The 112,395-nt window shown below is 72.9% G+C and carries 103 protein-coding genes (2 of these 103 only partly in view); 37 read left to right on the top strand and 66 right to left on the bottom strand.

Annotated features, from left to right (window positions below):
* Together PS271_RS19475 and PS271_RS19470 are read left to right on the top strand one after the other, a co-directional pair.
* A protein-coding gene (locus PS271_RS19475; protein WP_398383338.1) for a zinc-dependent metalloprotease crosses the window boundary here: on the top strand, positions 1 to 1,031 show its 3' portion. The gene continues 400 nt to the left of window position 1, outside the view; the window shows 1,031 of its 1,431 coding nt (coding positions 401-1,431); its start codon lies off the left edge, out of view; the stop codon is at positions 1,029 to 1,031.
* On the top strand, positions 1,028 to 1,549 hold the full coding sequence (locus PS271_RS19470; RefSeq protein WP_398383337.1) for an NUDIX hydrolase: 522 nt from the start codon (positions 1,028 to 1,030) through the stop codon (positions 1,547 to 1,549). Before PS271_RS19475 ends, PS271_RS19470 begins: the two co-directional genes overlap by 4 nt.
* Before the next feature lie 67 nt (positions 1,550 to 1,616).
* On the opposite strand, the gene PS271_RS19465 is transcribed toward PS271_RS19470, so the two are convergent.
* From PS271_RS19465 to PS271_RS19450, 4 genes are all read right to left on the bottom strand, one after another.
* A complete protein-coding gene (locus PS271_RS19465) occupies positions 1,617 to 2,375 on the bottom strand; it encodes an AIM24 family protein (RefSeq protein ID WP_398383336.1) in 759 nt (252 codons plus the stop codon).
* A gap of 17 nt (positions 2,376 to 2,392) precedes the next feature.
* Entirely contained in the window at positions 2,393 to 3,076 is a 684-nt protein-coding gene (locus PS271_RS19460; RefSeq protein ID WP_398383335.1) for an AIM24 family protein, read from the bottom strand.
* 17 nt (positions 3,077 to 3,093) lie between these two features.
* Positions 3,094 to 4,863 carry a TerD family protein gene (locus PS271_RS19455; protein WP_398383334.1) on the bottom strand — a complete coding sequence of 590 codons (1,770 nt, stop codon included), beginning with the start codon at positions 4,861 to 4,863 and terminating at the stop codon, positions 3,094 to 3,096.
* Between the two features lie 141 nt (positions 4,864 to 5,004).
* Complete coding sequence (locus tag PS271_RS19450; protein WP_398383333.1) at positions 5,005 to 5,601, bottom strand: M48 metallopeptidase family protein; 597 nt, start codon at positions 5,599 to 5,601, stop codon at positions 5,005 to 5,007.
* A 169-nt stretch (positions 5,602 to 5,770) separates the two neighbouring features.
* Here PS271_RS19450 and PS271_RS19445 point away from each other — a divergent pair, with 169 nt between their 5' ends.
* Complete coding sequence (locus PS271_RS19445; protein WP_398383331.1) at positions 5,771 to 6,952, top strand: ThiF family adenylyltransferase; 1,182 nt, start codon at positions 5,771 to 5,773, stop codon at positions 6,950 to 6,952.
* Between the two features lie 47 nt (positions 6,953 to 6,999).
* Positions 7,000 to 8,379: an ABC1 kinase family protein gene (locus tag PS271_RS19440; RefSeq protein WP_398383330.1), complete on the top strand. Its 1,380-nt coding sequence runs from the start codon at positions 7,000 to 7,002 to the stop codon at positions 8,377 to 8,379.
* Between the two features lie 18 nt (positions 8,380 to 8,397).
* On the opposite strand, the gene PS271_RS19435 is transcribed toward PS271_RS19440, so the two are convergent.
* From PS271_RS19435 to PS271_RS19415, 5 genes are all read right to left on the bottom strand, one after another.
* Positions 8,398 to 8,613 (bottom strand): hypothetical protein, encoded by a 216-nt coding sequence (locus PS271_RS19435; RefSeq protein WP_398383329.1) that lies wholly within the window; start codon positions 8,611 to 8,613, stop codon positions 8,398 to 8,400.
* Between the two features lie 132 nt (positions 8,614 to 8,745).
* Positions 8,746 to 9,072 carry a putative WhiB-interacting protein gene (locus PS271_RS19430; protein WP_398383327.1) on the bottom strand — a complete coding sequence of 109 codons (327 nt, stop codon included), beginning with the start codon at positions 9,070 to 9,072 and terminating at the stop codon, positions 8,746 to 8,748.
* The gene (locus PS271_RS19425) at positions 9,069 to 9,431 is read right to left on the bottom strand and encodes a WhiB family transcriptional regulator (protein WP_030366211.1); all 363 of its coding nucleotides are present in this window, start codon (positions 9,429 to 9,431) and stop codon (positions 9,069 to 9,071) included. The genes PS271_RS19430 and PS271_RS19425 overlap by 4 nt, the downstream gene beginning before the upstream one ends.
* Before the next feature lie 131 nt (positions 9,432 to 9,562).
* Positions 9,563 to 9,892, bottom strand: coding sequence for a hypothetical protein (locus PS271_RS19420; RefSeq protein WP_398383325.1), 330 nt, complete (start codon positions 9,890 to 9,892; stop codon positions 9,563 to 9,565).
* 159 nt (positions 9,893 to 10,051) lie between these two features.
* Entirely contained in the window at positions 10,052 to 12,256 is a 2,205-nt protein-coding gene (locus PS271_RS19415) for a UvrD-helicase domain-containing protein (RefSeq protein ID WP_398383323.1), read from the bottom strand.
* Between the two features lie 192 nt (positions 12,257 to 12,448).
* Between PS271_RS19415 and PS271_RS19410 the strand changes: the two genes are divergently transcribed.
* The gene (locus PS271_RS19410) at positions 12,449 to 12,706 is read left to right on the top strand and encodes a mycoredoxin (RefSeq protein WP_120753611.1); all 258 of its coding nucleotides are present in this window, start codon (positions 12,449 to 12,451) and stop codon (positions 12,704 to 12,706) included.
* A gap of 73 nt (positions 12,707 to 12,779) precedes the next feature.
* On the opposite strand, the gene nudC is transcribed toward PS271_RS19410, so the two are convergent.
* The 5 genes from nudC to PS271_RS19385 form a co-directional block, all read right to left on the bottom strand.
* Positions 12,780 to 13,721, bottom strand: coding sequence for an NAD(+) diphosphatase (nudC, locus tag PS271_RS19405; RefSeq protein WP_398383321.1), 942 nt, complete (start codon positions 13,719 to 13,721; stop codon positions 12,780 to 12,782).
* A 58-nt stretch (positions 13,722 to 13,779) separates the two neighbouring features.
* Complete coding sequence (locus PS271_RS19400) at positions 13,780 to 15,207, bottom strand: dipeptidase (RefSeq protein WP_398383319.1); 1,428 nt, start codon at positions 15,205 to 15,207, stop codon at positions 13,780 to 13,782.
* Positions 15,208 to 15,265: 58 nt separating this feature from the next.
* Positions 15,266 to 18,805: an ATP-dependent DNA helicase gene (locus tag PS271_RS19395; protein WP_398383317.1), complete on the bottom strand. Its 3,540-nt coding sequence runs from the start codon at positions 18,803 to 18,805 to the stop codon at positions 15,266 to 15,268.
* 81 nt (positions 18,806 to 18,886) lie between these two features.
* Positions 18,887 to 22,210: an ATP-dependent helicase gene (locus tag PS271_RS19390; RefSeq protein ID WP_398383316.1), complete on the bottom strand. Its 3,324-nt coding sequence runs from the start codon at positions 22,208 to 22,210 to the stop codon at positions 18,887 to 18,889.
* Between the two features lie 203 nt (positions 22,211 to 22,413).
* Entirely contained in the window at positions 22,414 to 22,773 is a 360-nt protein-coding gene (locus tag PS271_RS19385) for an MGMT family protein (protein WP_367137777.1), read from the bottom strand.
* A gap of 239 nt (positions 22,774 to 23,012) precedes the next feature.
* Here PS271_RS19385 and PS271_RS19380 point away from each other — a divergent pair, with 239 nt between their 5' ends.
* The 7 genes from PS271_RS19380 to PS271_RS19350 all read left to right on the top strand — a co-directional run bounded on the left by PS271_RS19380 (position 23,013) and on the right by PS271_RS19350 (position 33,377).
* Positions 23,013 to 25,610, top strand: a complete 2,598-nt coding sequence (locus PS271_RS19380; RefSeq protein WP_398386933.1) for a lysylphosphatidylglycerol synthase transmembrane domain-containing protein — start codon at positions 23,013 to 23,015, stop codon at positions 25,608 to 25,610.
* Between the two features lie 78 nt (positions 25,611 to 25,688).
* Positions 25,689 to 26,081, top strand: a complete 393-nt coding sequence (locus tag PS271_RS19375) for a TOBE domain-containing protein (RefSeq protein WP_398383314.1) — start codon at positions 25,689 to 25,691, stop codon at positions 26,079 to 26,081.
* 13 nt (positions 26,082 to 26,094) lie between these two features.
* Complete coding sequence (gene modA, locus PS271_RS19370) at positions 26,095 to 26,856, top strand: molybdate ABC transporter substrate-binding protein (RefSeq protein WP_398383312.1); 762 nt, start codon at positions 26,095 to 26,097, stop codon at positions 26,854 to 26,856.
* Complete coding sequence (locus tag PS271_RS19365) at positions 26,853 to 28,808, top strand: ABC transporter permease (protein WP_398383311.1); 1,956 nt, start codon at positions 26,853 to 26,855, stop codon at positions 28,806 to 28,808. The genes modA and PS271_RS19365 overlap by 4 nt, the downstream gene beginning before the upstream one ends.
* A gap of 109 nt (positions 28,809 to 28,917) precedes the next feature.
* On the top strand, positions 28,918 to 30,483 hold the full coding sequence (locus PS271_RS19360) for an alpha/beta hydrolase (protein WP_398383309.1): 1,566 nt from the start codon (positions 28,918 to 28,920) through the stop codon (positions 30,481 to 30,483).
* Positions 30,484 to 30,610: 127 nt separating this feature from the next.
* Positions 30,611 to 31,747: a hypothetical protein gene (locus PS271_RS19355; RefSeq protein ID WP_398383308.1), complete on the top strand. Its 1,137-nt coding sequence runs from the start codon at positions 30,611 to 30,613 to the stop codon at positions 31,745 to 31,747.
* Between the two features lie 52 nt (positions 31,748 to 31,799).
* Positions 31,800 to 33,377, top strand: coding sequence for an alpha/beta hydrolase (locus PS271_RS19350; protein ID WP_398383307.1), 1,578 nt, complete (start codon positions 31,800 to 31,802; stop codon positions 33,375 to 33,377).
* A gap of 71 nt (positions 33,378 to 33,448) precedes the next feature.
* Here PS271_RS19350 and moeZ read toward each other — a convergent pair whose 3' ends face one another.
* From moeZ to PS271_RS19290, 12 genes are all read right to left on the bottom strand, one after another.
* The gene (moeZ, locus tag PS271_RS19345; RefSeq protein ID WP_398383305.1) at positions 33,449 to 34,627 is read right to left on the bottom strand and encodes an adenylyltransferase/sulfurtransferase MoeZ; all 1,179 of its coding nucleotides are present in this window, start codon (positions 34,625 to 34,627) and stop codon (positions 33,449 to 33,451) included.
* Positions 34,628 to 34,716: 89 nt separating this feature from the next.
* Positions 34,717 to 35,496 carry a spherulation-specific family 4 protein gene (locus PS271_RS19340; protein WP_398383303.1) on the bottom strand — a complete coding sequence of 260 codons (780 nt, stop codon included), beginning with the start codon at positions 35,494 to 35,496 and terminating at the stop codon, positions 34,717 to 34,719.
* Positions 35,484 to 36,398 (bottom strand): NAD-dependent epimerase/dehydratase family protein, encoded by a 915-nt coding sequence (locus PS271_RS19335; RefSeq protein WP_356280419.1) that lies wholly within the window; start codon positions 36,396 to 36,398, stop codon positions 35,484 to 35,486. Before PS271_RS19335 ends, PS271_RS19340 begins: the two co-directional genes overlap by 13 nt.
* 93 nt (positions 36,399 to 36,491) lie before the next feature.
* Positions 36,492 to 37,538 carry a hypothetical protein gene (locus PS271_RS19330; protein ID WP_398383302.1) on the bottom strand — a complete coding sequence of 349 codons (1,047 nt, stop codon included), beginning with the start codon at positions 37,536 to 37,538 and terminating at the stop codon, positions 36,492 to 36,494.
* Positions 37,535 to 39,106 (bottom strand): DUF3492 domain-containing protein, encoded by a 1,572-nt coding sequence (locus PS271_RS19325; RefSeq protein WP_398383300.1) that lies wholly within the window; start codon positions 39,104 to 39,106, stop codon positions 37,535 to 37,537. Before PS271_RS19325 ends, PS271_RS19330 begins: the two co-directional genes overlap by 4 nt.
* Before the next feature lie 183 nt (positions 39,107 to 39,289).
* Positions 39,290 to 41,017 carry a dipeptide ABC transporter ATP-binding protein gene (locus PS271_RS19320; protein WP_398383299.1) on the bottom strand — a complete coding sequence of 576 codons (1,728 nt, stop codon included), beginning with the start codon at positions 41,015 to 41,017 and terminating at the stop codon, positions 39,290 to 39,292.
* A complete protein-coding gene (locus tag PS271_RS19315) occupies positions 41,014 to 42,003 on the bottom strand; it encodes an ABC transporter permease (RefSeq protein ID WP_398383297.1) in 990 nt (329 codons plus the stop codon). The genes PS271_RS19320 and PS271_RS19315 overlap by 4 nt, the downstream gene beginning before the upstream one ends.
* Positions 42,000 to 43,013, bottom strand: a complete 1,014-nt coding sequence (locus tag PS271_RS19310) for an ABC transporter permease subunit (protein WP_398383296.1) — start codon at positions 43,011 to 43,013, stop codon at positions 42,000 to 42,002. The genes PS271_RS19315 and PS271_RS19310 overlap by 4 nt, the downstream gene beginning before the upstream one ends.
* Positions 43,010 to 44,731 carry an ABC transporter substrate-binding protein gene (locus tag PS271_RS19305; protein ID WP_398383295.1) on the bottom strand — a complete coding sequence of 574 codons (1,722 nt, stop codon included), beginning with the start codon at positions 44,729 to 44,731 and terminating at the stop codon, positions 43,010 to 43,012. Before PS271_RS19305 ends, PS271_RS19310 begins: the two co-directional genes overlap by 4 nt.
* A 178-nt stretch (positions 44,732 to 44,909) precedes the next feature.
* Complete coding sequence (locus PS271_RS19300; RefSeq protein WP_324197103.1) at positions 44,910 to 45,002, bottom strand: Ms4533A family Cys-rich leader peptide; 93 nt, start codon at positions 45,000 to 45,002, stop codon at positions 44,910 to 44,912.
* Between the two features lie 148 nt (positions 45,003 to 45,150).
* Positions 45,151 to 46,677, bottom strand: coding sequence for a DUF3152 domain-containing protein (locus PS271_RS19295; protein WP_398383294.1), 1,527 nt, complete (start codon positions 46,675 to 46,677; stop codon positions 45,151 to 45,153).
* Positions 46,670 to 47,650, bottom strand: a complete 981-nt coding sequence (locus PS271_RS19290; protein ID WP_398383293.1) for an alpha/beta fold hydrolase — start codon at positions 47,648 to 47,650, stop codon at positions 46,670 to 46,672. The genes PS271_RS19295 and PS271_RS19290 overlap by 8 nt, the downstream gene beginning before the upstream one ends.
* 141 nt (positions 47,651 to 47,791) lie before the next feature.
* Here PS271_RS19290 and PS271_RS19285 point away from each other — a divergent pair, with 141 nt between their 5' ends.
* The 4 genes from PS271_RS19285 (at position 47,792) to PS271_RS19270 (ending at position 49,582) form a co-directional block, all read left to right on the top strand.
* A complete protein-coding gene (locus PS271_RS19285; RefSeq protein WP_398383292.1) occupies positions 47,792 to 48,031 on the top strand; it encodes an Rv3202a family protein in 240 nt (79 codons plus the stop codon).
* 184 nt (positions 48,032 to 48,215) lie between these two features.
* The gene (locus PS271_RS19280; RefSeq protein WP_356290359.1) at positions 48,216 to 48,854 is read left to right on the top strand and encodes a TetR/AcrR family transcriptional regulator; all 639 of its coding nucleotides are present in this window, start codon (positions 48,216 to 48,218) and stop codon (positions 48,852 to 48,854) included.
* A gap of 60 nt (positions 48,855 to 48,914) precedes the next feature.
* Complete coding sequence (locus tag PS271_RS19275; RefSeq protein WP_106682111.1) at positions 48,915 to 49,142, top strand: DUF3107 domain-containing protein; 228 nt, start codon at positions 48,915 to 48,917, stop codon at positions 49,140 to 49,142.
* 158 nt (positions 49,143 to 49,300) lie between these two features.
* Positions 49,301 to 49,582, top strand: coding sequence for a hypothetical protein (locus PS271_RS19270; protein ID WP_398383290.1), 282 nt, complete (start codon positions 49,301 to 49,303; stop codon positions 49,580 to 49,582).
* Between the two features lie 57 nt (positions 49,583 to 49,639).
* Here the strand turns inward: PS271_RS19270 and PS271_RS19265 are convergent, their stop codons facing one another.
* Complete coding sequence (locus PS271_RS19265) at positions 49,640 to 50,386, bottom strand: ferritin-like fold-containing protein (protein WP_398383289.1); 747 nt, start codon at positions 50,384 to 50,386, stop codon at positions 49,640 to 49,642.
* A gap of 547 nt (positions 50,387 to 50,933) precedes the next feature.
* Here PS271_RS19265 and PS271_RS19260 point away from each other — a divergent pair.
* Both PS271_RS19260 and PS271_RS19255 read left to right on the top strand, forming a co-directional pair.
* Positions 50,934 to 53,312 (top strand): DEAD/DEAH box helicase, encoded by a 2,379-nt coding sequence (locus PS271_RS19260; protein WP_398383287.1) that lies wholly within the window; start codon positions 50,934 to 50,936, stop codon positions 53,310 to 53,312.
* Positions 53,313 to 53,451: 139 nt separating this feature from the next.
* A complete protein-coding gene (locus PS271_RS19255; RefSeq protein WP_398383286.1) occupies positions 53,452 to 54,312 on the top strand; it encodes an alpha/beta fold hydrolase in 861 nt (286 codons plus the stop codon).
* A 30-nt stretch (positions 54,313 to 54,342) separates the two neighbouring features.
* Here the strand turns inward: PS271_RS19255 and PS271_RS19250 are convergent, their stop codons facing one another.
* Together PS271_RS19250 and PS271_RS19245 are read right to left on the bottom strand one after the other, a co-directional pair.
* Positions 54,343 to 55,134, bottom strand: a complete 792-nt coding sequence (locus PS271_RS19250; protein ID WP_398383285.1) for a VOC family protein — start codon at positions 55,132 to 55,134, stop codon at positions 54,343 to 54,345.
* Positions 55,135 to 55,312: 178 nt separating this feature from the next.
* A complete protein-coding gene (locus PS271_RS19245; protein ID WP_398383283.1) occupies positions 55,313 to 56,296 on the bottom strand; it encodes an NYN domain-containing protein in 984 nt (327 codons plus the stop codon).
* 214 nt (positions 56,297 to 56,510) lie between these two features.
* Between PS271_RS19245 and PS271_RS19240 the strand changes: the two genes are divergently transcribed.
* Complete coding sequence (locus PS271_RS19240; RefSeq protein ID WP_169748814.1) at positions 56,511 to 56,663, top strand: DUF8834 family protein; 153 nt, start codon at positions 56,511 to 56,513, stop codon at positions 56,661 to 56,663.
* Between the two features lie 96 nt (positions 56,664 to 56,759).
* Here the strand turns inward: PS271_RS19240 and PS271_RS19235 are convergent, their stop codons facing one another.
* The 4 genes from PS271_RS19235 to PS271_RS19220 all read right to left on the bottom strand — a co-directional run bounded on the left by PS271_RS19235 (position 56,760) and on the right by PS271_RS19220 (position 59,815).
* On the bottom strand, positions 56,760 to 57,365 hold the full coding sequence (locus PS271_RS19235; RefSeq protein ID WP_120753582.1) for a MarC family protein: 606 nt from the start codon (positions 57,363 to 57,365) through the stop codon (positions 56,760 to 56,762).
* 176 nt (positions 57,366 to 57,541) lie between these two features.
* On the bottom strand, positions 57,542 to 58,405 hold the full coding sequence (locus PS271_RS19230) for a PHP domain-containing protein (RefSeq protein ID WP_398383281.1): 864 nt from the start codon (positions 58,403 to 58,405) through the stop codon (positions 57,542 to 57,544).
* A 100-nt stretch (positions 58,406 to 58,505) separates the two neighbouring features.
* Positions 58,506 to 59,156, bottom strand: a complete 651-nt coding sequence (locus PS271_RS19225) for a DUF6758 family protein (protein ID WP_398383279.1) — start codon at positions 59,154 to 59,156, stop codon at positions 58,506 to 58,508.
* Positions 59,157 to 59,230: 74 nt separating this feature from the next.
* Entirely contained in the window at positions 59,231 to 59,815 is a 585-nt protein-coding gene (locus PS271_RS19220) for a suppressor of fused domain protein (protein ID WP_398383277.1), read from the bottom strand.
* A gap of 504 nt (positions 59,816 to 60,319) precedes the next feature.
* On the opposite strand from PS271_RS19220, the gene PS271_RS19215 reads away from it, so the two are divergent.
* A complete protein-coding gene (locus tag PS271_RS19215) occupies positions 60,320 to 61,426 on the top strand; it encodes a magnesium and cobalt transport protein CorA (protein WP_398383275.1) in 1,107 nt (368 codons plus the stop codon).
* On the opposite strand, the gene PS271_RS19210 is transcribed toward PS271_RS19215, so the two are convergent.
* Entirely contained in the window at positions 61,423 to 62,331 is a 909-nt protein-coding gene (locus PS271_RS19210; protein ID WP_398386931.1) for a DMT family transporter, read from the bottom strand. The two genes, PS271_RS19215 and PS271_RS19210, sit on opposite strands and share 4 nt — an antisense overlap.
* Before the next feature lie 122 nt (positions 62,332 to 62,453).
* On the opposite strand from PS271_RS19210, the gene PS271_RS19205 reads away from it, so the two are divergent.
* The gene (locus PS271_RS19205; RefSeq protein ID WP_398383273.1) at positions 62,454 to 62,978 is read left to right on the top strand and encodes a hypothetical protein; all 525 of its coding nucleotides are present in this window, start codon (positions 62,454 to 62,456) and stop codon (positions 62,976 to 62,978) included.
* 42 nt (positions 62,979 to 63,020) lie between these two features.
* On the opposite strand, the gene PS271_RS19200 is transcribed toward PS271_RS19205, so the two are convergent.
* Positions 63,021 to 63,776 (bottom strand): hypothetical protein, encoded by a 756-nt coding sequence (locus tag PS271_RS19200; RefSeq protein WP_398383271.1) that lies wholly within the window; start codon positions 63,774 to 63,776, stop codon positions 63,021 to 63,023.
* A gap of 160 nt (positions 63,777 to 63,936) precedes the next feature.
* On the opposite strand from PS271_RS19200, the gene PS271_RS19195 reads away from it, so the two are divergent.
* From PS271_RS19195 to PS271_RS19185, 3 genes are read left to right on the top strand one after another with little or no spacing between them, the layout of a single operon-like run.
* The gene (locus PS271_RS19195; protein ID WP_398383270.1) at positions 63,937 to 65,232 is read left to right on the top strand and encodes a magnesium transporter MgtE N-terminal domain-containing protein; all 1,296 of its coding nucleotides are present in this window, start codon (positions 63,937 to 63,939) and stop codon (positions 65,230 to 65,232) included.
* Positions 65,222 to 65,830: a DUF1003 domain-containing protein gene (locus PS271_RS19190; protein WP_398383269.1), complete on the top strand. Its 609-nt coding sequence runs from the start codon at positions 65,222 to 65,224 to the stop codon at positions 65,828 to 65,830. Before PS271_RS19195 ends, PS271_RS19190 begins: the two co-directional genes overlap by 11 nt.
* A gap of 43 nt (positions 65,831 to 65,873) precedes the next feature.
* Positions 65,874 to 67,031, top strand: a complete 1,158-nt coding sequence (locus PS271_RS19185; protein ID WP_398383268.1) for an Mrp/NBP35 family ATP-binding protein — start codon at positions 65,874 to 65,876, stop codon at positions 67,029 to 67,031.
* A gap of 51 nt (positions 67,032 to 67,082) precedes the next feature.
* Here the strand turns inward: PS271_RS19185 and PS271_RS19180 are convergent, their stop codons facing one another.
* The 6 genes from PS271_RS19180 to sigE form a co-directional block, all read right to left on the bottom strand.
* Positions 67,083 to 67,274, bottom strand: coding sequence for a YegP family protein (locus PS271_RS19180; RefSeq protein WP_398383267.1), 192 nt, complete (start codon positions 67,272 to 67,274; stop codon positions 67,083 to 67,085).
* A gap of 137 nt (positions 67,275 to 67,411) precedes the next feature.
* A complete protein-coding gene (locus PS271_RS19175; RefSeq protein ID WP_398383266.1) occupies positions 67,412 to 68,116 on the bottom strand; it encodes a hypothetical protein in 705 nt (234 codons plus the stop codon).
* Positions 68,117 to 68,234: 118 nt separating this feature from the next.
* Entirely contained in the window at positions 68,235 to 68,690 is a 456-nt protein-coding gene (locus PS271_RS19170; RefSeq protein ID WP_398383265.1) for a sec-independent translocase, read from the bottom strand.
* A 138-nt stretch (positions 68,691 to 68,828) separates the two neighbouring features.
* Positions 68,829 to 70,574, bottom strand: coding sequence for a S1C family serine protease (locus PS271_RS19165; protein ID WP_398383263.1), 1,746 nt, complete (start codon positions 70,572 to 70,574; stop codon positions 68,829 to 68,831).
* Between the two features lie 107 nt (positions 70,575 to 70,681).
* Complete coding sequence (locus tag PS271_RS19160) at positions 70,682 to 71,479, bottom strand: zf-HC2 domain-containing protein (RefSeq protein ID WP_398383261.1); 798 nt, start codon at positions 71,477 to 71,479, stop codon at positions 70,682 to 70,684.
* Positions 71,476 to 72,252 (bottom strand): RNA polymerase sigma factor SigE, encoded by a 777-nt coding sequence (gene sigE, locus PS271_RS19155; protein WP_398386929.1) that lies wholly within the window; start codon positions 72,250 to 72,252, stop codon positions 71,476 to 71,478. Before sigE ends, PS271_RS19160 begins: the two co-directional genes overlap by 4 nt.
* Before the next feature lie 153 nt (positions 72,253 to 72,405).
* Between sigE and PS271_RS19150 the strand changes: the two genes are divergently transcribed.
* Complete coding sequence (locus tag PS271_RS19150; RefSeq protein WP_398383259.1) at positions 72,406 to 73,071, top strand: O-methyltransferase; 666 nt, start codon at positions 72,406 to 72,408, stop codon at positions 73,069 to 73,071.
* A gap of 164 nt (positions 73,072 to 73,235) precedes the next feature.
* Here the strand turns inward: PS271_RS19150 and PS271_RS19145 are convergent, their stop codons facing one another.
* Positions 73,236 to 73,403, bottom strand: coding sequence for a DUF3117 domain-containing protein (locus tag PS271_RS19145; protein ID WP_009997451.1), 168 nt, complete (start codon positions 73,401 to 73,403; stop codon positions 73,236 to 73,238).
* A 320-nt stretch (positions 73,404 to 73,723) separates the two neighbouring features.
* Here PS271_RS19145 and chcB point away from each other — a divergent pair, with 320 nt between their 5' ends.
* Positions 73,724 to 74,524 carry a 2-cyclohexenylcarbonyl CoA isomerase gene (gene chcB / locus PS271_RS19140; RefSeq protein ID WP_398383257.1) on the top strand — a complete coding sequence of 267 codons (801 nt, stop codon included), beginning with the start codon at positions 73,724 to 73,726 and terminating at the stop codon, positions 74,522 to 74,524.
* A gap of 49 nt (positions 74,525 to 74,573) precedes the next feature.
* Here the strand turns inward: chcB and PS271_RS19135 are convergent, their stop codons facing one another.
* On the bottom strand, positions 74,574 to 75,155 hold the full coding sequence (locus tag PS271_RS19135) for a DNA-3-methyladenine glycosylase I (protein WP_398383255.1): 582 nt from the start codon (positions 75,153 to 75,155) through the stop codon (positions 74,574 to 74,576).
* On the bottom strand, positions 75,152 to 75,535 hold the full coding sequence (locus PS271_RS19130) for a hypothetical protein (protein ID WP_398386927.1): 384 nt from the start codon (positions 75,533 to 75,535) through the stop codon (positions 75,152 to 75,154). The genes PS271_RS19135 and PS271_RS19130 overlap by 4 nt, the downstream gene beginning before the upstream one ends.
* Positions 75,536 to 75,633: 98 nt before the next feature.
* Between PS271_RS19130 and folP the strand changes: the two genes are divergently transcribed.
* Positions 75,634 to 76,494 carry a dihydropteroate synthase gene (folP, locus tag PS271_RS19125; RefSeq protein WP_398383253.1) on the top strand — a complete coding sequence of 287 codons (861 nt, stop codon included), beginning with the start codon at positions 75,634 to 75,636 and terminating at the stop codon, positions 76,492 to 76,494.
* A gap of 163 nt (positions 76,495 to 76,657) precedes the next feature.
* Here folP and PS271_RS19120 read toward each other — a convergent pair whose 3' ends face one another.
* Both PS271_RS19120 and dapE read right to left on the bottom strand, forming a co-directional pair.
* A complete protein-coding gene (locus tag PS271_RS19120) occupies positions 76,658 to 77,407 on the bottom strand; it encodes an LOG family protein (protein WP_398383251.1) in 750 nt (249 codons plus the stop codon).
* An 89-nt stretch (positions 77,408 to 77,496) separates the two neighbouring features.
* Positions 77,497 to 78,576: a succinyl-diaminopimelate desuccinylase gene (gene dapE / locus PS271_RS19115; RefSeq protein WP_398383250.1), complete on the bottom strand. Its 1,080-nt coding sequence runs from the start codon at positions 78,574 to 78,576 to the stop codon at positions 77,497 to 77,499.
* 89 nt (positions 78,577 to 78,665) lie between these two features.
* On the opposite strand from dapE, the gene PS271_RS19110 reads away from it, so the two are divergent.
* Both PS271_RS19110 and PS271_RS19105 read left to right on the top strand, forming a co-directional pair.
* Entirely contained in the window at positions 78,666 to 79,661 is a 996-nt protein-coding gene (locus PS271_RS19110) for a VldE C-terminal domain-containing protein (protein WP_398383248.1), read from the top strand.
* Positions 79,662 to 79,960: 299 nt separating this feature from the next.
* On the top strand, positions 79,961 to 80,374 hold the full coding sequence (locus PS271_RS19105) for an ATP-binding protein (RefSeq protein ID WP_398383246.1): 414 nt from the start codon (positions 79,961 to 79,963) through the stop codon (positions 80,372 to 80,374).
* 107 nt (positions 80,375 to 80,481) lie between these two features.
* Here PS271_RS19105 and dapC read toward each other — a convergent pair whose 3' ends face one another.
* Positions 80,482 to 81,579, bottom strand: a complete 1,098-nt coding sequence (gene dapC, locus PS271_RS19100; protein ID WP_398383245.1) for a succinyldiaminopimelate transaminase — start codon at positions 81,577 to 81,579, stop codon at positions 80,482 to 80,484.
* A gap of 89 nt (positions 81,580 to 81,668) precedes the next feature.
* Positions 81,669 to 81,998, bottom strand: a complete 330-nt coding sequence (gene fdxA, locus PS271_RS19095) for a ferredoxin (protein ID WP_030366150.1) — start codon at positions 81,996 to 81,998, stop codon at positions 81,669 to 81,671.
* Between the two features lie 114 nt (positions 81,999 to 82,112).
* On the opposite strand from fdxA, the gene PS271_RS19090 reads away from it, so the two are divergent.
* Positions 82,113 to 83,141 carry a GNAT family N-acetyltransferase gene (locus PS271_RS19090; protein ID WP_398383243.1) on the top strand — a complete coding sequence of 343 codons (1,029 nt, stop codon included), beginning with the start codon at positions 82,113 to 82,115 and terminating at the stop codon, positions 83,139 to 83,141.
* A gap of 235 nt (positions 83,142 to 83,376) precedes the next feature.
* Positions 83,377 to 84,213 (top strand): transglutaminase family protein, encoded by an 837-nt coding sequence (locus tag PS271_RS19085; protein WP_398383242.1) that lies wholly within the window; start codon positions 83,377 to 83,379, stop codon positions 84,211 to 84,213.
* A gap of 39 nt (positions 84,214 to 84,252) precedes the next feature.
* Here PS271_RS19085 and PS271_RS19080 read toward each other — a convergent pair whose 3' ends face one another.
* The 8 genes from PS271_RS19080 to PS271_RS19045 all read right to left on the bottom strand — a co-directional run bounded on the left by PS271_RS19080 (position 84,253) and on the right by PS271_RS19045 (position 92,475).
* Positions 84,253 to 84,900: a response regulator gene (locus PS271_RS19080; protein ID WP_398383240.1), complete on the bottom strand. Its 648-nt coding sequence runs from the start codon at positions 84,898 to 84,900 to the stop codon at positions 84,253 to 84,255.
* Positions 84,897 to 86,081, bottom strand: coding sequence for a sensor histidine kinase (locus tag PS271_RS19075; RefSeq protein ID WP_398386926.1), 1,185 nt, complete (start codon positions 86,079 to 86,081; stop codon positions 84,897 to 84,899). The genes PS271_RS19080 and PS271_RS19075 overlap by 4 nt, the downstream gene beginning before the upstream one ends.
* Before the next feature lie 113 nt (positions 86,082 to 86,194).
* A complete protein-coding gene (locus PS271_RS19070) occupies positions 86,195 to 86,938 on the bottom strand; it encodes an ABC transporter permease (RefSeq protein ID WP_398383238.1) in 744 nt (247 codons plus the stop codon).
* Positions 86,935 to 87,885, bottom strand: a complete 951-nt coding sequence (locus tag PS271_RS19065; RefSeq protein ID WP_398383237.1) for an ABC transporter ATP-binding protein — start codon at positions 87,883 to 87,885, stop codon at positions 86,935 to 86,937. The genes PS271_RS19070 and PS271_RS19065 overlap by 4 nt, the downstream gene beginning before the upstream one ends.
* A 162-nt stretch (positions 87,886 to 88,047) precedes the next feature.
* Complete coding sequence (locus tag PS271_RS19060) at positions 88,048 to 90,705, bottom strand: hypothetical protein (RefSeq protein ID WP_398383236.1); 2,658 nt, start codon at positions 90,703 to 90,705, stop codon at positions 88,048 to 88,050.
* Between the two features lie 230 nt (positions 90,706 to 90,935).
* On the bottom strand, positions 90,936 to 91,316 hold the full coding sequence (locus PS271_RS19055; RefSeq protein WP_398383235.1) for a DUF6113 family protein: 381 nt from the start codon (positions 91,314 to 91,316) through the stop codon (positions 90,936 to 90,938).
* A 5-nt stretch (positions 91,317 to 91,321) separates the two neighbouring features.
* Entirely contained in the window at positions 91,322 to 92,215 is an 894-nt protein-coding gene (mshB, locus tag PS271_RS19050) for an N-acetyl-1-D-myo-inositol-2-amino-2-deoxy-alpha-D-glucopyranoside deacetylase (protein ID WP_398383233.1), read from the bottom strand.
* A gap of 65 nt (positions 92,216 to 92,280) precedes the next feature.
* Positions 92,281 to 92,475 carry a hypothetical protein gene (locus PS271_RS19045; RefSeq protein ID WP_030366139.1) on the bottom strand — a complete coding sequence of 65 codons (195 nt, stop codon included), beginning with the start codon at positions 92,473 to 92,475 and terminating at the stop codon, positions 92,281 to 92,283.
* Between the two features lie 197 nt (positions 92,476 to 92,672).
* Here PS271_RS19045 and PS271_RS19040 point away from each other — a divergent pair, with 197 nt between their 5' ends.
* The 6 genes from PS271_RS19040 (at position 92,673) to PS271_RS19015 (ending at position 100,979) form a co-directional block, all read left to right on the top strand.
* Positions 92,673 to 94,817 carry a S9 family peptidase gene (locus tag PS271_RS19040; protein ID WP_398383231.1) on the top strand — a complete coding sequence of 715 codons (2,145 nt, stop codon included), beginning with the start codon at positions 92,673 to 92,675 and terminating at the stop codon, positions 94,815 to 94,817.
* A 219-nt stretch (positions 94,818 to 95,036) separates the two neighbouring features.
* On the top strand, positions 95,037 to 96,014 hold the full coding sequence (locus PS271_RS19035) for an ABC transporter permease (protein ID WP_398383230.1): 978 nt from the start codon (positions 95,037 to 95,039) through the stop codon (positions 96,012 to 96,014).
* 51 nt (positions 96,015 to 96,065) lie between these two features.
* Complete coding sequence (locus PS271_RS19030) at positions 96,066 to 97,916, top strand: ABC transporter substrate-binding protein (protein ID WP_398383229.1); 1,851 nt, start codon at positions 96,066 to 96,068, stop codon at positions 97,914 to 97,916.
* A 6-nt stretch (positions 97,917 to 97,922) separates the two neighbouring features.
* Positions 97,923 to 98,900, top strand: coding sequence for an ABC transporter permease (locus PS271_RS19025; protein WP_398383227.1), 978 nt, complete (start codon positions 97,923 to 97,925; stop codon positions 98,898 to 98,900).
* A 10-nt stretch (positions 98,901 to 98,910) separates the two neighbouring features.
* Positions 98,911 to 99,927 (top strand): ABC transporter ATP-binding protein, encoded by a 1,017-nt coding sequence (locus PS271_RS19020; RefSeq protein WP_398383225.1) that lies wholly within the window; start codon positions 98,911 to 98,913, stop codon positions 99,925 to 99,927.
* Between the two features lie 11 nt (positions 99,928 to 99,938).
* Positions 99,939 to 100,979: an ABC transporter ATP-binding protein gene (locus tag PS271_RS19015; RefSeq protein ID WP_398383224.1), complete on the top strand. Its 1,041-nt coding sequence runs from the start codon at positions 99,939 to 99,941 to the stop codon at positions 100,977 to 100,979.
* Between the two features lie 403 nt (positions 100,980 to 101,382).
* On the opposite strand, the gene PS271_RS19010 is transcribed toward PS271_RS19015, so the two are convergent.
* The 10 genes from PS271_RS19010 to PS271_RS18965 all read right to left on the bottom strand — a co-directional run.
* Entirely contained in the window at positions 101,383 to 102,432 is a 1,050-nt protein-coding gene (locus tag PS271_RS19010; RefSeq protein ID WP_398383223.1) for an ABC transporter ATP-binding protein, read from the bottom strand.
* Positions 102,422 to 103,453, bottom strand: coding sequence for an ABC transporter ATP-binding protein (locus PS271_RS19005; RefSeq protein WP_398383222.1), 1,032 nt, complete (start codon positions 103,451 to 103,453; stop codon positions 102,422 to 102,424). Before PS271_RS19005 ends, PS271_RS19010 begins: the two co-directional genes overlap by 11 nt.
* An 11-nt stretch (positions 103,454 to 103,464) precedes the next feature.
* A complete protein-coding gene (locus tag PS271_RS19000) occupies positions 103,465 to 104,472 on the bottom strand; it encodes an ABC transporter permease (RefSeq protein ID WP_398383220.1) in 1,008 nt (335 codons plus the stop codon).
* Positions 104,465 to 105,388, bottom strand: coding sequence for an ABC transporter permease (locus tag PS271_RS18995; RefSeq protein ID WP_356280708.1), 924 nt, complete (start codon positions 105,386 to 105,388; stop codon positions 104,465 to 104,467). Before PS271_RS18995 ends, PS271_RS19000 begins: the two co-directional genes overlap by 8 nt.
* A gap of 6 nt (positions 105,389 to 105,394) precedes the next feature.
* Positions 105,395 to 107,017 (bottom strand): peptide ABC transporter substrate-binding protein, encoded by a 1,623-nt coding sequence (locus PS271_RS18990; protein ID WP_398383218.1) that lies wholly within the window; start codon positions 107,015 to 107,017, stop codon positions 105,395 to 105,397.
* 295 nt (positions 107,018 to 107,312) lie between these two features.
* Positions 107,313 to 108,389 carry an ABC transporter ATP-binding protein gene (locus tag PS271_RS18985; protein ID WP_398383217.1) on the bottom strand — a complete coding sequence of 359 codons (1,077 nt, stop codon included), beginning with the start codon at positions 108,387 to 108,389 and terminating at the stop codon, positions 107,313 to 107,315.
* On the bottom strand, positions 108,382 to 109,443 hold the full coding sequence (locus tag PS271_RS18980) for an ABC transporter ATP-binding protein (protein ID WP_398383216.1): 1,062 nt from the start codon (positions 109,441 to 109,443) through the stop codon (positions 108,382 to 108,384). The genes PS271_RS18985 and PS271_RS18980 overlap by 8 nt, the downstream gene beginning before the upstream one ends.
* Before the next feature lie 13 nt (positions 109,444 to 109,456).
* Complete coding sequence (locus PS271_RS18975; protein ID WP_398383215.1) at positions 109,457 to 110,386, bottom strand: ABC transporter permease; 930 nt, start codon at positions 110,384 to 110,386, stop codon at positions 109,457 to 109,459.
* Positions 110,387 to 110,418: 32 nt separating this feature from the next.
* The gene (locus tag PS271_RS18970) at positions 110,419 to 111,342 is read right to left on the bottom strand and encodes an ABC transporter permease (protein ID WP_398383213.1); all 924 of its coding nucleotides are present in this window, start codon (positions 111,340 to 111,342) and stop codon (positions 110,419 to 110,421) included.
* A 187-nt stretch (positions 111,343 to 111,529) separates the two neighbouring features.
* Positions 111,530 to 112,395, bottom strand: the 3' portion of a protein-coding gene (locus tag PS271_RS18965) for a peptide ABC transporter substrate-binding protein (RefSeq protein ID WP_398383211.1). Its footprint extends 772 nt past the window's final position; 866 of the gene's 1,638 nt are visible here — the last part of the coding sequence; its start codon lies beyond the right edge, outside the window; the stop codon is at positions 111,530 to 111,532.

Below are 112,395 nucleotides of genomic sequence, written 5' to 3'. Positions count from 1 at the left end.
GCACGGCGGTGGCCTGGAGCCGCGCCGAGTGGGTCGAGGCGACCCTCCCGGTGTGGAAGGAGCTCGTGGACCCGGTCGCCGAGCGCGTGGGCGCCGCGATGGGCGGCGTGCTGCCCGAGGAGATGCAGGCCATGGCGGGCCCGCTGCTCGGCATGATGCGCTCCATGGGCGGCGCCATGTTCGGCACGCAGATCGGCCAGGCCGTGGGCGTGCTGGCGGGCGAGGTCGTCGGTTCCACCGACATCGGCCTGCCGCTCGGCCCCGCGGGCAAGGCCGCGCTGCTCCCGGTGAACATCGCGGCGCTGGGCGAGGGCCTGGGCGTCCCGCTGGACGAGGTGCGGCTCTACCTGGCCCTGCGCGAGGCGGCCCACCAGCGGCTCTTCGCGCACGTGCCGTGGCTGCGCTCGCACCTCTTCGGTGCCGTCGAGGGCTACGCCCGTGGCATCAAGGTCGACACCTCCAAGCTGGAGGACGTGGTCGGCCAGCTCGACCCCACCCACCCCGAGCAGTTGCAGGAAGCCCTCCAGCAGGGCATGTTCCAGCCGGAGGACTCGCCGGAGCAGAAGGCGGCCCTGGCCCGGCTGGAGACCGCCCTGGCGCTCGTCGAGGGCTGGGTGGACGCCGTCGTGCACGCGGCCGCCGCACCGCACCTGCCGTCGGCCGGCGCCCTGCGGGAGACGCTGCGCAGGCGGCGCGCCTCCGGCGGCCCGGCCGAGCAGACCTTCGCGACGCTGATCGGCCTGGAGCTGCGGCCGCGCCGGCTGCGGGACGCCTCCCGGCTGTGGGCCTCGCTGGCGGACGCGCGCGGCCCGGAGGGCCGTGACGGCCTCTGGGAGCACCCGGACATGCTGCCGACCGCGGCCGACCTGGACGACCCGGACGGCTTCGTCCACCGCGAGCACCTGGACTTCTCCGAGATCGACAAGATGCTCGGCGAGGCCGCTCGCGGCAAGAGCGCCAAGGACGAGAAGGGCGAGGGCGAGAAGGGCGAGCGGCCCGGCGCCGACGGCGAGGGTGACGACAAGAAGTGAGCCTGCACGAGGACGCGGTCCGCGTGCTGAAGGAGTACGCGGACCAGGATGAGCTGCGCGGGCTCTATCTGGACCACCTGGCGGCCCACCCGGACGGCATGTGGAAGCCCTGCGAGGCCGGGCACGTCACGGCGAGCGCCCTGGTGATCGACCCCTCGCGCGGTCAGGTGTTGCTCACGCTCCACCGCAAGCTGCGGATGTGGCTGCAGATGGGCGGCCACTGCGAGCCCGGTGACGCGACGGTCGAGGCCGCGGCGCTGCGGGAGGCCACGGAGGAGTCCGGGATCTCCGGCCTGACGCTGCTGCCGGGCGGCCCCGTGCGGCTGGACCGGCACCCGATCCCGTCGCCCTGCAACTGGCACCTGGACGTGCAGTACGCGGCGCTGGTGCCGGCGGGCGCGACGGCGGCCATCAGCGACGAGTCGCTGGACCTGCGCTGGTTCCCGTACGCCGAGGTGGGCGATGTCGCCGACGCCTCGGTGGTGGAGCTGGTGCGGCGCACGCTGGAGCGCCTGTAGCAGCCTGATGCTGGATCTAGTAAGGGGCGGTCACCTATGGTGACCGCCCCTTACGTATGCGGCCGGCTCAGTTGGACCAGATGTTGCCCTGGTTGCGGCCGTGCGCGCCCTGCTGGCCGAGGCCGTACTGGGCCATGAGCCCCTGGCCGATCTCGGCGCCCTGGGGCGGCAGCAGCTCGCTGGGCTGGACGAGGGCGTAGCCCTGGCCGGCGAAGTTCAGCTCCCAGCCCTCCCCCGTGCTGCCGCGGCGCCGCCACACGCCGGAGGACGACGTCTGGGCCTGCATCTGCACGCGCAGGGACGTCGACCAGGCGATCACGGCGTCCGCGTCGGCGCTGACGAACCGGTCGGGGGTGACCTGGAGCATCAGGGGCTGCCCGGAGGTCATGAGGGCGACCTTGCCCTGGCCGCTGATGTTGAGCTGGTACGCGCCGGTGCCGGAGATCCCGTACTGGCTGTCGACGGCGATGGTCTCCCAGTGCAGCGTGGAGTCCAGGGCGAGGACGTAGGCGCCGTCCACGGTCAGGCCGTCGCGGTCGACGTCGACGACGTGGACGTGCTGGGCCAGGTTGGCGAAGTAGACGGTGCCCTGGCCCGAGCAGCGCATCAGGTCCAGGCCCTCGCCCGTGCGGGCGCGGGAGTTCTGCTGGCCGCGGGTCTGGTACTCGCCGTCGAACTCGATCAGGCCCTGGTAGGCGACCATCGAGCCCTTGCGGGCGAGGACGTCGTCGTGGCCGGTGAGGGAGACGCGCAGCATCTGCGGGTTCTGCAGGGCGTAGCGGTCCTGCGTCTGGGCCTCGGTGAAGCCGAAAAGCGGGCTCTGCATGGTGTCCTCGTTCCCCCTCAGCCCCGGGCCCGGAGCCGGTCGGTGCTGTCCTCGCTGGGCTGTACGACCACGAAGCCCTCGCCGGAGAAGCCCAGTTGGTAGGCCTCGCCGCTGCCCCGGCCGATCAGGGAGGAAGCCTTGAAGCTGCGCTTGCCCTTCATCCTGAGGTTGCTGGACCAGGCGACGAGCGCGTCGGGGTCGACGTAGGTCTCGTCGTCGCCGCGCCCGCAGTCCACGACGACGGGGGTACCGCGGGAGGTGAGGGCGACCCAGCCGGTGCCGCTGATGCCGACGTTGAACAGGCCCTGCCCGGCGAACTTGGCCATGCCCTTGACGCGCTCGACGCCCCACTGGAGCTGGGCGTCGAAGGCGAGGACGTTGGTGCCGTTGACGGAGAGGGAGTCGCCGTTGAGCTGGAGGCAGACGACGTCGGCGCCGTAGTCGGCGAGGTAGAGCAGGCCGTCGCCGTGGCAGCGCATGAGGGGCACGCCCTCGCCGGTGAGCCACTGGGAGGCCATCTGGCGGACCGCGGGCGGGTTCGGGTCGTACTGGACGTAGCCGTCGTAGGCGACCATCGAGCCGGTGCGGGCGAAGAGGTCCTGCCCGGTCTGCATGGCGACCTTCAGCATGCTGCTGCCGTGGTTCTCCATGCGGGCGGTGACGGGGGTGGGGGCGTAGCCCTGGATCGGTGTCTGGTTCATGGTCTTCGCGGGCTCCCTCAGACCTCGTAGGGCTGGACGACGACGAAATTGCCGGGAGCGCCCCGGAATTGGAGGTTCACTGCTTCTCCGCTGTGGCCCGGGAAGGAGCTGCGGCGCAGCCGCACCTGGCTGGAGATGATCACCTGGGCGCCTGCGGACCAGGCGACGATCGCGTTGCTGTCCACGTAGGTCGAGGGGGTGACCGGCAGGACGACGGGGGTGCCGTGGGTCTTGACGACGACGGTGCCGTGGCCCTGGAACTGCATGGTGAACAGGGCGCCGCCGGGGATGCCGTGGCCCTCGATCCGGCGGACCTCGTGCTGGAGGGACTCGTCGAAGGCGAGCACCGACTCCGCGGAGACGCAGAGGGCGTCGCCCTGGAGCTCGATGGGGTGCACGTGGGCGGCGGTCTCCGCGAGGAAGACCTGGCCGCGGCCGGTGCAGCGCATCAGCTGCAGCTCCTGGCCGGTGGCGTTGCCCACGATGCGGCCGGCGAAGCCGGCGCCCTTGTAGCCGAACTCGACCTTGCCCTGGTAGAGCACCATGCTGCCCTGGCGGGCGAGCACGGGCTGCTGGTCGACGCCGAGGTCGACGCGGATGAGCTTGGGGTTCTGCAGGGTCCAGCGCTGTCCGGTGGGCACTTCCCGGTACTTCTGGAGGGCCGCCTGGACGCCTGCCGCGCCCGGGGCGCCGGCCGGCTGGCCGTATGGGGCGGGCTGGCCGGGGTAGGGCTGACCGTGCTGCGGGGCCGCGGGGTAGGGCTGGCCCGGGTAGGGCGCGTGCTGCTGGGGCGCCTGGTGCGGCGCCTGGGGCTGCTGGCCGTAGGGCTGCTGCCGGCCGGGCTGACCGTAGGGGGCGGGCTGCTGGCCGTACGGGGCCGGCTGGCCGGGGACACCGGGCGGGCCGGGCGGCGGCGGGACCTGGCCGCCGGACGAGGCGCCCGGGTCGTTGAAGAAGCCCGGAGGGGCGATCCCGGCGGCCAGGGTCGGCGCGGCGTGCATCTGCCCGGCGGGCGGGGCTGGGGGCGGGGTGCTGCCGGGCGGGGGCGGGAAGCCCTGGTGGGGCGGGGGCGTGTGGGCCTGGTGAGCGGGCGCGGGCGCCGGGGCCTGGGGCGGTACGGGCGCGGGGGCCGGTGCCGCGGGGGCGGCGAAGGCCGGGGGCGGGGTCGTCTGCTGCGGAGGGGCGAACGCGGGCGCAGCGACCGGTGCCTGGGCGGGGGCCGCCTGCGGTGCCTGGGGCGCCTGGGTCTCGGGCTCCTCCTCCAGCACCTCGCCGCCGAAGTTCCTGAGCAGTGCTTCCAGGCCGCCGTCGAAGCCCTGGCCGACGGCGGCGAACCGCCAGACGTCCTTGAGGTAGATGTCGCCGAGCATCACCGCGCGTTCGGTGCTGAATTCGCTTCCGGTGAAGGAGTAGCGCGCGACTTCCTGGCCGCCCGCGACGATCCGGAGGTGGCCGGGGCCGGTCTGCGACATCTGGCCGGCGCCGTCGAGGGTGGCCGTGAAGGTGAGGCGCTGGATCTGCGGGGGGATCTGGTCGAGGGTGACGCGGAAGGATTCCGTGTCCCCGGCCTGCGCGCCGAGCTGCTGGATGGCGCCTTCGGGCGACTTGGGCTGGTTGAAGAAGACGAAGTACCGGTCGTCCGAGAGCCGCTCCGCGGCGTCGAGGCCGAAACAGCTGATGTCGAAGGTCAGGCCGGGACCCGCGATCTGCACTCCCACGTACAGATCGGTCCCCGCCGTCAGGTCACTGATCTTGGCCTTGTGGCCGCGCTGGAATTCCCTGGCCATGCGTTACGACCGTCCCCCATCCGAACGTGCGATGAAAACGTGTGATGAATGCGTTGCGTCAGGCTAACGGCTGAGGGCTGGATCATCCGACTCAGGACCGGCCGCGTCCTCCATGGGGGACGCGGCGGGACCGGGCGCGGTTCATTCGCTGCGCGCTGCGGGGAGATGGGGCAGCCGGTCGGCGGCCACCACGCCTTCGAGGTAGCCGCGGGCGCGCTCGGTGCGCGGGTAGGCCTCCAGGAGCCGCCAGAAGCCGGGGCCGTGGCCGGGGACGAGCAGGTGCGCCAGCTCGTGCAGGAGCACGTAGTCGAGGACGTATTCGGGCATGCCCTGGAGCCGGTGCGAGAGGCGGATGCTGCCCTCGGCGGGGGTGCACGAGCCCCAGCGGGTGTTCTGGTTGGTGACCCAGCGGACGGTCGCGGGGCGGGCCCTGCCGCCGAGGTACTGCCCGGACAGGCGGGCGGCGCGCTCGGCGAGCTCGGCGTCGCCGAGCATGCGCTTGCTCTCCTGCGCCGCGAGCTTGTCGAGCATCGTGGTGACCCAGCGCTGCTCCTCGGCCTCCGACATGCGCGCGGGGATGAGGACCACGGTGCGGTCGCCCTCCCGGTACGCGGAGACCGTCCTGCGGCGGCGCGCGCTCCGCCGGACCTCGACCGCACCGGGCCCGGCGCCGCCGGTGAGCGGGCCGGGAGCGCTGCGCTGGGGTCGTGCGGCACTGTGCAGAGGGTCGACGGGCACGCCCCGACGTTACCGGCTGCCGGCGCGTGAAGTCCCGCCCATCGCTCCTTGTCGGGGGCAAAGACCCCCGCGGGAACAGCATTCGTACGACCATCACACCGTGCCTGTGGACAACTTCTCACGGCGGCGGCGCGGGCGGTCCATGCTGGAGGCCGACCGAGGGGGAACCATGCAGAAGACCGCAGAGCGCGTGAATCATGACCAATCCGCGTCATCCGCCCATCCGATGCTCAAGCCCGCACTGCGTCGCAGCTGGCGCAATCGGGACACCGTCCAGTTCGGGGTGGCCCCGGCGCATGCGGTGACGGTGGGGCCGGTGGACACGGCGACGGGCAGCTTCCTGGGCCTGCTCGACGGCACCCGGGGGATGCCGCTCCTGCGCGAGGAGGCGAGAGCCGTGGGCCTGCCGGAGGGGCGGGCGGACGCCCTGGTGGAGCGGCTGTCGGCGGCCGGGCTGGTCGACGACCCGTGCGGAGGCGGCGAGGGGGCGGCGGCCCTGCGGGGGACGGGGGCGGCGCTGGAGCGGCTGCGACCCGACCTGGCCTCGCTGTCCGTGCTGCACCCGGGGCCGGGCGAGGCGATGCGGCTGATGGGGGCGCGGCAGGCGATGCGGGTGCAGGTGCGGGGCGCCGGCCGGGTGGGCGCGGCCGTCGCGGCGCTGCTGTCGGCCTCGGGCATGGGGCAGGTCGATGTGATGGACGGCGGCTGCGTGGAGCCGTGGGACGCGGGGCCGGGCGGGGTGGGCGCCGCGCGGTGCGGGGAGCGGCGGGAGACCGCGGCGCGGCGCGCCGTGCGGGAGGCGGCGCCGGAGCCGCGGCGGCGCTCCCGGCGGGGCGGTGAGCCGGAGCCGCCTCTGGCGCTGGTGGTGTTCGCCCCGAGGGACGGGCTGGCCGCGTATGCGCCCGATCCCGGCGCCGCGCAGGAGCTCGTTCTGTCCGGCACCCCGCACATGTACGCGGGCGTCCTGGAAGCGACCGGTCTGGTGGGGCCGTTGGTGCTGCCCGGGGCGACGGCCTGTGCGGGCTGCGTCGAGCTGGGGCGGGCCGGCCGCGATCCGGCCTGGCCGCGGATGCTCGCCCAGTGGCGTTCGGGCCGCGGCTCGGGGGTACCGTCGTGCGACATGGCACTGGCCACGGTTGTGGCGGGGCTGACCGTGGCGAGGGCTCTGGCCTTTCTCGACGGTGGGTCCCCGGCGAGCGCGGGGGTGCGGCTGGAGCTGGCGCTGCCGGGTCCGGCCTGGTCCCCGCGGCCCGTCGAGCCGCATCCGCGGTGCCCCTGCGGCGCGGCGCGCTCCCCGGAACCCGGGTGTGCCGCGGGTACGGGGCCATCGCACGGGACAATGAGCAGGTAACCGCCGTCCGCGGCGTGGCTGTTCAGCTCAGCTAGTTGGAGGGGCGAATGTCTGATCTACCCCGCAAGGCGGTCACGCGTACCGCCAAGTTGGCCGCGTTGCCACTGGGGTTCGCGGGGCGCACGGCCCTGGGGCTCGGCAAGCGCATCGGGGGGCGGCCGGCGGAGCTGATCGCGACGGAGTTGCAGCAGCGCACTGCGGAGCAGCTCTTCGCGACGCTCGGGCAGCTCAAGGGGGGTGCGATGAAGCTGGGTCAGGCGCTGTCGGTGTTCGAGTCGGCCCTTCCCGAGCAGGTGGCCGGGCCGTACCGGGCCGCCTTGACCAAGCTTCAGGAAGCGGCCCCGCCCATGCCGGTGAAGACGGTGCACGCGGCGCTGGCGCAGCGGCTCGGCGAGGACTGGCGGGAGCTGTTCGAGGAGTTCGACGACCGGCCCGCGGCGGCCGCCTCGATCGGGCAGGTGCACCGGGCGGTCTGGCACGACGGCCGGCAGGTCGCGGTGAAGGTGCAGTATCCGGGCGCGGGCGAGGCCCTGCTCTCGGACCTGACCCAGCTGGGCCGGTTCGCGAGACTGCTGGGGCCGCTGGTGCCGGGCATGGACATCAAGCCGCTGATCTCGGAGTTGAAGGACCGGGTCTCCGAGGAGCTGGACTACGTCCTGGAGGCCCGGGCGCAGAGTGCGCACGCCGAGGAGTTCGCTGGCGATCCGGATGTGGTCGTCCCGGAGGTGGTGCACCAGAGCGATCAGGTGCTGGTCACCGAGTGGATGGAGGGGCTGCCGCTGTCGGAGGTGATAGCGGAGGGCACCCAGGAGCAGCGGGACCGGGCCGGGCAGTTGCTGGCGCGCTTCCTCTTCTCGGGCGCGGCGCGCACGGGCCTGCTGCACGCCGATCCGCATCCGGGCAATTTCCGGCTGCTGACCGGGGACGACCCCGACGGCCCGCCGGAGAAGTGGCGGCTGGGCGTGCTGGACTTCGGCACGGTCGACCGGCTGCCGCAGGGCCTCCCGCCGGAGATCGGCACCGCGCTGCGGCTGACGCTGGACGGCGAGGCCGAGGCGGTCCACGAGCTGCTGCGGGAGGAGGGGTTCGTCAAGCCGGAGATCGAGCTGGATCCGGGTGCCGTGCTCGACTATCTGCTGCCGATCATCGAGCCGGCGCAGGTGCCGGAGTTCACCTTCACCCGCGGCTGGATGCGCGCGCAGGCAACGCGGATCGCCGATCCGCGCTCCCCCGCGTATCAGCTGGCCCGGCAGCTCAATCTCCCGCCGGCGTATCTGCTGATACACCGCGTGACGACGAGCACGATCGGGGTGCTGTGCCAGCTGGGCGCGACCGTGCGGCTGCGGGATGAGATGGAGGCGTGGGTGCCCGGCTTCGCGGCGGCGGGCGGGGGCCCGGCCGGGGAGAGCCGGGAGACGCCGGCCTGACCGGCCGGGCGCCCGGCCTCACCACCAGGCCGAGTCGAGGCGGCCCTCGATCGATCTGATGTTGGCCCGGGCGCAGTCGTCGCAGAAGTAGCGGCGGCGGCCGTTCTCGAAGGAGCAGGTCCAGGTCGGCGGCGCACCGTCGGCGGGGGTGCCACAGCAAGCACAGGCGATGGTCTCGTCGGTCTCGGTGGCCTCAGGGTTCAACTGCACTGATTCATGCGTCTTCTGGTCCACTCCCAGACGATATCCCCGCAGAGGTGCCGCGAGGGCACAACGCACCCGAACGCCCCGCGGGGCCGGTCCGTGCGGACCGGCCCCGCGGGGGTGGGAGCACGTGGCGGGCGAGGCCCCCCGGGGCGGCCGGGGTCAGTTCATGACCGCCATGGCCAGGGCCCGGCGGGCGCGCATCGAGGCGCGCTCGGCGCGGCGCTGCATGCGCCGGGCGGCGGCCAGCCGGGTGGCCCTCCTTTCGGAATCGGCCTCCCTCAGTCGCTCGTGCATATGGGCACGGGCCAGGGCTTCTGGGATGAGTTGCATTTCGAGGTTCCTGTTCTGGCGCGAGGCGGTCGCGCGGGCAGTGTCACGGAGGGGGAATTCGGGGCCGAAGGGCTCGGCGGAGTGGCGGTGCATGGCCGGATCCTGCTTCTTGGGGTCGTGCGTGGTGGGGCGGTCGATGGTGCCGAAGACGCTCATGCGGCGACCGGGTTCTTGCGCGGACGGCCACGGGGGCGCTTGCGGGCCACCACGACGCCCTGGACGAAGAGCTCGCCTCCCCAGACGCCCCACGGCTCGCGGCGGTCCATGGCGCCGGCGAGGCAGGCCTCACGCAGCGGGCAGGTCCGGCACAGCGACTTGGCGTACTCCACGTCCGCGGGGGACTCGGCGAAGAAGACCTCCGGGTCGTAGCTGCGGCAGGGGACGGGGGTGCCCAGGTTCTCGATCGCGTCGTCGAGGTCGGTCAGGGCGGTGAGGGGGGTCAAGGTGTCCTCCGTGGGGACGGGCGGGGGGATCAGGTCGGTCGCTACTGACGGGGTGTGCGCCTTGAGTTGCACGGTGTCTTTTTCCTCGTCTGTCTTCCGGCTTGTGGCCGGGCTGGTTCCCCTCGGCGAGGGGGCAAACAAAAGGGCCGCGGATCCCGGTGTGGGTTCCGCGGCCCTGGAAGGTGCCGACCTGATCATGCCGATCAGGCTGGATCTCTCCAGGGTTCGAGCCCACGGAAGGCCCACATCGTGTGGTGCTGGTGCTGCTGCGTGCTGACGGATCCGGCGCCGTTGGTCGTCGCCGCAAGGGCATAGGCCTGGGCCTGTGCCGTTGCTGCTGCCCTTACCGCGGACGCCTCGGTCGGTCGCTCATTGATCAGGGAGGTTTCGCCGATCAGGGCGGAGCCGTTGATCGGAGCGAAGCCGGCGCCGGACAGACCGGTGCCCCGGAGCGAGTCGAAGGAGAAGCCGAGCGGACGGATGGCAAAGACCGGGCGATCGGTCATTTTGTTGCGGGTCTTGAAGCTGATCATTGGTCTCGCCTCCTCTCGGCGTCGTCGGGGACCTGTCGGGACAGGTCCGGGCTTTTGAGTCAGTGCAGCTGGTTCAGTACAGCACGGATCCGACGGCTCCCGGAAGAGCCGTTGTCTCCGTGCTCGGAAGGCTATGGGTATGCCGTCCGCGTGCGCAAACTATTTTTCCGGAGTTTCTTCGGATGCGTCGTGGGACGCATCGTCCGACGTCAGGTCGTGTCCTGCGCACAGCGCGAGGACGTCGGCACCGAAAGAGTCGAGCTTGCGTCCTCCCACCCCTGAGATGCGCGCCAGCTCCGCTTCGGTTCCCGGAACGGCCTCCGCAATCGCGAGGAGCGTCTTGTCCGTGAAGACGCAGAAGGCGGGCTGGCCCAGCCGGGCCGACTGCTCCGCGCGCCAGTCGCGCAGCCGTTCGTAGAGCGCCTCGTCGAGCTCGGAGGGGCAGTCCTCGCAGCGCATGAGCTTGATCTCGCCCGCGTCGGTCAGGGTGCGGCCGCAGACGCGGCAGCGGGCGGAGCCCCGCTTCCGGCGGCGGTCGGGGCCGCGCTCGACGCCCCCGGGGCCGCCGCGGGAGACCGTGCCGGGACGGACCGCGGCGGAGCCCGGGCGCAGGCCGTTCAGGAAGCGGGTGGGGCGCCGGGAGGGCCGGCCGCCCGGTGTCCGGGAGAGCGCCCAGGAGAGGGAGAGGTGGCGGCGGGCCCGCGTGACCCCCACATAGAGGAGCCGGCGCTCCTCCTCGATCTGCTCGTCCGTCTTGGCGTATGTGATCGGCATCATGCCGTCGGCGAGCCCGACGAGGAAGACGGCGTCCCACTCCAGGCCCTTGGCGGCGTGAAGTGAGGCGAGAGTCACACCTTCGACCGTGGGGGCGTGCTGGGCGCTCGCCCGCTCGTCGAGCTCGGCCACGAGATCGGCGAGGGTCGCGGCGGGCCTGGCCCGGACGAAGTCCTCCGCGAGGCGCACGAGGGCCGCCAGGGACTCCCAGCGGTCCCGGACCGCGCCCGAGCCGGCGGGCGGCTCCGGCGTCCAGCCACGGGTGCCCAGGACGGCCCGCACCTGGGACGGCACGTCATCGGCGCCCGAGAGCTGGGAGTCGGCGCCGCCGGCGCGGGCGGCGCCGCGCAGCAGCAGCCCGGCCTCGCGCACCTCGGGCCGCTCGAAGAACCGCTCGGCGCCGCGCAGCTGGTAGGGCACCCCGGCGTCGGCGAGGGCCTGTTCGTAGACCTCGGACTGGGCGTTGATGCGGAAGAGGACCGCGATCTCGCTCGCGGGCACCCCGGAGTCGATGAGGTCCCGGACGCGGCGGGCGGTGCCCTCGGCCTCGGCGGGCTCGTCCGCGTACTCGCCGTAGACGGGCTCGGGGCCGGCGTCGCGCTGGGAGACCAGCGCCAGGCGGTGCTCCGCGGCCCGGCCGCCGGCCTGGGAGAGCAGGCCGTTGGCGAGGTGGACGACCTGGGGGGTCGAGCGGTAGTCCCGGACGAGCTTGACGACCGTGGCGTGGGGGTAACGGATGCGGAAGTTCAGCAGGTGGTCGGGGGTGGCGCCGGTGAAGGAGTAGATCGTCTGGCTGGCGTCGCCGACGACGCAGAGGCTGTCGCGGTCGCCGAGCCACAGCTCCAGGAGGCGCTGCTGGAGGGGGCTGACGTCCTGGTACTCGTCGACGACGAAGTGCTGGTACTGGCGGCGGACGGTCTCGGCGATGTCGTGCCGGTCCTGGAGGACGCCGACGGTCAGCAGCAGGACGTCCTCGAAGTCGATCACGCCGCGGTCGCGCTTGAGCTGCTCGTAGCCGGCGTAGATCCGGGCGGTCTCGGCCGGGTCGCGGGGGGCGTCGCGGCCCGCCTTGGCCCTGGCCGCCGGATAGTCCTCGGGGACGGTCTGGGTGACCTTCGCCCACTCGATCTCGCCGGTGACGTCGCGCAGCTCGGTGCGGTCGAGGCGGAGCTTGCAGCGGGCCGCGGCCTCCGCGACGATCTGGACCTTCCGCTCGGCCAGCCGCGGCAGCTCCCCGCCGACGGCCTTGGGCCAGAAGTACTGGAGCTGGCGCAGGGCGGCGGAGTGGAACGTGCGGGCCTGGACGCCGCCGGCGCCGAGCTGGCGGAGCCGGCCGCGCATCTCCCCCGCGGCGCGGTTGGTGAACGTGACGGCGAGCACACTGGAGGGCTGGAGCACGCCGGAGCGGACGCCGTAGGCGATGCGGTGGGTGATCGCGCGGGTCTTGCCCGTGCCGGCGCCGGCCAGCACGCACACCGGGCCGCCGAGGGCCGTCGCCACCTCGCGCTGCTCGGGGTCGAGCCCGTCGAGCACCGCGTCCGGGGAGTCCGGGACCGGCGGGAAGAGGGTGGAGTGCGTTGCTGCTGTCACCCCGCCATGCTGCCAGGTCCGGCGAGGCGACCGGGAATGCCGTCCACAGGCGTGACCCGGCAGTCGTACGAATACGGGAATGGCTGTGGACAGGTGCACGTTCTACCACCGGAACAACACCCGGATCGGTACCCACGGCACGGCCGGGAGTGGACCGGACCACCACCTAGCGAGAGAAGGGCACGAGGTCGAATGTCGGGCACCGTGACGATGTACAGCACCACCTGGTGCGGCTACTGCCGCCGCCTGAAGAGCCAGCTGGACCGCGAGGGAATCAGCTACAACGAGATCAACATCGAGCACGACGCCGAGTCGGCGGCCTTCGTGGAGAAGGCGAACGACGGCAACCAGACGGTCCCGACGGTCCTGGTGAACCCGCTCAGCGGTGCCGCGCCGGTCACCATGACGAACCCGTCCCTGGCCCAGGTCAAGCAGGCCCTCGCGTCCTGACGCGCGCTCCTGGCGAGCCCCCGGGCAGAACGGCCCCGGTCCGCGGACCGGGGCCTTCGCCGTGCCCCGTCCGTCAGGGCTGGGCCTGCGGCAGGGGCTCGCCGTACCAGAGCTCCAGCAGCCGGGCCGCGATCGAGATGCCGGTCGGGGGCAGGACGTCCCCGGAGGCGAAGCCCGCCCGCAGGTCCTCGCGCGAGAACCAGCGCGCCTCGTGGATCTCCTCGCCGTCCACCTGGATGTCGCGGGAGACGGCCCGCGCCATGAAGCCCAGCATCAGGCTGGACGGGAACGGCCAGGGCTGGCTCGCGACGTACTCCACGTCCCCGACGACGACGCCGGCCTCCTCGGCGACCTCGCGCCGCACCGCCTGCTCCAGGGACTCCCCCGGCTCGACGAAGCCCGCGAGCGTGGAGAAGCGGCCCTCGGGCCAGTGCATCTGGCGGCCGAGCAGCGCGCGGTCGTCCTCGTCCGTGACCAGCATGATCACGGCCGGGTCGGTGCGCGGGTAGTGCTCGGCGCCGCAGGCCGGGCAGCGGCGGATGTGGCCGGCGGCCGCGACGACCGTGCGCTCGCCGCAGCGCGAGCAGAAGCGGTGCAGCCGCTGCCAGTTCTCCAGGGCGACCGCGTGGACCAGCAACCCGGCGTCGCGCGGCGAGAGCAGCAGGCCCGCCTCGCGCAGCCCGGCGGGGCGCGCGGACTGGTCCATCCGCCCCGGCAGGGCGTCCTTCTGGAGCGCGAAGTAGGCGATGCCGTCCGCGTCCTGGCCGAGGAAGTAGCGGTGGGTCTCGGTGACGGGCGCCTCGAAGGCGGGCGTCATGACGAGCTCGGTGCGGCCGTCGGGGGTGTCGTCGATCAGCACCTGCCCGCCGGAGACCACGAAGACTCTCGTGGACGGGTGGCTCCAGGCAGCGGCGAGCCACGCCTCGTCCAGGCGGTGGTGGGCGGCGCGGTCGATGCCGCTCGCGCCGGTGAGGGTGATCGGCCGGGCGGCCGTGCGATCGGTCCAGGTGGTCACTGCTGCTTCCAACTCCCCCTACGAATCCCTGCGATTGGTCGTCTGTGCGGTGCGCGGGCTAGCCGGCGCTCCCCTCCCCGGGCGCCGTCGCACGGGCGCCCGCTTCCGCGAGGTCGGTCCACAGGTGGGCGGCGGTCTCGACGCCCTTCATCAGGAGGTCGAGCTCGACCTTCTCGTTCGGGGCGTGCCAGCCGTCCGAGGGCACCGAGATGCCGAGGAAGAGCACCGGGACGCCGAGCACGTCCTGGAGGTCGGCGGCGGGGCCGGAGCCGCCCTCGCGGGTGAAGCGGACCTTCTTGCCGAAGGCGCGCTCCATGGCCCGTACGACCGACTTCAGGTACGGGTGGTCCAGGGGGGTCAGGCAGGGGCGGGTGGCGCCCCAGAAGGTGATCTCGTGGCGGATGCCGTCCGGGAGGGTGTCGGCGACCCACTGGCGCACGGCCTGCTGGACGCCGGCGGTGTCCTGGCCCGCCACGAGCCGGAAGGACAGCTTCAGTTGGGCGGCGGACGGGACGATGGTCTTCCCGCCGGGGCCCTGGTAGCCGCCGCCGATGCCGTTGACCTCGGCGGTGGGGCGGGCCCAGATGCGCTCCAGGGTGCTGTACCCGGCCTCGCCCATGGAGGCGTACGAGTGGGAGGCGCGCAGCCACTGCTCCTCGTCGAAGGGCAGCTCGGCGAAGAGCTCGCGCTCGCGGTCCGTGAGCTCGACGACGCCGTCGTAGAAGCCGGGGATCGCGACGCGGAGGTTCTCGTCGTGGAGGGCGGCGGCGAGCCGGGCGGCCTCCATGGCGGGGTTGGGCACCGCGCCGCCGAAGGAGCCGGAGTGGATGTCCTGGTCGGGACCGTAGAGGTCGACCTGGCAGTCGGCGAGGCCGCGCATGCCGGTGCAGACGGTGGGGGTGTCCTCGGACCACATGCCGGTGTCCGAGACGATCACCGTGTCGCAGGCGAGGCGGTCGGCGCGGGCGCGCACGAGGCCGGCGAAGTGCTCCGAGCCGGACTCCTCCTCGCCCTCGATGAGCAGCTTGAGGTTGACCGCGGGGGCCGTGCGGCCGGTGGCGGCGAGGTGGGCGCGGACGCCGAGGGTGTGGAAGAACACCTGGCCCTTGTCGTCGGCAGCGCCGCGGGCGTACAGCCTGCCGTCCTTGACGACGGGCTCGAAGGGCTCGGTGTGCCAGCCGTCCTCGCGGGCGGCCGGCTGGACGTCGTGGTGCCCGTAGACCAGGACGGTCGGGGCGCCCTCGTCACCCGAGGGCCACTCGGCGAAGACCGCCGGGGCGCCGTCGGTCTCCCAGACCTCCGCGGTCGGGAAGCCCGTCTCCTTGAGCTTCGCGGCCAGCCATTCGGCGCTGCGGCGCACGTCCCCGGCGCGGCCGGGGTCGGCCGAGACGGAGGGGATGCGGAGCCACTCGACGAGGTCGTCGAGGAACGCGGTGCGGTGGCCTTCGATAAACGCGCGGACGGCGCTGTCCGGAGTCTCGCTCATGGCATCGAGCCTATCCGGACACGCATCGTGACCATGACCGGCCCGGCGTCCGCCCTGGTCACGCCTGCTCCCCCAGCAGGAGCCGTTCGAGGCCGGCGCGGTCGGGGAGGCCGGGCGGGCGTACGGTCTCGCCGTCGCGCACGTACACGAACGCGGCCGTCACGGAGGACAGCGGCAGGCCGTGCTGCTCGGCCCAGGCGACGCGGTAGATCGCGAGCTGCAAGGGGTCGGCGTCGTGGGCGCGGCTGGTCTTCCAGTCGACGATCTCGTACGTGTCGCCCTCGGGGCCCGGCTCCCGGTAGACCGCGTCGATGCGGCCGCGGACGACGCGGCCGGCGAGGGTGAGCTGGACGGGCACCTCGATCCGGTGGGGGACGCGGTGGGCGTACGGGGTGCGCTCGAAGGCCTCCTTGAGGGCCGTGAGGTCCTGCTCGTCGGCGATCTCGGGGCCCGGGCCGTCGTCGTCCGCGCCGCCGGGCAGCTCGTCGGGGCCGAGCAGCGGCAGGGGCAGCGGCTCGAAGCGGGACTCGATCCAGGCGTGGAAGCGGGTGCCGCGGCGGGCCGCGGGCTGCGGCGGGCGCGGCATGGGCCGGGCCAGCTCGCGCGCGAACCCGTCGGGGTCGCCCGCGAGCCTGACCAGCTGCCAGGCGCTGAGCGCGGCGGGCAGGACGACGTCGCGCTCCCGCGCCCGCGCCCGCCGGAGCTCGCCCGCGAGGGCGTCGAGATCCCGGTCCCAGGAGGCGGCGAGCCGGGCTTCTTCGGGCAGGAGGGAGGCCGCCGCGGGGTCCGGCTCCGGCGCCGGGTGGGGCAGGCCGCCCACAGGCCCGGGGCGTGCGGGGGCGTGCTCGTCCCGGACGGGCACGGGGTCGCCGGTCTCGCGGCGGGGGCCGGGCAGCGACGGGGCGCGGCGAGGTCCGGCACCGCCGGGCTCCCCGGGGCGGACCGTCGGGAGGTCGTCCCACGCGTCGGGGTCGGCGGGAAGGCCGTCCTCGAAGGGATCGAAGCCCTCGTAAGAGTCGTAGTCCTCGTAGTCCTCGTCCTGCGGCGGGGTAGGCCACTCCGGATCGTCGGCCGGGCCCGGCTCCCCGGCCTCCGCCGGTGCCGCGTCCAGCCGCTCCAGGTGCGCCAGCACCGCGTCCGCCGCGGCGCGGCGGCGGGTCAGGGAGTCCGGGTCCAGGGGCAGCGGCCAGGAGCGGTCCGTTCCGGTGTCCTCCAGGGCGGGGTTCTCCGCGCCGTCCTCGGGGGCGTCGGCCCAGGCCTCGATCTCGCCGTGGCCGGCTTCGCAGTGCGCGCGGAGGGCGTCGAGGAAGGCGGACGGCCCGCGGGGCTTCTTCTGGCTGGGGCCCCACCAGTGGCCGGAGCCGAGGAGGAGGGAACGGGGGCGGGTGAAGGTGACGTAGCCGAGGCGGAGTTCCTCGATGCGCTGGTGCTCCTTCATGGCGGCCTTGAAGGCGGCCATGCCCTTGCTGTCCCACGCCCGGACGTCGGGGAGGGTGGCGGCGTCGCCGCGCAGGGCGTGCGGGAGGACCTTGGCCTGGGCGGTCCAGGAGTCGCGGGACTGCTCGCTGGGGAACGTCCGGTCGACGAGGCCGGGGACGGCGACGACGTCCCACTCCAGGCCCTTGGACTTGTGCGCCGTGAGGATCTTGACGGTGTCCTCCCCTCCGGGGAGGGAGCTGTCGAGCCCCTTCTCGTACTGCGCGGCGGTGCGCAGGAAGCCGAGGAAGGAGAGCACCGTGGTCTCGCCGTCGAGGGCGGCGAAGCCCGCGGCGATGTCCAGGAAGTGGGAGAGGGTCTCGCGGCGACGGGCGGCCAGGGCGTGCGGCGAGGCGGACAGCTCGACTTCCAGGCCGGTGACGGCGAGGACGCGGTGGAGGACGTCCATGAGGGGGTCGGCCAGGGAGCGCCGCAGGTCGCGCAGTTCGGCGGCGAGGCGGGCGAAGCGGACGCGGGCCTCGGCGGAGAACGGGAGGCCGTCGTCGGGGGCGTCGGCGGCGAGGAAGGTGTCGAGGGCGTCGGCGAGGGAGACCGTCTCGGCGGGGTCGACGCCTTCGACGGCTTCGGCGAGGCGCCGCTCGGGGTCGCCGCCGGCGCTGCCGTAGGGCACGAGGGTGCGGGCGCGGCGGCCGAGGAGGGCGAGGTCGCGGGCGCCGATGCGCCAGCGGGGCCCGATCAGCAGCCGGACGAGGGAGGCGTTGGCCGTGGGGTCCTGGAGGACCTCGCAGACGGCGACGAGGTCGGCGATCTCCGGCAGGTGCAGCAGCCCGGACAGGCCGACGACCTCGACGGGGAGGTCGCGCCGCACGAGCGCGCCCTGGATCTCGGCGAAGTCGGCGGCGGTGCGGCACAGGACGGCGATGTCGCCGGGGCGGGTGCCGGTGCGCACGAGGTGGGCGAGGGAGTCCGCGAGCCAGTCGAGCTCCTCGGCGTGGGTGGGCAGCAGGGCGCAGCGCACCACGCCGTCCCGCTCGGCGCCGGGGGCGGGGCGGAGGGCCTCGACGCCCGCGTGGCGCTCGCGCAGCTCGGCGGCCAGCCCGTTGGCGAGGTCGAGGAGGCGGCCGCCGCTGCGGCGGTTCTCGCTGAGGGCGAAGCGCTGGGCGGGGCGGCCGTCGGCGTACGGGAAGTGCTCGGGGAAGTCGTCGAGGTTGGCGACGGAGGCGCCGCGCCAGCCGTAGATGGCCTGGCAGGGGTCGCCGACGGCGGTGACGGCGTGGCCGGTGCCGGCGCCGAAGAGGCCGGAGAGCAGGAGGCGCTGGGCGACGGAGGTGTCCTGGTACTCGTCGAGGAGGACGACGGCGAACTGCTCGCGCAGGATGCGGCCCACTTCGGGGCGGGTGCGGGCGAGCTCGGCGGAGAGGGCGATCTGGTCGCCGAAGTCGAGGAGGTCGCGCCCCCGCTTCTCCTCGCGGTAGGCGCCGACGAGCTCCAGCAGTTCGAGGCGGGCGCGGGCGGCCTCGGGGACCTTGCGCAGGTCGGGGTTGGTGAGCCGGGCGCCTTCCAGGGCGGCGAGCAGCTCGCGGTCGTGGGCGCGCAGGCGCCCGGCCGGCACGAGGTGCTCGGAGAGCTCGCCGTCGAGGGCGAGGAGGTCGGCGACGAGGTCGCTGAAGGAGCGGGTGAGGGCGGGGTAGGGGCCCGGTGAGGTGCGCAGGACGCGGGCGGCGAGCTGGAAGCGGGTGGCGTCGGCGAGGAGGCGGGCGCCGGGCTCCAGGCCGATGCGCAGGCCGTGCTCCTTCAGGAGGCGTCCGGCGAAGGCGTGGTACGTGGAGATCTGCGGTTCGCCCGGCGCCTGGTCGGGATCGGCGGCCGCGGGCTCGGGGTCGGTGACGCCGGCCGCGACGAGCGCTTTGCGGACGCGCTCGGCCAGCTCGCCCGCGGCCTTGTTGGTGAACGTGAGGCCGAGGACCTGCTCGGGGGCGACCTGCCCGGTGCCGACCAGCCAGACCACGCGCGCGGCCATCACCGTGGTCTTGCCGGAGCCGGCGCCGGCCACGATGACCTGCGGGGCGGGCGGCGCGGTGATGCAGGCCGTCTGCTCCGGGGTGAAGGGGATGCCGAGGAGCTCCTTGAGCTGCTCGGGGTCGGTCAGGCGCGGGGTCACGGCACACCACGCTAACGGCCGCCACTGACAGCCCTGCATCGCCGCAGGTCAGAGCCCTCTCCGCAGCCCCGGTCGCCAGTCCTATTCGACGACCTGCCGGCCCTCGGGGCGGGCGGTGCAGGAGGCGCGGAAGGAGCAGTGCGAGCAGTGCTGACCGGGGCGGGGCGCGAAGCGCTCCTCCAGGACGCGGCCCGCGGCCTCGGCGAGCAGCCCGCCGATCCACTCGCCCTCGCCGAGCGCCTCCTGGGCCTGCACCTTCGGTACGGAGTCGCCGCCGTCCTTCTTCGCCGCGCCCTGGCGCAGCTGGACGAGCTCGGCGCCGCCGGGCCGCGGCCGGGCGCCGTCGAAGGCGTCGTCGACGGCCCCGTGCTCGACGGCGAGCTGGTAGACGGCGAGCTGGGGGTGGCGCTCGACCTCCTTGGCGGAGACGGTGCCCTTGCCGGTCTTGAAGTCGACGACGTAGGCGCGGCCGTGCTCATCCGCCTCGACGCGGTCCATGGAGCCGCGGATGCGGACCAGGTAGTCCTCGGCCTTCAGGGTGACGTCGAAAGCGTGCTCGGTCGCGACGGGGGCCCGGCCGCCGCGCTCCATGACGTGCCAGCGCAGGAAGCGCTCCAGGGCCGCGTGGGCGTTCTCCTTCTCCTGCGCGGACTTCCAGGGGGCGTCGAAGGCGAGCGCGTCCCACACGGAGTCGAGGCGCTCCATGAGCACGGCGAGGTCGGCGGGGGTGCGGCCGGAGGCGACCTCGTCGGCGAGGACGTGCACCACGTTGCCGAAGCCCTGGGCGGCGGTGGCGGGCGCGTCGGCCTTCACCTCGCGGCCCAGGTACCACTGGAGGGAGCAGGTGCCCAGCTGGCCGAGGGCGGAGCCGGACAGGGCGACGGGGTGGGTGCGGTCGCGCAGCGGCACCTCGCTGTGCGTCGGTTCGTGCAGGCCCCACCAGCGGTACGGGTGTGCCGCCGGGACGAGCGGCTGGCCCTCGTCGTCGCGCAGGGCCGCGAGCCGGGCGAGCCGCTGCGCGGCGGCGGCGCGCAGGGCGTCCGAGGCGGCGGGGTCGACGGTGGTGGCGCGCAGCTCCGCGACGAGCGCGGAGACGGCCAGGGGGCGCCGGGGACGCTGGGTGACGTCGACGGGCTCGGCGCCCAGCTCGGCCAGGAACCGGGAGGGCTGGTCGCCGTCCTCGGCGGCCGCCTTGACCGCGGTGACGACCACGCGCTCGCGCGCACGCGTGGCCGCCACGTAGAACAGGCGGCGCTCCTCGGCGAGCAGCGCGCCGGGGCTGAGCGGCTCGGCGAGGCCGTCGCGGCCGATCCGGTCGGCCTCCAGGAGCGAGCCGCGGCGCCGCAGGTCGGGCCAGAGGCCTTCCTGGACGCCGGCGACGACCACGAGGTGCCATTCGAGGCCCTTGGAGCGGTGGGCGGTCATCAGGCGGACGGCGTCCGGGCGGACGGCCCTGCGGGTGAGGGTGTCGGCGGCGATGTCCTGCGCTTCGAGCTCGTCGAGGAAGTTCAGGGCGCCGCGGCCGCCGGTGCGCTCCTCGGCGCGGGCGGCGGTCTCGAAGAGGGCGCAGATGGCGTCGAGGTCGCGGTCGGCGTTGCGGCCCGCGGCACCGCCGCGGTGGGCGGTGCGCTCCAGGCGGGCGGGCCAGGGAGTGCCGTTCCAGAGGGCCCAGAGGGCCTCTTCGGCGGTGCCGCCGGCCGCGAGGAGCGCGCGTGCTTCGCGCAGGAGCGCGCCGAGGCGCTGGGCGCCGCGGGCGTAGGCGGGGTCGTGCACGGCGAGCCGTTCGGGCTGCGCCAGGGCTTCGGCGATGAGGGTGTCGGAGGGGCGGGGGACGGCTTCGCCCGCGGCGCGCTCCTCGTCGCGCAGGGCGCGGCCGAGACGGCGGAGGTCGGAGGCGTCCATGCCGCCGAGAGGGGACGTGAGGAGAGTGAGGGCGGTCTCGGGGTCCATGGCCGTGGGAGCGGGGGGCTCCTCATCAGAGGCCTCCGTGCCCGTGGCCGACGCCACGTCCTCCGCCACCACCCTCAGCGCCGTCAGCAGGGGTGCCACCGCCGGTTCCTGGCGCAGGGGGATGTCGTCGCCGTCTATTTCCACGGGGACGCCCGCCGACGTCAGGGCGCGCCGCAGGGACGGTAGGGAGCGGGAGCCGGCGCGGACGAGGACGGCCATCTCGTGCCAGGGGACGCCGTCCTCCAGGTGCGCGCGGCGCAGGATGTCGGCGATGTTGTCGGTCTCGGCGCCCGCGGTCGGGTACGTGTACGCCTCGACGCTCCCGCCCTCCCGCACCGCGGCGAGGTCGCGGTGTGCGCGGACGGCGTCCGCGGGGAGGCGGGTGAGGGGCATCCGGCGGGTGAGCAGCCGGGTGGCTTCGAGGAGCTTCGCGGCGGATCGGCGCGAGGTGGTGAGGACCTCGACGGGGGCGGGTGAGCCGTCCCTGCGGGGGAAGGCGTGAGGGAAGCCGAGGATGCCGTTGACGTCGGCGCCCCGGAAGGCGTAGATCGACTGGTCGGGGTCGCCGAACGCGACGAGGGTGCGGCCGTCGCCCGCCAGCGCCCGCAGGAGGCGGACCTGGGCGGCGTCGGTGTCCTGGTACTCGTCGACGAAGACGGCGTCGTACCGGCCGGCGAGCTCGGCGGCGGCGTCCGGCCGCTCGGCGAGGAGGACGGCGCGGTGGACGAGTTCGGCGTAGTCGAGGACGCCCCGCAGGTCGAGCAGGTCCAGGTATTCGGCGAGGAAGGACGCGGCGGCGGCCCAGTCGGGCCGGCCGGTGCGGCCGGCGAAGTCGCCGAGGGCGCCGGGGCCGAGGCCGAGCTCGCGGCTGCGGGCGAGGACGGCGCGCACCTCGTCGGCGAAGCCGCGGGTGGTCAGGCAGGCGCGCAGCTCGTCGGGCCAGCGCACCCGGGCGCGGCCGGCGCGCTCCAGCTCGGCCTGGCCGGCCAGCAGCTCGCGCACGACGGCGTCCTGCTCGGGGCCGGACAGCAGCCGCAGCGGGTCGATGAACAGGTCGGCGTCCTGGTGGGCGCGGACCAGGGCGTAGCAGTACGAGTGGAAGGTGGTGGCCCGGGGCGCGCCGGCTCCGGCGCCGAGCCGGGCGGCCATCCGGTCGCGGAGCTCGACGGCGGCCTTGCGGCTGAAGGTGAGGACGAGGATCCGCTCCGGCGGGGTGCCCCGGCGCACCCGTTCCGCGACGGCCTCGACCAGCGTGGTGGTCTTTCCCGTGCCGGGTCCGGCGAGGACGAGCAGGGGTCCGGCCGCGTGCTCAACCACGGCGCGCTGGCGCGCGTCCAGCTCAGGAAGGGCCGTGGGGCCCGGCCGGGTGCGCACGAGGCGGTAGGCGCCCTGGGAGGGCTGCCGTGCCTGGGGGTGCTGCGGCCGGGTCGAGCCGGAAGGCGGGGAGGAGCTCACGTGGGTTGCCGGTCCTGGTGGGGGTGCGGGGAGTCGTGCGGCCGTGCGGGCGCGGGGGCCGGGGAGTGACGGCGGTTTCCGACGCTACGCCAGGCGGCGGCCGGGGCGCAGGGCGTCCCGGGAGTCGGCGCACGGCTTCCACGGTCTCACCCGTTCGGGTGAGAGAGGTCCTGGACCGGTCACACAGGGGCCGGGGGGAAACGTCAGGTGTGCGGAGTCACACTCTCCGGGCCGCGGCCGTCCCAGCGGGCGCGGGCCATCGCGAGCCGGGGCACGTGCCCCTCGGCGGCACGCCCGGCCTCGCGCAGCGGCGTGCCCTCTTCGCGGTAGTGGGCGAGGGCCCGCAGCTCGTGGCCGGGCAGGAGGACGCCGTCCGCGCGGACGACGCGCCACCAGGGCACGGCGCCGCCGTAGAGCGCCATGACGCGCCCGACCTGCCGGGGCCCGCCCTCCCCCAGCCACTCGGCGACGTCCCCGTAGGTCATCACCCGGCCGGGTGGGATCCGCTCGGCGACCTCCAGCACCCGCTCCGCGTACTCGGGGAGCTCATCGTCCTCGCTCATCCGGTCCATGGTGCCGCACACCACCGACAGCACCTACCCCCGGTCACTCAGAGTGCGCATCCGCACCACAGGGCGTACGATCCGGAGTCCGCGCCCCCGAATTGCACCCTGATGCCCCCTCGCCCGGTGGGGCCGTGCCACCATCTTCCGGGCGGTGACAGGTGATACGAGACCAAGAAGAAGAGAAGGACCGGCAGCAGGGCGCGGAGCCTCCTGAAAAGGACCGCGCTCCCCGAGCGCTGCCCGCACCCGGGGAGCCCGGCTACGACTGCGCGGACGGGGAGGCGCACATCGACCGGGTCTCCGGGGACGAGCCCCTGCTGCCCGCCCGCGTGCACCGCCCGGCCGACCTGGTGCGGCTCTTCCTCGGCATCGTCGGCATCGCCCTCGTCCTGGCGCTCGCGGCCTTCGCCCACGGCACCACCACGGGCCTCGAACAGGACATCAAGGAGAGCACGGGGCGCGCCCCGCAGCTGCTGGCGAGCTTCGCGGGCCTCGCGGCCAACATCGCCATCTTCATCGTCCCCGTGGCCTTCGCCGTCGAGCGGCTGATCAAACGGGACGGGCTGCGCATCGCCGACGGCGTGCTGGCGGCCGTGCTCGCGCACGGCGTGTCCCTGGCCACCGACCTGTGGGTCGCCCGGTCGGCCCCCGGGTCGATCCGGGACGCCCTCACCCAGCAGGCCCCCACCGGCGGCCTCACCGACCCCGTGCACGGCTATCTGGCGCCGGTCATCGCGTACATGACGGCCGTGGGCATGTCCCACCGCCCCCGCTGGCGCGTGGCCATGTGGGCGGTCCTCCTCCTGGACGCGTTCGCCGTCCTGGTCAACGGCTACACGACGCCGTTCTCGATCGTCACCACCGTCCTGATCGGCTGGACGGTCGCCTACGGCACGCTGTACGCCGTCGGCTCCCCGAACGTCCGCCCCACGGGCCGCCACCTGCTGACGGGCCTGCGCCGCGTCGGCTTCAAGCCGGTCACCGCGCTGCGCACCGAGGACGGCACGGAGGACACCGAGCCGCACGACCGGGGCCGCCGCTACATCGTCACCCTGGAGGACGGCCCGCCCCTGGACGTGACGGTCGTCGACCGCGAGCAGCAGGCGCAGGGCTTCTTCTACCGCGTCTGGCAGCGCCTGGCCCTGCGGGGCATCACCCAGCGCCGTAGCCTGCAGTCCCTGCGCCAGGCGCTGGAGCAGGAGGCACTGCTGGCCTACGCGGCCATCGCCGCGGGCGCCAACGCCCCCAAGCTGATCGCCACCTCCGAGCTGGGCCCGGACGCCGTGATGCTCGTCTACGAGCACATCGGCGGCCGCCCCCTCGGCCAGGTGCCCACCGAGGAGATCACCGACGAGCTCATGGCGGGCGCGTGGCGCCAGGTGCACGCCTTGCAGTCGCGCCGCATCGCGCACCGCAGGCTCGACGGCGACGCCCTGCTGGTGGATCGTTCCGGCAACGTGGTCCTGACCGACCTGCGCGGCGGCGAGATCGCGGCCGGCGACCTCGTCCTGCGCATGGACGTGGCGCAGCTCCTCGTGACGCTCGGCCTGCGGGTCGGCGCCGAGCGCGCCGTGGCCACCGGCGTGGCCGTCCTCGGCCCCGACGCCGTCGCCGACAGCCTCCCGCTCCTCCAGCCCATCGCCCTCACCCGCACCAGCCGCGCGACGCTGCGCCAGCTCGCCCGCGAGCGGGCCCAGCGGGAGCGCGAGAAGGTCCTGGAGGCGGCAGCAGCCGTCAAGGAGGCCAAGGAGGCCGTCAGCGACCGCAAGGCCCTCAAGGCGGAGCGGCAGGCCGAGAAGCGTGCCATGGACGAGGCGCTGGAAGAGGCCCGCGAAGAGGATCTGCTGGCCCAGATCCGCCGCCAGGTCCTCCTCATCCGCCCCCAGGCCCCGATAGAGCCCGTCCGCCTGGAGCGCATCAAGCCGCGCACCCTCATCAGCTTCGTCGCGGGCGCCTTCGCCGCGTACTTCCTGCTGTCGCAGCTCACCCACGTGCAGTTCGGCGACCTCGTCGAGAAGGCGGACTGGTGGTGGGTGGCGGTCGCGGTGGCCTTCCAGGCGCTCACCTACGTCGCCGCGGCGATGAGCCTGCTGGGCTTCGTGCCCGAGAAGGTGCGCTTCGGCCGCACGGTGCTGGCCCAGGTGGCCGGCTCGTTCGTCAAGCTGGTGGCTCCCGCGGCGGTCGGCGGCGTGGCCCTGAACACCCGCTTCCTCCAGCGCTCGGGCGTCCGCCCGGGCCTGGCGGTGGCGAGCGTGGGCGCGTCGCAGCTGTTCGGCCTGGCCTGCCACATCCTGCTGCTGCTGTCCTTCGGCTACGTCACCGGCACGGAGCGCAGCTCGTCCCTCGGCCCCTCCCGCACGGTCATCGGCGGCCTCCTGACGGCCGCCGTGCTCGTGCTCGTGGTGGCGGCGATCCCGGTCCTGCGGAAGTTCGTGTCGACCCGCGTCCGGTCGCTGTTCGCGGGCGTCGTCCCGCGCATGCTGGACGTGATGCAGCGCCCGCAGAAGCTGGTCTCGGGCATCGGCGGCATGCTGCTGCTGACGGCGGCGAACGTCATGTGCCTGGACGCGGCGATCCGCGCGTTCGGCGGCGAGCTGAGCTACGCGAGCATCGCGGTGGTGTTCCTGACCGCGAACGCGCTGGGGTCGGCGGCGCCGACGCCGGGCGGCGTGGGCGCGGTGGAACTGGCCCTCACGGCGGCGCTGACGGTGGCCGGGCTCCCGGCGGAACAGGGCACGCCGGCGGTGCTGCTCTTCCGCCTGATGACGCTGTGGCTGCCGGTGCTGCCGGGATGGCTGGCGTTCACGCACCTGACGCGTAGGGGAGCGATCTGATCCAGGGGGCGGCACCTGCCAGCGAGCACCCCGGCCCAACCTTGCACATGCGAGCCGCACACCCTTAACGTGCCGCATATGCGTTCTTACACCATCGGCCGCGCCGCCAAGTTGCTAGGGGTCAGCGCGGACACCGTCCGGCGATGGGCCGATGCGGGCCGGATACCGACGCGGCGCGACGAAGCGGGGAAGCGGCACATCGACGGGGCCGACCTGGCCGCGTTCTCGGTGTCCCTCGCGGCGGAGGCGGCCGACGGCGAGGACGCGTACACCAGTGCCCGCAACGCCTTCCCCGGCATCATCACCGCGGTCAAGCTCGGCGACGTGGCGGCCCAGGTCGAGATCCAGGCCGGCCCGCACCGGCTGGTCTCGCTCCTGACGCGCGAGGCCGTCGACGAGCTCGGCCTGGCGGTCGGGATGGAGGCGGTGGCCCGGGTGAAGGCCACCAATGTGCACATCGACCGCACCTGACCACGGAGAACCGATGCACACTCGCCGCTTCCTGCCCCTCCTGGCCGGCGCCCTGCTGGTCCCGCTCCTCGCCGCCTGCGACAGCGAGAAGAAGAGCGACGCCAAGGAACCCACCACCCTCACCGTCCTGGCGGCGGCGTCCCTCACGGACGTCTTCAAGCAGGCGGGCGCGGCCTACGAGAAGGAGCACCCGGACACCAAGGTCACGTTCTCCTTCGCGGGCTCCCAGGAACTGGCGGCACAGGTGCGCCAGGGCGCACCGGCGGACGCTCTGGTGACGGCGGACACGAAGACGATGGACGACCTCAAGAAGGACACGGGCTCGCCCACCGTCATCGCGAAGAACCGGCTGACCATCGTCACGGCCAAGGACAACCCCCAGCACATCAAGTCGCTCTCGGACCTCTCCCGTGACGGCCTGAAGGTCGTCCTGGCGGCACCCGAGGTCCCGGTGGGCCGCTACAGCAAGAAGGTCCTGGACCAGCAGCACGTCACCGTCAAGCCGGTGTCGCAGGAGCCGAACGTACGGGCGGTCCTGAGCAAGGTGAGCCTGGGCGAGGCGGACGCGGGGATCGTCTACGTGACGGACGCGAAGACGGCCAAGAACAAGGTGGCCACGACGACGATCCCGGACGACCAGAACGCGGTGGCGTCGTACCCCGCGGCAACGCTCAAGGGCTCCAAGCACACCACGCAGGCAGCGGACTTCGTGAAGTGGCTGGGCACGGAGGGGGCCCGGAAGCTGCTCCGTGAGGCGGGCTTCCAGCAGCCGTGAAGAAGACGCCACTGACGCTGGCGCTGCCCGCAACAGCGGCAGTGGCGTTCCTTTTCCTGCCGCTGGCGGGCATCTTGGCACGCACGCCGTGGAGCACGCTCCCCACACGCCTGACCTCGCACGAAGCAACGGAGGCCCTGACCCTCTCCCTCTGGGTCTCGGCGTGGGCCCTAGGACTCTCCCTCATCATGGGAGTCCCCCTGGCCTGGCTCCTGGCCCGCACGGACTTCCGCGGCAAATCGCTCATCCGCTGCCTGGTGATGCTGCCGATGGTGCTCCCGCCGACGGTGGCGGGGGTGGCCCTGCTCCAGGGCTACGGCCGGAGGGGAATCCTGGGCCCGGCGATGGAATCGCTGGGCATCACGCTCCCGTTCTCCACGGCAGGCGCGGTAGTAGCCTCCTCATTCGTAGCAATGCCGTTCCTGGTGATCAGCCTGGAAGGCGCCCTAGGAGGACTGCACCCCCGCTACGAAGAAACCGCAACGTCCTTGGGCGCAACCCCTCTCCAAGTCTTCCGTACGATCACGCTCCCCATGGTGGCCCCGGGCCTGATCGCGGGGGCGGCGCTCACCTGGGCCCGCGCGCTGGGCGAGTTCGGCGCGACGATCACCTTCGCGGGAAACCTCCCGGGCGAAACGCAAACGCTGCCCCTCCAGGTCTACCTACTCCTCCAGGAGGACCCGGAAGGCGCGACAGCGGTGTCGCTGCTCCTCCTACTGATCGCCACAGCAGTACTCCTGGCCCTCAGGGGCCACTGGCTGCAGACGCGAACGGCGGGGCGGGGCCGGGGTGGTCCTGGCCCGGCAAGGGGCGTAAAGCGTGATTTGCGGGAAGGTGCTGGGTTCGCGCACCGGGATACGGGGTCCGTAAATCATGCAGCCCCGGAGGGCCTGGACCACCCCGGCCCCGCCCCCACCCCGCACCCCCTGCGCACCACGGTCACCGGCGCCACGAACACCACGCTCACCGCAGAGCCCGGCACCACGATCGCGGTAGTAGGCCCGAACGGCGCGGGAAAAACAACCCTCCTCCGAGCCCTGCTGGGGCTCACGCAACGCGCCGAGGCAACCCCCTTGCACCTCGGCGACAAGGACGTGGCCCAAGAGCCGCCCCACCGCCGCCACATCTCCTGGGTCCCCCAGGACACCGCCCTCTTCCCCCACCTCACCACCCTCGCCAACACCGCCTACGGCCTCCGCGCCCAGGGCGTCCCCAAGAACGAGGCGCACGCCCAGGCCCGGCACTGGCTGACCCGCCTGGGCATAGGCGACCTGGCCCACCGCAAGCCCGGCAGCCTCAGCGGCGGCCAGGCCCAGCGCGTAGCCCTGGCCAGGGCCCTCGCGGCCCGCCCCCGCCTGCTCCTCCTGGACGAGCCCCTCGCCGCCCTCGACCAGTCGACCCGCTCCGCGGTCCGGCACACCCTCCGCACCCACCTCGCGGACTTCCCGGGCGTCTGCCTGATCGTGACCCACGACCCCGTGGAGGCGGTCTCCCTGGCCGACCGGATCCTCGTCCTGGAGGACGGCGCGACGGTCCAGTACGCGACGCCCGCCGAGCTGACCCGTCACCCCCGCTCCCCCTGGGTGGCCCGCATGCTGGGCCGGAACGCCTGGCGGGGCACGTCCACGCCGGAAGGAACCCTCCTCCTGGAGGACGGCGCGAACCTCGTCACCGCAGACCCGCACACCAGCGCGACAGGCCTGGCCGTCGTAGGCCCGGAAGCGGTCTCGCTCCACACCGCACCGCCCACCGCGGGGAGCCCCCGCAACGTCTGGCAGGGCACGGTCCGGGAGATCACCGCGCACGGCGGCCGCCTCCGCGTGATCGTGTCGGGCGAGCCGGACGTCGTTGCGGAGATCACGCCGGGCGCCGCGGCCGAGCTGAAGCTGTCGGAGGGCACACCGGTGTGGGTGAGCGTCAAGGCCACGGAGATCACTTTCGTCCCCCTGTAGGGGGTTAACCACAAACTCCCCGAGCACCCCGACCAACCCGGACAGCCCGAATTAACCCGTACGCCCCACCCCGCGCGCACCGACCCGCCCCGCCCCGGACGATGAACAAGTGATCAGATCCGCGTGGGCAAGAGGCGTGCTCGCCGCACTCCTGGCGGTGACGGCGGCGGCTTGCACAGGCGCGGGTGACGCGAACAAACGCACCGCCACCCGGACCCCGCCCCCCAGCGGGAAGTCCGCCCAGGCCGGGGACCCGCAAACCACCCGCCAGACCCTCTCCTGGAAGGCCTGCCCGCCCCCCACCCCCGCGGAGGGCGGCTCCTCGGGCCGCGCACCCGGCCCCGACTGGGAGTGCGCGACGCTCCACGCGCCCCTCGACTACGCGAAACCCAGGAGCAACGCCAACTCCATCGACATCGCCCTGATCAGGGCCAAGGCCACGGACCGGGCCCACCGCATCGGCTCGCTCGTCTTCAACTTCGGCGGCCCCGGCGGCTCCGGCATCACCACGCTCCCGGCCTTCGCCGACGACTACAAGAAGCTCCGCACCCGCTACGACCTGGTCAGCTTCGACCCGCGGGGGGTGGGCCGCAGCAGCGGCGTGACCTGCCTGGACGACAAGCAACTCGACGCGTACTACGCCGCGGACGCCGTCCCGGCCACGCCGAGCCGGCAAAAGGCGCTGGTGGAGCGGGTGACCGCCTACGCCGCCGGCTGCGAGCGCAACTCCGGCAAGGTCCTCCCGTACGTGGGCACGGAGAACGCGGCCCGCGACATGGACCTGATGCGCGAGGTGCTGGGCGACGCCAAGCTGCACTACTTCGGCGTGTCGTACGGCACGGAACTCGGCGGCGTCTACGCCCACTTGTTCCCGGACAAAGTCGGCCGCGCGCTTTTCGACGGCGTCGTGGACCCGTCCGCGGACCCCGTGCAGAGCGCCCTCGCCCAGGCCCAGGGCTTCGAGCTGGCCCTCACCAACTACATGGACGCCTGCACGAAGACGTCCGACAACTGCCCGACGGAACCCCAGGTCAGCGCCCTCCTCAAGCGCCTGGGCGACAAGCCGGTCCCCGGCGCGGCGGGCCGCGAGCTGACCCGTTCCCTCGCGACCGGCGGCATCGCCCAGTCCCTGTACTCGAAGGACTTCTGGGACTACCTGACCGAGGGCATCGAGGACGCCGAGAACGGCGACGGCCGGCTCCTGCTCTCCCTCGGCGACGCCATGAACGGCCGCGGCCAGGACGGCCGCTACAGCACCCTCCAGTCCTCCCTCAACGCCATCACCTGCGCGGACTTCGCGCAGCGCTACACCGCGGCCGAGATCGTGCAGCGCGTGCCGGAGTTCCGCAAGGCCTCCCCCGTCTTCGGGGACTTCATGGCCTGGAGCCTCACCCAGTGCACGGGCTGGCCCGTGAAGGGCGCGTGGCAGACGCCCGACGTGAGCGCGAAGGGCTCCGCGCCGGTCCTCGTCGTCGGCAACACCGGTGACCCCGCCACTCCTTACGGGGGCGCGAAGCACATGGCGCAGGAGCTGGGTCCGGGCGTGGCCGTCGAGCTGACCTACCGGGGCGAGGGTCACGGCGCTTACGACAGCGGCAATGCGTGTGTCAAGGGTGCGGTTGACGCCTACCTGCTGGACGGTACGGTGCCGGAACCAGACAAGATCTGCTCATAGCACACATAGCACATATCACCGGTGACGAGTACGAGACGCGATCAACTCGGTCGAATGTCAGTGGCTCGCACTACGATCGCCCGCACAGAAGTTCCGCGGACGACGAACGAAGTTCGGGGGGACGAACGTGCCGCACGCAACACCGCACGGGGAGCCGCACACCAGCGCGCACCCCGGCCGACCCGATCAGCCCGGCCGACCCGACCACAGCAGGGCCCGGGCCCTCACCGGCGCCCTGGCCATCGCCGCGCTGGTGGCCGCCCTCGTCGCGCTCTGGCAGACGCAGTCGACCCCGCTCGGCGGGCGCGCGTACTGCTGGGGCTCCTGGCCCGAGGACGAGGCCCCGTTCCGCCGCGGCGACCGCGACCGCGTCGCCGACGAGATCCCGCCCGCCCCCGGCCGCCCCTCCGGCCGGTGCTCGCTCCGCTGGCACGGCGGCCGCGGCTCCGGGGCGTACGACCAGCAGCTCGACCTGAACGTGGGCACGGGCCCACGGGAAGCGGGCGAACGGCGGTCGTGGCTGGGAGAGTTATTCAGTGGCGGTGACATCCCGCTCCCCGACGGCTTACCGGGCTTCACCGCACCCGCCTCCGGCACGGGCGCCCTGGTGCTCCCGGAAAGCTGCGACGTGGACGGCCGCCCGTCGGTGGTGACGCTCAAGAGCGCCAAAGCACTCCCTCCCGACACCACAGGGGAGTTACTGGTCGAGGCGGCCAACAAAGCCGCACAGGCGACGAGTTGCACGAAGCTCCCACCGCTCCGCCTGCGCCGGCCCCATCCGTCCGCCGGCACCACACCTGACCACTGCGGCATCGCAGACCTGGGCAAAGGAGAGAGCACCGGCACCGGAGCCCCCGAAAACACCGACTTCCACAGCTGCGCCATAACCGGCACGGACGCAGGCACAAGCAAAGACAAAGAGGCAGGCGCCGGCACACCCGCAAAAGACGCAGGCGCCGGCACACCCGCAGCCGCCCTCCGCTGGGCCGCCCGCTTCACCACCACCGCCAGGCCCCGCCTGGTGGCCCTCTTCGACGGCCTCACCGGCGACCGCCCTCCCGCCCCCGGCTGGCGGGCGCACGGCAGCATCGACGCGGCCGGCGCCCTGGTCAGGGCGGACTGCGGCGGCAGGCCCACCGTCTTCGCCATGCGCAGCGGCCCGGCCCGCACGCACACCCGGCTGGACGACCCGCGCGAGGTCTTCCCGCTCTACGTGGACGCCGTGGCCGCTCATATGGGTTGTGCGCCCCTGCGCGCCGGGTGACGCCTCCGCGCGGCGGCGACTCCGCGGCCTTCACCTCCGTACAGTCGGGGGAATGAGCTCCTCTCGGCCTCGGGCCACCACCGCCCTCCTCGGCGCCGGCATCGCGCTCGTGACGGCCCTCGCCGCCTCCGGCTGCGGCGACTCCGGCCCCCCGGCGGACGGGGACGCCAAGAGCAGCAAGAGCGGGGGCAAGGACAGCGGCGCCGTCGCGAGCGCCGCCCCGCTGCGCTGGACACCCTGTCCCCCGCCCAGCGCCGCGCAGGGCGCCTCCCTCGACGGCAAGGCGCCCGGCAAGGACTGGGAGTGCGCGAAGCTCCCCGTCCCCCTCGACTACGCGAAGCCCGGCGGCGAGACGATCGAGCTCGCCGTGATCCGTGCGAAGGCGCGGGACAAGGCCAGGCGCCTCGGCTCGCTCGTCTTCAACTTCGGCGGCCCCGGCGGCTCGGGCGTGGCCACCCTGCCGGGCCTGGCCACCAGCTACGACAAGCTGCGCGACCGCTACGACCTGGTCAGCTTCGACCCGCGGGGCGTGGGCGACAGCGCGGCCGTGCGCTGCCTGGGCGACAAGGAGACCGACGCCGCCAACCAGATCGACGGCACTCCGGACGACGCGGACGAGGAGCGGGCCGCCCTCGCGTCCAACAAGGCGTACGTCGACGCCTGCGCCAAGAACTCCGCGAAGGTCCTGCCGTACGTCGACACGATCAGCGCCGCCCGCGACATGGACCGGCTGCGGGCCGCCCTCGGTGACGCGAAGCTCAACTACTTCGGCATCTCCTACGGCACCGAGCTGGGCGGCGTCTACGCCCACCTCTTCCCCAAGAACGTGGGCCGCGCGGTCCTCGACGCCGTGGTCGACCCGACGCAGGACCCGGTCGAGGGCAACCTCGGCCAGACCAAGGGCTTCCAGCTCGCCCTGAGCGACTACCTCAAGGACTGCGCCGCCTCCGCCCAGGCCGCCGCGTGCCCGACGCAGGACCGGATCGTCTCCCTGCTCAAGAAGCTCGACGGGCAGCCCCTGCCGACCCGCCAGGGCCGCAAGCTGACCCAGGACGAGGCCGTCAGCGGCATCGCGTCCGCGCTGTACTCCAAGGACACCTGGAAGTACCTGACGCAGGGCCTCCAGGAGGCCATGAACAAGGGCACGGGAAACACCCTGCTGGTGCTCTACGACCTCCTGAGCGGGCGCGGCCCCGACGGCCGCTACAGCAACCTCCAGCCGGCCAACCGGGCGATCTCCTGCGCCGACGCCCAGCAGCGCTACACCGCCGCCGACGTGAAGGGCCGCCTGCCCGAGTTCCGGGCGGCGTCCCCGGTCTTCGGAGAGGCCTCCGCCTGGTCGCTTCTCAGCTGCACGGGGTGGCCCGTCGAGGGCAAGTGGAAGACGATCGACGTCAGCGCGCAGGGCTCGGCACCCATCGTCGTCATCGGCAACACCGGGGATCCGGCGACGCCTTACGAGGGCGCGCACCGGATGGCCGAGGGGCTCGGCAAGGGCGTCGCCGCGGAGGTCACGTACAAGGGCGAGGGGCACGGGGCGTACAACAGCGGCAACGCGTGCATGGTGCGCACCGTCGACGACTACTTGCTGGAGGGCAAGGTCCCGGCCGGCGGCACGACCTGCTCGTAACCGGGCACCGCACAGATGCGTAAGGGGCGCCCACCGTGGTGGGCGCCCCTTACGCGCAGAGGAGGGAAGGCCTAGTACACCGGCTTGTCCGGCTCCACCTGGTGGACCCACCCGATCACGCCGCCGCCCACGTGCACCGCGTCGGCGAACCCGGCCGCCTTGAGCACCGCCAGCACTTCCGCGGACCGGACACCCGTCTTGCAGTGCAAGACGATGCGCTTGTCCTGCGGCAGGTCCTGGAGGGCCGTGCCCATCAGGAACTCGTTCTTGGGGATCAGCCGGGCGCCCGGGATGGAGACGATCTCGTACTCGTTCGGCTCGCGGACGTCGATGACGTCGATGTTCTCGCCGTCGTCCAGCCACTCCTTGAGCTGCTTGGGAGTGATCGTGGAGCCGGCGGCCGCCTCCTGGGCCTCCTCCGAGACCACGCCGCAGAACGCCTCGTAGTCGATGAGCTCCGTGACGGTCGGGTTCTCGCCGCAGACCGCGCAGTCGGGGTCCTTGCGGACCTTGACCTGGCGGTAGGTCATCTCCAGGGCGTCGTAGATCATCAGGCGGCCGACCAGCGGGTCACCGATGCCCGCGAGCAGCTTGATGGCCTCGTTGACCTGGATGGAGCCGATCGAGGCGCACAGCACGCCCAGCACGCCGCCCTCGGCGCAGGAGGGCACCATGCCCGGCGGCGGGGGCTCGGGGTACAGGCAGCGGTAGCAGGGTCCGTGCTCGCTCCAGAAGACGGACGCCTGGCCGTCGAAGCGGTAGATCGAGCCCCACACGTACGGCTTGCCCAGCAGCACGCACGCGTCGTTGACGAGGTAGCGCGTGGCGAAGTTGTCCGTGCCGTCGACGATCAGGTCGTACTGGGAGAAGATCTCCATCACGTTGTCGGCTTCGAGCCGGCCCTCGTGCAGGACGACGTTCACGTACGGGTTGATGCCCCGCACCGTGTCGCGCGCGGACTCGGCCTTGGACCGGCCGATGTCCGCCTGGCTGTGGATGATCTGGCGCTGCAGGTTCGACTCGTCAACCTCGTCGAACTCCACGATGCCCAGGGTGCCGACGCCGGCCGCGGCCAGGTACATCAGGGCCGGGGAGCCGAGACCGCCGGCCCCCACGCACAGCACCTTGGCGTTCTTCAGGCGCTTCTGCCCGTCCATTCCGACATCCGGAATGATCAGATGGCGGGAGTACCGACGAACCTCGTCAACGGTGAGCTCGGCAGCCGGCTCGACCAGGGGTGGCAGCGACACGGGGACTCCAGGAAGGGGTCATCCCCGCCGGGGCGGGGAACATACAGGCGGCGTTCGGTCCTTCCCCCGTAACACTGCCACGCCCCGCCTCATTCCGAGACACCAGGTCCGATGCGCGAGACGATCTCGTCCCAGTAGCCGGGCATCACCTCCCAGGGGTCCGCTTCGTCCCGGTCCGTCCGGTCGGTGAAGTAGATCGTGCCGGCGCCCTGCCAGCGGGCGAGGCGCAGCGCCTCCTCCAGGTGGGCGCGGGGGACGCCGTGCACGAGGTGGCAGAAGCGGGTGGCCGGGAAGTCGGCGGTCCACTCGGCCACCTGCGACCAGCGGTACGCCGACCACGGGCCGTAGAAGGTGACGAGCTGGTCGGCGAGGTCGGCGTAGCCGGGCGAGGGATAGGTGCCGTGGACGAGCACGACGTAGGCCCGGTCGAGGATCGTCCGCAGCGAGGCGACGGTGCGCCGGGTCCCGGGCAGGGCGGCGGGGTCCGCGGGGGTGGCGTCGAGGGCGAAGCCGTCGACCTTGTACCAGTTCAGGTAGCGCTGGGCCTCGGAGAGCACCTCGCCGAGGGGGCGTTCGCCGAACCTGAGGTCCAGGTGGCCGAGGACCCGGACGCCCGCCTCGCGCAGCCGGGCGGCGGCGGCCACGCGGTGCGGGTCCGGGCGGTCGCCGGGGCCGCCGGAGGCGGTGCCGCCCGGGGCGGCCATGGCGCCGCTGCCGAGCACGACCCACTCCACGGGGACGTCCGTGCGCAGGAGTTCGCCCCACTCGGTGGGGGCGAGGAGGGGGTGCGCGAAGCCCGGCACACCGAAGCGCAGGGGGGCCTCGCGCACCCGGGTCCGCCGCTGCCCGGGCGGGCTCAGATGCGACACGCGGCCTCCATCCAGATGTCGGCCAGGGACTCCTCCAGGCCGATCCGGGGGCGCCAGCCGAGCCGGTCGCGGGCGGTGCGGACGTCGGCCTGCTGCCAGCTGCCGCAGCCGTCGGGGTAGGGGTAGGCGGGCGGGCTGCCGAGGTGGGGGTCGTCGAGCTCGTGGAGGGAGCCGCCGTAGCCGGCGACGCGGGCGAGCGTGGCGGCGGCCTCGCGCAGCCTGACCGCGCGGCCGGTGCCGATGTTGACGGCGCCCTGGGCGGCGGAGAGGGAGGCGGCGTGCACGGCGCGGGCCACGTCGCGGACGTCCACGAAGTCGCGCTGGACGCCGAGGCCGCTGAGCTTCAGCTCGCTGTCGCCGTTCTGCATGGCGCGCCGCAGGGCGTCGGCGAGCCGGCCGAGGGGGGAGCCGGCCGGGGTGCCGGGGCCGACGGGCGAGAAGACGCGCAGGACGATCGCGTCGAGGCCGGAGCCGAGGACGAGCTCGGTGGCGGCGAGCTTGCTCACCCCGTACGGGCCGCCGGGGCGCGGCACGGCGTCCTCGGCGGTGGACGAGCCGGGCTGGGAGGGGCCGTACTCGGAGGAGCAGCCGAGCTGGACGAGGCGGGCGCCGCAGCCGCTGCGGCGCAGTGACTCGCAGACGGTGGCGACGGCGACGGTGTTGTGGCGGGTGAGGTCGCGGGCCCCGCCGCGGGTGGCGCCCGCGCAGTTGATCACGACGCCGGGGTGGACGGCGTTGAGGAAGCGGGTGAGCGCGCCGGGGCTGCCGGTGGCGAGGTCGAAGCGGACGTCCGCGTCGTCGCCGCGGCCGAGCGCGGTGAGCTGGACGGCGGGGTCGGCGAGCAGGCGGTCGGCCACGTAGCGGCCGAGGTAGCCGTTGGCACCGAGCAGCAGAACCCTCATCGGTCGCGCCCTCGCTCTCGCCCGGCGGTGCTGATGGGGTGAACGGTCATCTTCCTTGCTCCTCTGACGGGGGTGTGCGGCTGGGACGTGCGGTCACCGGGCCCGGGCCGGGGCTTCTCCGGGGTCGGCGGGGACGGGTGCGTGTGCGCCGTGGCGGTGGGCGGAGGCCCGGGAGAGCGCGGTCAGGGCGTGGGCGAGGAGGGCGAGCGCGGGGAGGGCGCAGGCCACGAGGGGTATGGCGGAGGGGCCGTACGCGCCGGTGGCCCAGGCGACGGCGGGTGCGGCGAAGGGCGGCGCGGCGAACGACGCCTCCGGCGCTCCTGCGCCCAGCGCCGCCGCTTCGAGGGCGCAGGCGGCCAGTGCGGCGACGGCGGCCGCCCGCCCGGAGCCGCGGGTGGCGAGCAGCCGGGCGAGGAAGAGCAGCCCGCCGAGCGCGCTGACGGCGGCGAGCTCGCCGGGGCCGGGGGCGGCCGCCCCCGAAGCCGCCCGGGCGGACCACAGGAGCGCGGCGAGGGCGGCCGTGAAGAGCCCTGCGGCCGTGAGGAGCAGGGGCCAGGTGCGGGCCCGGAACTCGGCGCGGGAGCGGCTGGCCACGAGTGCGTACCGGACCCGCGCGGTGAACCAGCGGGCGCACCACAGGGCGGGCGCGAGGCTGCACATGAGGGCGGCGGCGTCCGGCAGGAGCAAGCGGCCGGAGATCTCGCCGGAGGCGGAGCCGGAGCCGGAGAGCAGCGCTCCGAGGGCGGGCCCGCCGAGGAGGGCGTACGCGACGAGCCAGGTGCCCGCGAACAGACCGGCGAACCGCCATCGGGCGCGCGCCCTGTCCGGGAGCGCCCCTCGTGCACCGGGCGCGCCGGGCGCGGGCCGCGCGAGCTCCTCGCGCACGGTGCGTGCGTACAGCTCGTCGGCCAGCGAGAACACGTCCCGGTGCCGGCACTCCGCGGCCGCGTGGTCCGTGAGGCCCCCGTCCTCCAGGACGGCGGCGATCTCCAGAGGGTCCACGGCGCGGGCGCACAGCCCGTGATGGCGCTGCATGAGGGTCTTCACGGGGTCGGTCCTCGCGGGGCCGGCATCGGTACCGGAGGCGGCTATGCCGGCAGCGGCGGCGGGCGCGCTGCCGTCCCTGAGCGGTGTGGTCATGGGCGGCCTGCCCAGGTCGGGGAGGTTTGACGATGCGTCAGGTCAAGGGGTGCGCGGGATTCGGCGGCGCGGGAGAAGGGGACGGCGGGATCGGGAGCGGCACTGCCGTGCCCGTCGGGCGCGCGGGAGATGAGTTCGAGGTAGATGCCGTGGAAGTCCGTCACATGCCGTTCGGTCGTGAAGAGTTCGAGGGCGCGGGCGCGGGCGGCGGCGCCGAGTCTGGCTCTTCGTCCGGCGTCGTGCAGGAGATCCAGGCAGGCCGCGGCGAGGGCGCCGGCGTTGCGCGGGGGGACGACGAGGCCCGTGCCGCCGATGACTTCGCGGACGGCCGCGGAGTCCGGCGAGACGGTGGCGCGGCCGCAGAACATGGCCTCGACGAGCGGCGTGGGGAACGACTCGGCGCCGCCGGCGAGGACGACGACGCTGCCCGCGGCGTACGTGGCGGGGCCGGCCTCGGGCTCGTAGGAGACGCCGAAGGCGGGCTGGACGCCGGGGACGGGGTCGCCGACGATGCGCATCCGCACCTCGGGCTCGGCCTGCCGCAGGGCCGCGAGGGTCTCCCACAGGTAGGGCTCGGCCTTGCCGCCGGCCCAGAGCACGGTGAGGCCGTCGTCCGATCCCTCGCCGCTCTCGGACCGCTCCCCCACGGCCTCGTACGGGCCGGGGTCGAGGCCGGGGTGGACGGTGCGCAGCCGGCCGGGGTCGGCGCCGCAGCGCTCCTGCCAGCGCCGCACCTGGGCGTCGCCGGGGGTGATGATGTCGGCCCGGGCGTAGATCTCGGCGGTGAGCTGCCGGTGGAAGGCGGACAGCAGGGTCCGTACGGGCAGGGAGAGGCCGGCGGCGCTGGCGGCGCTGTTGAGGTAGTAGGCGCGCAGGCGGACCTCGTATTCGGTGACGAGGAAGGGCGTACCGAAGAAGCGTTTGGCCAGGAGTCCCGGGAGGGCGGCGGGCCCCGCGGAGGTGGCGTGGCACAGGTCGACGCCGGTGAGGCCGCGGTCGGTGCCTCCGCTGCCGTACCAGTCGAGGGACAGGGGGCGCAGCGCGCGCTCCAGGAGCGCGGTGACGGCGAGGAGGTCGGCGACGCGGATGCCGTAGGCGGCGGGGTGGGAGCCGGGGGCGCGGCAGGCGGACTCCAGGATGCGCAGGGCCTGCTCGGAGCGGAGGGCGGAGCCGAGGCCGCCGGCGTCGCGGGCGAGGTCGGCGAGGCCGTTCAGGGCGTCGGCGAAACGGTACGCCTGAGACTTGCGGTCCTCGGGGCCGGGCTCGACGGTGGCGGTGAGGGCCTCGGCGAGGCCGGCGAAGTACGCGCCGAAGCGGCGGCGCTCGCGGCGGCCGTACGCGCGGTGGGCGCGCCCCACGGCCCCGGCCGGATCGCCCCACAGGGGTGCCGTCCGCACCCGCCGTACGTGCTCGGGCAGATCGCACCAGCCGCCCGCGTCCTGCCGGGCGCGGCGGCTCAGGGCGCAGATCTCGAAGTCGTGCCCGGGCAGGCCGCGCACGAGCTGGTCGCACCACTGGCCGCCCTCACCCGAGGCGTACGGATACCCACCCTCCGTAAGGAGTCCCACGCGCACGCACGCACCCCCGTCTGTCCCTTGTGGTCGCCCTCGCCTGACCTGCGGCCGCCGAACGGCTACGGCAGCGGAAGCACGCTATGCGGGCTCGCCCGTGGCGCGACGGACGGTTGTCCGTCGCGCCACCGGAAGGGGTGAACAGAGGTGACTTTCCCGGAGATGGGGCGTTGCCCCGCGCTATGCGGGGGCTTCGGCCGCTTCGAGCCGCGGGACGGCCGCGAGCAGGCCCCGGGTGTACGGGTGCGCGGGCTGCTCGTAGACGGTGTCGGCCGGTCCCTCCTCCACGATCCGGCCGCCGCGCATGACGACGAGCCGGTCGCTGACCTGCCGTACGACGGCGAGGTCGTGGGCGATGAAGACGAGCGCGAGCCCCAGGTCGCGCTGCAACTCGCCGAGCAGCCGCACGACCTGTGCCTGGGTGGTGACGTCCAGGGCGGAGACGGGCTCGTCGCAGACGATCAGCTTCGGCTCGGGCGCGAGGGCCCGCGCGATGCCGATGCGCTGCCGCTGGCCGCCGCTGAACTCGTGCGGGTAGCGGTGGTAGGAGGCCGGGTCGAGGCCCACGCGCTCCAGCAGCTCCCGCACGCGCGCCACGATCGCGGCGTCGTCCAGCTTCCCGGCGGCGCGCAGCGGGTCGGCGATCGACTCGCCGATGCTGCGGCGGGGGTTGAGGGAGGAGACGGGGTCCTGGAAGACCATCTGGAGCTCGCTGCGGAAGGCGCGCAGCTCGCGCTCCTTCAGGCCGCCGATGTCGCGTCCGCGGTAGCTCAGCCGGCCGCCGGTGGGCTCCAGCAGGCGTACCAGCATCCGCCCGAGCGTGGTCTTGCCGCTGCCGGACTCGCCGACGACGCCGACGGTCTCGCCGGCGCGCACGGTGAGGGAGACTCCGTCCACGGCGGTCACCGCGCGCTTGCCGCGTCCGAACTCCCGCCGCAGGCCGGTTGCTTCCAGGAGGACGGATGCTTCCGGCGGGGCGGACGTCTCCGGCGAGGCGGAGGCGTCACGTCCGGGCTGGTGCACTCCGTCCGTACGGGTCTGCCTCCGGACGTTTACGCGCGGGACGGCCGCCAACAGATCGCGGGTGTAGTCCTCGCGCGGCGCGTGGAGCACGTCGCGGACAGGTCCGTGCTCGACGGCCCGCCCGTCCTTCATCACCAGCAGTTCGTCGACGCTGCCGGTGGCCACGCCCAGGTCGTGGGTGACCAGGATCAGGCCCATGCCGGTCTCCGCGCGCAGGTCGCGCAGCAGGCCGAGGATCTGGTCCTGGACGGTGACGTCGAGGGCGGTGGTCGGCTCGTCCGCGACGAGCAGCCGCGGCCGGCAGGAGAGGGCCATGGCGATGAGGGCGCGCTGGCGCATGCCGCCGCTGAACTCGTGCGGGCGGGAGCGGGCACGGCGGGCCGCGTCGGGGATGCCCACGCGGTCCAGCACCTCCACCGCGCGGGCCCGGGCCTCCCGGCGGGAGGCGCCGCGGTGGTGGACGCGGTAGACCTCGGCGATCTGGTCGCCGACGGCCAGGTACGGGTCGAGGGAGGAGAGCGGGTCCTGGAAGACCATGGCGGCGACGCCGCCGCGCAGCCGCCGCAGGGCGGCGTCGTCGGCGGCCTGCACGTCGTGCCCGGCGACGGTCACCGATCCGGTGACGTCGGCGCCGGTGTCCCGGTGCAGCCCCAGCAGCGCGTAGGCGGCCGTGGACTTGCCGGAGCCGGACTCGCCGACGATGCCGAGGGACCCGCCCGGCGGGACGGTGAAGGACAGGCCGTCGACGGCCCGTACGGGGCTGCCGCCGGGCCCGGCCGGGAAGGCGACGGAGAGGCCGGAGACGGCCACCAGGGGCCCGGCCGCGGCGGATCCGGGCGCGCTCCGGGCGTCCGCCGGTGCGGTGCTCGTGCGGGGTGCGGTCATCGCAGGGCCACCCTTCGGTCCGCGGCGGCGTAGAGCACGTCCGCCACGATGTTGGCGAGGACGACGGCGGTGCCGGTGACCATGACCACGGCGACGACCACGGGCAGGTCGAGGGTCGTGGTGGCGTGCACCAGCAGCGCCCCGATCCCCGGCAGGCCGAACATCATCTCGGTGAGGACCGCGCCGCCGAACATCGACCCGAAGTCGGCGGCCGACAGGGAGACCACGGGGGCGACGGCGCCGCGCAGGGCGTGCCGCGTGACGAGCTTGCGCTCGGCGACGCCGTAGGCACGGAAGGTGCGGATGTGGTCCTCGGCCAGCGTCTCCAGCAGGGAACTGCGCGTGAGCCGGGCGTACTTCGCGGATTCGAACAGCCCGAGTGCGGCCCAGGGCAGCAGCATGTTCCAGGCCCACTGCTCGGGGTCGTCGGTGAGCGGCACGTAGGACGGGAAGGGCAGCCAGGCCAGGTAGGCGCAGAACAGCATCAGCAGGGCGAGGCCGCTGATGAAGACGGGGGTGGCGGTCCCGGCGAGGGTGAGCCAGGTGAGCACCCGCTCGGTCACGCCGCCGCGGCGCAGCGCGGAGAGCAGGCCGGTGACGGTGCCCAGCAGCAGGCTGACGGCCATGGCGCCGACCGCGAGCGAGGCGGTGGCGGGCAGCCGCTCGATCAGCATGTCGGTGACCTGCTGGTTGTTCTGGTACGACAATCCGAAGCACGGTGCGTCGCAGTGGAGCACACCGGTGCCAGTGGAGTAGTCGTGCCCGGCGACGATGCCCTGGAGGAAGTGCCAGTACTGGACGTACACGGGGTCGCCGAGGGAGAGCTGGGCGCGGACCTGGGCGATCTGCTCGGGGTTGCAGCGCGGGCCGCAGGCCAGGCGGGCGGGGTCGCCGGGCGCGATGTAGAAGGTCGCGTAGACGACGACCGAGAGGACGAGGAGGACGGCGAGCGCGCCTGCGGCGCGCCGCAGGAGGTATCCGGTCATGCCGCGCCTCCCGCGCCGCTCGTGCGCGCCTTGCGCCGGTTGCGGCCGACGCGCAGCCGGGACGCCTCGCGCGGGTCGAGCGCCGTGCGCACCCCGTCGCCGAGGACGGTGAAGGCGAGCGTGGTGACGAACAGCATGAGCGCCGGCAGCAGCACGTACATGGGGTCCGCGCGGAACCACGTGGTGGCCGTCGAGAGCATGTGGCCCCAGGAGGGGGTCGGGGGCTTCACGCCGACTCCGAGGAAGGACATGCTCGCTTCGAGCACGATGTTGGTGGGCAGCAGGACGGCCGCGTAGGTGATCACGGGGGCGGCGAGCGAGGGCAGCAGCTCGCGCCGGGCGACGCGCCACGACGAGGCTCCGGTCAGCCGGGCGGCGGAGACGTAGTCGAGCTTCTTGAGGCTCAGGGCCTGGGCGCGCACGAGGCGGGCCATCCCGCCCCACTGGAGCAGGCCGATGGAGATGGCGAGCAGCAGGGGGCGCGGGAAGTCCGCGGGAGCTACGGCCATCGTGGCGATGGCGAAGACGAGCAGGGGCATGGCCACCATCACGTCGGTGACGTGGGTGAGCAGGCTTTCCACAAGGCGGTTGCCGAGCGCGGCCGCGAGGCCGATGCCGACGCCGATGAGGATCTGGACGGCGGTCGCGCCGAGGGCGACGAGCAGCGAGACCCGGGCGCCGTAGACGAGGCGGACGAACAGGTCGCGTCCGGTGCCCGGTTCGACGCCGAGCCAGTGCTCGGCGCTGACGCCGCCGAAGTCGCCGAAGGGGACGCCGCCGCGCGCGGAGTCGACGAGCGCGTCGTGGTACGTGTTCGGGTCCTGTCCCTCGATCGCCGCCAGGAGGGGCGCGGCGAGGGCCAGGAGGACGAGCAGGCCCAGCACGGCGGCGGCCGCGAGCGCGGACTTGCGCGCTCTCAGCCGCCGCAGGACCTGCCGGGCGCCGGAGGCGGGAGCGGCTCCCGCCTCCGGTTCCGCGGTGGTGAGCAGATCGGTGGCGGACGTCGTCACTTGACCGCGACCTGCGAGACGTCGAGGACACCGGTCCAGTTGCTGATGACGACGTTCTTGACGTCCTTGCCGAAGAGCCGCTTGTAGACGGGGTTGAACAGCGGCACGGTCAGGGCCTGCTCGCCGATCCTCTTGTCGAGGGCGCCCCAGCGCTGCGCGGCCGCGTCATGGTCGGTGATCTTGTTGATGGCGTCGATCTCGTCGTTGACCTTGGGGTCGTCGAGGCGGCCGGTGTTGAAGTTGGCACCGTCCTTCACGATCTGCCGGCCGTCGAAGACCGGTGCGAGGAAGGGGCCGCCGGAGGGCCAGTCGGCACCCCAGTGGGCGATGAAGAGGCCGGGCTGCTTCTCGAAGCTGTGGATCTTCTCGTCGTAGTCGTTGTCCTCCAGCCCCTCCAGCTTCACGGTGATCCCGGCCTCCTTGAGCGCGGCCTGGACGGCGGTCGCGATCTCGGGGCTGGTCTCGCGGTTCTGGGCGGTGGAGTGGGTGAGGGTGATCTCCAGGCCGTTCTCGTGACCGGCCTCCTTCAGGAGCTCCTTGGCCTTGGCCGGGTCGCCCTTGTCACCCGCCGGGAAGTGGTCGTAGGGCGTGTAGCCCAGCGGCTTCTGGCGGGGCAGGAAGGTCGTCGTGGGCTCGGCGAGCGAGGAGCCGCCCGCGGCGTTGACGACGCTCGTGCGGTTGATCGCGTACGAGATCGCCTGCCGGACCTTCGGGTCGTCGAAGGGCTTCACCGCGGGGTTGAACGCCAGGTACGAGGTCTGGCCGAAGTGGCCGGTGCCGACCCGGGCGGCGAGGTTCTTGTCGCCGGTGACCTGGGCGAGTTCGGCCGGGCCGAGGTTGGTGTCGGTGGTGACCGCGGCGGCGTCGGGGCCGGAGCCGGTCGACAGGCGCTGGTTGATGACCGCGGCGGACAGGCCCGACCTGACCTCGATCCGGTCGGGGTAGGCGTGCCGCTCCTTGTCCGTCTCCTCGGACCAGTGGGGGTTGCGCTCCAGCGTCATCTGCTCGCCGTCGCCCGCGTTCTTGACGACCTTGTACGGGCCGGAGGAGACGGGGTGCTCGGCGTACTTCGCGCCGGTGTCCTTGGCCTTGGGCACGGGGGCGAACTGGGTGGAGGCGGCGAAGTAGGGGAAGTCGCCTTCGGACTTCTTCAGCTTGAAGACGATGGTCTTCGCGTCGGGCGTCTCGATGGAGTCGAGGCCCTTCTTCTCCTTGTACGGGCCCTGGTACGTGTCGCCGCCGATGAGCCAGTCGCGCAAGTAGGGGGCGCCGCCGGAGAGTTCGGCGGCGAAGGAGCGCTCGACGCCGTACTTGATGTCGGCGGAGGTGATGGGCGAGCCGTCCTCGTACGTGAGGCCGTCCTGGAGCTTGTACGTCCAGGTCTTGGCGTCGTCGCTGGGCGTGCCGGTGTCCGTGGCGAGGTCGGGGACGACCTTGGTGCCCTCGGCGCCGTTCCCGCGGTGGCGGGTGGTGAGGGTGCGGTAGACGAGCGAGGGGATGTTGCCGCCGCCGGAGGTGTAGAGGCGGGCCGGGTCGAACTGCTTCTGCGGCGCGCCGTTGAGCACCGTGAGCGTGCCGCCCTTCTTGGGCGCGCCCTCGGCACCGCCGCCCTTGGCGTCGCCGCCCTCCTTCGGGCCGCACGCTGCCGCGCCCCCGAGCAGGACCACGCTGACGGCGGCGGCCGCCACACGGCGGGATATGACGGACATGTGAGGCATGGCAGGTGAGGCCTTTCGCGGGAATGCGACGGTGAGCCGAAGGAGGGGCGAACCGAGGAAACGGGGAGCAGGAAGCACCCGCGGAAGGCGGTGGACACGAGCGCGGGGAGCGCGGAACCGCCCCCGGCGGACGCGACGCTGCGGGGCAGCGCGGGACGGCGCGAGGGGAAGGGCGGTCTCAGCGACAGTGGATGTCGGCGACGCTGTGCGCGGCCACGCCGATCAGCGCCAGCACGAAGGCGGCGTTCTCGGAGGCGTGGCGGTACGACATGCGCAGAAGACTGAACGAATTTTCGGCCCCTGTCCAAGGTGTCTCACATCCAGAGATGAGACGTCCCGGACAGCGGGACATTGGATCACCGGGACGAAGCCCGGCGGCTCACCGGGCCCCGGGCCGGCGGATCACCGGGCCAGGCCGGTCAGGGGTGCGGCCAGGGGTTCGGCCGGCAGGTGACGCCGTCCGTCGTCAGGAACTTGGTCTGCTGCATCATCACCGGCGCGAGCGCGCCCTCCTTGCCGCACGTCTCGTGGTCGTGCCCGAGGCGGTGGCCGACCTCGTGGTTGATGAGCATCTGCCGGTAGGCGTAGATCTTGTCGCCGTACGTGGGGGCGCCCTGCGCCCACCGGTAGGCGTTGATCATGACGCGGTCGGTCGCGGCGGAGTCGCAGGAGACGTTGTCCTCGGTGGTGTCCAGGCCCGACTTGGCGCACCACACGGCCGTCGTGCCCGGCGTGGCCAGCGTGATGACGAAGTCCGCGTGCCCGGAGGAGACCCGCTCGAACGTACGGGTGCCGCCGTGGCCCCAGCTGCGCTCGTCGTTGAGCGTGCGGTGGACGGCGGTGGCGAAGAGCTCGCCGTCGAGCGGCAGGCCCTTCTCCACGTCGACGCGGTAGCGCAGCACGTCGCCGCGGCCGGGTGCGCTGTCGTGGCCGCCGACGGTTTCGAAGGAGCCGCTGCCCTTGGCCTTCTCGTCCAAGGGGTACTTGCGGTCCATCTTCTGTTCGTACGTGAGCTGCTCGGCGGCGCCGCCGTTGGGCGTGGGGCGGCTGTCCGAGCGGGAGGCGGCGTCCGGTCTCGCGCGCTCGACGTCGGCGGGGCGCGCCTGCGCCTGGGTGTCCGTGCCGTCCTCGACCTGCCCGGCGACGACGACGGCGAGCACGGCCGTCACGACGGCCGCGGCCACGCCGGTGGCCGTCCGCGCCATGCCGCCGCCGGACTTCGGGGAGCCGGTGTCGCGGGAGGTGCCGCGGGATCCGCCGGTGCGGGGGCGGGCGGTGCCCGGCCGGGGCGCGGGCACCCGCGCGGGAGGGGCGGAGGGAGCGGAGGGAGCGGAGGCCGCGGCGGGTGCGGGGTCTTCCGTCAGGACGGGGCCGGCGGCCGGGCCGGAAGCGGAGGGAGCGCCACCGAGCCAGTACGGCGAGGGGGCGGCCTCCTGCTCGGCCGCGTATCCGCCGAGGTAGCCGGCCAGCCGCGCGTCGTCGCCGGGAACGCTCCCCGGGCCGTACGTCCCGGGGTCCGCGCCGTGGACGCGCTGCACACCGATGACGCCCCAGCCGACGCCGACGTCCTGCCGTCTGAAGGCGTCGAACGAGTCGGAGGGATCGTCAGAAGAATCGAAGGACCCTGACGGGCCGTAAGAACCCGGCGGGTCAAAAGACGGGTCAAAAGACGGGTCGAAAGAACCGTGCGGATCGAAGGAACCGGCCGGACTGAAGGAGCCGTGCGGATCGAAGGGGCCCGGGGCCTCGAAAGAGCCTGACCAGCCTGCCGGACCAGAAGTACCTGCCGGGCCGAACGGCCCGCCGAGTGGCTCGCCCTCGCTTTCGCCCTGCGGGGCGGCCGTGGCGTCGTGCCCGGCCGCGCCCGGCCCGCCGCCCGCACCGGAGGCGGCGGGCGCGGCGGGCCGGGAGACGGCGCGGGGGGCGCGTGCGCTGTGCTTACCCACGAGGCGAGGCGCTCCGATCGGCAGTGACGGTGTCCGCTACGAGGTCGCGGAAGGCACGAGCCACCGCGTCCGGGTCCTCCATCATGGCGACATGTCCCGATTCCACCAGCGTCAGCAGCCGCGAGTCGCGGAAAGTCCTGCCGGCACGTCGGGCCATCCGGATGGAGACGAGCTGGTCGCGCATTCCGTAGACCAGAAGAGTAGGGGCAAGGACGCGCTCCGCCTGCCGCCACAGCGAATGCTGGCCCCCAAGGGTGTACGCGTCGACCACTCCCCGTGCGGAGCGGGCCATGGCGTCCCAGAAGTAGGGGAGCTCCAGGCGGCGCTCGTACTCCGCGACGGCCAGGGCGAAGCCCTCGGATGTCACTCGTCCGGGGTCTCCGTAACAGAGCGCGAGGACGTCACGCGTACGGCGCTCGGGTGTCCAGTCCTTCGTCAGCCGTGCGAAGAGGGCCGCCACGCCGGGCAGCGCGAGCAGGGCCGTGGGCGCCGCCGTGCGCTGCGGGCGCAGCTCGGGCAGCGCCGGTGAGACCAGGGTGAGCGTGCGGACCAGGTCCGGGCGGACGGCGGCCACGCGGGTCGCTATGGCGCCGCCCATGGAGTTGCCGATGAGGTGCACGGGGCCGCGGCCGCTCGCGTCGAGGTAGCGGATGACGGCCCGGGCGAAGGCGGTGAGCGAGTAGTCGCCGTCGTCCGGGGGCGGGGAGTCGCCGAAGCCGGGCAGGTCGAGCGCCTCGCAGGCGACGTCGCCGGCGAGCAGCTCCATGAGCGCGGACCAGTTCTGCGAGGAGCCGCCGAGGCCGTGGACGCAGAGCGCGGGCGCGAGCCCGGGCACCCGGGGCGGGCGGGAGCGCACGGCCAGCGTGACCCCGGGCAGGGCCACCGTGCGGACCTCCTCGCCCTCGCTGACGCGCGAGGGCCGACCGGGAGGCACCACGGGGACGGTACGGGCATCCGGCTCGGTCGAAGACATGCGGGCAATGTTACGAGAGGATCACGCCGGGGCCGTTGTGGCGGGGGTCACAGATCACCTGGCGGGGCGAGCCCTTGTCTCCTAGGCTCGACCGCAAGAAGTACGAGGGCGCACTTCCCGGATACCGGAGAGAGGGTCCGCATGCCTGTCGACCCGATCAACCCCGATACGTTCGATGACTTCGACGAGTTCGACGAGGAGGACGCCGACGTGACGGAATACGACGCCGAGGCCCCGGAAGCCGACGCCGTGGAGCAGCACGCCGACCTGACCCAGCACCGCGACGACCCCCTCGCCGTCCTGGACCCGGCCGCCGCGAACGAGGCGGACCTCGCCGAGCAGGCGCGGGTCGTGGAGCTGGACGAGGACGACTACCGCTGACCCCGGGTAACCGCGGCTGACCACGGGGCCGGGGGCAGACCTGCGCCAATTGTCAGGATTTTGTCGACTTCCCACAGCGTCCGGTCCGTGAAATTCTCCGCTCCGACCACGCACGCCCGGGTTACCCAAAAGTACGATGGCGGGCGCGGTGCATACCGTGCAGTGAACAATCTTGGGAGGCGGCGTGACAGCCATCGAGCAGACCGAGGCGCGGCCGCGAGGCACGCGCCTGCCGCGCCGAGCCCGACGCAACCAGCTGCTGGGCGCGGCCCAGGAAGTCTTCGTCGCCCAGGGGTACCACGCCGCGGCGATGGACGACATCGCCGAGCGGGCGGGCGTCAGCAAGCCGGTGCTCTACCAGCACTTCCCGGGCAAGCTGGACCTCTACCTGGCCCTGCTGGACCAGCACTGCGAGAACCTGCTGCACGCGGTGCGCACCGCCCTGGCCTCCACGTCCGACAACAAGCTGCGGGTGGCGGCCACCATGGACGCCTACTTCGCCTACGTCGAGGACGAGGGCGGCGCCTTCCGCCTGGTCTTCGAGTCGGACCTGACCAACGAGCCGGCCGTGCGCGAGCGCGTCGACAAGGTCTCGCTCCAGTGCGCCGAGGCGATCAGCGACGTCATCGCCGAGGACACGGGCCTGTCGAAGGACGAGGCGATGCTGCTGGCCGTGGGCCTGGGCGGCGTCTCACAGGTGGTCGCGCGCTACTGGCTCTCCAGCGAGAGCACGGTGCCCCGCGCCACCGCCGTCCAGCTGCTGACCTCGCTCGCCTGGCGCGGCATCGCGGGCTTCCCGAAGAACGCCCCCGAGCAGCACTGACCCGGACCGTCCCGGGCTAATGTGTGGACATCAACCCACACCTTCGGAGGGACGTAAGCCGTGGAGGTCAAGATCGGCGTGCAGCACGCGCCGCGCGAGATCGTCATCGAGAGCACCCAGAGTGCCGAGGAGGTCGAGCGGGTGATCTCCGACGCGCTGGCCGGCAAGGCACCGCTGCTCAGCCTGGAGGACAGCCGCGGCCGCAAGGTCCTGGTCCCGTCCGAGCGCCTGGCGTACGTGGAGATCGGCGAGCCGGCGGCCCGCAAGGTCGGCTTCGGCGCGCTCTGAGAGCGCTTCCAGCGGCGGGGCCCCGGTGAGGAATTCACCGGGGCCCCGCCGTTGTCGTTACGGATGCACGCCGGGGAGGTTGCCGGAGACCCTCGTGGGGTAGTACGGCTTCGACCGGTTTGCACCCGCCCTTCGCCCCGTACGGGAGGGAAGTGACGATGATCCTCTGGGAAGTGCTCGGCTCGCTTCTCATCGGCCTCGCCGTGTCCTACGGCGCCCTGCACTGGCTGCCCGAGCGGTACGGGCAGTTCCGCTCGCGGCCGCTGACGCTGGCCACCGGTCCCGTCGCGGCGCTCTTCGGCGCCCTGCTCGGCCATTCGGTCCTCGGCCCGGGGCAGACCCCTGCCGTCCTGGCGGTCTCGCTGGGGGTGGCCGTCGCGCTGCTGTCGCTGCTGCTGCGCCAGGGCGACCACCCGGCCCGCCGATCAGCCACGGCCTGAAGGGGCGCGGTGCGGCCCGGGCCGGAGCCCGGGCCGGTGTCTTCAGGCGTACTGCGGTCAGGCCGCGAGGCCCAGCGCGGCCATGCGCTTGGTGTGCGCCTCGGTGATCCGGGAGAACATCTTCCCGACCTCCGCGAGGTCGAAGCCGTCGGCCACGCCGCCCACGAGCATCGTGGAGAGCGCGTCACGGTCGGCGACGACGCGCTGCGCCTGCGAGAGCGCCTCGCCCATCAGCCGGCGCGCCCACAGCGCGAGGCGGCCGCCGACGCGCGGCTCGGCCTCGATCGCGGCGCGCACCTTCTCGACCGCGAACGTGGCGTGACCGGTGTCGTCCAGCACGGTCAGCACCAGGGCGCGGGTGTCGGAGTCCAGGCGGGCCGCCACCTCGCGGTAGAAGTCACTGGCGATCGAGTCGCCCACGTAGGCCTTGACCAGGCCCTCCAGCCAGTCCGAGGGCGCCGTCTGGCGGTGGAACTCGTCCAGGGCGGCCGCGAAGGGCTGCATGGCGCCGGTCGGGTCCACGTCGATCGCGGTCAGCCGGTCGCGCAGCCGCTGGAAGTGGCCGAACTCCGCCGCGGCCATCTTCGCCAGCTCGGCCTTGTCGTCGAGCGACGGCGCCAGCTTGGCGTCCTCGGCGAGCCGCTCGAAGGCGGCCAGCTCGCCGTAGGCGAGCGCGCCCAGCAGGTCCACGACCGCCGCGCGGTACTGCGGGTCGGCGGATGCCTGATCCCAGTCCTGGGCGGCGATCCCGGTGAGCGCCTCGGTGGGCTCGTTGGCGTTCTCAGCGTTGTCGGACGTCTCCATGGAGCGCACAATAGCCCGCTTCGCAACCCGGGGAAGCCCCAGGTCAGCTACTTCATCCGGATCTGTCCCAAGGAATGTCCGGAGGATTGTCCGGACACACATGCGCCTTTCCGGGGTACAGTGGTAATGCGCCTGTCGAGTGTGTCGGCAGGCTGTCCCATGCTGTGTCCTCCGGGGGCATTTTCTCGCCCCAGCCCCTGGGCCCCCAGCGGATGCCCGGTCGGTGGCCCGATCGGCTTCCAAAACCGACCGCCCTCCGCACGGCGCGCACGAGACGTGCGTACCAGGAGGGATCCGCTCGCGGCACGTGTGCTCGAGCGAAGGCAGTGGTCCCGCGCCTTCCGGCGTCCCCAGGCCGGACAGCACCCCGGCGCGGTCCGTACGACCTGTACGACCCCCTTCGCCGCCCAGCGCCGCGTCTCACAGAAGAGGCAAGATCCTGTCCACTCTCTCGAACCCCTCGACCTTCCGAGACCTGGGAATCCTCCCCGAGACGGCCGAAGCGCTCGAAGCCGTCGGCATCGTTCACCCCTTTCCGATCCAGGAGATGACGCTCCCGGTCGCCCTCTCGGGCTCCGACGTCATCGGCCAGGCCAAGACCGGCACCGGCAAGACGCTGGGCTTCGGCCTCCCCCTCCTGGAGCGCGTGGTCGTCCCCGCGGACGTCGAGGCGGGCCGGGCGAAGCCCGAGCAGCTGACCGACTCCGCCCAGGCGCTCATCGTGGTCCCCACCCGTGAGCTGTGCCAGCAGGTCACCAACGACCTCCTGACCGCCGGCAAGGTGCGCAACGTCCGCGTCCAGGCCATCTACGGCGGCCGTGCCTACGAGCCGCAGGTCGAGGCCCTCAAGAAGGGCGTCGACGTCATCGTCGGCACCCCCGGCCGCCTGCTCGACCTCGCCGGCCAGAAGAAGCTCAGCCTCGCGCACGTCAAGGCCCTCGTCCTGGACGAGGCCGACGAGATGCTCGACCTGGGCTTCCTCCCCGACGTCGAGCGCATCATCACGATGCTCCCGGCCAAGCGCCAGACCATGCTCTTCTCGGCCACCATGCCGGGCGCGGTCATCTCCCTCGCGCGGCGCTACATGTCCCAGCCCACGCACATCCGCGCCACCTCGCCGGACGACGAGGGCCAGACCCACGCCAACATCGCGCAGCACATCTTCCGTGCCCACAACATGGACAAGCCGGAGATGGTCGCCCGCATCCTCCAGGCCGAGGGCCGCAACCGCGCGATGATCTTCTGCCGCACGAAGCGGACCGCCGCGGACATCGCCGACCAGCTCCTGCGCCGCGGCTTCGCCTCCGGCGCGGTCCACGGCGACCTCGGCCAGGGCGCCCGCGAGCAGGCGCTGCGCGCCTTCCGCAACGGCAAGGTCGACGTCCTCGTCTGCACCGACGTCGCCGCCCGCGGCATCGACGTCGACGACGTCACCCACGTCATCAACTACCAGGCCCCCGAGGACGAGAAGACCTACCTGCACCGGATCGGCCGCACCGGCCGCGCCGGCAAGTCGGGTACGGCCGTCACCCTCGTCGACTGGGACGACATCCCGCGCTGGAAGCTCATCAACAAGGCGCTGGAGCTCCCCTTCGACGAGCCCGAGGAGACGTACTCCACGTCCCCGCACCTGTACGAGGCGCTCGGCATCCCCGCCGGCACGAAGGGCATACTGCCGCGCTCCGAGCGGACCCTTGCCGGGCTCGCGGCGGAGGAGATCGAGGATCTCGGCGAGACCGGCGGCCGTGGTGGCCGCGGCGGCCGTGACCGCGACCGGGACCGTGGCCCGCGCCAGGAGACCGAGGAGCGCCCGGCCCGGACGCGCACGCCGCGTCAGCGCCGCCGCACCCGTGGCGGGGCCTCGCTCGGCAGCGAGCAGGCCGCGGCCGCGCCGGCGGCTGCTGCGGCCCCCGTCGCCGAGGGTGCTCCTGCTACGCCCGCGAAGCCGCGCCGTCGTCGTCGTACGCGCGGTGGTTCCGGCTCGGCGGCCCCGGTGGCGGCCGTCGCGGCCGAGACCGTGGTGACCGCTGAGCCGGCCGCTCCGGTCGAGGCTGCCGCTCCGGCGCCCGCCGCGGAGGTTCCGGCCCAGCCGCGCCGCCGCCGCACGCGTGCGGCGAAGCCGGAGGCCGCTGCCGCGGTGGTGGCTGCCGAGACGGTGCCCGTCGTCGAGGCGGCTCCGGTCGTCGAGACCGCGCCGGTCGTTCCGGCTCAGGAGCCGGCCGAGGCCGAGGCTCCGGCCAAGCCGGCCCGCCGGACCCGCGCCAAGAAGGCCGCGGCGGCCCCCGCCGAGGCTGTGGTCGACACGGCGGAGGCCGTGGAGGCGAAGCCGAAGCGCACCCGCAAGACGGCTGCGAAGAAGGCTGCGGCGGTCGAGCCGGCCGCCGAGGCCGAGATCGTCGTCGTGGAGAAGCCGAAGCGCACGCGCAAGGCCGCCGCCCCCAAGGCGGAGGCCGTAGAGGCCGAGGCTGCGACCGAGGTCGCGGAGAAGCCGAAGCGGACCCGCAAGACGGCCGCCAAGAAGGCCGTGGCCGCGGTGGAGACCGTCGCCGAGGCCGAGGTCGTGACCGAGGCTGCGGAGAAGCCCAAGCGCACCCGCAAGACCGCCGCCAAGAAGGCCGTGGAAGCGGTCGACACGGCCGAGGCGGCCGAGGCCAAGCCGAAGCGGACCCGTAAGGCTGCCGCCCCCAAGGCGGAGGCCGTGGAGGCCGAAGCTGCGACCGAGGTCGCGGAGAAGCCGAAGCGGACCCGCAAGACGGCCGCCAAGAAGGCCGTGGCCGAGCCCGCGGCAGAGGCCGAGGCGAAGCCGAAGCGCACGCGCAAGGCCGCTGCCGCCAAGACCGAGGCCGTGGAGGCCGAGGTCGCGGAGAAGCCCAAGCGCACCCGCAAGACGGCCGCGAAGAAGGCCGTGGCCACCACGGAGGCCTGACGCCCGGTCTGCTGACGCATGAAGGCCGGTCACCCCACGCTCGTGGGGTGACCGGCCTTCGCCGTCCCGCCGACCGGGCCGGTCCGGCACCGCCCCCGCTGCTCTCAACCCCGCCGCAGCGAACCGTTAGCCTCATGCCATGAGCAGGCCCCCCTTCCTCACGCTGCCCCCGCGTGCCCGCGCCCACCGGCTCTCCACGCCCCGCGGGGACTTCGCGGTGCTCGACGCCCTTCCCGCCGCTCCCCCGCGCGGCACCGTCCTGCTCGTGCCCGGTTTCACCGGCAGCAAGGAGGACTTCATCGCGCTGCTGGAGCCGCTCTCGGCGGCCGGGTACCGGGCCGTGGCCGTGGACGGGCGCGGGCAGTACGAGAGCGGCGGGCCGCGCGACGAGGCGGCGTACGCCCGCGCCGAGTTGGCGCGGGACGTGCTCGCCCAGGCGGCGGCCCTCGGCGGCGGCGTGCACCTGCTGGGGCACTCGCTCGGAGGGCTGATCTGCCGCGCCGCGGTGCTGGCCGACGCCTCCCCGTTCCGGTCGCTGACCCTCATGAGCTGCGGCCCGGCCGCGATCTGCGCACCGCAGCAAGAGCGCACGCGGCGCCTGATCGCGGCGCTCGGCGCGTACGACATGGGCGCGGTGTGGCTGGAGATGCGCAGGGCGGACGGGGAGAGCGCCCCGGCCGCGCCCGTCCCGCCGGAGCTGGACGCGTTCCTCCGCCGGCGCTGGATGGGGACGGTGCCCGAGCAACTGATGGCGACGGGCAGGCAGTTGACGTCGGAGCCGGACCGTACGGCGGAGCTGGCCGCGGTGCCGCTGCCCAAGCACGTCCTGTCGGGGGCCGTGGACTACGCGTGGCCCGTGCCGTCCATGGACGCGATGGCGAAGGAGCTCTCCGCCACCCGTACGGTCATCGAGGGTGCCGAGCACTCGCCCAACGCCGAGCGGCCGGGCCCCACGGCCGAGGCGCTGCTCCGCTTCTGGGAGCTGTCCGACCGGGCCTGAACGTCAAGGTCTGAGCGTCAGAGCCGGGCGTCAGAGCCGGTCATCGGCCGAGCCGGTCGTGACCGTGAAGAGCCCGCCGTCCGGGTCGCACAGCGTCGCCTCGCGCCCCACCTCCGACTCCCCCGGTTCCACGACCACGGTGCCCCCGGCCGCGAGCGCGGACTCGACGGCCTTCTCCACGTCCTCGACGCAGAAGTAGACGTGCCAGCGGGGCCGGATCCGCGGGTCGGGGGCGGCCTCGATGGCGCCGCCGCGCAGGCAGGCCACGGTGTGGCCGCCGGACCGCACCATGACGGCCTCGTCCTCGTAGCGGACCTCGCAGCGGTCGGGCCGCCCCGTGGCCCATTCGAAGACCTCGCCGTAGAAGATGGCGGAGGCGAACGCGTCGCGGGTGCGGAGCTCCAGCCAGGCCGGGGCGCCCCGCTGGCCGATCTGCCACTCGCGCAGGGTCCTGCCCTCCCAGAAGCCGAAGACGGCCCCGGCGGGGTCGGCGGCCAGCGCGGCGCGGCCGGGGCCGACGGAGAGGGGGCCGACGGCGACGGTGGCGCTGCGCTCGCGGATGCGCGCGGCGGTCACGTCGGCGTCGTCGACGACGAAGTAGGAGGTCCAGGAGACGGGCACGCCCATGCGGCGGGCGACGTTGCCGATGCCGGCGACGGGCCTGCCGTCGGAGAGGGCGACGGAGAAGTCCTCCCCGAGGCTGCCGCGGCGGAAGGTCCAGCCCATGACGGCGCCGTAGAAGGCCTGTGCCGCGGCGAGGTCGCCGGTCAGCAGGCTCACCCAGCACGGCGCCCCGGGCACGGCACGGTCAGTGACCGACATGGCCGATCGCCTCGTTTCTGTTCCGATTGCGAGTCAGGAGTCCCCGTCGGGGGTGGCCGGACCAATGGCCACGGCCCCCTGCCAGGGTTCCACTCGGCTTCCCCGTATGCATTCCGGCACGCGCTTTCCCCCCGCAGTTGATCCCATCCGAGGGAAGCCCGGCCGGAACGGGTGCGGATCAGAACTGGGTGTGCAAGTGGTCCCAGAAGCCGTCGCGCAGGGCCCGGCGCAGGTCGGCGTGCCCGCGCAGGGACAGGCCGAGCAGCGCCTCGGCCTCGACGAGGAGCTCCTGGTCGACGGCTCCGGGCAGGATGGGGTGCCCGGGGAGCAGCTCGGCGACGTTGTCGCGGCCGCGCGAGGCCAGCCACTGGGCCGCGACCTGGGCGCCGACGAACCGCACGTCGTCGCGGCCGGGCGCGGGCCGGCCGGCGAAGGCGCCGTCGGCGTACGCCTCGTGGGTGGTGCGCCGGGTGACGTACGGCTTGCAGAAGTCGAGGTCGAAGGTGCGCTGGCTGTCGACCTCCCACAGCAGCGGCTCGGCCTGGTTGCGTCCGCCGGCCGCCTCGATGCCCCACAGGTGGACGCGGGCGCCGTAGCCCTGGGCGGCCTCGACGGCCGAGACGAGGTCCTCGTCGCCGCCGATGAGGGCCGCGTCGCTGATGGCCCGGTGGCGGGCGAGCGATTCGAGGTCGGTGCGGATGAGGGAGTCGACGCCCTTCTGCTGGTTGTTGGCGTTGAGGTTGCCGAGGCGGACCTTGACGTCGGGGAGCTCGGCGATGCGCTGCTGCTCGGTGGTGTGGATGCGGCGGCGGGCGCCGTCGTACCAGTAGACGCGCAGCAGCCGGCTGTCGGGGAAGATCGTGCGCGCCCTGTCGATGAAGGCTTCGATCAGCCCTTCGGCGTCGAGGTCGAAGGAGCGGCGGTCCTCGGTGCCGGCGACGAGGCGGCCGGCGGCCGCGTACACGTAGCCGGCGTCGACGAAGATCGCGTGGGTGGAGGGGGTGGTGGCGACCTCGGCCAGCACGCGCGTGAGGAGGTCGTTGGTGCGCTGGACGGCGGCGGCGATGGCGTGCAGGTGCTCGGAGGGCTGCTCGCGTCCGGCGGACCGGTCGGGCTCGGGGGACTGCTCGTGCTCGGGGGACTGCTCGGAAGGATCCGTCATGGTGTCGTCTCGTTCGTTACGCACAGGCGGTTACGGCAACAACGCGGTCGGTTACACGGATTTAACAATTCTTAGTCATGTTAAAAATTTCCTTAGCGTAGGGAATGTTTGCAGGGGTAACATCGTTGTACCCCTACGGAACGCGCCCCACGGACGCGGTGCGTTCCGTCAGCCATGCAGTTCTCCTCAGGAGGATCAGACGAAGGGAGAAGCCGTGCGCTTCGAAATCATGCGCCTGGACGACGTCAACGGCACCGCCGTGGACAGCACCGTCGTGGACGCCGCCTCCGTCAACCGGATCGTGCAGCAGGCCGCTTCGACGGGTCAGCGCATCTATATCCGCCCGGCCGCCTCCGCGGCACAGTAGCGCCGACGCTCCTTCGCGAACAGCGACACCCCCGTACGGACTGTCCGTACGGGGGTGTCGTCGCATGTGCGACCGCGCGCCCGGCGCGGCCGCGGGTCACCTGGCCTCGATCACCTGCGTGATGCCGTTGATGATCTGCTGGACGGCCAGCGCGGAGAGCATCATGCCCGCGAGGCGCGTCACCAGCACCACGCCGCCGTCCTTGATCACCCGGATGATCAGCAGCGAGTAGCGCATCACGAGCCACAGCACGACGTGCATCGCGGCGATCGCCGCCCACACCGAGATCTGCGCGCCGGCCGAGTCCGCGTGCTGCACGGCGAGGATCACCGAGACGATCGCACCCGGCCCCGCGAGCAGCGGCATGCCGAGCGGCACGAGCGCCACGTTGACGTCCTTGGTCTGCGTCGGCTCCTCCGACTTGCCCGTGAGCAGGTCCAGCGCGATCAGCAGCAGGAGCAGACCGCCCGCGATCATCAGCGCCGGCGTGGTGATGTGCAGGTAGTCCAGGATCTGCTGGCCGCAGATACCGAAGACGGTGATCACGCCGAAGGCGACCGCGGCCGCCTGCCAGGCCATGCGGCGCTGGACCTTGGCCGGGCGGCCGGAGGTGAGGGCGAGGAAGATCGGCGTGATCCCGGGCGGGTCCATGATCACGAAGAGGGTGAGAAAGAGGGATCCGAAGACGGCGAAGTCGAACACAGGTGAGCCTTGCAGGAGTGGGTGGTGCGAGCAGGTGCGGAACGCCCGTCGGCGCGTACGGGCGTACGGCGGTGCGGGCGGGGGGCGTACGGGTGCGGTCACCCGCGCACGGCATCACCGGGGGTGGTGGGGACGGGGGTGTGCGGGCGCGACCGGAACCGGAAGAGGGGTGCGGGTCAGCCGCCGGCGCCGGGGACGGGGAACGCGCCCGTGGCCCGGCGCGTGATCTCGCCGTAGATTTCCGGGTCGGTCGTGAACTCGCCGAGCGAACAGGTCTTGCGGCTGCCGTGGTAGTCGCTGGAACCCGTGGTCAGCAGGGAGAGGTCGGCGGCGAGGCCGCGCAGCCGGGCGCGGGTGGGGGCGTCGTGGTCCATGTGGTCGACCTCGATGCCGTCGAGCCCGGCCGAGGCCAGCTCGGCTATCGCGCTCTCGGAGACGCAGTTGCCGCGCTTGAGCGCGAACGGGTGCGCCAGGACGGTGACGCCGCCGGCCGCCTTGACCAGGCGGATCGCGTCGAACGGATCCAGCTCGTGCTTCTCGACGAAGGCGCGGCCGTCGCCCGAGAGCCACTCGGAGGTGAAGGCGTCGGAGACGCTGCGCACGACGCCGAGCTCGACCATGGCGCTGGCCACGTGCGGCCGGCCGACGGCGCCGTCGCCGGCGATCTGCGCGACGCGCTCCCACGTGACGGGCACGCCGAGGTCGTTGAGCTTGGTGACCATGGCGCGGGCGCGGGGGACGCGGTCGTCGCGGACGAGGTCCCGCTCGCGGGCCAGGTCCGGCTCCAGCGGGTCGAAGAGGTACGCCAGCATGTGGACGCTGAAGCCGTCCGGGCCGGGGAGCCGGCAGGACAGCTCCGCGCCGGTGACCAGGGTCAGCCCGGCGGGCAGCGCCGCGATGGCCTCGGCGTGGCCGCCGACGCCGTCGTGGTCGGTGAGCGCCACGACGTCCAGCCCGGCCGCGGCCGCGTTGCGGACCAGCTCGGCGGGGGTGTCCGTGCCGTCGGAGGCCGTGGAGTGGGTGTGCAGGTCGATGCGCACGACACGGCTCCTCACGGCAACGGAACAACAGGGACCGCTTCAGGATAACCGGGGCCGCCCCGGGCCCCGGTCACGGCGCTTCCCGCCCGCCCGGCCGGCGCTAGCGGCCCGGTGGGGGCAGCAAGCGAGGGGAGAGCGCGCCGCACGGGAGGAGGTCCACCTCCGCGCCCGCGTCCCGCAGGTCCGTGAGGACCAGTTCGTCGTACATCAGGAGGCCCGACCGCTCGGGCCAGACCACGGCCCACAGCCACAGCCCCCGCGCCTCGCCCGCGAAGACGGCCCGGTCCTCGGGCGCGCCCTCGACGTGCCAGAGGGGCGTGGGACGCCCGGCCGCGTGCACCTTGGCGTGCGGGGAGCTGTCGACGCGCAGGGAGGCGCCGGGGTCGGGGCCGTCGATGCCGGCGTAGCGCGCGCCGAGGCCGACGCCGAGCTCCTCGGCCACCAGGAGCAGCTCGCCGGGGCCGCCCAGGGGGCTCGGCCCGGAGCAGGCGACGGCGGTGGCCCGCCCGCCGCTTCGGTCGTCCCCCGCGCAGACCACGCCCGTGAACAGCCACCCGACGGGCAGCGGCCAGGGCATCCACACGGGCACGTGGGAGCGGTTGACGACGACGGCCAGCGCATCCACGCTCGGCGGGACGACGGGCTGCAAGGGGTACACCGTGCCGTGGACGTCGCACTGCCACGAGTCGGCGAAGAGACCGGGCGCTCGCACCCGGCCACCGCACTTCGGGCAACTGGGTTCGCCCCTCATAGCCTCCAACGGTCCTCCCAGGCCGCCGCCGCGTCAAGGACGATCACCCGTCCGGACGGCGCGGGCCCGGACGGTCACCCCAGGGGTACCCCGGAGCGCTTCGGATCACGCAGGTCGGTGCCGTTCTTCAGCCACCGCTCTTGCAGCGCCTCCGCTCCCTGCACGCGCTTCCAGGCCGCCTCGTTGGGGGTCATGGGCAGCAGGGGGAGGAAGCGGACGGGGTCCATGGGGGCGTCCAGCTCCAGGTCCTCGACCAGGCCCCCGGACTCGGCGACGAGGACGGAGGTGAAGGGGGCTCCGGGCCACAGCGGTTCGCCGGTGTCGAGCGACGCGCCGGGCGCGACGACCAGGCCCTCCACCTGGGGGGACGCGGCGAGGACGGCGAGCGGGCGCAGCACCTTGTCCGTGTCGGCGAGGCCGGCGCGGACGGAGAGGACGAGCTCGGCGCGGGGGCCGCGCAAGGGATCGGCGATCACGGCCGTGGGGTCGGCCATGGGCTGGGCCGACATGCCGAGCGTGGCGTAGCGGACGACGTCCCCGTCATGGAACCGGAGGACCTCGATCCGGTCCGTGCCGAGGAAGGTCACCGCTGCGCGCGCGTCCGGTTCGCCCAGGGCTGTCCGGAGCCGGGCCTCGACCAGTGCGAGAACGTCTGCCATGCAGTGAGCATAGAACGCGTATCGAACGGGCAAAGGAGGGTATTGACGGGTCAAGTGGCTGCTAGCCTTGACCTCTGGTCAGGGAGTTACGTTCGTCCCTCAGCGGGGACCGGCCGGAGGAGGTGGGGCTGCGGTGGATCCTAGTCGACCGTGCAGTACCGGCAGTTCTCCCGTCCCTTCGCTCCGGACGCACACCCTGTGATCTGAGATCTTCCGACCCGGCAGTGCCGCCGACGTTTTCCCGGAAGTTCTTTCGCGCCCGCAGTGCCCGACGGAAGAGCGCCTTTCCCGCTTTGTTCCGTGTTCTCTGCGAAGTTCTCTGCTTCGAAGTACTCCGCTTCTCTGCGAAGTTCTCCGCGAACTGCCGTCAGCCTCCCGCACTGCTCGAAGCGCCGTCCGATGTGCGGACGTGTACCCGGCCATGGATACACGTCCACGTTCCGGACAGCGTTGCGCGCGCACTCCGCACCCGGGCTGGCGGCCGGCCCGTGAAGGAGCCCTGCCATGTCGATGATCCGCGACCTGCGCGCCGCCGTCCGTCCCGCCCTGCGCCGGGACGCCGCCCCGTACAACTACGACACCACCCGTGACCCCTCGGTCAGCAGCGCGGTCGTCGACTGCGCCGTCTACCGCGGCGGCAAGCGCATGAGCGACCACGTCAGCCCCGCCGAGGCGATGCGCCGGGTGCGGGCGGGCGGCGGCTTCGCCTGGATAGGGCTGCACGAGCCGACGGAGCGTGAGTTCTCGGGCATCGCCGCCGAGTTCGGGCTGCACCCGCTCGCCGTCGAGGACGCCGTCCACGCCCACCAGCGGCCCAAGCTGGAGCGCTACGACGACACGCTGTTCACCGTCTTCAAGACCATCCACTACGTCGAGCACGCCGAGCTCACCGCGACCAGCGAGGTCGTCGAGACCGGCGAGGTGATGTGCTTCACCGGGCCGGACTTCATCATCACCGTCCGGCACGGCGGCCAGGGCTCGCTGCGCGCGCTGCGCCACCGCCTCCAGGACGACCCGGAGCTGCTGGCCAAGGGCCCGTCCGCGGTGCTGCACGCGATCGCCGACCAGGTCGTGGACGGCTACATCGCCGTCGCCGACGCCGTGCAGGACGACATCGACGAGGTGGAGATCGACGTCTTCTCGCCCGCCGGCAAGGGCGCCTCGCGCGGCGGCGACGCGGGCCGGATCTACCAGCTCAAGCGCGAGGTGCTGGAGTTCAAGCGGGCCGTCGCCCCGCTGCTGCGGCCGATGCAGCAGCTCAGCGAGCGGCCGATGCGGCTGGTCGACCCGGACATCCAGAAGTACTTCCGGGACGTGGCCGACCACCTCGCCCGCGTCCACGAGCAGGTCCTGTCCTTCGACGACCTGCTGAACTCGATCCTCCAGGCCAATCTCGCACAGGCGTCCGTCGCGCAGAACGAGGACATGCGCAAGATCACGTCATGGGCGGCGATCTTCGCCGTGCCGACGATGATCGCCGGGATCTACGGCATGAACTTCGACCACATGCCGGAGCTGCACTGGAAGTACGGCTATCCGGCGGTCATGGTCGTGACGGTCGCCATCTGTGTCACCATCCACCGCGGCTTCAAGCGCAACGGCTGGCTCTAGCCCTTCTTCGCCACGCGGTCGGCCATGATGACGAGGCCCAGGCCGGCCATGATCACCGCCAGCGCCGGGTAGGACGCGACCGGCGGGGTCTGACCCAGCCACAGCGCCGCGATCAGGGCCGCGCCCGGCGTCTCCAGCAGGATCGCCGTGGAGGTGACGGACGGGCCGAGGCCCTTGACCACGCGGTTGATCAGCGAGTGGCCGAGCAGCTGCGCGGTGACCGTCAGGACGGCCAGCTTCAGCCACGTGCCGCCGTCGTAGCCTCCGAGGGACGCGCCGGAGACCAGGCACGCGGCGAGCAGCAGGACGGTCGTCGTGCCGTAGCAGACGTAGCTGTACGTGACCGTGCCGACCGTACGGCGCACCTCCGCGCCCAGCAGCACGTAGCCGGCGGCGGCCATGCCGCCGAAGAGCGCGAGCGCGTCCCCCGCGAGGGCGCGGGAGGACAGGGACAGGTCGACGCCGGTCAGGATCACCACGCCCAGGAACGCGAGGGCGGTGCCCGCCCACACGAGCGCGGGCGGGCGGTGGCCGCGCAGGCGCATCAGGAGCGTCGTCCAGATCGGGGTCGTGGTGACCAGGGCGGTCGAGGAGGCGACCGACGTCATCTGGAGGCTCGGCAGCCACACCCCGAAGTGCACGGCCAGCAGGGCGCCGGCGGCCACGGCCAGGAGCAGGTTCCGGCGGCCGAGAGAGAAGAGCTCGGCGCGGTGCCGGGTGAGGGCGAAGGGCGAGAGGGCGCCCACGGCCATGGCGTTGCGCCAGAAGGCGATGGCCAGGGCGGGGGCGGCGGTCGCCGCGATCAGGGGGGCCGAGAGGGAAATGCCGGAGATGGCTATCGCGAGCAGGAAGAGGTCCGTACGGACGGTGGGGTGGGGGTGGGCGTGGGCGTGGGGCCGGGGAATCGCCCCACTTGCCTTGGGCAGGGCTTCACGGCGCGTACGGGCACTGGTCACGCGTCCAGCGTAGATCTCCTGGTCGTACGGGCCACCGCGCGTCGCACGGGACGCCGCATAAAGTAGGCGGCATGACACAGACGCAGGCGCTGCTCGACCAGGCGCTCATCGAGGAGGCCACGAAGAAGTCCGGCCTCATCTGGGTGCAGGGCCCGGTGGGTCCGAGCCGTGCGCTGTGGCACGTGTGGCACGAGGGTGCCGCCCATGTGGTGGGCGGGCCCGGCGAGCAGCCGCTGGACGGGCTCGGGCTCGCCGACGGCGGCGAGGCGACGGTGACCGTCCGCAGCAAGGACAAGGGCGGGCGCCTGGTGTCCTGGGCCGCGCGGGTCACCGAGCTGCCGGCGGGGAGCGAGGCGTGGGAGGCGGCGGTCGGCGAGCTGAAGGCGAAGCGGCTGAACGCGTCCGACGCGGAGCGGGTGGCCGAGCGGTGGGCGAAGGACTGCCGCGTCCTTCGCCTGGAGCCGTCCGGGGCGACGGCGCCGCTCCCGGACACGTCCCTGACCGCGGTCCCTCTGCCGACCCCGGCCACGACGCGCCACCCGATGCCGGCAGCCCTCCCGAAACTCCTCCGGAGGGGCAGGCGGGGCACGCGCTAGCCGAGTTCCGGCGGTGCCGGACCGGGCCCCGCCCCTGAGGGGCTACGTCGCCGGGCCCGGCAACGGCGCGCCCTCCCCGGAGGGGATGCGCTTGCCGTAGTCCACCACGTCCTGCTTCGGTGGGGCCGTCAGGGCGAAGTCCTTGCCCCAGTCGGACAGTTCCAGCTGCCCCGCGCCGCCCGCGCGCTGGACACGCAGGGGGTACGGGTCGCCCATCAGCGAGACGTCGAGCTTCCCGCCCGAGCCCCCGGCGCCGTCGACCCGGATGGTCCGGGCGCCCCCCACCGTCCCGTGGTCGCCGCGCGCGAGCTTGCCGTGCAGGGCGATGAGGCCGTCCAGCAGGACGTTCTTGTCGGTGAAGCCCTTGAACTGCGCGTAGGCCGGGTCCCCGGCCGGCACCTTGACGTACTTCTTCTCCAGCTTGCCCGCGGCCGCGGCCCCGTCCCCCTTGTCGCCCCGCGACCAGAACGCCGCCGGCGCCTTCAGGAAGAGCTCGTCGCCGACCCGCAGCAGCTCGAACGTGCTGGCGTCGGAGGCGACCCGCCCGGTCCCCCCGTCCCGCTTCAGCCGCATGTCGAGCTTGTACGTGCGCCCCTGGCTGACGACGCTGCCGGAGAGGTGGACGGCCGAGGCGTCCCGCGCCGCCGTCCGCGCCTTGTCCTGGATCTTCGCCGGTTCGAGCTTGCCGACGCCGTTGGTCCCGGCGTCGGGGTCCTCCGCCGCGCCGCCGCAGGCGGTCAGGGCGACGGACAGGCCGGCGCACAGCGCTCCCACGAGAGCGGCCTTCCGGGTACGCACGTCGCTCCTGCCTCCTGTTCAGCCGGGGAAGTAGGGGGCAGCGTACCCGTGCCCGGCACAGGCGGAAGCCAGCAGTCCGGACGGCCCCCTCTCCCGCGCCGGGGAGAAGCCGGTCACGTTAGCCTGAACCGGACACCGGACCACGGAGGAGGTGCGCGGCATGGCGGCAGGCGCCCACCGGGTCTTCGTGTCGCACCTCTCGGGCGTGGCGGTCTTCGACCCCAACGGCGACCAGGTCGGCCGCGTCCAGGACCTCGTCGCGATGCTCCGCGTCGGCGGCCGCCCGCCCCGCGTCCTCGGCCTCGTCGTGGAGGTCGTCAGCCGCCGCCGGATCTTCCTGCCCATGACCCGGGTGACGGGCGTGGAGTCCGGTCAGGTGATCACCACAGGGGTGATCAACATGCGCCGCTTCGAGCAGCGCCCCACCGAGACGCTGGTCCTGGGCGAGCTCCTGGACCGGCGCGTACGTCTGGTCGACGGGGACGAGGAGGCGACCGTCCTGGACGTGGCGATCACCCAGCTGCCGGCCCGCCGCGACTGGGAGATCGACAAGGTCTTCGTGCGCCGCGGCAAGGGCGGTGCGCTGCGCCGCAAGGGCGAGACGCTCACGGTGGAGTGGTCGGCGGTCACGGGCTTCTCCCTGGAGGAGCACGGGCAGGGCGCCGCGAGCCTCCTGGCCACCTTCGAGCGGCTGCGCCCCGCCGACCTCGCGAGCGTGCTGCACCACCTCTCCCCCAAGCGCCGCGGCGAGGTCGCGGCGGCGCTCGACGACGACCGGCTCGCGGACGTCCTGGAGGAGCTCCCGGAGGACGACCAGATCGAGATCCTCGGCAAGCTCAAGGAGGAACGCGCCGCGGACGTCCTGGAGGCCATGGACCCGGACGACGCGGCCGACCTGCTCTCCGAGCTCCCGGAGGAGGAGAAGGAGCGGCTGCTGACCCTCATGCAGCCGGGCGAGGCCGCGGACGTGCGCCGCCTCCTGGCGTACGAGGAGCGCACCGCGGGCGGCCTGATGACCACCGAGCCGATCGTGCTGCGCCCGGACGCGACCGTCGCCGACGCCCTCGCGCGGGTGCGCAACCGCGACCTCTCCCCCGCCCTGGCCGCACAGGTGTACGTGTGCCGGCCGCCGGACGAGACCCCCACCGGCAAGTACTTGGGCACGGTCCACTTCCAGCGGCTGCTGCGCGACCCGCCCTTCACCCTCGTCGGCTCGATCGTGGACACCGACCTGCGGCCCCTCCCGCCGGGCACCCCCCTGCCGGCCGTCACGAGCTACCTGGCGACGTACAACATGGTCGCCGCGCCCGTGGTCGACGAGAGCGGCTCCCTGCTGGGCGCGGTCACCGTCGACGACGTCCTGGACCACCTGCTGCCCGAGGACTGGCGCGAGACCGAGCTGCACCACGGCGCTCCGGGCATGACCGAGCTGCCGGAGGCCGCCGATGGCCGGTAACGACCGCGGACGCGAGACCGACCGGCCCGGGCACCGGCCCGACCGCGCCGAGCGCGTGCGGGCCCAGTCCGAGGCCGTGCACCCGCACCCCCACCCCCGGCCGCGCGTGCGCCTGGACCTGCCGCGGGTCCGGCGCCGCGCCTGGCTGCCGGAGTACGACCCGGAGGCGTTCGGGCGGACGTCGGAGCGGATCGCGCGCTTCCTGGGGACGGGCCGGTTCATCGTCTGGATGACGGTCGTCATCGTCCTGTGGGTGGTGTGGAACACCACGGTCCCCGGGCACCTGCGGTTCGACAACTACCCCTTCATCTTCCTGACCCTGATGCTGTCCCTCCAGGCCTCCTACGCGGCGCCGCTGATCCTCCTCGCGCAGAACCGCCAGGACGACCGCGACCGGGTCAACCTGGAGCAGGACCGCAAGCAGAACGAGCGGTCGATCGCGGACACGGAGTACCTGACCCGGGAGATCGCCTCGCTGCGGATGGGTCTCGGCGAAGTGGCGACGCGGGACTGGATCCGCTCGGAGTTCCAGGACCTCGTGAAGGAACTGGAACAGCGCCGCGTATTCCCCGCGGAGAGTGAGGAACGCGACCGCTGACGGCCCTTTCCGGAGGCCCCCTCACGCGCCGTACCATCTCCGTATGGCTACCGACACGAACGGAACGTCCCCGAGCGAGGACGCGGTCCGCGCCGCGCTCGCGACGGTGAACGACCCCGAGATCCAGCGACCCGTCACCGAGCTGGGGATGGTCAAATCGGTGGAGATCGCGGCGGACGGTTCGGTCGCGGTGGAGATCTACCTGACGGTCTCCGGCTGCCCCATGCGGGAGACGATCACCAGCCGCGTGACGGAGGCCGTCGCGCGCGTCGAGGGCGTCACGGGCGTGACCGTCGGGCTCGACGTGATGAGCGACGAGCAGCGCCGCGAGCTCGCGGCCTCCCTGCGCGGCGGCACCGCCGAGCGCGAGGTGCCCTTCGCCAAGCCCGGCTCGCTGACCCGGGTGTACGCGGTGGCGTCCGGCAAGGGCGGCGTCGGCAAGTCCTCCGTGACGGTCAACCTGGCGGCGGCCATGGCGGCCGACGGCCTGAAGGTCGGCGTCGTCGACGCGGACATCTACGGCCACTCCGTCCCGCGCATGCTCGGCGCGGACGGCCGCCCCACCCAGGTCGAGGACATGATCATGCCGCCGTCGGCGAACGGCGTGAAGGTCATCTCGATCGGCATGTTCACCCCGGGCAACGCCCCGGTGGTGTGGCGCGGCCCGATGCTGCACCGCGCGCTCCAGCAGTTCCTCGCGGACGTCTACTGGGGCGACCTGGACGTCCTCCTGCTCGACCTGCCGCCGGGCACCGGCGACATCGCGATCTCCGTCGCGCAGCTCGTGCCGAACGCCGAGATCCTCGTCGTGACGACGCCGCAGCAGGCGGCCGCCGAGGTCGCCGAGCGCGCCGGCTCGATCGCCGTGCAGACCCACCAGAAGATCGTCGGCGTCGTGGAGAACATGTCCGGGCTGCCGTGCCCGCACTGCGACGAGATGGTCGACGTCTTCGGCACGGGCGGCGGCCAGAAGGTCGCCGACGGCCTCACCCGCACGACGGGCACGAACGTGCCGGTGCTGGGCGCGATCCCCATCGACGTCCGCCTGCGCGAGGGCGGCGACGAGGGCAAGCCGGTGGTCCTGACGGACCCGGAGTCCCCGGCGGGCGCCGCGCTGCGCGCGATCGCGGGCAAGCTCGGCGGCCGGCAGCGCGGCCTGTCCGGGATGTCGCTCGGCATCACGCCGCGCAACAAGTTCTGACCGGGTGCGCCGGCGGTCCTGAGCCCGGGCCCGCCGGCAGCACTCCGGCTGCTACTTCTCCTGGTGCCCCAGGTCCTTCACCGGCGCCGACGCCGCGTTCTGCTTGACGGACTCGATGCCCTTCTCGCAGGCCGCCCTGCTGTTGTACGACTCGCCTACGGCGATGATCTCGCCGTTGCCCGCCTTCAGCCGGTACCGGTACTTGCCGCTCTTGTCCTCGTACATCTCGAACTTGCCCGCCATGGCACCTCACCTCTCGGATTGCTGCCCCCTGCCGGGAATTCAAGCCCGGCACCGCGGCGCGCGCAGCCCGGGTGGGCCCGGCGAGTGACCCGTCGAGCGACCCGGCCGCCCGGCGGGGGCGGCCGCGGCGGCGCCCGTCAGCCCCGGTAGGCCGTGATGTCCTTGATCACCGAGAAGCCCATGCCGTACGCGCTCATGCCCCGGCCGTACGCCCCGATGTGGACCCCCTCCGCCGAGCCGGCGAGCACCCAGCCGTACTCCGACTCGCGGTAGCGGAAGTCCGTCGGCACGCCGTCCACGGGCAGCGACAGCGTCGACCACGCGGAGTCGTCCAGGTGGTCCGCCAGCTCCCAGGCGAGGGCCGTCTGCTGGTCGAGCCAGTCCTGCCGCAGGGCGCGCTCCATCTGCGCGGGCCACGTGCACGACAGCAGCCCCGAGCCGGCCAGCCAGGCCGCCGAGGAGACCGAGGTGGCCTCCAGGACGCCCGTGCCGTCGGCGCTGCGCCGGCCGGGGCGGCTGGCCACGGTCACGACGACCGTGAAGCGCTGCTTGGCGGCGTGCGGATCGGCCCGCTCGATGCGCAGCGTCGGCTCCTCGCCGTGGCCCGTCGCACCGTGCTCCACGGTCCCGTCGGCGGCGGCGCCGACCTGCATCAGCCAGCGCGGCCCGGTGTAGGCCTCGTCCAGGCCGTACCAGGGGAAGGAGGCGAGCAGATAGCCGTCGACCGCCCGCCGGGTGCCGAGCCCGCCCTCCGTGTCCCTGGCCGCGGCGTCCACGGCGGACGCGTCGGCCGTGCCGGACGTGCCGGCTCCTTGAGCCCCAACCCGACTCGTCGTCTCCATCTGCGCGGCGCCTCCTCGTTGCCCGGTGTCCTGGGCGAGCCCGCCCCCCTAGGACGACTTCACCCCAAACAAAGGGAGGATAGCCACCCCCGTCAATGGCGCAGGGGATGCGCGGTACTCAGGTGGCGTCGGAGTCGAACGGAGGGCGCTCCCCCGGCTCGGGCTTCCCGGGCTTCTTGAGCAGGTCCGGGCGGGCGGGCGAGCCGCCGTTCGAGGAGGACGGGGCGGAGCCGGGGGCCGCGGCGTCGCCCGTACGGCCGTGCACGGCGTCGGCGACGTCGGTCATCTCCGCCTTGAGGTCGAAGCCGTTGCGGATCTCCTTCAGGCCGAGCTCGTCCTTGTCCAGCACGTGCTTGCGGACGAAGGTCTTCGGGTTGAGGTCCTCGAACTCGAAGTCCTTGAACTCGGGGCCCAGCTCGGAACGGATGTCCTCCTTGGCGCTCTCGGAGAACTGACGGATCTTGCGCAGCGTGCGCGACACGTCCTGGATCATCTTCGGCAGCTTGTCCGGTCCGAAGATGAGCACAGCGAGCACCACGAGCGCGACCAGCTCGAGGGGTCCTATGTCGAGCACGTTGAAGCTCCTTGATGCGTCAATGGCCGACGGTCCAGGCCACCTATCACGGTACCTGGCCCGGCGCGGCCTGAGGGAGACACCTGGGCCAACATCAGGCCAAAGGCGACGTCAGGGCGGGGCGGAGCCCCGGGAGGCTCAGCGGGCGCTCGCGGAACCGAGGGTCAGGTCGACCGACCGGTCCGTGCCGTCCCGCTCCACGGTCAGGGTGAGGTGGTCGCCCGGGCGGTGGCTGCGGATCTTGACGATGAGCTCCTGGCCGCTGTGCACGGCCACGCCGTCGACCTTCTTGATCACGTCGTGCGGGCGGAGGCCCGCCTTGTCGCCGGGGCCGCCGGGGGTGACCGCCGGGTTGTCGCCGTTCTTCGTGTTCACCCGCGCCCCGTCGCCCGAGTACTCCATGTCCAGGGTGACGCCGATGACCGGGTGGGTGGCCTTGCCGGTGTTGATGAGCTCCTCGGCGACCCGCTTGGCCTGGTTGATCGGTATGGCGAAGCCCAGGCCGATGCTGCCGCCCTGGCCGCCGCCGAGGTCGCCGCTGTCGCCCGCGGACCGGATCGCGCTGTTGATGCCGATGACCCGGGCCTCCGAGTCCACCAGCGGGCCGCCCGAATTGCCCGGGTTGATGGGGGCGTCGGTCTGGAGGGCGTCCACGTAGCTGACGTCGCTGCCGTCGCCCTTACGGCCGCCCGCCGTGATCGGGCGCTCCTTGGCGCTGATGATGCCCGTCGTGACCGTGCCCGCGAGGTCGTACGGGGCGCCGATCGCGATCACCGAGTCCCCGACGCGCACGGAGTCGGAGTTGCCGAGGGCGAGCGGAGTCAGCCCGGACACGCCCGAGACCTTGATCACCGCAAGGTCGTAGCTGCTGTCCCGGCCGACGACGGCCGCCTTCGCGGTCTGGCCGCTGCTGAACGTCACCGATATGTCGCCGGCGGACCCTGCGGGCTCCACGACGTGGTTGTTGGTGAGGATCCGGCCGTCCTTGTCGAGGACGAAGCCGGTGCCGGTGCCCTGGTCGCTGCCGCCGCGGACGTGGATCGTCACCACGCCCGGCAGGGTGCGGGCCGCGATGCCGGCGATGCTGCCCGGCGCGCGGGCCGAGCGGTCGGCGCCGGCCTGGGGCAGCTCCACGTGGTGCCCGATGCCGCCGTCCCGCTCCAGGAACGCGCCGACTCCGCCGCCGATGCCGCCGGCGACGAGCGCCACGAGCAGGGCTCCGGCGACGAGGCGCCCGCGTCGCGAGCCGGCCTGCCCGGACGGGGCGACCGGCCCTGCCGGGGCGGCCCCCCAGGGGTCGTACCGCCAGGGCCCGCCGACGGGCGGGTAGGGCGGCGGGGGCATGGGCGTGCCGTGCGCGGGCGTCATGCCCGCTGGGGGCACGGGGGTGCCGTGCGCGGGCGTCGTGCCCGCTGGGGGCACGGGGGTGCCGTGCGCGGGCGTCATGCCCGCGGGAGGAACAGCGGTGCCGTGCGGCGGGGTGACGGGAGGTGCGGGCGTGCCGTGCGGGGGCGTCATGCCCACGGGCGGTACGGGCGGCAGCACGGTCCCCTGCGGCGGCGTGACCGGCCGCTGCACGGGCGGCGCGGGAGCCCACGGCCCGGGCTGCCCGTAGGGGGGCGTGCCGTAGGGATCGGGGACGTGACGCGGGGCGTGACCGTGGCCGGGCTTCCCGGCCACGGGCTCCTGGCCGTACGCCGGCGGTGGGCCCGGCTCCGCCTCGGGCGGGGTCGCCGGGGCCGGGCCGGGGGTCCCGGCCGCGTCCGCCACGGGCGGGGCCGGGTCCAGGAACTGCGGGTCCTCGTGCCGGCCCGCGGCAGCGGAACGCGGGCGGCTCCACCACTGCGGCCTGGGCGCGGCGCCCCGCGGCTTCCCCTCGTCCATCTTCTCCCCACCGTTCGCCGGAGGGCGCACGGCATCGCCGGAGGATGCGCGGCCCACTGGAATTCAACCAGGTCTGCGCGGGCGTGCGCAGGGGGCCCGCGCGGAGATCAGCGCCGGGCGATGTCCGCCGCGGGCGGAGCCGGCGCGGAGTGGCCCGTCCGTATCAGCGGGGGCAGCGGGGGCGCGGCGGAGGGCCGCAGCAGGGAGACCTCCCGCACCGGCACGGCGCCGGACGAGCCGGACCCTGCCGGGCCGCCCTGGGAGGAGGCGGTACGGGTCAGCCGCCGGCGCTCCTCGCGGGCACCGGCGGACGGCGCCGAGAGCGGGGTGGTCGCCGTGCGCGGGTTCTCCGCGCGCGGGCCCTGCGGCCCGGTGACCGAGGTCAGCGGCGAGGCGCCGCCGAGGGCGAACGCGGCGAGCGAGACGGCCCCGGCCGCGGCGAAGGCGATCCGCCGCCCCCGTATGCCGCCGCGGGGCGGCTCGGGCATCTCGTGGATCCGGAAGCCGCCCTCGCGGGGACGGGCGCCGGGCCGGACACCGCCGGGGAGCAGCCCGAGGGGCGCCAGGGCCTCAGCCCTGGCGGCGGGGCCGGCTTTTCCCGGACCTCCGGCGTCCTCGCGGCCCTCCGGGCCGTCGCGGTCGGCTCCGAGGGGGGCGTGGGGATCGCCCCCGGCCAGGCCCTGGAGCTTGGCCAGGAAGCCCTCGGAGAGCGGCGGGGGCGCCGCGGAGGCGAACACACTTTTGAGCCGGCGCTGAGCGTCGGCTTCCGCTTTGCAGTTCCAGCACGTGGCGAGGTGCGCGAGCACCCGCTCCCGAGAGTCGTGTCCCAACTCCCCGTCGACCAGGGCCGCGAGGCGGTCGCCGAGATGGTGCTCGGCGGGGGACTGACCGCCTGAACCGGTCACGCGATCCCGACCTCCCCACTCAGCGGAGCGCCGGCGGCCACACCCGCCACGGCGCGCTGCTCGGCCCGGGCGGCGGGCGAGCGGTGCTGGAGCGCCTTGCGCAGGTGGGAGCGGCCGCGGTGGATGCGGCTGCGGACCGTGCCGAGCTTCACGCCGAGCGTCGCGGCGATCTCCTCGTACGAGAGTCCTTCGATGTCGCACAGGACGACGGCGGCGCGGAACTCCGGGGCGAGCGTGTCCAGCGCCTGCTGGACGTCCGCGTCGAAGTGCGTGTCGTTGAAGTGCTGCTGGGGGGAGGGCTCGCGGCTGGGGAGCCGCTCCGCGGCGTCCTCGCCGAGCGCGTCGAAGCGGATGCGCTGGCGTCGCCGGACCATGTCCAGGAAGAGATTGGTGGTGATGCGGTGCAGCCACCCCTCGAACGTGCCGGGGGTGTACGTGGAGAGCGACCGGAAGACCCGGACGAAGACCTCCTGCGTGAGGTCCTCGGCGTCGTGCTGGTTGCCGGTGAGGCGGTAGGCCAGGCGGTAGACGCGGGCACTGTGCGTGCTGACGATCTCCTCCCAGGTGGGAGGCGTCCACGCCTGCGAATCCGCATCGGTGGCGAAGGTCGCGGTCTGTGCGGAGTCGTTGGTGCGCGAACGGTCAGCGGTCTTGGTCACGGATTTCGGCTCGCCGGCGGACCTGCGAAAGCGCTTCAGCACTCCCCGACGGTCGTCGGCCGCAGCCGCACCTCCCCTGTCGGCTCTGGTGGTGTCCAGTAGAGCCACTACCATATCCATCCCGCCCGTTAGCTCCGGATAAGGAATTTTGACCTGCATTTGGCCTTGATCCCCCCGCTCTTCCCGGCATCCCCTCCGTTTGCCCTCCCTCCTCCCCAACGCCCGGTCCCATCTGCGGGTTCCCATGGTCAGCGGATACAGTCACGGTTGCGTCGACTACGGGGACAGGAGAGGGCCATTACCGGCAACCAGCAGACGAGCTGGGCGTTCGCCGATGCGTTCGTCGCCGAGGACGAGGCGCTGCGCTGGGCCCGGGACCGGGCCGTGGAGGCAGGCCTGCGCTCGGTGTCGTCCGGCACCGGCGCGGCGCTGCGCCTGCTCGCCGCGGCCGTGGACGCCAAGGCGGTGGCCGAGATCGGCACGGGCACCGGCGTCTCCGGCATCCACCTCCTGCACGGCATGCGGCCCGACGGCGTGCTCACCACGGTGGACGCGGACCCCGAGTGCCAGCAGTTCGCCCGGCAGGCGTTCCGCGCCGCGGGCTTCGCGGGCAACCGTGCGCGCTTCATCCCCGGCCGCGCCCTGGAGGTGCTGCCGCGCCTGGCGGACGGCGGATACGACCTGGTGTTCTGCGACGGCGACCGGCTGGAGTGCCTGGACTACCTAGCCGAATCGTTGCGCCTGCTGCGGCCGGGCGGCCTCGTCTGCTTCGAGGGCGTCTTCGCCGACGGCCGCACGGTGGACTCCGCGGCCCAGCCCGCCGAGGTGCAGCGGCTGCGCGAGCTGCTGCGGGCCGTACGGGAGTCTCAGGTGCTGGTGCCGTCGCTGCTGCCGGTGGGCGACGGCCTGCTGTGCGCGGCGCGGCGCGGCTGAGGCCGCGGGAGCGCGTCGTGCGGGGCGGCCGCCGGCCCGGGCTCCCCGGGCAGGCCCCGCCTCCGCCGCCCGCCCCCGTCCCTGTCCCCGGACGCACCACTGCCCCGGCAGCCGGTGCGGACCGGCTGCCGGGGCAGCGTAAGAATGGTGGTTCGGCGTGTGTGTCAGCCGACAACCTTCTTCAGGGCGTCTCCGAGGGCCTCGGCCTCATCCGGGGTCAGCTCGACGACGAGCCGACCGCCGCCTTCGAGCGGAACCCGCATGACGATGCCCCGCCCCTCCTTGGTCACCTCGAGCGGGCCATCGCCCGTCCGCGGCTTCATGGCCGCCATGCTCGTTCCCCTTCCTGAAACCAGCTCATCGTCAGCCGACGGCCCCACGACAGGCCCGCGTCACCGGCATCGAACACATTGCTTCCAGGCCATTATCTCGCATCGCGTGACCCAATGAACAACATCGGTCCGTATCCCTTCGGCAACGCGATCGCGCAAAACCACTCAATTCGGCGATCGGACTGCGATACTGCGCCGCCCCGGCCATGAATCCATGGCCGGATTCTTTGACGCAGGTCACATATCGGCGGCCGGTGATCTCCGGCATGCTGAGCCCTGAACGCCGCCCGCAGGGCTTGCGACGAGGGAGGGAACGCACCATGGCCGACTCCGTGCTCTACGAGGTGACGGACGGACTCGCGACGATCACGCTGAACCGTCCCGATGCGATGAACGCGCTCAACACCGACACGAAGGCGGCCCTGCGCGACTCCTTGCAGCGTGCGGCCGCGGACCCGGCCGTACGGGCGGTGCTGCTGACCGGCACGGGGCGCGCCTTCTGCGTCGGGCAGGACCTCAAGGAACACGTCGAATCGCTCGCCGCCGACCGGGAGCACGGCACGCGGCGGACGATGACGACGGTCAAGGAGCACTACAACCCCATCGTCACGGCCATCGCCGGCATGGCGAAGCCGGTGGTCGCGGGCGTGAACGGAGTCGCCGCCGGCGCGGGAGCGGGCTTCGCCTTCGCCGCCGACTACCGCGTCGTCGCCGACAGCGCCTCCTTCAACACCTCCTTCGCGGGCGTCGCCCTGACCGCCGACTCGGGCGTCTCCTGGACGCTGCCGCGCCTCGTCGGCCACAGCCGCGCCTCCGACCTGCTGCTCTTCCCGCGCAGCGTGCCGGCCCAGGAGGCGTACGAGCTGGGCATCGCCAACAAGGTCGTCCCGGCGGCGGAGCTGGCGGCCGAGGCGGAAGCCGTCGCCCGGCGGCTGGCGGACGGGCCGACCGCGGCCTACGCGGCGATCAAGGAGTCCCTCGCCTACGGGGCGGGGCGGCCGCTGGCCGACGCCCTTGCCAAGGAGGACGAGCTCCAGTCCCGTGCGGGGGCGTCGGAGGATCACGCCATCGCGGTGGACGCGTTCCTGAAGAAGGAGAAGCCGAAGTTCGTGGGGCGCTGACCCGTACGGGAGGGCCGGGCCCGGCCCGGCGCCCCCCTCGGGCCCGGGCTCAGCGGGCGTGGCAGCCCTTCAAGTGGTCGTTCACCAGCCCGCACGCCTGCATCAGTGCGTACGCCGTCGTCGGCCCGATGAAGCGGAAGCCGCGCTTCTTGAGGTCCTTGGCCAGGGCCGTCGACTCCGGTGTCGTCGCCGGGACGTCCGCGGCCGAGCGCGGCGCGGCCGCGGCCCGCGCCGGGGCGTAGGACCAGATCAGGGCGTCCAGCTCGCCGGGCGCCCACTCCGCCGCCACCCGTGCGTTGGCGATCGCGGCCGTGATCTTCGCGCGGTTGCGGATGATGCCGGTGTCGCCCAGCAGCCGCTCGGCGTCCTCGTCGGTGAAGGCCGCCACCTTGGCGATGGAGAAACCGGCGAAGGCGGACCGGAAACCCTCGCGGCGGCGCAGGATCGTCAGCCAGGACAGTCCTGACTGGAAGGCCTCCAGGCATATCCGCTCGTAGAGGGCGTCGTCGCCGTGCACGGGGCGGCCCCACTCGGTGTCGTGGTAGACGCGGTAGTCCGCCATGGACTCCGCTTCCAGGCCCCACGGGCAGCGTGGGAGGCCGTCCGGGCCGGTGATCAGGGCGCCGCTCATTTCTTCTTCTCCCCCTCGTCGTCGCCGTCACCGCTGACGGTCCTGCCCGCGGCCTGGGCGCCGCCGCCCATGGCCGCGGCCTGCGCCCCGGCCAGCGCCGCCTCCAGCTCCGCGATGCGGGCGTCGCGCTCGGCGAGCTCGGCGCCGAGCCGGTCCAGCGCCTCGTCCGTCTCGGCCATGCGATAGCCGCGCAGGGCGACCGGAAGGCGCAGGGTGTCGACGTCGGCGCGGGCCATGGGGCGGTCGGCGGGGAGCGGCCAGACGGTCCGGTCGGCGGCGGCCTCGGGCAGCGCCGCGCCGCTCCCGCCGCCGGCGACGAACAGCGCGACCGCGGCGACCACCACGACCAGCGCGATGAGCAGGAACCAGAACACGACCATCTCCCCGGGAACACGGACTGCGATTCCGTCCACCCCGATCGTGCCATGCCGCACTGACAGTTAAGGTCGCTGGCGGACCACCGAGAGGGAGTAGGAACATGCTGCGGCTGGGACGACGCGAGTTCGATGCGCACGAGCCGGTGATCATGGCGATCGTCAACCGGACGCCGGACTCCTTCTACGACCAGGGTGCGACGTTCGGCGACGAGCCCGCGCTGGCCAGGGTGGAGCAGGCCGTCGCCGAGGGCGCCGCCATCGTCGACATCGGCGGGGTGAAGGCCGGGCCGGGCGAGGAAGTGACCGCCGAGGAGGAGGCACGGCGCACGGTCGGCTTCGTGGCCGAGGTCCGCCGGCGCCACCCGGACGTGGTGATCAGCGTCGACACCTGGCGGCACGACGTGGGCGAGGCGGTGTGCGAGGCGGGCGCCGACGTGCTCAACGACGCGTGGGGCGGGGTGGACCCCAAGCTGGCGGAGGTCGCGGCCCGTTACGGCGCGGGCCTGGTGTGCACGCACGCGGGCGGCGCGGAGCCGCGCACGCGCCCCCACCGGGTGGAGTACGAGGACGTGATGGCGGACGTCCTGCGGGTCACGCTGGGGCTCGCGGAGCGCGCGGTGGCGCTGGGCGTCCGGCGCGACGGCATCATGATCGACCCGGGGCACGACTTCGGGAAGAACACCCGGCACTCGCTGGAGGCGACCCGGCGGCTCGGCGAGATGGCGGAGACGGGGTGGCCGGTGCTGGTCTCGCTGTCGAACAAGGACTTCGTCGGCGAGACGCTGGACAAGCCGGTGAAGGAGCGCGTGCTGGGCACGCTCGCGACGACGGCCGTCTCGGCGTGGCTGGGCGCGCAGGTCTACCGCGTCCACGAGGTCGCGGAAACGAAGCAGGTGCTGGACATGGTGGCGTCCATCGCGGGCCACCGGGCACCTGCGGTGGCTCGGCGGGGGCTCGCCTAGCCGCAACCCACGCCCCGGCTCGGCGCGGTCCGGCCTGAGAGCCGCGGCAGGCCCGGCACCACCGGACCGCCTCATCGTGGTCGCGCGCCGCTGCGGCGGAAGGAGGATGCCCGCCGCAACGGCCGACGCGCCACCGTGGCGAAGGTCCGCCGGAGGCGGTGGGTTACATCCCCGCTTCCTTCGTCACCAGCCGCACCGCCTCTTCCACGTCGTCCGTGACGTGGAAGAGGTGCAGGTCGTGCGGGCCGGCCTTGCCCTCGGCGATGATGGTGTCGCGGAACCAGTCGACCAGGCCGCTCCAGTAGGCGGAGCCGAAGAGCACGATCGGGAAGCGCGTGACCTTCTTGGTCTGGACGAGGGTGAGGGCCTCGAACAGCTCGTCCAGCGTGCCGAGTCCGCCCGGCAGGACGACGAACCCGCTCGCGTACTTCACGAACATCGTCTTGCGCACGAAGAAGTAGCGGAAGTCGACGCCCAGGTTGACGTACGGGTTGAGCCCCTGCTCGAAGGGCAGTTCGATGCCGAGGCCGACGGAGACGCCGCCGGCCTCCGTCGCGCCCTTGTTGGCGGCCTCCATCGCGCCGGGCCCGCCGCCCGTGATGACCGCGAAGCCCGACTCGACGAGCCCGCGCCCGATCGCGATGCCGGCCTCGTACTCCGGCGAGTTCCGCGGCGTGCGGGCGGAGCCGAAGACGCTGATGGCGGGTGGCAGTTCGGCCAGGGCCCCGAAGCCCTCGACGAACTCGGACTGGATGCGCATCACCCGGAAGGGGTCCTCGTGGACCCAGTCCGCGGCCCCCCTGGTGTCCAGCAGGTGCTGGTCCGTGGTGCCCGCCTGCATCTGGCCGTACCGGCGTACCACCGGCCCCCGGCGCTGCTCCCGCTGCGCGCGCGATCCTTCGGGATGTGCCATGCCGTGCTCCCTCCGCTGCAGATCGTTGCTGTTCAGCGTAGGCCCACGCACCCGGCCTCCCGGCGGGTCACCGGAAGATCGACGGAAGGTCAGCCGGCCAGCCAGGCCCGCAGCCGCTCCTCGCAGTCGTTGATCAGCGAGGCCCGGACGCGTTCGTCCCGCTTGTGCGCGAGGGTCGGGTCGCCGGGGCCGTAGTTGACGGCCGGCACCCCGAGCGCGCTGAAGCGGGAGACGTCGGTCCAGCCGAACTTGGGCTTGGGCGTGCCCCCGACGGCCTCGATGAACGCGGCCGCCGCGGGGTGGGACAGCCCCGGCAGCGCGCCGGGCGACTCGTCGTCCACGACGAGCTCGGCGACGCCGCAGTCCGCGAAGACCTCGCGCACGTGCTCCAGGGCCTGCGCGGGGCTGCGGTCGGGCGCGTAGCGGAAGTTGACGGTGACGGTGCACGCGTCGGGGATGACGTTGCCGGCGACGCCGCCCTCGACGCGGACGGCGTTGAGGCCCTCCCGGTACTCCAGGCCGTCGATGACGCGGCGGCGCGGCTCGTACGCCGCGAGCCGGGCCAGGATGGGCGCGGCGGCGTGGATGGCGTTGCTGCCCATCCAGCTGCGCGCGGAGTGGGCGCGCTCGCCGGTGGTGTGCAGGTGCACCCGGAGGGTGCCCTGGCAGCCGCCCTCGACCTGGGCGTCGGAGGGCTCCAGGAGGACGGCGAAGTCGGCGGTGAGCCACTCCGGGTGGGCGTCGGCGATGTGCCCGAGGCCGTTGAGGTGGGCGGCGACCTCTTCGTTGTCGTAGAAGACGAGGGTCAGGTCGCGGTTGGGGTCGGGCACGGTGGCCGCGATGCGCAGCTGGACGGCGACGCCGGACTTCATGTCGCTGGTGCCGCAGCCCCACAGGAAGCCGTCCTCGTCCAGCCGGGAGGGGACGTTGCCGGCGATGGGGACGGTGTCGATGTGGCCGGCGAGCACGACGCGCTCGGAGCGGCCCAGGTTCGTGCGGGCCACGACGTTGTTGCCGTGGCGGTCCACCGTCAGGTGCGGCAGCGCGCGCAGGGCGTTCTCGATGGCGTCGGCCAGCGGCTTCTCGCTCCCGCTGACCGACGGGAAGTCCACGAGCTGGGCGGTCAGGGCGGCGGCGTCGAGGGACAGGTCGAGTGCGGCGTCATCCATGCGGCGACTCTAGCCCGGCCGGTGCGGGCGGGGCCGGGCAGGAGGGCGGGACCAGGGCGCCGTCCGCACTCTCCAGTAACGTGGGCCGCATGTCCCGGATCTTCGTCACCCGGCGTGGCCGCATGTTGCGCATCGTGGCCGCCTGTGCGGTGCTGCTCGCGCTGATCGGTTACGGGATCGCCCAGCTGGTGACGGGCGGCCCGGGGGCGCCGCGCTGCACGGTGCGCGCGGACGGCGCGTCGTACACCCTCTCGCCCGAGCAGGCGGTGAACGCGGCGACGATCTCGGCCGTGGGGGCCGAGCGCGGGCTGCCGGAGCGAGCGGTGACGATCGCCCTGGCCACGGCCATGCAGGAGTCGGGGCTGCGCAACATCCACCACGGCGACCGGGATTCGCTCGGGCTGTTCCAGCAGCGGCCGACGCAGGGCTGGGGCAGCGCGCAGCAGATCACCGACCCCGTGTACGCGGCGGGGAAGTTCTACGATCACCTGGTGGAGGTGCCGGGCTATTCGCGGCTGCCGCTGACGGTCGCCGCGCAGAAGGTGCAGCGCAGCGGCTTCCCGCAGGCGTACGCCAAGCACGAGCCGGACGCGTCGCTGCTGTCGTCCGCGCTGACGGGCCGGGAGGCCGCGGCGTTCACCTGCACGACGAGCCCGAGCGACGGCAAGAAGGGCGACGTCTCGGCGGTGCGGGCCAAGCTGCGCCGGGAGTTCGGCGGGTCGGCGGTCCCGGGTGCGGACACGCTCGCGGCCGGCACCGGTGCCGGTGCGGGCGCGGCCGGGGGTGCCGCGGCGCGGACGCTGACGGTGCCCGTGCCGGACAAGGCGCCCGGTCCGGGCGAGCCGGCCGAGGGCGGCCGGGAGCGGCGCGGCTGGCAGCTGGCGTCGTGGGCGGTGGCGCACGCGAGCGAGCTGCGGATCGAGCGGGTGTCCTTCGGCGGCCGGGTGTGGACGGCGGCGGATTCCCGGGACGGCTGGCGCGAGGACAGGGGCGCCAAGGGCGCCGGGGGCTCCGGGGGATCGGCCGGGCCGGGGAATTCGGCGGGGAGCTCCTCGCCCGAGGTACGGATCACGACCGCCCCGTAGACGCTCAGGAGTACGAGCGGACCCCCCGGCGGGGGTATGCACAACAGCCCCGCGCGATTGCCGGGCACCGCCTGCCCCAGGCGTCCGGCTTTCTCGGAAATTCCTTGTGACTAAAGGCTTGTAAGCCTTCCCGACGGGCATACTGCACGCCCGTTTTGCCCCGCTATTAGGGGGACAGATAATGCGACGCATTACCAACTCTTTACCGTGGCGCACCGCAACCTTCAGCGGATTCACGCGGTAGTCACTGCGTCCGCTCGCCGGACAGCCAACGTCCTCAACTCCGCTAAAGGAGCATCATGTCCCTCCCCCTGACGCGTCGGATCGCCCGGGCCGCCCTGCTGGTAGCTGCCGGTGCGGCACCCGTCATCGGCGCGGCCGGAGCGGCGAGCGCCGCCCCGCAGGCTCCCGACCTGACGAGCGGCCTGACCGCGGTGGACGGCGCGAACCTCGGCACCAACGTGGACGCGGCCGCCCACAAGGCCGGGGACACGGTGACGGGCGTCGGCACCAGCGCCATCAAGACCACCGTCCCCGGTGCGGCCGACGCCACCGGCAAGGCCGCCAAGACCGCCGCCCCCGCCGTCCAGAAGGTCGTCGGCGAGGCCGCGGGCACCACCTCCGGGCTCGCGGGCGAGGCCACCAAGACCGCCGGCGGCCTGAACGCCAAGGGCCTGCCCCTCGGCGGCGGCCAGCTCCCGATCGGCGGCTGACACAGCGCACGCACGCACAGCACGCGAGAGGGCCCGGGAGTTTCTCCCGGGCCCTCTCGCGATGTCTCGCAGGTCGCTTCCCGCGGATCGCTTCCCGCAGGTCGCGGCTATGCCGCCAGACGGCGGACCGCGGCCTCCACCCGCTCGTCGGTCGCCGTGAACGCGATCCGCACGAACTGCTCCCCCGCCTCCCCGTAGAACACCCCGGGCGCCACGAGGATGCCGCGCTCGGCCAGGGCGGCGACGGTGTCCCAGCAGGGCTCGCCCCGCGTGGCCCACAGGTACAGCGACGCCTCGCTGTGCTCGATCCGGAAGCCCGCCGCCTCGAAGGCGGCCCGCAGGGACGCGCGCCGGGCGGCGTAGCGCGCCCGCTGCTCGGTCACGTGCGCCGTGTCCCCCAGGGCCACGGCCGTGGCGGCCTGCACCGGGGCGGAGACCATCATGCCGCTGTGCTTGCGGACCTGGAGCAGCTCGCCCAGGACGGCGGGGTCACCGGCGAGGAAGGCCGCGCGGTAGCCCGCCAGGTTCGAGCGCTTGGAGAGCGAGTGGACGGCGACGATGCCCTCGTACGAGCCGCCGCAGATGTCCGGGTGCAGGACGGAGACCGGCTCGGCCTCCCAGCCCAGCTCCAGGTAGCACTCGTCGCTGAACAGCAGCACCCCGTGCTCCCGGGCCCACGCGACGGTGCGGCGCATCTCGTCCGCGCTCAGGACGCGGCCGGTGGGGTTGGACGGGGAGTTGAGCCAGAGCAGCTTGAGGCCCGTGGGGTCGAGCTCCGTAGGCTCGTCGTAGACGACGGGCTCGGCGCCCGCGAGGCGCGCGCCCACCTCGTACGTCGGGTAGGCCAGCCGCGGGTAGGCGACCTTGTCGCCCGCGCCGAGGCCGAGCTGCGTCGGCAGCCAGGCCACCAGCTCCTTGGAACCGACGATCGGCAGCACGTTCGTGTGCTCCAGGCCGCGGGCGCCCAGCCGGCGCTCCGCCCAGCCCGTCAGCGCGTCGCGCAGCGCGGGCGTGCCCCACACCGTGGGATAGCCGGGGCTGTCGGCCGCGTCGGTGAGCGCCCGCTGGATGAGCGCGGGGACGGGGTCGACGGGGGTGCCGACCGAGAGGTCCACGATGCCGTCGGGGTGGGCGGCCGCTTTCGCCTTGTACGGGGCGAGCCGGTCCCAGGGGAAGACGGGGAGGCGGGAGGAGACTGCGCTCACGGTGTTCGCTCTCTTGCTCTGGGGGTGACCGGAGATACGCCGCGGCCCCGCACGGCTGCGGCCGTACGGGGCCGGGGTGGCCGCTCGGGTCAGTGCTCCGGGTTGATGTCCGCGGGCAGCGCGGCGATGAAGGGGTGGTCGCGCTCGATCAGGCCGAGCTTCGAGGCACCACCGGGCGAGCCGAGCTCGTCGAAGAACTCGACGTTCGCCTTGTAGTAGTCCTTCCACTCCTCGGGAGTGTCGTCCTCGTAGAAGATCGCCTCGACGGGGCAGACCGGCTCACAGGCACCACAGTCGACACATTCGTCCGGGTGGATGTACAAGGACCGGGAACCCTCGTAGATGCAGTCGACGGGGCACTCCTCGATGCACGCCTTGTCCTTCACGTCGACACAAGGCTGCGCGATGACGTAGGTCACGCTGTCGTTCCTCCTCGGTAGGGCTCATCTCGCGCGGGAGCGCGGCGTCGTCGATGCCCACACCTAGTATCTCCGTTCCCGGGCACTTGACGAACAAGAGGGGCGAGGAGAGCTGTGGAATTCACCACGGGCGGACGGCTGGAAATCAGGATCAGTACCGCTGATGTGGGAAAAAGGGTATCCGTACGCCGTCTGAACCCTTCAGGAGGGTCTTCCGCGGGGTCCGCCGAGCGGTTCACGGACACCGTCGGCGTCCTCACCTCCTGGGAGGGCGGCGTGCTGCGGATCACACGACGGACCGGAGAGATTGTCACTTTCGGCGAGGACGCGCTCGTCGCCGGCAAGGTCGTGCCGGCCGTCCCGCCCCGGCGGCGGGGCCCCGCCGCGACCGTGCGCGAGCTCCAGGAGACCGCCGCGCGCGGCTGGCCGGCCCGCGAGACCGCGCGCCTCGGCGACTGGACCCTGCGCGCGGCGGGCGGCTTCACCGCCCGCGCCAACTCGGCCCTGCCGCTCGGCGCTTGCGGGCTGCCGCTGCCGGAGGCCGTGGACCGCGTGACCGCCTGGTACGCCGAGCGCTCCCTGCCCGCGGCGATCCAGGTCACGACCGGCGACCCGGAGCGGGACGCCCTGCTGGACGCGGAGCTCGCCGGGCGCGGCTGGACGGCGGAGCGGCACGCCCTGATGCGGACGGCCGCGCTCGCCCCGATCGCCGACACCGGGGCCCCCACGGAACGCGTGCAGCTGTCACGTACCGCCGACGAGGCGTGGCTGCGCGCGTACGGGCGGACGGGCGCGAGCGCCGAGGACGCCCTGGCCGTGCTGGGCGGGGGGCCGTCGGTGTGGTTCGCGTCGGTGCCGGGCGGGCCGGCCGCGGGCGGGGCCGCCGGCCCGGCCGCCGTGGGCCGGTGCGTGGTCGACGGCCGGTGGGCGGGCTTCTCGGCGGTCGCCGTGCACCCGGACCACCGTCGGCAGGGGCTCGCCACGCAGGTCATGGCGCGCCTCGCGGAGCAGGCCCTGAGCGAGGGGGCCTCGGCGGCGTACCTCCAGGTGGAGACGGATAACGGCGCGGCGTCGGCCCTGTACGACGAGCTGGGCTTCACGACGCACCACGCGTACCACTACCGCCGTGAGGCGCGTCCGTAGTCCGGATGGCGGTGATCACGCATTCCGCCGGACCCGCGCCGTCGTGGTACTTCGCCGTCGCGGCGGGAAGGAGTCCGGCCGCGACGGCACGGGGCAGCGCTCGCGCGCAGCGCACGGGAGAGCGGCCCGGCCTCTCCAACCCGCCGCCACGGCGATCAGCCACGATGGCGAGGGTCCGGCGGAATACCCGGTCAGCGCAACCCGCGCGACCATGGAAGGCAGAAGCGGAGGCACCATGTTCGACACCACCGGCCGGCGGCAGCGGTTCGCGGAGGCCGCGCGCGAGACGCGGCCCGACCTCGCCCTGCTGTGCCTGCTGATCGCCGGAGAGGCCGACCCGGACGCGGGCGAGGAGGCGGTCGACGCCGCGCAGATAGAGCTGGACCGGCTCGCCGGGCTGCTGCCCGCCCTGGGCCGGCAGGCACCCCCGCGGCGGTGGGCGGAGGCGCTGGCGGCCCTCCTCGGCGAGCGCTGCGGCTTCCACGGCTCCCCCGCCGACTACCGGCGGCTGGAGTCCTCGCTGCTCACCGAGGTGCTCCGGCGCCGCCGCGGGCTGCCGATCCTGCTGTCCGTGGTGTGGATGGAGGTCGCGCGGCGGGCGGGCGCGCCGGTGTACGGGGTGGCGCTGCCGGGCCACTTCGTCGTCGGTTTCGGCGAACCCTACGGGCAGCACGTGCTGGCCGACCCCTTCGACGGCGGCCGGACCCTGTCCGAGGAGGAGGCGGGCCTGCTGGTCGCGGGCGCCACGGGCGCCCCGCTCGCCCCGTCGATGTTCTCCCCCGCGGAGCCGCCCGAGATCGTGCTGCGGGTCCTGAACAACATCCGCGCCTGGGCCGCGGCCCGGCCCGAGCGCAGCGACGTCCAGCTGTGGGCCGTCGAGCTGTCGCTGCTGCTGCCCAGCCACCCGGCCAGGCTGCGCTACGAGCGCGCCGAGCTGCTCGTGGAGCGGGGCGACTTCGTGGGCGGCGCGCACGAGATGGAGGAGTACGCGGAGGTCATCGACGCGCTGGAGCCGACGGTCGCGGAGACAGTGCGGCGGCAGGCGCGGGCGGCCCGGGCGATGCTCAACTGACCACCGGCCGGGCCGGCAGGCCCGCCGGGCCCGTCGGCGTCACAGCCAGCCCTTGTCCCTCGCGATGCGGACGGCCTCGGCGCGGTTGCGCGCGCCCGTCTTCTGGATGGCGGTCGAGAGGTAGTTGCGGACGGTGCCGTTGGAGAGGTGCAGCGTCCTGGCCAGCTCCGCGTTGGTCGAGCCGTCGGCGGAGGCGCGCAGCACCACCCGCTCGCGGTCGGTCAGCGGATTGGCGCCCTCGGCGAGGGCGGCCGCCGCGAGCGTCGGATCGATGACGCGCTCGCCGCGGAGCACCCGGCGCAGGGCGTCCGCGAGCTGCGCCGCGGGGGCGTCCTTGACGAGAAAGGCCTCCGCCCCCGACTCCATCGCCCGGCGCAGATAGCCCGGGCGGCCGAAGGTCGTGAGGATCACGACCTTGAGGGAGGGCAGCTCGCGGCGCAGGAGGGCGGCCGCGTCGAGCCCCGTCATCCCGGGCATCTCGATGTCGAGCAGCACCACGTCCAGGTCGTGGGCGCGCGCGGCGTCGAGCACCTCGTCGCCCCGGGCGACCTGGGCGACGACCTCGATGTCCCCCTCCAGCCCGAGCAGCGCCGCCAGCGCCTCCCGGACCATGGACTGGTCCTCCGCGAGAAGGACTCTGATGACGCGTCGGCCCGCGCTGTCCGCCGGGTGGTGCTGGTCTGTCACAGCGACAGGGTAGGGCGCTCCGGGGCCGGGGTGCGGGAGAGGGGGACGAATGCGCGCAAGCGGAACCCGCAGCGCGGGCCCGGGCCGGTTTCCAGGTGGCCGGCGGCCAGGGCGAGGCGCTCGGCGAGGCCCGTGAGGCCGTTGCCGTGGGTGCCCTGGGGGCCGCGGCCGTCGTCGCTGACGGTCAGGCAGAGCTCGTCGCCCTCCTCGGTCAGCTCGATCTCGCAGCGGCGTGCACCGCTGTGCCGCACCGCGTTGGTCACGGCTTCCCGGAGCGCCCAGGCCAGCGCGCCCTCTTCGTCGGGCGCGAGGTCGGGGTGGCCGGGGGCGGCGCGGGAGACGTCGGCGGCGATGCCGGCGGCCGCCAGGGCGGTGCGGGCGCCGGCGAGCTCGGCCTCCAGGGTGGGGCGGCGGAAGCCGCTCACCGCTTCCCGGACGTCCACCAGGGCCTGGCGGCTGACCCGTTCGATGTCGGCGACCTGCTGGGCCGCCTGTTCGGGCTTGCCGGGGAGCATCCGCCCGGCGAGCTCGCTCTTGAGCGTGATGAGCGACAGGGAGTGCCCGAGGAGGTCGTGGAGGTCGCGGGCGAGGCGCAGCCGCTCCTCGTTGGCGGCGAGGTGGGCGACCGTGGCGCGGGCCTCGCGCAGCGCACGGGTCGTCAGGGCCATCTGCCGCACCCCGTTCATCGCGAAGCCGCCGAGCAGCGCCGGGATGACGAGGGCGGCAAGGTATTCGGGGGCGCCGGGCGTCATCGCGCCGAGTCCCGCCAGTACCCCCGTGACCAGCGGAATCACAACGCGGGACAGCTTCGCCGGAAGGACCGCGCCGGAAGCGACGCAGACGTAGACGAAGAGGACGAGCCAGGCGCCCCCGAGTGTGAGGGTGAGCGCGGTCGCGAGCGCGATCAGCGCGGCGAGCGCGGCGAGCACGCGGTCGCGCTCCAGGGGCCGGGACGTGTGCCGGAAGACCAGGGCGAGGTAGGCGACGACGAAGGCCACGAGGCCCGCGCCGCCGATGACGTCGCCGGTCAGGGCGTGGTGGTCCCCGAGGACGTCCTCGACGGGAGCCGCCATGTAGGCGAACCAGATGGAGATCCAGATGAGCTTGATGGTCACCTGGCGGCGGTTCTCGGGCTCCGTGCCGATGCCGATGGTGTACGACGGATCGTCCTGGACCTGCATGGCGGCCCGCCATGGGTTCCAGCGCCGCGGTCCTCCGGCCATGTCCTTCGCCCTGCCCTGTCTTCCGTTGCCGTCCCGTACCGCACCTGCGGCCGTCGCCGGCCGCCGGCCCGTCAGCCCTTGCGGGTGTCCTTGCGGTACAGCCAGGCTGCCATGCCGGCGAACAGCACGAGGTAGACGACGAGGAGCGCCACCTGCTTCAGCTCGGGGGCATGGGCCTGCTCTATCGAGCGGCCGAGGCCGGCGTAAGCATAGGTGGGCGTCCACTCCGCGACCTTCTGGAGCCAGTGCGGGAACGTCGTGGTGGGCATCCACAGGCCGCCCAGCATCGACAGGCCGAAGTAGATGATCATCGTGATGGGGCGGACGGCGTCGCCCGTGGCGAGGTAGCCGACGGCCACGCCGAGCGCGGCGAAGACGATGCTGCCCGCCCAGATCGCGCCGACCAGCGCGAGCCACTGCCAGGCGGCGTCCATCCGGACGTCCTTGACGGCGGCGGCGAGCACGAAGACCACGAGGATCGAGGGGAGCGAGACCACGGCGGCGGAGGCGACCTTGGCGGTCACGTAGCCCCGGCCGGGCAGGGCGGTGAGGCGCAGCTGGCGGACCCAGCCCTTCTCGCGCTCCTTGGCGATCTTCTCGCTGTTGCCGACGAGGACGGCGGTGATGGCGCCGAAGGAGGCCATGGAGACCATCATCAGCAGCGGCAGGGTCAGCCCGGTGTCACCGACGATCTCGGTGTTGCTCGCGCCGCCCGCGATCATCAGGTACAGACCGGCGGGGTAGAGCACCGAGAAGAACATGAACTTCTTGTTGCGCAGGGTGCGCGCGATTTCGAGCTTGATCAGGGTGTTCATGCGGCCGCCTCCTCGGCGGTGGCAGCGTCGGTGATGGCGATGAAGGCCTGCTCCAGGCCGAGGCCCGCGACCTCCAGGTTGCGCGGGTAGAGACCGAGGCCGTAGAGGGCGTGGACGGTCGCGTCGGCGTCGTGCGACTGGATGCGCACGGTGCGGCCGGAGATCTCCAGGGAGGACAGGAACGGCAGCTCGCGCAGGGCGGCCTCACCGATGTGCCCGTCCAGGTCGAAGACGATGCGGCGGGCCCCGGCCTTCGCCTTGATCTCGGCGGCCGAACCGTCCGCGAGGACGCGCCCGCGGTGCAGCACGATGACCCGGTCGGCGATGGCGTCGGCCTCTTCGAGGTAGTGCGTGGCGAAGAGGATCGCGCGGCCGTTCTGCGCCTGCTCGCGCATCACGCCCCAGAACGCCTGCCGGGCCGAGACGTCCATGCCGGTCGTGGGCTCGTCCAGCACGATGAGCTCGTTGGCGCCGGCCGTCGCGAGGGCGAACCGCACGCGCTGCTCCTGGCCGCCGGAGAGCTTGCCGACCTTGCGGTCGGCTATCTCGGTCAGATCGGCGGAGGCGAGCACCTGCTCGACGGGGAAGCGGCGCGGGTGCAGATCGCAGCCGAGCTTCACTATCTCGCGGACGGAGACGTCCTCCATGAGGCCGCCGGACTGCAGCATCGCGCCGACCTTGCCCTGGGCGAGGGCCTGCTGCGGGCTGGTGCCGAACAGCTCGACGCGGCCCGCGTCGGGGTTGCGCAGGCCCAGCAGCAGGTCGAGGGTGGACGACTTGCCCGCGCCGTTGGGGCCGAGGAGGGCGACGGTCTCGCCCGGGTACAGCTGAAGGTCGAGATCCGCCACGGCGCGCACCGCACCGAAGCTCTTGCTCACGTTCTCGAAGCTGACCACGGGGGCGCCGGTGCGGCGCCCTTCCCCCGTGTACGTTCCTGTGGTGGTCATGCTGACCATGTTCGCCGGTCGGCGGGGGCCGGCGGCAGTGTCAGGCGTACGGTCCTGACCATGACAGATGTCATGGCCGGCATGACGGACGCCATACGGATGCGGGCAGCACGGAGCCCCCGGCCGGTGGGGCACGGGGGCTCGGCTCGGACCGCTCGGTGATCAGCTCAGCGGGATGGTCCCCACGCGCTCGGCGGGCGTCTTGCCCATGAGCGCCTTGCGCAGGGCACCCACCACGTCCTGCGGGGTGACCTCGGTCTTGGTGCCGTTTCCGCGCTGGATCAGGACGCCCTTGAACGCCGTCCCGTACAGCTCCTTGACCGCTTCGAGGTCGTAGTTGTCGACGAGCTTGCCGCCGACCTCCTTGACTCCCAGGATCTTCGGCAGCGAGCGCTCCGGACCGAACTGGATCTTGTGGAGCGGGTCGGTCTGCACGGTGACGAGGCCGGACATCGCGGGCTGCGCGAACTCCTTCATCATCCGGTCGACCTCGGCGTTGCTCACCTTCGGCTGCTGGCTCGCGCTCGGCAGCTCGACCGGGGTCTCCTGGCCGGTGGCGGCGCGGTCCTTGTACGCCTTGGCGACGGCGGCGACGCCCTTGTCGCCGTCGATGCCCTGGTACGGCTTGCCGTAGACGGGGACGGCCTTGCCCGGCTCGAACTTGATCGTGCCTTCCTTGGCCGCGCCCGACTCGCCCGCGAGCGTCTTGAGGGCGTCCGCGATCTTCTCCTCGTCGGCGACGATCACGGGCTCGGCCGTGCGGGTGCCGCCGAGGAGCGAGGGGATGACGGTCAGCGGGTTGTAGTCCCGGCCGGCCGCCTCGCGCACCGTGGCCTGGGTGTCGATGGACAGACCCGCCACGGACGGCTTGAGCTGCGCCTCCTTGCCGCCGATGGAGACCTTGAGCGGCTTGGTCGCCCGGTCGCCGAGGGCGGAGTCGAGCTTCTGGACGGCCTCCTCCTTGGAGGAGCCGCCGATGCTGACGCCGAGGACGGTGGTGCCGTTGGGCACGTCCGCGTGGTCGAGCACCAGCCCGGCCACGTACGCGACGCCGACGAGGCCGATGACCGCGCCGCCCAGCAGCACGATCTTCGAACGGCCCTTCTTCTTGGGCCGGGCCTTCGCGGGCGCGCTCTTCGGCGCGGCCTTCGCGGCGCCCTTGGCCGGGGCCGCGGGGCCCGCGCCGGGCCCGGGCACCTTGGGCTTGGGAACGGCGATGCGCGGCGCGCCGCTGTCCACGGGCTTCCCGGCCTGCGCGGCGCCGCCCGGGCCGGGCGGCGGCACGGCGGGCACGCCGCCGCCGGCGAGGTTCTCGCCGGGGGCCCGGCCGCCAGCCGCGGGAGCCTTGGCCCCGCCCTTCTTGCCGCCCTTGGCACCCTTGCCGCCCTTGGGCTGCTGGGGGGCCTTGCCGGGCGCCGCCGGAGGAGCGGCCGCCGCGGCGGACTGCGCACCGGCGGGCGGTGCGGGCACGCGGGGCACGCCTTCGTGCGGCGTGTCCGTACGGCCGAACCCGCCCGCGGCGGGGGCGAACGGATCCGCGGCGCCCTGGCCCATGACGGGCGCGGGGAACTGCTGCGTGCTCTCCGGCTCGGTCCACTGCGCACCGCCGCCCGCGGGCGCACCCGGCGCCGGGGGCTGCATGATGCCCATGGACCCGGTGCTCATCGGGTCCTCGGGCCAGGGCGCGCCGCCGCCCGGAGCGGGCGGCTGCGGCATCGAGCCGGTCGTCGAAGGGTCGCCCGGCCACGGCGTCGAGGCCGTGGTGGAGGGGCTGCCGGGCCAGTCGTCCACGGGCGCGCCCGGGGCGGCCGGAGCCTGGGAGGCCTGCGGGCCGCCCGGCCAGTCGTCCTGGGCGCCGCGCCGCTGCGCCATGCCGCCGGTGGGTGCGCCGCCGCCGGGCACGCCACCGGGCGCACCGGCGCCCGGAATGTCGTTCATACCCGCGTTCATACCCGCGTCCCACGGGGTCGCACCCGTAGTCGAGGAGCCGCCGGGCCAGTCGTCCTCAGCGCCGCGCCGCTGCGCCGCGCCGCCCGCCTGCGGGGCGGCGGCGCCGTGCGTGGTGTCGCGCTGCCAGCCGTTGCCCGGGTTGGCGGGGGCGGGCGGCTGCGGCGCGGGGCCGGAGCCGGTCGCCTGCACGTCACCCGGCCACGGCGTACCGCCCATGGTCTGACCGCCGGCCGGGGTAGCGTCGCGCGGCCCGGAGTGCTGCGGGGCACCCGCACCGGCGGCGCCCGCCGAGCGGCGCGGCAGGTCCGCCTTGCGCCCGCCCGCCGGAGGAGGCGGCGTGGCACCGCCGGACTTGCGGGGCGCGAACCAGTCGCTGGCCTTCTCGCCCTTGCCGCCGCCCTGCTCCGTGGAGCCGGTGCGGTCCTGCGGGTTGCGGCCGGGAGGCGTCGCCGGGGCGGGGCGGCGCGGCAGTTGGGCCTTGCGCTCGCCCGACGGCGCGCCGCCGCCCGCGGCCGCACCGCCGCGGGCCGGAGCCTGCTTGGCGGAGGCGGAGGCGGAAGCGGCACCCGAAGCGGAAGCGGCACCCGCGGCGGACGCGGAACCGGCCGCGGAACCGGTGCCGGACCCGCCCGCGGAAGCGGCCTCGCCGTCGACGGGCGTGCGCATGATGACCGGTGGGATGGGCCGCGAGCCGGGGATGTTGATCCGGATCCGCGTCGTCAGCGTGGTCTCGGTCTTGGGCTCTTCGGGCCTGGAGGCCGCGGCCGCGCGGGCCTGGTCCTCACTGCCGAACGGAGGGGTCCCGGACGGGTAGGCGGCGCCACCGCGGCCCTGGGGCCCGGAGGACGAACTGTCAGATTCACGGCTCAAAGCAGGTTCTCCCGGTTAGCTCCGCCGCCCGTCATGACCTCGCGCGGGCGGCTCGGCGGCGCGCACCACCATACTGGGCACCGCGCACACGCACTTGACGACCGCCGGTTCACGCCGGCGGGCGGGAGCGCGCTGCGTGCCCGCACGCCGTCGGCCCGTCACGGGACAAGTCCGGCAGATGCCGGATGACCTGCGCCGGGCCCGACGACACTCAGGCAGAAATCGTCACGTCACTTGCCAAGTCGGACCGAAGGTCCGTCCGGTTGCGGCAGTTTCGGGACAGTGGCGCACATCACAGCCAGCGCCATCCCGCCCAGCAGGAAGACCCACGAGCTGATTCCGGCACCGAAGAAGAAGTCGCCCTCGGGGCGGCTGGAGGTCATCAGCATGACCGCGACGAGCCAGCCGCCGGCGGCCACGGCGCCGCCGGCGCGGGTGCCCGTGGCGGCCACCGCGCCGTAGCTGAGGCCCGCGACGGCGAGCAGGGCGAGCGAGAGGCCGCCGGGGAACCAGCCGCCCTGGGTGAGCGCCCCGGCGAAGCCGGTGGCGGCGCCGAGGACGAAGAGGCCGAGGTACGCGGCGAGGCGCGCGGCGCTTATGGGCGTGGTCATGCCGCTCATGCTTCCACCCCGGCGAACAGGTCGTCCTCGCGCGGGCCGGCGGCCCGGCCGCGGACCAGCTTGTAGTACTCGTCGGTGAGGATCGGCTGCCCCAGGTCGTTGGAGAGCGCGAAGAACGGGCCGTCCACGGCGATCTGCGTGGCGTGGGCGCGCATCGCCGCGGCCTTGGCCCGGGCGTGGCCCGCGGTCGCGACGGCGGCGGTGACCTCGTCGTCGGGGACGACGCCCGGGACGTCGGCCGCGGAGGCGACGCCCGGGAAGGAGACCTCGCGGCCCGCGGCGCGCAGCCGCGCGAAGCCCTCCTCGATGACGGAGAGGGGCACGCAGTTCCAGTAGACCTTCGCGATCTCGTGGGGGTCCCCGAGGTCGCGGCGGAAGGCCGGCTCGCCGGCGAGCTCGGCGGCGCGCATGGCGACGCGGTGCGCCTGGATGTGGTCGGGGTGGCCGTAGCCGCCGTTCGGGTCGTAGGTGACGAGCACCTGGGGGCGCACCTCGCGAATCACCTCAACGAGGGACGCGGCGGCCTCGTCGACGTCGGCGCGCCAGAAGCAGTCGGGGCGGTCGTTCTGCGGGGCGCCCATCATCCCCGAGTCGCGGTAGCGGCCCGGGCCGCCGAGGAGGCGGTGGTCGGTGACGCCGAGCTCCTTCATGGCGGCGGCCAGCTCCCCGGCGCGGTGGGGGCCCAGGCGGTCGTCCCGGTCGGCGGCGAGGTGGGCCAGCTCCGGGGGGATCACCTCGCCCTCTTCGCCGAGTGTGCAGGTCACGAGCGTGACGTGGGCCCCTTCGGCCGCGTACTTGGCCATGGTCGCGCCGTTGTTGATGGATTCGTCGTCCGGGTGCGCGTGCACCAGGAGGAGCCGGCGGCCCGGCAGGACGGAGCTGTCGGTCATGGGAGAAGCCTACGAGTCCTGCGGGCCCGGCGGAGCCCCGCCCGCGGGACCCGGGGCGCACACCCTCAGAACTTGATGTTGCTGATCACATCGGTGGCGCTCTTGGTCACCTGGTGGATCGTCGGCCCGAGTGACGAGCTCGCCAGATAGAAGCCCAGCAGGACGCAGACCGCGGCGTGGCCGGCCTTCAGCCCGGACTTCCGGCACAGCATGAAGACGACGATCGCCAGCAGCACCACCGCCGAAATCGAGAGTGCCACGGCGGTTCACCTCCAGATACGCGCGGTTGAGACGCATGAGACGGATGAGACGGATGACGGTTGACGGATGACACGCGGGACTTATCGGCTATGCGTCCGTGATCATAACTTTCCGGAGCGTGACCCAGCACTGGGTGCATGGGGGCAATTCCGGGGCGCACGGCGGATTCTCGCCGCTCCGCCGTAGGCTCGGCGCCATGACCAGACAAGTCTCGTTCCCGCGACAGTACGCCCGTACGCAGCGGTTCTCGCTCGGCGCGCCGCGTGCGTTCACCGTGTCACCTGACGGAACCCGTGTCGTCTTCCTCCGCTCCCGTTCGGGGACCGATCGCACGGGTGTCCTGTGGGTCCTCGACCCCGCCGCGGGACGGGAGTTCCCGGCGGCCGACCCGGCCGTCCTGCTGTCCGGCGCCGCCGAGGAGCTGTCGGCCGAGGAGCGGGCCCGCCGCGAGCGGCTGCGCGAGGGTTCCGCGGGCATCGTCGCGTACGCCGTGGACAGCGCGGCGGAGTTGGCGGCGTTCGCCCTCTCGGGACGGCTCTTCGTGGCGGAGCTGCGCGGCGGCACCGCCCGTGAACTGGCGGTTCCCGGCCCCGTGGTCGACCCGCGGCCCTCCCCCGACGGCCGCCGGGTGGCCTATGTCGCGGGCGGCGCGCTGCGGGTGGCCGATGTGGAGCCGGTGGCCGGCGCGGCGGCGGGGGAGACCGCCGACCGGGCCCTGGCCGAGCCCGACGGGCCGTCCGTGACCTGGGGACTCGCCGACTTCATCGCGGCCGAGGAGATGCACCGCCACCGCGGCTTCTGGTGGGCGCCGGACGGGGAGTCGCTGCTGGCCGCGCGGGTGGACGAGACGCCCGTGCGGCGCTGGTGGATCGCCGACCCCGCCAACCCGGGCCGGCAGCCGGCCGAGGTGGCCTACCCGGCGGCGGGCACCCCGAACGCCGAGGTCACGCTGGCCCTGCTGGGCCTGGACGGCGGCCGTACGGACGTCCGGTGGGACCGCGAGCGCTACCCCTACCTCGCGCAGGCGCACTGGTCGGCGGGCGGTCCGCCGCTGCTGCTGGTGCAGTCGCGCGACCAGCGGCGGCAGGCGTATCTGTCCGTGGACACGGAGACCGGTGCCACGAGCGTGCTCCATGAAGAGGACGACGCAAAGTGGCTTGAACTGTTCCCCGGCGTTCCCGCCCGGACCCCGGACGGGCGCCTGGTGCGCATCGCCGACGAGGACGGCGCCCGGGTGCTGGTGGTGGGCGACCGAAAGCTGACCGACGGCCGGCTGCACGTGCGCGCCGTCCTCGACGTGGGCGACGCCGACGTGCTGGTCTCCGCCTCCGCCGGGCCGGACGCGACCGCTCCGGAAACCGGAGAAGCGCACGTCTACCGGGTGGGCGAGCAGGGCGCCGAGCGCGTCTCGCAGGAGCCCGGCTGGCACTCGGCCGTGCGCTCGGGGGCGGTCTCGGTCCTGGTCTCGGCGGTACCGGAGCGCGCCGGGGCCACGGCCCGGGTCCTGCGCGACGGCGCGGAGGCGACGGTCGTGACGTCGTACGCGGAAGCGCCGGTGCTCACCTCGCGCGCACGGCTCACCGAGGCGGGCGCGCGCCGGATCCCGTGCGCCGTCGTCCTGCCGACGGACTACCAGGAAGGTGACGGCCCGCTTCCGGTGCTCATGGACCCCTACGGCGGACCGCACGGCCCGCGCGTGGTGGCCGGGCACAACGCCCACCTGACCTCGCAGTGGTTCGCCGACCAGGGCTTCGCCGTGGTCGTCGCCGACGGCCGGGGCACCCCGCACCGCTCCCCCGCCTGGGAGAAGGCGATCCACCACGACTTCGCGGGCGCCACCCTGGACGACCAGGTCGAGGCCCTTCAGGCGCTGGCCGGGGAGTTCCCGCTGGATCTGAGCCGGGTCGGCATCCGCGGCTGGTCCTACGGCGGCTACCTCGCGGCGCTGGCCGTGCTGCGCCGCCCGGACGTCTTCCACGCGGGCGTGGCGGGTGCCCCGGTGACCGACTGGCGGCTGTACGACACGCACTACACCGAGCGCTACCTCGGCCACCCCGAGGAGCACCCGAAGGTGTACGACCGCAACTCGCTGGTCACCGAGGAGGGTCTGGCGGAGGCGGCCGCCGAGGTGCGCCCGCTGATGATCGTGCACGGCCTGGCCGACGACAACGTGGTCGCGGCGCACACCCTGCGGCTGTCGTCGGCGCTCCTCGCGGCGGGCCGGCCGCACGAGGTGCTGCCGCTGTCGGGCGTGACGCACATGACCCCGCAGGAGCAGGTCGCGGAGAACCTCCTGCTGCTCCAGGTCGACTTCCTGAAGCGGTCCCTCGGGATGAAGTGACTCCTGTGAAGTGACCGCCGCGCGGCGTGCTCGACTCCCTGTCAAGCACGCCGCGTCGTCGATCCGCTCATCCTTCGTTCAAGAAGTGCGCTCCCCCGCGCGCTGTCGCGCAGCCCTCTTGACCGGACCGCGGCTCCGTTGTCAGAGTCCGCTCAACCCTCCGCGCGGGAACGGCATCCGCGAGGGATCGACACGACGACAGTGCGGGGGATCGAAGCGATGGCGAGTCCTTCCCCGGACCCGGTGGCAGCACCGGGGCCGGCCGGCAGATCACCCGGACAGCTGATGCGGCGGCGCTTCAAACGCGACCGTCCGGGTGTCGTATCGGCCTACGTGGTGACGTTCTTCTTCCTCGTCGCCCTGGCGGCGCCGCTCATCTCGAAGCTCTACGGAAAGAACCCGACGGAGACGTACGGGCTCGACAAGCCGGGCCTGCTCAACGAGTACGGCTATCCGGTCAAGCCCAACGGGGGGATCTCCGGGAGCTTCTGGTTCGGTCTCGAACCCACCCTCGGCCGGGACGTCCTGACGCAGCTCGTCTACGGAATCCGTACCTCGCTGCTCATCGCCGCGGCGGCAACCGTCCTGTGTGTCCTGACGGGTGTGCTCATCGGGGTGACGGCCGGCTATCTCGGCGGCCGGACCGACTATCTGCTCGGGCGCTTCATCGATCTGCTGCTGGCCTTCCCGAGCCAGCTGTCGTTCATCGCCTTCACTCCGGTCGTCTACTCCCTCTTCGTGAGCCCGGAGAAGGAGACGCCCACCTACCTGCGGGTCCTGACGCTCATTCTGGTGCTGTGGGTGCTGGGCTGGATGGGGCTGGCACGGCTGCTGCGCGGGCAGGTGCTGAGCCTGCGGGAGCGGGAGTTCGTCGAGGCGGCGAAGGTCACGGGCGCCTCCCCCTGGCGGATCATCACCAAGGAGCTGCTGCCCAACCTCTGGACGCCGATCCTGGTGCAGTCCACGCTGATGCTCCCGAACTTCGTGACGATCGAGGCCGGGCTGTCCTTCATCGGCGTCGGCATCGTGGAGCCCACGCCCGACTGGGGCCGGATGTTCGCCAACGGCGCCCACTACTACCAGAGCGACATCACCTACATCTTCTTCCCCGGCCTCGCCATGATCGTTTTCGTGGTCGCCTTCAACCTGCTCGGGGACTCGGTCCGGGACGCCTTCGACCCGCGGACCGGACGCTGAGGACGTGCACGCAAGAACCGGCTAGCGACGGACAGGCAGGTGCATCGACGCATGAAGCCCACGACGCGATCCCCCAGAAGCACGCGAGCCCGCAGAAGCACACGGTCCCGCAGGAGCAGAGGCCGGCTCGCCTCCTCCACCGCCGTCGCCCTCGCGGCCGGCGCCCTGGTCCTCTCCGCGTGCAGCAGCGGAGGCGGCGGGGGCGGCGGCGGGGACAAGAGCGAGGGCCCCGGTTCGGACAAGAACACCTCCGCCAACTACTCGGTCGGCACCAAGGAGGACTCGGCCGGGCCCGCACCCGAAGTCCCGGGCGCGAAGAAGGGCGGCACGGTGGGCGTCCTCCAGCGCGACGCCTTCGTGCACCTGGACCCCGGGCAGATCTACTACAGCGACATGCTCGCGAACCAGATGCTCTACAACCGCACGCTCACCTCGTACAAGGTGGACGACAAGGGCCGCGTCAAGGTCGTCGGCGACCTCGCGACCGACGCGGGCACCGCCTCCGACGGCGGGAAGACCTGGAAGTTCACCCTCAAGGACGGGCTGAAGTTCGAGGACGGCTCACCGATCACGGCCAAGGACGTGCGCTGGGGCGTCGAGCGGCTCTACGCGGCCTTCGAGACCGACGGCCCGCTGTACGTCCCCCAGTGGCTCTCCGGCGACGGCACCGACTTCCGCAAGGCGCTGCCCGACGGCCCGTACAAGGGCGCTCACCTGCCGGCGTCCGTGCTCGACACCCCGGACGACAAGACGATCGTCTTTCACTTCCGTCAGCCGCACGCCGACACCCCGTTCGCGACCGCCATGCCGAACATCGGGCCGGTCAAGGCCGAGAAGGACACCCAGCGCAAGTACGACAACGCCCCCTTCTCCTCCGGCCCGTACAAGGTCGGCGACTACAAGGTGGGCAAGTCCCTCACTCTCGTCCGCAACGAGAACTGGGACGCCAAGACCGACCCGATCCGGCACCAGTACGCCGACCGGTTCGAGATCAGCTTCGGCCACCAGTTCGCGGACTCCACCCGGCGCTTCCTCGCCGACCAGGGATCCGACAAGAACGCCCTGTCGTTCACCAACGCCGTCGCCCCGGAGATGACCGAGAAGGTCCTCGGCCAGGCCGACGCCAAGGCGCGCCGCTTCGTGGAGATCCAGCCGTACGTGGACTACATCAGCTTCAACATGGACCGGCTCAAGGACGTGAACGTCCGCAAGGCCCTCGCGTACGCGATGCCCAACGGGCAGATCCTCCAGCAGGTGGGCGGCGCCACCGCCGGGGTGCTCGCCACCAACTACCTCTCGCCCGCCATGGACGGCTACAAGCCGACCGACCCGTTCGGGAAGAAGGCCAAGCCGGCCGGCGACCCCGACAAGGCCCGCGAGCTGCTCAAGCAGGCCGGCAAGGAGGGCCAGGAGATCGTCTACGCGTACGCCAACACCGACCTCCAGCAGAAGGTCTCCGTGGTCGTGACCCAGGCCCTGGAGCGGGCCGGCTTCAAGGTGCAGAAGAAGGAGATCGACGCCAACACCTGGCGGACCGCGATCGCCGAGGTCAAGAACAAGTTCGACATCTACCGCACCTCGTGGGGCGCGGACTGGCCCGTCTCCTCGACCGTCGTGCCCCCGCTCTTCGACGGCCGGCAGATCGCCGACGGCGCGCAGAACTACGGCCACCTCAACAACCCGGCCGTCAACGCCGCGATCGACCGCATCAGCGCCGTGCCGGACGTGAAGAAGGCCGCCCCCGAGTGGCAGCAGCTCGCCGACAAGATCTTCACCGAGGACGTGCCGGGCGTGCCGACCTTCTACAACACCCAGTTCTCCCTGTGGGGCTCGAACCTTGGCGGCGTCCGCTACCAGCCGGTCTACGGGACGGTCGACCCGACCGGCGTCTACGTGAAGTAGCCGGCCGTGCTGCGCTTCCTCGCCCGCCGTACGCTCGGCGCCCTCGTCATCATCGTGCTCATCAGCGCGATCACCTTCGCCCTCTTCTTCGCGCTGCCGTCGCAGCCGGCCCTGATGTCCTGCGGCAAGAACTGCACCCCGGACGCCCTCGCCCTGATCAACAAGAACCTGGGCCTGGACCAGCCGGTCCCCGTGCAGTACTGGCACTACATGGCGGGCATCTTCACCGGCCGCGACTTCACCGTCGGCCACTGCCCGGCCCCCTGCTTCGGCTACTCGTTCTCCAACCAGCAGCCGGTCTGGGGCACGATCGTGGACCGCTTCCCCACGACCTTGTCCATCACGGTCGGCGGCGCCGCCGTCTTCCTCGTCGTCGGCGTGGGCATCGGCATGATCGCCGCGGCCTTCCGGGGCACCTGGATCGACAAGTTCTTCAGCTCCCTGTCGCTCGTCGGCAACTCCCTCCAGATCTACTTCGTCGGCGTCATCGCCCTCGCCGTGCTCGTCAGCGGGCTGCACTGGATGGACAACCCGGCCTACTACCCGATCACCGAGAACCCCGTGAAGTGGTTCACCGGCATGCTCCTCCCCTGGCTGGTGCTGTCCATCATCTTCATCGCCAACTACAGCCGCATGACGCGCTCCCAGATGATCGAACAGCTCGGCGAGGACCACGTGCGCACCGCCCGCGCCAAGGGGCTCGGGCGGCGTACGGTCTTCTTCCGCTACGCCTGGCGGGGCGCGCTCGCGCCCATCGTCACCATCTTCGGCATCGACCTCGGGTCGCTGTTCGGCGGGGCGATCATCACCGAGTTCACCTTCAGCCTGCACGGGCTGGGGCGGCTCGCGGTGTCCTCCGTGAGCGAGACCGACCTGCCCACGCTGATGGCCGTGATGCTCGTCGGCTGCACGGCGATCGTCGTCGCCAACATCGTGGTGGACGCCGCGTACGCCGTCATCGACCCGCGCGTGCGGCTCGCCTAGGGGGATTCGTGTGACCGCATTTCTCTCCGTCCGGGACCTGAGCGTCCGCTTCTCCACCGAGGACGGCACCGTACGGGCCGTCGACGGCCTGTCGTTCGCCCTGGAGCGCGGCCGCACGCTCGGCATCGTCGGCGAGTCCGGCTCCGGGAAGTCCGTCACCAACCTCGCCGTGCTCGGGCTGCACGACCCGCGCACCACCGAGATCCGCGGCGAGATCCTGCTGGACGGGCAGGAGATGACCGGCGCGCCCGAGTCCGTCCTGGAGAAGCTGCGCGGGAACAAGGCGGCGATGATCTTCCAGGACTCGCTCACCGCCCTCTCCCCGTACTACACGGTCGGCCGGCAGATCGCCGAGCCGTACCGCAAGCACACCGGCGCGTCCCGGCGGGAGGCCCGGCTGCGGGCCGTCGAGATGCTGCGGCGCGTCGGCATCCCCCAGCCGGGGCTGCGCGTGGACGACTACCCGCACCAGTTCTCCGGCGGGATGCGGCAGCGGGCGATGATCGCGATGGCGCTGGTCTGCGACCCCGAGCTCCTCATCGCCGACGAGCCGACGACCGCGCTCGACGTCACCGTCCAGGCGCAGATCCTCGACTTGCTGGGGGATCTCCAGCAGGAGACCGGCGCGGCGATCATCCTCATCACGCACGACCTCGGCGTCGTCGCCGGCACCGTCGACGACCTGCTCGTGATGTACGCGGGCAGGGCCGTCGAACAGGGGCCCGTGCGGGAGGTGCTGCGGGCGCCCCGGCACCCGTACACGTGGGGGCTGCTGGGCTCCATGCCGCGGCTGGCCGCCTCCGTCGACGAGCCGCTCACGCCCATCCCGGGCACCCCGCCGAGCCTGCTCGCGCCGCCGCCGGGCTGCCCGTTCCATCCGCGGTGCGCGTACGTCTCCGATGTCGGCGGGGAACGGTGCCGCACGGAGCGGCCCGGGCTGCCGGCCGGGCGGGGGGCCGCGTGCCACCTCTCCGAGGAGCAGCAGCGCCGCGTGTTCACAGAGCAGATCCGGCCCCGGCTCGGCTGAGGAGAGACGCCATGGACGACACGAGCCCCCGGGGCGGCGAGCCGCTGCTCGTCGCGGAGAAGCTCACCAAGCACTTTCCCGTACGGGGCGGCTTTCCCGTCCGGCGGACGGTCGGCGCCGTGCAGGCCGTCGACGGCATCGACCTGACCGTACGGGCCGGGGAGAGCTTCGGCCTCGTCGGCGAGTCCGGCTGCGGCAAGTCCACGACGGGCCGGCTGCTCACCCGGCTCCTGGAGCCGTCCGCCGGGCGGATCCTCTACCGCGGCGAGGACATCACCCACGCGGGGCGCAAGGAGCTCGCGCCCGTCCGCTCCGAGATCCAGATGATCTTCCAGGATCCGTACGCGTCGCTGAACCCCCGGCACACGGTCGGAAAGATCATCTCCGGGCCGATGGAGATCCACGGCGTCACCCCGCCGGGCGGGCGCGAGGGGCGCGTGCGGGAGCTCCTGGAGACGGTGGGCTTGAACCCCGAGCACTACAACCGCTTCCCGCACGAGTTCTCGGGCGGGCAGCGGCAGCGGATCGGGGTGGCGCGGGCCCTCGCCCTCGAACCGAAGGTCGTCGTCGCCGACGAGCCGGTGTCCGCGCTCGACGTCTCCATCCAGGCCCAGGTGGTCAACCTGCTGCAACGGCTGCAGCGGGAGCTGGGGATCGCGTTCCTGTTCATCGCCCACGATCTGGCGGTCGTGCGGCACGTGTCGCACCGGGTGGCGGTGATGTACCTCGGGAAGATCGTGGAGGTCGGCACGCGGGATGACATTTACGGGCGGCCGCGGCATCCGTACACGCATGCGCTGCTGTCGGCAGTGCCGGAGCCTGTGCTGAGCGACGGCTCGGCGCCGCGCGAACGCATCCGGCTCGCGGGGGACGTCCCGTCCCCGATCGCCCCGCCGTCGGGCTGCCGCTTCCGCACGCGCTGCTGGAAGGCGCGGGACCGCTGCGCCGCGGAGGCCCCGCCCCTGACCCGGGCCCCCGACTCGGCCGAAGACCACCTATCGGCCTGCCACTACCCGGAACCCCCGACAACGACGGCCCCTGCGGCCCGGTAGGGCCACCGCACCCCCGGCCGCGAGCCCTCAGGTTCCCCCTTGCCCCGGGCAAGTTGTTCCCGCCGCAACGGCGATCAGCCACAACGGCGGAATCCGGCGGTGCCGAACCGGCCCGAGGCCGTACGGCACCGCCGGACAGCCCGGCGGGGGCTGATCACCGCCGCGGCGGAGGGTTGTCGCAGGGCGACGGGGGAAGCGAGGAAGACGCGGCGCGGCGCGCCGAGGCGGGCGCTGGCGCCCGGACTCCCCTTTGCCGCAGGCAAAACAATCCCGCCGCAACGGCGATCAGCCACAACGGCGCATCCCGGCGGTGCCGGACCGGCCCTAGGTCGCACCGCACCGCCGGACACCCCGGCGGGGGCTGATCACCGCCGCGGCGGAGGTTGCCGTGGGCGACCCGCGATCACGACGCTTGCGGGCCGTCGCCCGGCGGCAGCCGTTCCTCGGCGTAGTGGCACGCCGAGGCGTGGGCCTCCGGGCCGCCGCCCTCCAGGAACCAGTCGGGGATTTCCAGGGGCGGGACGACCCGCGCGCACTTCTCCCGCGCCTTCCAGCACCGCGTGCGGAACCGGCACCCCGACGGCGGGTGCGCCGGCGACGGCACGTCGCCCGTCAGGATGATCCGGTCGCGATCGGCCCGCGCCCGCGGGTCCGGGACCGGCACGGCCGAGAGCAGGGCCTGCGTGTACGGATGCGTGGCGTGCTCGTAGATCTGCGCGTCCGTGCCCGCTTCGGCGAACCGCCCGAGGTACATGACCGCGACCCGGTCCGAGATGTGCCGGACGACGGACAGGTCGTGGGCGATGAAGACGTACGCGAGGTCGAACTCGTCCTGGAGCCGCTCCAGCAGGTTGACGACCTGGGCCTGGACGGAGACGTCCAGCGCGGACACCGGCTCGTCGGCGACGATGATCTCCGGCCGCAGGGCGAGCCCCCGCGCGATCCCGATCCGCTGCCGCTGCCCGCCGGAGAACTGGTGCGGGTAGCGGTTGATGTGCTCGGGGCTGAGGCCGACGACGTCGAGGAGTTCGCGGACCTTGGCGCGCCGGTCGCCCTTGGGCGCGACCTCGGGGTGGATGTCGTACGGCTCGCCGATGATGTCGCCGACGGTCATCCTCGGGTTGAGCGAGGTGTAGGGGTCCTGGAAGACCATCTGGATGTTGCGCCGGACGGCCTTGAGCGCGCGCCCGGACAGCCGCGTGATGTCCTCGCCCTTGTACAGGATCCGCCCGGACGTGGGCCGCTCCAGGTTCACCAGCAGCTTGGCCACGGTCGACTTGCCGCACCCCGACTCCCCCACGATGCCGAGCGTCTCCCCGCGCCGCAGGTCGAAGGAGACGCCGTCGACGGCGTGCACGGCGCCGACCTGCTTCTTGAAGAGGATTCCCCGGGTGAGCGGGTAGTGCTTGACCAGGTCCCGCACCTCCAGAATGGCCTCGCCGTTACCCGGCATCGTCGAGGGTCTCCTTCCAGAAGTGGCAGGCGCTGGCGCGGCCGGGCGCGACGTCGAAGAGCGGCGGCCGGTCGGTGCGGCAGATCGCCTGGGCGCGGGGGCAGCGCGGGTTGAAGGGGCAGCCGGCGGGGATGTCGGTGAGGCTGGGCGGCAGGCCCTTGATGGCGTGGAGCTCCTTGCCCTTGTGGTCGAGGCGCGGGATGGAGCCGAGCAGGCCGGCGGTGTACGGGTGGGCGGGCGCGGCGTAGAGCGCGTGGACGGGCGCGGTCTCGACGATCCGCCCGGCGTACATGACGGCGATCCGGTCGGCGACGTCCGCGACGACGCCCAGGTCGTGGGTGATGAGGATCAGGCCCATGTGGTACTCGCGCTGGAGCTCGGCGAGGAGGTCCATGACCTGGGCCTGGACGGTGACGTCGAGGGCCGTGGTGGGTTCGTCGGCGATGACGAGGTCCGGTTCGAGCGCCAGCGCCATGGCGATCATGATGCGCTGGCGCATGCCGCCGGAGAACTGGTGCGGGTAGTCGCCGGCGCGTTCCTGCGCGGCGGGGATGCGGACGCGCTCCATCATCCGGACGGCCTTGGCCCGGGAGTCCTTGCGGGTCATGCCCTCGTGGACGGAGTACATCTCGGCGAGCTGGGCGCCCACGCTCATCACGGGGTTGAGGGCGGACAGCGCGTCCTGGAAGATCATGGAGAGTTTGGCGCCGCGGAGCCGGCGGCGCCGCTCGCCGCCCATGGTGAGCAGGTCCTCGCCGCGGAAGAGCACTTCGCCGCCGGTGACGTGGCCGGGCGGGGAGTCGAGGATGCCCATGACGGCCTGGGCGGTGACGGACTTGCCCGAGCCGGACTCGCCGAGCACGGCGAGCGTCTCCCCGGCGCGGACGCCGTAGCTGACGCCGTTGACGGCCTTGGCGACGCCGTCGCGGGTGCGGAACTCCACGTGCAGGTCGCGTACGTCCAGCAGGGGTACGTCCGGTGGGGATACGGCGGCGGCCGTCGCCTCCGGTGCCTGGTGCATCCGCCCGCTCCTCAGCGCAGTTTGGGGTCGAGGGCGTCGCGGACCGCGTCGCCGAGCATGATGAACGCCAGCACCGTGATGCTCAGGGCGCCCGCGGGCCACAGCAGCATGTGGGGGGCGTTGCGGATCTGGGTGGAGGCGTTGGAGATGTCGATGCCCCAGGACACGGTGGGCGGTTTGAGGCCGACGCCCAGGAAGGACAGCGTGGCTTCCAGGGCGATGTAGGTGCCGAGGGCGATGGTCGCGACGACGATGACGGGGGCGACGGCGTTGGGCGCGATGTGCCGCAGCAGCAGCCGGGTGTTGCCCGCGCCGAGGGCCCGCGCGGCCTGTACGTAGTCGTGCTGCCTGGCGGTGACGACGGAGCCGCGGGCGATGCGGGAGATCTGCGGCCAGCCGAGCAGCACGATGAAGCCGACGACGGGCCACAGGGAGCCGCCGGTGACGACGGAGAGGAAGACGAGGCCGCCCAGGATGATGGGGATGCCGAAGAAGACGTCGGCGATCCGGGAGAGCAGGGCGTCCCACCAGCCGCCGAAGAAGCCGGCCAGCCCGCCGAGCACGCTGCCGAGGAGGGCGGCGCCGGCGGTGGCGCAGATGCCGACGGTGATGGAGGCGCGGGCCCCGTGGACGGTACGGGTGTAGACGTCGCAGCCCTGCACGTCGAAGCCGAAGGGGTGGCCCGGCTGGGGGCCCTCCTGGGCCTTGGCGAGGTCGCAGGCCAGCGGGTTGCCGCTCGCGATGAGGCCGGGCCACAGGGCGATCAGCACCAGGAACAGGATGATCAGCGCGGAGACCACGAAGACGGGGTTGCGGCGCAGGTCGTGCCAGGCGTCGGACCACAGGCTGCGGGCCTTGCCGCTCGCGGTGCCGCCGGGGATGGGGCCGCCTTCGAGGGTCTCGGCGTCGCTGGTGGCCAGCGAGGAGGCGCCGCCGCCCGCGGGGGTGACGGCCGCGCCGGGGTCGCCGCCGGCGGGCGTGTAGCCGCCGTCGGGGTCGGAAGGACCGGGCTCAGGCATAGCGGATCCTCGGGTCGAGCACGGCGTAGAGGAGGTCGACGAGCAGGTTCGCGAGCAGGAAGACGATGACGAGGATGGTCACGAAGCCGACGACGGTGGGCGAGTTCTGCCGCAGGATGCCCTGGTAGAGCTGGAAGCCGACGCCGTGGATGTTGAAGATCCGCTCGGTGACGATGGCGCCGCCCATGAGCGCGCCGATGTCGGTGCCGATGAAGGTGACGACGGGGATGAGGGAGTTGCGCAGCAGGTGCCGGGTGACGACGCGGCGGCGCGGCAGGCCCTTGGCGACGGCCGTGCGGACGTAGTCGGCGCGGGAGTTCTCGGCGATGGAGGTGCGCGAGAGGCGGGTGACGTACGCGAGGGAGGTCAGCGCGAGGACGATGCCGGGCAGCATCAGCTCGTCGAAGGGCGCTTCGGGGGACACGGACGGCGAGACAGCCCCCCACTTCACGCCGAAGAGGTACTGGAGGACGTAGCCGCTGACGAAGGTCGGGACGGAGACGACGATCAGGGTCAGCAGGAGCACGGTGGTGTCGGCGGAGCGGCCGCGGCGCAGCCCGCTGAGGACGCCGAGGGTGATGCCGAAGACGATCTCGAAGAGGATCGCGACGAGGGTGAGGCGCAGGGTGACGGGAAAGGCGTTGGCCATCAGCTCGGTGACCGGCTGGCCGTTGAAGGCCGTGCCGAAGTTGCCCGAGAGGATCTGCCCCATGTAGTGCCCGTACTGCTTCCACAGGGGCTCGTCGAGGTAGAGCTCCTGGCGGATGCGGGCGGCGGTGGCGGGGTCGGGCGCCTTGTCGCCGAAGAGGGCGGCCACGGGGTCGCCGAGCGCGTAGACCATGAAGAAGATCAGGAACGTGCTGCCGATGAACACCGGGACCATCTGGAGCAGGCGCCGGATCACGTACCGTCCCATGGACGGTCAGCCGACCTTGATCTGCTCGTAGACGGGCACGCTGAAGGGGTTGAGCGTGACGTCGGAGACCCGGTCGGAGTAGCCGGCGCTGCCGTTCTGGTACCAGAGCGGGATGGCGGGCATCTCCCGGGCGAGGATCCTCTCCGCGTCGTGGAACTTGGCGTTGGCCGCGCTCTGGGACCCGTCGGCGTTGGCCTCGTCGACCAGCTTGTCGAACTGCGGGTCGCTGAACTTGCCGTAGTTGGACGAGGCGTTCGTGTAGTAGAGCGGCTGGAGGAAGTTCTGGATCAGCGGGTAGTCCATCTGCCAGCCGGAGCGGAAGGGGTTGCTCAGGCGCTGCTCGGTGATCTGGTTGCGGAAGTCGGCGAAGGTGCCGACGGGGTTGACGACGCAGGCCTTGTCGTTGCCGAGGGCGGTGTTGATGCTGTTGCAGACGGCGTCCATCCACACCCGGTGGGAGCCGGTGTCGACGTTCGAGGTGAGGGTGATCCGGCCGCCGGGCAGGCCGCCGCCGTCCTGGATGAGCTTCTTGGCGGAGGCGGAGTCGAACGTGCAGGCGTCGCCGCACAGGCCGGCCTTGTAGCCGCCCTGGTCGCCGAGGGCCGGTGAGGTCCAGTCCGTGGCCGGGGTGCGGGTCTTCTGGTAGATCTGATCGGTGATCTGCTGGCGGTTGACGGCCATGGACAGCCCCCGGCGGACCTTCTCCATCCCGTCCTTCGACCAGTTCGGGTCGTACATGGGGAAGACCAGGGTCTGGATGATGCCGGCCGGCTGGTTGATGTAGCGGTCGCCGAGGTCGGCCTTGACGTTCTTGAGCTGGGCGCTCGGGATGTCGTCGACGAGGTCGAGGTTGCCGGCCTGGAGGTCGGTGTACGCGGTGTTGTTGTCGGTGTAGACCCGCAGCTCCACGCCGCTGTTGCGGGCCTTGTCGTCCCCGGGGTAGCCCTCCCAGCGGGTGAGCTTCATCGCCGAGCCCTTGGCGTACGAGTCGATGGTGTACGGGCCGTTGCCCACCGGTTTCTTCAGCCAGTTCGCGTGGTCGTCGAAGAAGGCGCGGGGCAGCGGGGCGTAGGCGGCGTAGCCGAGGGTGTCGGGCCAGGTGGAGAACTTGGTGCGCAGCCTGACCGTGAAGGTCTTGTCGTCCTTGACGGCGAGCCCGGAGAGGGTCTTGGCGGCGGCGTGCCCGCTGGACGGGTGGACCTTGTCGTAGCCGTCGACGTATTCGAAGAAGGAGGCGTTCTTCTGCTTGTTGTCGACGAGGGCCGCGTAGTTCCAGGCGTCCACGAAGGACTTGGAGGTGACCTTCTCGCCGTTGGAGAAGGTCCAGCCGTCCTTGAGGGTGACGGTGAAGTTCTGCTGGTCGGAGGTCTCGATCTTCTCGGCCAGCATGTTCTCGGCGGCGCCGCTGCGGGGGTCGTAGCGCTTGAGCCCGCGGAAGATCATCGCGAGCACCTTGCCGCCCTGGACCTCGTTGGTGTTGGCGGGCTCCAGCTGGTTCTGCGGGTCGCCCCAGGAGGCGCGGACGATGCCGGAGCCGCCGCTGCCGCCCCCGCCGCACCCGGCCGCGGCCGCGGCGAGCACCGCGGACAGGGCGCAGACGGCCCACCTGGCGCGCGTGGCTCCACGCATCGAGTGCCTCCCTGGGCCTAAGTGTCACTTAGGCCCAGATAACACCTGATATGCCTGTACGCGGCGCCTCCGCGACGCCTTCCCGTCCCGAACCACACGAAAGGGCTCCCCCGGCTGACCGAGGGAGCCCTTCCATCCGACCACGGAGCGCCGACTCGGGCGGTGGCGGCGGAACAAAACTGCCCGCCGCAACGGCGCCAAGCCACATCGTGGCGGCTGGGGGTGCCCCCAGCGGTAGCTGGGGGAGGTGCCGGACCGGGCGCAAAACCCGATCCAGCCCCGCCCGCCGCAGGCGTTACGCCGCGCTCACCACGTTCGGCTTCTCCTCCGCGAAGTGGCACGCCGACTCGTGCGCCGCCGGGGTGTCCTTGCCCTCGTAGAGCTTGGGCACGGCCAGCAGCGGCACCTCCTCGGCGCACTTGTCCTCCGCCTTCCAGCAGCGGGTGCGGAAGCGGCAGCCGGACGGCGGGTTGGCCGGGGAGGGCACGTCACCGGTGAGGATGATGCGCTCGCGGCCCTCGCGGGCCTCCGGGTCCGGCACCGGGACGGCCGACAGCAGCGCCTGGGTGTAGGGGTGCGTCGGGTGCTCGTAGATCTCGGTGTCCGTGCCGATCTCGGCCATCTTGCCCAGGTACATCACGCCGACGCGGTCGGAGATGTGCCGGACGATGGACAGGTCGTGCGCGATGAAGAGGTAGGAGAGGTTGAACTCGTCCTGGAGCCGCTCCATCAGGTTGATGACCTGCGCCTGCACCGAGACGTCCAGCGCCGAGACCGGCTCGTCGCAGATGATGATCTCGGGGTTGAGCGCCAGGCCGCGGGCGATGCCGATGCGCTGCCGCTGGCCGCCGGAGAACTGGTGCGGGTAGCGGTTGACGTACTCCGGGTTGAGGCCGACGACGTCCAGCAGCTCCTGGACCCGCTTGCGCCGGTCGCCCTTGGGCGCCACCTCGGGGTGGATCTCGAAGGGCTCGCCGATGATGTCGCCGACCGTCATCCGCGGGTTGAGCGAGGTGTACGGGTCCTGGAACACCATCTGGATGTTGCGGCGGACCGCCTTCAGCGCACGCCCGGACAGCTTGGTGATGTCCTGGCCCTTGTAGAAGACCTCGCCGGAGGTGGCCGTCTCCAGGGTCATCAGCAGCTTGGCGACCGTGGACTTGCCGCAGCCGGACTCGCCGACGATGCCCAGCGTCTCGCCCTGGTAGAGGTCGAAGGAGATCCCGTCCACGGCCTTGACCGCGCCGACCTGCTTCTTGAGGAGCAGGCCCTGCGTCAGCGGGAAGTGCTTGACGAGGTTGCGCACCTGGAGGATCGGCTCCCGCTGACCGGCCGCCGCGGCCTTGCCGGCCTGCTTGGTCATGTCAGCCATGGATCGTTTCCTTCCAGAAGTGGCACGCGCTGCCGCGGCCGTCGAGCTCGGTGCCGTCCTGCTCCGTCACCTGGTGCAGCGCCGGGATGTCCGCCCGGCAGACGTCCTGCGCCTTGGGGCAGCGCGGGTTGAAGGCGCAGCCGGTGGGGATCCGCAGGAGGTTGGGCGGCAGGCCCTTGATCGCGTACAGCTCCTGGCCCTTGTGGTCCAGGCGCGGGATCGAGTCCAGCAGGCCGCGGGTGTACGGGTGGGCGGGGCGCTTGTAGAGCTCGTGCACGGGCGCGGTCTCCACGATCCGGCCCGCGTACATCACGGCGATCTTGTCGGCGACGTCCGCGACGACGCCGAGGTCGTGGGTGATGAGGATCAGGCCCATGTTGTACTCGCGCTGGAGCTCCGCGAGCAGGTCCATGACCTGGGCCTGGACGGTCACGTCGAGGGCCGTGGTCGGCTCGTCAGCGATGATCAGATCCGGCTCCAGGGCCATCGCCATGGCGATCATGATGCGCTGGCGCATACCGCCCGAGAACTGGTGCGGGTAGTCGCCCACGCGCTGCTTGGCGGCCGGGATACGCACCCGGTCCATCAGCTCGATCGCCTTGGCCTTGGCGTCCTTCTTCGACAGGCCCTGGTGCACCCGGAACATCTCGCCGAGCTGGTTGCCGACGGAGAAGACGGGGTTGAGGGCGGACAGCGCGTCCTGGAAGATCATCGCCATCTTCGGGCCGCGCAGCTTGCGCCGCTCGCTCTCCGGCAGCTTCAGGATGTCCTGGCCGTGGAAGAGGATCTCACCGCCGGCCACCCGGCCGGGGGGCGAGTCCAGGATGCCCATGATGGCCTGGGCGGTGACGGACTTGCCGGAGCCCGACTCGCCGAGCACGGCGAGGGTCTCGCCGGCGTCGACGCTGTAGCTCACACCGTTGACGGCCTTGGCGACGCCGTCGCGGGTCTTGAACTCGACGTGCAGGTCGCGCACTTCGAGCAGGGGAGCGGACTTCTTCGCGTCCTGCGGCGCGGCACCGGCCGCCCCTTCGGTCTTTTCGGTCGTGGTCATCGGGACGTTCTCCTCAACGCAGCTTCGGGTCGAGGGCATCGCGCAGCCCGTCACCGACAAAGACAAATCCGAGCACCGTCAGCACGATCGCGGAGCTGGGGTACACCCACAGGAAGTCACTGACGCCGAGGGAGTCCTTGCCGGCGGAGATCATGTTGCCCCACTCCGGCACCTCGGGGCTCACGCCGATGCCGAGGAAGGACAGCGAGGCCTCGGCCACGACGGCGGTGCCGACGCTGAAGGACACGAACGACATCACGGCCGCGATGGAGTTGGGCATGATGTGCCGCGTGATGATGCGGGTGGTGCTCGCGCCCAGGGCCTTCGCCGCGGTCACGTAGTCCATCTCGCGGACGGACAGGATGCTGGAGCGCAGCAGGCGGGCGACCGTGGCCCAGCTGAAGACGGCCAGCGAGACGATGACGGGCAGCACGCCGCGGCCCATCACCAGGATGATCACGATCGCGCCGATGAGCAGCGGGAAGGCGAAGAAGATGTCGGCGATGCGCATGATGACGCTGTCGACGGCCTTGCCGAAGTAGCCGGACACGGCGCCGAGGATGCAGCCGATCACACAGGCCAGGAAGATCGAGGCCAGACCGACGATGACGGCGATGCGGCTGCCGTAGATGATGCGGGAGAACTGGTCGCGGCCCAGGGCGTCGGTGCCGAACCAGTGGTCGCCGCTGGGCTCCTGGAGCGTGTTGGTCAGGTTCTGCGCGTACGGGTCGTGCGTCGCGATCAGGGGTGCCGCAGCGGCGATGATGAAGAGCAGGGCGACCAGCACGAGGCCGACCACGGCCAGCTTGTTGGCCATGAAGCGGTGGCGGATCTCGCCCCACTGGGTGATGCGGGCCGGTGCGGGCTCGGCGGTGTTGTTCGCGGCGGCGGTCGGTGCGGTCGCGGCGTCCGGCCCCTGGGCGCTCTTGGCGAGCTCAGTCATGGGTGACTCCTAGAACGGGTGTGACCTGGCGGTCAGCTGAGGCGGATCCGCGGGTCGAGCACCGCGTAGAGCAGATCGACCAGCAGGTTGAGCACGACGAAGACGGCGACGCCGTAGGTGACCACGCCGACGATGATCGGGTTGTTCCCCTGCTGGATCGAGGTGACCAGCGCGTAGCCCATGCCGTCCCAGTTGAAGATCGCCTCGGTGATGAGGGCGCCGCCGAGCAGGCCGCCGAAGGAGATGCCGATGTAGGTGACCACAGGGATGATCGAGTTCCGCATGACGTGCTTGAGGAGCACCGTGCGGCGCGGAAGGCCCTTGGCGATGGCCGTCTTGACGTAGTCCGCGCGCAGCACCTCCAGCATGGTGCCGCGCATCAGCCGCGCGACGAGGGCCGCGTCGATGATGGCCAGCGTGAACGCCGGCATGATCATCGAGTTGAACGAGCCGTCCGAGATCAGCGGGAACCAGCCGAGGTTCACGGAGAAGGTGCTCTGCAGCACCATGCCGATGACGAAGCTGGGGAAGCCGATGGCGAAGGTCGTGAGCAACGTGACCAAGACGTCCCAGAACGAGTATCTGAACAGGGCCGCCACCAGGCCCGCGAGGACGCCGATCACCACGTCGATGAGGATCGCCGCCACGGCCAGCTTGGCGGTGTTGCCCAGCTTGGGGGCGAGCACCTCCGTCACCTGGCGCCGCTGGGTGTAGTCCTCGCCGAGGTCGCCCTTGACCAGGTTGGTCACGTAGTTGCCGTACTGCACGGCAAGGGGCTTGTCCAGGCCGTAGCGCTCGCGCAGCTGCTCGACGACGGCGGGGTCACGCGCCTTGTCGCCGCCGAGCGAGCCGACCGGGTCTCCGGGGAGGACGAACAGACAGGCGAAGAGGATGAGCGTCGCGCCGAAGAGGACGACCACCATCTGCCCGATCCGCCGGATCACATATTTGCCCACGATGTCTCCTTGACTTACTGCCGCCGTGGGGCGTTCGCCGTCGCCTCCCGGCACGGGGGGAAGGTGGGGAGGCGGCCGCGCACGGCCCGGCCGCGCGGGCCGGGGCGTGCCGCAGGCGAAGGCCGCGGAGCCTCAAGCTCGCGCTCGGGGCTCCACGGTCTTCACGGGACTGGCTGGAGGGTGACGGTTACTTGACGCCGATCTCGGCGAGGTTCGGGTCCTCGTAGAAGTCGATCTTCACGTTGGTGAACTTCTTGCTGTTCACCAGACGGTACTGAGTGCGCTTCCAGGTCGGGATGACGGCCTGGTCCTCGTCGATCGCGAGCTTCTCGGCCTCGTTGTAGATCTTGGCGCGCTCGGCGGCGTCCTTGGTCTGACGGGCCTTCACCAGCATCTCGTCGAACTTCGGGTTGCTGTAGCGGCCGCGGTTGTCGCCCAGCGCCTTGCCGTTGGCGTCCGGGTTGATGCCGTTGGTGGAGAGCAGGGGCGCGAAGAAGTTGTCGGCGGTCGGGTAGTCCGCGGACCACGCCTGACGCCAGATGCCCTTAGCGCCCTTCTCCTGCTGCTTCTCCAGGGCCTCCTTGAACGGCAGGCCGTTGAGCTTGACCTTCAGGCCGAGCACGTCCTCGACCTGCTTGGCGACGGCCTGCACCCACTCCTCGTGCCCGGCACCCGTGTTGTAGCCGAAGTCGAGGGTGTCGCCCGGCTTGAGGCCGGCCTTCTCCGCGTACTCCTTGGCCTTGGCCTTGTCCTGCTTCACGCAGGAGGAGCACACGTCGGCCTTGTAGACCTCCTTGAAGTTCGGCGGGAGCAGGGCCGTGGCGGGCTCCTGCAGGCCCTGGAAGACACCCTTGGCGATCTCCGCGCGGTCGATCGCGTAGGAGATGGCCTTACGGGCGTCGGCCGAGTTCATCGGGCTGGTCTCGTTGAACGGGGAGATGTAGTTGATGCCGGCGACGTCGGACTTGACCCACTCGCCCTGCGGCTCGTACTTCTTCTTGGCGCCCGGCATCTGCGGGACGGGCATGCGGGCCCAGTCGAACTGGCCCGACT

It is taken from the genome of Streptomyces sp. SCA2-17 (assembly GCF_044336695.1).
This window is presented reverse-complemented; position numbering and strand designations above follow the sequence as displayed.

What these genes read in the sequence shown, in the direction of transcription:
- PS271_RS19000 (WP_398383220.1), bottom strand. Translation starts at nt 104,472, where the DNA reads ATGCCTGAGCCCGGTCCTTCCGACCCCGACGGCGGCTACACGCCCGCC.
- PS271_RS19265 (WP_398383289.1), bottom strand. Translation starts at nt 50,386, where the DNA reads ATGGAGACGTCCGACAACGCTGAGAACGCCAACGAGCCCACCGAGGCG.
- PS271_RS18975 (WP_398383215.1), bottom strand. Translation starts at nt 110,386, where the DNA reads ATGACTGAGCTCGCCAAGAGCGCCCAGGGGCCGGACGCCGCGACCGCA.
- PS271_RS19270 (WP_398383290.1), top strand. Translation starts at nt 49,301, where the DNA reads ATGATCCTCTGGGAAGTGCTCGGCTCGCTTCTCATCGGCCTCGCCGTG.
- PS271_RS19335 (WP_356280419.1), bottom strand. Translation starts at nt 36,398, where the DNA reads ATGAGGGTTCTGCTGCTCGGTGCCAACGGCTACCTCGGCCGCTACGTG.
- PS271_RS19375 (WP_398383314.1), top strand. Translation starts at nt 25,689, where the DNA reads ATGCGTTCTTACACCATCGGCCGCGCCGCCAAGTTGCTAGGGGTCAGC.
- PS271_RS19465 (WP_398383336.1), bottom strand. Translation starts at nt 2,375, where the DNA reads ATGCAGAGCCCGCTTTTCGGCTTCACCGAGGCCCAGACGCAGGACCGC.
- PS271_RS19195 (WP_398383270.1), top strand. Translation starts at nt 63,937, where the DNA reads ATGGCGGCAGGCGCCCACCGGGTCTTCGTGTCGCACCTCTCGGGCGTG.
- PS271_RS19225 (WP_398383279.1), bottom strand. Translation starts at nt 59,156, where the DNA reads ATGAGGGGCGAACCCAGTTGCCCGAAGTGCGGTGGCCGGGTGCGAGCG.
- PS271_RS19055 (WP_398383235.1), bottom strand. Translation starts at nt 91,316, where the DNA reads ATGACCACGCCCATAAGCGCCGCGCGCCTCGCCGCGTACCTCGGCCTC.
- PS271_RS19030 (WP_398383229.1), top strand. Translation starts at nt 96,066, where the DNA reads ATGAAGCCCACGACGCGATCCCCCAGAAGCACGCGAGCCCGCAGAAGC.
- PS271_RS19245 (WP_398383283.1), bottom strand. Translation starts at nt 56,296, where the DNA reads ATGACGGATCCTTCCGAGCAGTCCCCCGAGCACGAGCAGTCCCCCGAG.
- PS271_RS19440 (WP_398383330.1), top strand. Translation starts at nt 7,000, where the DNA reads ATGTCTGATCTACCCCGCAAGGCGGTCACGCGTACCGCCAAGTTGGCC.
- PS271_RS19205 (WP_398383273.1), top strand. Translation starts at nt 62,454, where the DNA reads ATGACACAGACGCAGGCGCTGCTCGACCAGGCGCTCATCGAGGAGGCC.
- PS271_RS19085 (WP_398383242.1), top strand. Translation starts at nt 83,377, where the DNA reads ATGTTCGACACCACCGGCCGGCGGCAGCGGTTCGCGGAGGCCGCGCGC.
- PS271_RS19300 (WP_324197103.1), bottom strand. Translation starts at nt 45,002, where the DNA reads ATGTCGTACCGCCACGCCTCCGAGAACGCCGCCTTCGTGCTGGCGCTG.
- PS271_RS19420 (WP_398383325.1), bottom strand. Translation starts at nt 9,892, where the DNA reads ATGATCAGCTTCAAGACCCGCAACAAAATGACCGATCGCCCGGTCTTT.
- PS271_RS19410 (WP_120753611.1), top strand. Translation starts at nt 12,449, where the DNA reads ATGTCGGGCACCGTGACGATGTACAGCACCACCTGGTGCGGCTACTGC.
- PS271_RS19175 (WP_398383266.1), bottom strand. Translation starts at nt 68,116, where the DNA reads ATGGAGACGACGAGTCGGGTTGGGGCTCAAGGAGCCGGCACGTCCGGC.
- PS271_RS19075 (WP_398386926.1), bottom strand. Translation starts at nt 86,081, where the DNA reads ATGCAGGTCCAGGACGATCCGTCGTACACCATCGGCATCGGCACGGAG.
- PS271_RS18995 (WP_356280708.1), bottom strand. Translation starts at nt 105,388, where the DNA reads ATGGGACGGTACGTGATCCGGCGCCTGCTCCAGATGGTCCCGGTGTTC.
- PS271_RS19250 (WP_398383285.1), bottom strand. Translation starts at nt 55,134, where the DNA reads ATGTCGGTCACTGACCGTGCCGTGCCCGGGGCGCCGTGCTGGGTGAGC.
- PS271_RS19350 (WP_398383307.1), top strand. Translation starts at nt 31,800, where the DNA reads ATGAGCTCCTCTCGGCCTCGGGCCACCACCGCCCTCCTCGGCGCCGGC.
- PS271_RS19180 (WP_398383267.1), bottom strand. Translation starts at nt 67,274, where the DNA reads ATGGCGGGCAAGTTCGAGATGTACGAGGACAAGAGCGGCAAGTACCGG.
- PS271_RS19185 (WP_398383268.1), top strand. Translation starts at nt 65,874, where the DNA reads ATGGCTACCGACACGAACGGAACGTCCCCGAGCGAGGACGCGGTCCGC.
- PS271_RS19220 (WP_398383277.1), bottom strand. Translation starts at nt 59,815, where the DNA reads ATGGCAGACGTTCTCGCACTGGTCGAGGCCCGGCTCCGGACAGCCCTG.
- PS271_RS19290 (WP_398383293.1), bottom strand. Translation starts at nt 47,650, where the DNA reads ATGTCTTCGACCGAGCCGGATGCCCGTACCGTCCCCGTGGTGCCTCCC.
- PS271_RS19255 (WP_398383286.1), top strand. Translation starts at nt 53,452, where the DNA reads ATGAGCAGGCCCCCCTTCCTCACGCTGCCCCCGCGTGCCCGCGCCCAC.
- folP (WP_398383253.1), top strand. Translation starts at nt 75,634, where the DNA reads ATGCTGCGGCTGGGACGACGCGAGTTCGATGCGCACGAGCCGGTGATC.
- mshB (WP_398383233.1), bottom strand. Translation starts at nt 92,215, where the DNA reads ATGACCGACAGCTCCGTCCTGCCGGGCCGCCGGCTCCTCCTGGTGCAC.
- PS271_RS19165 (WP_398383263.1), bottom strand. Translation starts at nt 70,574, where the DNA reads ATGGACGAGGGGAAGCCGCGGGGCGCCGCGCCCAGGCCGCAGTGGTGG.
- PS271_RS19105 (WP_398383246.1), top strand. Translation starts at nt 79,961, where the DNA reads ATGTCCCTCCCCCTGACGCGTCGGATCGCCCGGGCCGCCCTGCTGGTA.
- PS271_RS19130 (WP_398386927.1), bottom strand. Translation starts at nt 75,535, where the DNA reads ATGGTCGTGTTCTGGTTCCTGCTCATCGCGCTGGTCGTGGTGGTCGCC.
- PS271_RS19005 (WP_398383222.1), bottom strand. Translation starts at nt 103,453, where the DNA reads ATGCACCAGGCACCGGAGGCGACGGCCGCCGCCGTATCCCCACCGGAC.
- PS271_RS19120 (WP_398383251.1), bottom strand. Translation starts at nt 77,407, where the DNA reads ATGGCACATCCCGAAGGATCGCGCGCGCAGCGGGAGCAGCGCCGGGGG.
- PS271_RS19305 (WP_398383295.1), bottom strand. Translation starts at nt 44,731, where the DNA reads ATGCCTCACATGTCCGTCATATCCCGCCGTGTGGCGGCCGCCGCCGTC.
- chcB (WP_398383257.1), top strand. Translation starts at nt 73,724, where the DNA reads ATGGCCGACTCCGTGCTCTACGAGGTGACGGACGGACTCGCGACGATC.
- PS271_RS19315 (WP_398383297.1), bottom strand. Translation starts at nt 42,003, where the DNA reads ATGACCGGATACCTCCTGCGGCGCGCCGCAGGCGCGCTCGCCGTCCTC.
- PS271_RS19445 (WP_398383331.1), top strand. Translation starts at nt 5,771, where the DNA reads ATGCAGAAGACCGCAGAGCGCGTGAATCATGACCAATCCGCGTCATCC.
- PS271_RS19460 (WP_398383335.1), bottom strand. Translation starts at nt 3,076, where the DNA reads ATGAACCAGACACCGATCCAGGGCTACGCCCCCACCCCCGTCACCGCC.
- PS271_RS19215 (WP_398383275.1), top strand. Translation starts at nt 60,320, where the DNA reads ATGTCGATGATCCGCGACCTGCGCGCCGCCGTCCGTCCCGCCCTGCGC.
- dapE (WP_398383250.1), bottom strand. Translation starts at nt 78,576, where the DNA reads ATGGATGACGCCGCACTCGACCTGTCCCTCGACGCCGCCGCCCTGACC.
- PS271_RS19320 (WP_398383299.1), bottom strand. Translation starts at nt 41,017, where the DNA reads ATGACCGCACCCCGCACGAGCACCGCACCGGCGGACGCCCGGAGCGCG.
- PS271_RS19015 (WP_398383224.1), top strand. Translation starts at nt 99,939, where the DNA reads ATGGACGACACGAGCCCCCGGGGCGGCGAGCCGCTGCTCGTCGCGGAG.
- PS271_RS18980 (WP_398383216.1), bottom strand. Translation starts at nt 109,443, where the DNA reads ATGACCACGACCGAAAAGACCGAAGGGGCGGCCGGTGCCGCGCCGCAG.
- PS271_RS19040 (WP_398383231.1), top strand. Translation starts at nt 92,673, where the DNA reads ATGACCAGACAAGTCTCGTTCCCGCGACAGTACGCCCGTACGCAGCGG.
- PS271_RS19065 (WP_398383237.1), bottom strand. Translation starts at nt 87,885, where the DNA reads ATGACCACCACAGGAACGTACACGGGGGAAGGGCGCCGCACCGGCGCC.
- sigE (WP_398386929.1), bottom strand. Translation starts at nt 72,252, where the DNA reads ATGGTAGTGGCTCTACTGGACACCACCAGAGCCGACAGGGGAGGTGCG.
- PS271_RS19135 (WP_398383255.1), bottom strand. Translation starts at nt 75,155, where the DNA reads ATGAGCGGCGCCCTGATCACCGGCCCGGACGGCCTCCCACGCTGCCCG.
- PS271_RS19285 (WP_398383292.1), top strand. Translation starts at nt 47,792, where the DNA reads ATGCCTGTCGACCCGATCAACCCCGATACGTTCGATGACTTCGACGAG.
- PS271_RS19070 (WP_398383238.1), bottom strand. Translation starts at nt 86,938, where the DNA reads ATGAACACCCTGATCAAGCTCGAAATCGCGCGCACCCTGCGCAACAAG.
- PS271_RS19400 (WP_398383319.1), bottom strand. Translation starts at nt 15,207, where the DNA reads ATGAGCGAGACTCCGGACAGCGCCGTCCGCGCGTTTATCGAAGGCCAC.
- PS271_RS19010 (WP_398383223.1), bottom strand. Translation starts at nt 102,432, where the DNA reads ATGCCGGGTAACGGCGAGGCCATTCTGGAGGTGCGGGACCTGGTCAAG.
- PS271_RS19145 (WP_009997451.1), bottom strand. Translation starts at nt 73,403, where the DNA reads ATGGCGGCCATGAAGCCGCGGACGGGCGATGGCCCGCTCGAGGTGACC.
- PS271_RS19035 (WP_398383230.1), top strand. Translation starts at nt 95,037, where the DNA reads ATGGCGAGTCCTTCCCCGGACCCGGTGGCAGCACCGGGGCCGGCCGGC.
- PS271_RS19330 (WP_398383302.1), bottom strand. Translation starts at nt 37,538, where the DNA reads ATGACCACACCGCTCAGGGACGGCAGCGCGCCCGCCGCCGCTGCCGGC.
- PS271_RS19110 (WP_398383248.1), top strand. Translation starts at nt 78,666, where the DNA reads ATGTCCCGGATCTTCGTCACCCGGCGTGGCCGCATGTTGCGCATCGTG.
- PS271_RS18990 (WP_398383218.1), bottom strand. Translation starts at nt 107,017, where the DNA reads ATGCGTGGAGCCACGCGCGCCAGGTGGGCCGTCTGCGCCCTGTCCGCG.
- PS271_RS19455 (WP_398383334.1), bottom strand. Translation starts at nt 4,863, where the DNA reads ATGGCCAGGGAATTCCAGCGCGGCCACAAGGCCAAGATCAGTGACCTG.
- PS271_RS19430 (WP_398383327.1), bottom strand. Translation starts at nt 9,072, where the DNA reads ATGAGCGTCTTCGGCACCATCGACCGCCCCACCACGCACGACCCCAAG.
- PS271_RS18985 (WP_398383217.1), bottom strand. Translation starts at nt 108,389, where the DNA reads ATGGCTGACATGACCAAGCAGGCCGGCAAGGCCGCGGCGGCCGGTCAG.
- modA (WP_398383312.1), top strand. Translation starts at nt 26,095, where the DNA reads ATGCACACTCGCCGCTTCCTGCCCCTCCTGGCCGGCGCCCTGCTGGTC.
- PS271_RS19190 (WP_398383269.1), top strand. Translation starts at nt 65,222, where the DNA reads ATGGCCGGTAACGACCGCGGACGCGAGACCGACCGGCCCGGGCACCGG.
- PS271_RS19385 (WP_367137777.1), bottom strand. Translation starts at nt 22,773, where the DNA reads ATGAGCGAGGACGATGAGCTCCCCGAGTACGCGGAGCGGGTGCTGGAG.
- PS271_RS19260 (WP_398383287.1), top strand. Translation starts at nt 50,934, where the DNA reads ATGACGCTCCCGGTCGCCCTCTCGGGCTCCGACGTCATCGGCCAGGCC.